This is a genomic window from Mesorhizobium waitakense (assembly GCF_056431085.1).
In genome coordinates this window covers 1-109,574 of record NZ_JBWKME010000093.1, presented here as the reverse complement: position 1 = coordinate 109,574, position 109,574 = coordinate 1, and the positions used below count along the sequence as shown (strand labels likewise).

96 protein-coding genes, 2 tRNA genes and 1 other RNA gene are annotated in these 109,574 nt (G+C 63.3%); 50 read left to right on the top strand and 49 right to left on the bottom strand.

Translation table 11 applies throughout. From position 1 onward, the window contains the following. Positions 1 to 50 precede the first annotated feature (50 nt). From olsA to AC07FD_RS20020, 9 genes are all read right to left on the bottom strand, one after another. A complete protein-coding gene (gene olsA / locus AC07FD_RS20060) occupies positions 51 to 851 on the bottom strand; it encodes a lyso-ornithine lipid O-acyltransferase (protein ID WP_478351263.1) in 801 nt (266 codons plus the stop codon). A gap of 85 nt (positions 852 to 936) precedes the next feature. Next, entirely contained in the window at positions 937 to 1,431 is a 495-nt protein-coding gene (rimI, locus tag AC07FD_RS20055; RefSeq protein ID WP_478351262.1) for a ribosomal protein S18-alanine N-acetyltransferase, read from the bottom strand. After that, positions 1,431 to 2,108, bottom strand: a complete 678-nt coding sequence (gene tsaB / locus AC07FD_RS20050) for a tRNA (adenosine(37)-N6)-threonylcarbamoyltransferase complex dimerization subunit type 1 TsaB (RefSeq protein WP_478351261.1) — start codon at positions 2,106 to 2,108, stop codon at positions 1,431 to 1,433. Before tsaB ends, rimI begins: the two co-directional genes overlap by 1 nt. 110 nt (positions 2,109 to 2,218) lie before the next feature. Continuing rightward, positions 2,219 to 3,325: a DUF1513 domain-containing protein gene (locus tag AC07FD_RS20045; protein ID WP_478351260.1), complete on the bottom strand. Its 1,107-nt coding sequence runs from the start codon at positions 3,323 to 3,325 to the stop codon at positions 2,219 to 2,221. A 61-nt stretch (positions 3,326 to 3,386) separates the two neighbouring features. Further along, complete coding sequence (locus AC07FD_RS20040) at positions 3,387 to 4,466, bottom strand: imelysin family protein (protein WP_478351259.1); 1,080 nt, start codon at positions 4,464 to 4,466, stop codon at positions 3,387 to 3,389. Beyond that, entirely contained in the window at positions 4,466 to 6,067 is a 1,602-nt protein-coding gene (locus AC07FD_RS20035; protein ID WP_478351258.1) for a di-heme oxidoreductase family protein, read from the bottom strand. Before AC07FD_RS20035 ends, AC07FD_RS20040 begins: the two co-directional genes overlap by 1 nt. A gap of 12 nt (positions 6,068 to 6,079) precedes the next feature. After that, entirely contained in the window at positions 6,080 to 6,565 is a 486-nt protein-coding gene (gene bfr, locus AC07FD_RS20030; RefSeq protein ID WP_478351257.1) for a bacterioferritin, read from the bottom strand. Continuing rightward, the gene (locus tag AC07FD_RS20025; protein WP_457152880.1) at positions 6,531 to 6,842 is read right to left on the bottom strand and encodes a (2Fe-2S)-binding protein; all 312 of its coding nucleotides are present in this window, start codon (positions 6,840 to 6,842) and stop codon (positions 6,531 to 6,533) included. The genes bfr and AC07FD_RS20025 overlap by 35 nt, the downstream gene beginning before the upstream one ends. Positions 6,843 to 6,913: 71 nt before the next feature. Then, positions 6,914 to 8,206 (bottom strand): imelysin family protein, encoded by a 1,293-nt coding sequence (locus tag AC07FD_RS20020; protein WP_478351266.1) that lies wholly within the window; start codon positions 8,204 to 8,206, stop codon positions 6,914 to 6,916. Between the two features lie 451 nt (positions 8,207 to 8,657). Here AC07FD_RS20020 and AC07FD_RS20015 point away from each other — a divergent pair, with 451 nt between their 5' ends. After that, positions 8,658 to 9,911, top strand: a complete 1,254-nt coding sequence (locus AC07FD_RS20015; RefSeq protein WP_478351256.1) for an NAD(P)/FAD-dependent oxidoreductase — start codon at positions 8,658 to 8,660, stop codon at positions 9,909 to 9,911. 30 nt (positions 9,912 to 9,941) lie between these two features. Here the strand turns inward: AC07FD_RS20015 and AC07FD_RS20010 are convergent, their stop codons facing one another. Next, positions 9,942 to 11,219, bottom strand: a complete 1,278-nt coding sequence (locus tag AC07FD_RS20010; protein ID WP_478351255.1) for a 4-aminobutyrate--2-oxoglutarate transaminase — start codon at positions 11,217 to 11,219, stop codon at positions 9,942 to 9,944. Positions 11,220 to 11,458: 239 nt separating this feature from the next. On the opposite strand from AC07FD_RS20010, the gene AC07FD_RS20005 reads away from it, so the two are divergent. Genes AC07FD_RS20005 through AC07FD_RS19995 form a run of 3 tightly spaced genes read left to right on the top strand, consistent with a single transcriptional unit; the run spans position 11,459 to position 16,766 of the window. Continuing rightward, the gene (locus AC07FD_RS20005) at positions 11,459 to 12,592 is read left to right on the top strand and encodes an efflux RND transporter periplasmic adaptor subunit (protein ID WP_478351254.1); all 1,134 of its coding nucleotides are present in this window, start codon (positions 11,459 to 11,461) and stop codon (positions 12,590 to 12,592) included. Continuing rightward, a complete protein-coding gene (locus AC07FD_RS20000; RefSeq protein WP_478351253.1) occupies positions 12,589 to 13,665 on the top strand; it encodes an efflux RND transporter periplasmic adaptor subunit in 1,077 nt (358 codons plus the stop codon). Before AC07FD_RS20005 ends, AC07FD_RS20000 begins: the two co-directional genes overlap by 4 nt. Then, entirely contained in the window at positions 13,665 to 16,766 is a 3,102-nt protein-coding gene (locus AC07FD_RS19995; protein WP_478351252.1) for an efflux RND transporter permease subunit, read from the top strand. The genes AC07FD_RS20000 and AC07FD_RS19995 overlap by 1 nt, the downstream gene beginning before the upstream one ends. Before the next feature lie 218 nt (positions 16,767 to 16,984). On the opposite strand, the gene AC07FD_RS19990 is transcribed toward AC07FD_RS19995, so the two are convergent. The 12 genes from AC07FD_RS19990 to ffs form a co-directional block, all read right to left on the bottom strand. Further along, a complete protein-coding gene (locus AC07FD_RS19990; RefSeq protein ID WP_478351251.1) occupies positions 16,985 to 17,731 on the bottom strand; it encodes an ABC transporter ATP-binding protein in 747 nt (248 codons plus the stop codon). Continuing rightward, positions 17,728 to 18,561: an ABC transporter ATP-binding protein gene (locus tag AC07FD_RS19985; RefSeq protein WP_478351250.1), complete on the bottom strand. Its 834-nt coding sequence runs from the start codon at positions 18,559 to 18,561 to the stop codon at positions 17,728 to 17,730. The genes AC07FD_RS19990 and AC07FD_RS19985 overlap by 4 nt, the downstream gene beginning before the upstream one ends. After that, positions 18,558 to 19,478 carry a nickel transporter permease gene (nikC, locus tag AC07FD_RS19980; RefSeq protein ID WP_478351249.1) on the bottom strand — a complete coding sequence of 307 codons (921 nt, stop codon included), beginning with the start codon at positions 19,476 to 19,478 and terminating at the stop codon, positions 18,558 to 18,560. The genes AC07FD_RS19985 and nikC overlap by 4 nt, the downstream gene beginning before the upstream one ends. Then, entirely contained in the window at positions 19,475 to 20,536 is a 1,062-nt protein-coding gene (locus tag AC07FD_RS19975; RefSeq protein ID WP_478351248.1) for an ABC transporter permease, read from the bottom strand. The genes nikC and AC07FD_RS19975 overlap by 4 nt, the downstream gene beginning before the upstream one ends. Positions 20,537 to 20,554: 18 nt before the next feature. Beyond that, the gene (locus tag AC07FD_RS19970) at positions 20,555 to 22,198 is read right to left on the bottom strand and encodes an ABC transporter substrate-binding protein (RefSeq protein ID WP_478351247.1); all 1,644 of its coding nucleotides are present in this window, start codon (positions 22,196 to 22,198) and stop codon (positions 20,555 to 20,557) included. 253 nt (positions 22,199 to 22,451) lie between these two features. Next, a complete protein-coding gene (locus tag AC07FD_RS19965; protein WP_478351246.1) occupies positions 22,452 to 23,729 on the bottom strand; it encodes a lytic murein transglycosylase in 1,278 nt (425 codons plus the stop codon). 179 nt (positions 23,730 to 23,908) lie between these two features. Continuing rightward, a complete protein-coding gene (gene recR, locus AC07FD_RS19960) occupies positions 23,909 to 24,514 on the bottom strand; it encodes a recombination mediator RecR (RefSeq protein WP_184877477.1) in 606 nt (201 codons plus the stop codon). An 88-nt stretch (positions 24,515 to 24,602) separates the two neighbouring features. After that, the gene (locus AC07FD_RS19955; protein ID WP_478351245.1) at positions 24,603 to 25,529 is read right to left on the bottom strand and encodes a cell wall hydrolase; all 927 of its coding nucleotides are present in this window, start codon (positions 25,527 to 25,529) and stop codon (positions 24,603 to 24,605) included. A gap of 131 nt (positions 25,530 to 25,660) precedes the next feature. Next, the gene (locus tag AC07FD_RS19950; protein ID WP_478351244.1) at positions 25,661 to 26,068 is read right to left on the bottom strand and encodes a hypothetical protein; all 408 of its coding nucleotides are present in this window, start codon (positions 26,066 to 26,068) and stop codon (positions 25,661 to 25,663) included. Positions 26,069 to 26,088: 20 nt separating this feature from the next. Next, the gene (locus AC07FD_RS19945) at positions 26,089 to 26,412 is read right to left on the bottom strand and encodes a YbaB/EbfC family nucleoid-associated protein (protein WP_477225316.1); all 324 of its coding nucleotides are present in this window, start codon (positions 26,410 to 26,412) and stop codon (positions 26,089 to 26,091) included. Positions 26,413 to 26,443: 31 nt separating this feature from the next. Next, on the bottom strand, positions 26,444 to 28,246 hold the full coding sequence (locus AC07FD_RS19940) for a DNA polymerase III subunit gamma/tau (RefSeq protein ID WP_478351243.1): 1,803 nt from the start codon (positions 28,244 to 28,246) through the stop codon (positions 26,444 to 26,446). 105 nt (positions 28,247 to 28,351) lie between these two features. Further along, an RNA gene (ffs, locus tag AC07FD_RS19935) (signal recognition particle sRNA small type) lies at positions 28,352 to 28,448 on the bottom strand. Between the two features lie 154 nt (positions 28,449 to 28,602). On the opposite strand from ffs, the gene AC07FD_RS19930 reads away from it, so the two are divergent. The 3 genes from AC07FD_RS19930 to AC07FD_RS19920 are packed head-to-tail and all read left to right on the top strand — an operon-like array spanning position 28,603 to position 30,350. After that, the gene (locus tag AC07FD_RS19930) at positions 28,603 to 29,022 is read left to right on the top strand and encodes an HIT domain-containing protein (RefSeq protein WP_478351242.1); all 420 of its coding nucleotides are present in this window, start codon (positions 28,603 to 28,605) and stop codon (positions 29,020 to 29,022) included. Positions 29,023 to 29,059: 37 nt separating this feature from the next. Next, positions 29,060 to 30,004, top strand: a complete 945-nt coding sequence (gene nudC, locus AC07FD_RS19925; RefSeq protein ID WP_478351241.1) for an NAD(+) diphosphatase — start codon at positions 29,060 to 29,062, stop codon at positions 30,002 to 30,004. Between the two features lie 40 nt (positions 30,005 to 30,044). Then, positions 30,045 to 30,350: a Dabb family protein gene (locus tag AC07FD_RS19920; RefSeq protein WP_477225313.1), complete on the top strand. Its 306-nt coding sequence runs from the start codon at positions 30,045 to 30,047 to the stop codon at positions 30,348 to 30,350. Here the strand turns inward: AC07FD_RS19920 and AC07FD_RS19915 are convergent. Further along, complete coding sequence (locus tag AC07FD_RS19915; RefSeq protein ID WP_095084280.1) at positions 30,347 to 31,210, bottom strand: prephenate dehydratase; 864 nt, start codon at positions 31,208 to 31,210, stop codon at positions 30,347 to 30,349. The genes AC07FD_RS19920 and AC07FD_RS19915 overlap by 4 nt on opposite strands. A gap of 42 nt (positions 31,211 to 31,252) precedes the next feature. After that, entirely contained in the window at positions 31,253 to 31,981 is a 729-nt protein-coding gene (locus AC07FD_RS19910; RefSeq protein ID WP_478351240.1) for a 3-deoxy-manno-octulosonate cytidylyltransferase, read from the bottom strand. A 193-nt stretch (positions 31,982 to 32,174) separates the two neighbouring features. Between AC07FD_RS19910 and AC07FD_RS19905 the strand changes: the two genes are divergently transcribed. The 7 genes from AC07FD_RS19905 to AC07FD_RS19875 all read left to right on the top strand — a co-directional run bounded on the left by AC07FD_RS19905 (position 32,175) and on the right by AC07FD_RS19875 (position 41,673). After that, positions 32,175 to 32,882, top strand: coding sequence for a c-type cytochrome (locus AC07FD_RS19905; protein ID WP_478351239.1), 708 nt, complete (start codon positions 32,175 to 32,177; stop codon positions 32,880 to 32,882). 164 nt (positions 32,883 to 33,046) lie between these two features. Next, positions 33,047 to 34,924: an extracellular solute-binding protein gene (locus AC07FD_RS19900; protein ID WP_478351238.1), complete on the top strand. Its 1,878-nt coding sequence runs from the start codon at positions 33,047 to 33,049 to the stop codon at positions 34,922 to 34,924. Beyond that, a complete protein-coding gene (locus AC07FD_RS19895) occupies positions 34,924 to 36,792 on the top strand; it encodes an extracellular solute-binding protein (protein ID WP_478351237.1) in 1,869 nt (622 codons plus the stop codon). Before AC07FD_RS19900 ends, AC07FD_RS19895 begins: the two co-directional genes overlap by 1 nt. A gap of 30 nt (positions 36,793 to 36,822) precedes the next feature. Next, positions 36,823 to 37,920, top strand: a complete 1,098-nt coding sequence (locus AC07FD_RS19890; protein ID WP_478351236.1) for a microcin C ABC transporter permease YejB — start codon at positions 36,823 to 36,825, stop codon at positions 37,918 to 37,920. Further along, positions 37,920 to 39,065, top strand: coding sequence for an ABC transporter permease (locus AC07FD_RS19885; protein ID WP_478351235.1), 1,146 nt, complete (start codon positions 37,920 to 37,922; stop codon positions 39,063 to 39,065). The genes AC07FD_RS19890 and AC07FD_RS19885 overlap by 1 nt, the downstream gene beginning before the upstream one ends. Then, positions 39,062 to 40,693 carry an ABC transporter ATP-binding protein gene (locus AC07FD_RS19880; RefSeq protein ID WP_478351234.1) on the top strand — a complete coding sequence of 544 codons (1,632 nt, stop codon included), beginning with the start codon at positions 39,062 to 39,064 and terminating at the stop codon, positions 40,691 to 40,693. Before AC07FD_RS19885 ends, AC07FD_RS19880 begins: the two co-directional genes overlap by 4 nt. A 38-nt stretch (positions 40,694 to 40,731) precedes the next feature. Beyond that, on the top strand, positions 40,732 to 41,673 hold the full coding sequence (locus AC07FD_RS19875; RefSeq protein ID WP_478351233.1) for a 2-hydroxyacid dehydrogenase: 942 nt from the start codon (positions 40,732 to 40,734) through the stop codon (positions 41,671 to 41,673). Between the two features lie 102 nt (positions 41,674 to 41,775). Here the strand turns inward: AC07FD_RS19875 and AC07FD_RS19870 are convergent, their stop codons facing one another. After that, a complete protein-coding gene (locus tag AC07FD_RS19870; RefSeq protein WP_478351232.1) occupies positions 41,776 to 42,132 on the bottom strand; it encodes a hypothetical protein in 357 nt (118 codons plus the stop codon). Between the two features lie 89 nt (positions 42,133 to 42,221). Further along, a complete protein-coding gene (locus tag AC07FD_RS19865; RefSeq protein WP_478351231.1) occupies positions 42,222 to 43,172 on the bottom strand; it encodes a class I SAM-dependent DNA methyltransferase in 951 nt (316 codons plus the stop codon). Positions 43,173 to 43,292: 120 nt separating this feature from the next. Here AC07FD_RS19865 and AC07FD_RS19860 point away from each other — a divergent pair, with 120 nt between their 5' ends. Together AC07FD_RS19860 and AC07FD_RS19855 are read left to right on the top strand one after the other, a co-directional pair. Further along, positions 43,293 to 44,300 (top strand): ligase-associated DNA damage response exonuclease, encoded by a 1,008-nt coding sequence (locus tag AC07FD_RS19860; RefSeq protein ID WP_478351230.1) that lies wholly within the window; start codon positions 43,293 to 43,295, stop codon positions 44,298 to 44,300. A 4-nt stretch (positions 44,301 to 44,304) separates the two neighbouring features. Further along, a complete protein-coding gene (locus tag AC07FD_RS19855; protein ID WP_478351229.1) occupies positions 44,305 to 45,906 on the top strand; it encodes a cisplatin damage response ATP-dependent DNA ligase in 1,602 nt (533 codons plus the stop codon). A gap of 24 nt (positions 45,907 to 45,930) precedes the next feature. Here the strand turns inward: AC07FD_RS19855 and AC07FD_RS19850 are convergent, their stop codons facing one another. Next, positions 45,931 to 47,103, bottom strand: a complete 1,173-nt coding sequence (locus AC07FD_RS19850; RefSeq protein ID WP_478351228.1) for a hypothetical protein — start codon at positions 47,101 to 47,103, stop codon at positions 45,931 to 45,933. A gap of 320 nt (positions 47,104 to 47,423) precedes the next feature. On the opposite strand from AC07FD_RS19850, the gene AC07FD_RS19845 reads away from it, so the two are divergent. Then, positions 47,424 to 47,499 (top strand) — tRNA-Thr (locus AC07FD_RS19845). An 87-nt stretch (positions 47,500 to 47,586) separates the two neighbouring features. On the opposite strand, the gene AC07FD_RS19840 is transcribed toward AC07FD_RS19845, so the two are convergent. Then, positions 47,587 to 47,662 (bottom strand) — tRNA-Cys (locus AC07FD_RS19840). A 150-nt stretch (positions 47,663 to 47,812) separates the two neighbouring features. On the opposite strand from AC07FD_RS19840, the gene AC07FD_RS19835 reads away from it, so the two are divergent. The 8 genes from AC07FD_RS19835 (at position 47,813) to AC07FD_RS19800 (ending at position 53,465) form a co-directional block, all read left to right on the top strand. Then, positions 47,813 to 48,001, top strand: coding sequence for a YodC family protein (locus AC07FD_RS19835; RefSeq protein ID WP_095082538.1), 189 nt, complete (start codon positions 47,813 to 47,815; stop codon positions 47,999 to 48,001). Positions 48,002 to 48,236: 235 nt separating this feature from the next. Further along, positions 48,237 to 48,665: an EF-hand domain-containing protein gene (locus tag AC07FD_RS19830; protein ID WP_478351227.1), complete on the top strand. Its 429-nt coding sequence runs from the start codon at positions 48,237 to 48,239 to the stop codon at positions 48,663 to 48,665. Positions 48,666 to 48,710: 45 nt separating this feature from the next. Beyond that, complete coding sequence (locus AC07FD_RS19825) at positions 48,711 to 49,253, top strand: RNA polymerase sigma factor (protein WP_478351226.1); 543 nt, start codon at positions 48,711 to 48,713, stop codon at positions 49,251 to 49,253. A 38-nt stretch (positions 49,254 to 49,291) separates the two neighbouring features. Then, a complete protein-coding gene (locus tag AC07FD_RS19820; protein ID WP_478351225.1) occupies positions 49,292 to 49,744 on the top strand; it encodes a hypothetical protein in 453 nt (150 codons plus the stop codon). Continuing rightward, entirely contained in the window at positions 49,741 to 50,196 is a 456-nt protein-coding gene (locus AC07FD_RS19815; protein ID WP_478351224.1) for a periplasmic heavy metal sensor, read from the top strand. Before AC07FD_RS19820 ends, AC07FD_RS19815 begins: the two co-directional genes overlap by 4 nt. A gap of 104 nt (positions 50,197 to 50,300) precedes the next feature. Continuing rightward, positions 50,301 to 50,579, top strand: a complete 279-nt coding sequence (locus AC07FD_RS19810; protein WP_478351223.1) for a GCG_CRPN prefix-to-repeats domain-containing protein — start codon at positions 50,301 to 50,303, stop codon at positions 50,577 to 50,579. 119 nt (positions 50,580 to 50,698) lie between these two features. Beyond that, complete coding sequence (locus AC07FD_RS19805) at positions 50,699 to 52,195, top strand: DUF1800 domain-containing protein (protein WP_478351222.1); 1,497 nt, start codon at positions 50,699 to 50,701, stop codon at positions 52,193 to 52,195. Between the two features lie 34 nt (positions 52,196 to 52,229). Continuing rightward, a complete protein-coding gene (locus tag AC07FD_RS19800; RefSeq protein WP_478351221.1) occupies positions 52,230 to 53,465 on the top strand; it encodes a DUF1501 domain-containing protein in 1,236 nt (411 codons plus the stop codon). Between the two features lie 11 nt (positions 53,466 to 53,476). Here the strand turns inward: AC07FD_RS19800 and AC07FD_RS19795 are convergent, their stop codons facing one another. The 5 genes from AC07FD_RS19795 to AC07FD_RS19775 are packed head-to-tail and all read right to left on the bottom strand — an operon-like array spanning position 53,477 to position 60,091. After that, positions 53,477 to 55,039, bottom strand: coding sequence for an indolepyruvate oxidoreductase subunit beta family protein (locus tag AC07FD_RS19795; RefSeq protein ID WP_478351220.1), 1,563 nt, complete (start codon positions 55,037 to 55,039; stop codon positions 53,477 to 53,479). Then, complete coding sequence (locus tag AC07FD_RS19790; RefSeq protein ID WP_478351219.1) at positions 55,032 to 57,185, bottom strand: thiamine pyrophosphate-dependent enzyme; 2,154 nt, start codon at positions 57,183 to 57,185, stop codon at positions 55,032 to 55,034. Before AC07FD_RS19790 ends, AC07FD_RS19795 begins: the two co-directional genes overlap by 8 nt. Positions 57,186 to 57,229: 44 nt before the next feature. Beyond that, positions 57,230 to 57,712: a MarR family winged helix-turn-helix transcriptional regulator gene (locus AC07FD_RS19785; RefSeq protein ID WP_095082552.1), complete on the bottom strand. Its 483-nt coding sequence runs from the start codon at positions 57,710 to 57,712 to the stop codon at positions 57,230 to 57,232. Then, a complete protein-coding gene (locus tag AC07FD_RS19780) occupies positions 57,712 to 59,283 on the bottom strand; it encodes a phytoene desaturase family protein (protein ID WP_478351218.1) in 1,572 nt (523 codons plus the stop codon). The genes AC07FD_RS19785 and AC07FD_RS19780 overlap by 1 nt, the downstream gene beginning before the upstream one ends. A gap of 16 nt (positions 59,284 to 59,299) precedes the next feature. Next, entirely contained in the window at positions 59,300 to 60,091 is a 792-nt protein-coding gene (locus tag AC07FD_RS19775; protein ID WP_478351217.1) for a cyclase family protein, read from the bottom strand. Positions 60,092 to 60,210: 119 nt separating this feature from the next. Between AC07FD_RS19775 and AC07FD_RS19770 the strand changes: the two genes are divergently transcribed. From AC07FD_RS19770 to AC07FD_RS19710, 13 genes are all read left to right on the top strand, one after another. Then, positions 60,211 to 61,785 (top strand): phytoene desaturase family protein, encoded by a 1,575-nt coding sequence (locus AC07FD_RS19770; protein WP_478351216.1) that lies wholly within the window; start codon positions 60,211 to 60,213, stop codon positions 61,783 to 61,785. 112 nt (positions 61,786 to 61,897) lie between these two features. Continuing rightward, positions 61,898 to 63,424: an ABC transporter substrate-binding protein gene (locus tag AC07FD_RS19765; protein ID WP_478351215.1), complete on the top strand. Its 1,527-nt coding sequence runs from the start codon at positions 61,898 to 61,900 to the stop codon at positions 63,422 to 63,424. A gap of 90 nt (positions 63,425 to 63,514) precedes the next feature. Beyond that, complete coding sequence (locus tag AC07FD_RS19760) at positions 63,515 to 64,522, top strand: ABC transporter permease (protein WP_478351214.1); 1,008 nt, start codon at positions 63,515 to 63,517, stop codon at positions 64,520 to 64,522. Then, positions 64,515 to 65,363, top strand: a complete 849-nt coding sequence (locus AC07FD_RS19755; protein ID WP_478351213.1) for an ABC transporter permease — start codon at positions 64,515 to 64,517, stop codon at positions 65,361 to 65,363. Before AC07FD_RS19760 ends, AC07FD_RS19755 begins: the two co-directional genes overlap by 8 nt. Beyond that, positions 65,360 to 66,238 carry an ABC transporter ATP-binding protein gene (locus AC07FD_RS19750; RefSeq protein WP_478351212.1) on the top strand — a complete coding sequence of 293 codons (879 nt, stop codon included), beginning with the start codon at positions 65,360 to 65,362 and terminating at the stop codon, positions 66,236 to 66,238. Before AC07FD_RS19755 ends, AC07FD_RS19750 begins: the two co-directional genes overlap by 4 nt. Beyond that, a complete protein-coding gene (locus AC07FD_RS19745; protein ID WP_478351211.1) occupies positions 66,231 to 67,067 on the top strand; it encodes an ATP-binding cassette domain-containing protein in 837 nt (278 codons plus the stop codon). The genes AC07FD_RS19750 and AC07FD_RS19745 overlap by 8 nt, the downstream gene beginning before the upstream one ends. A gap of 76 nt (positions 67,068 to 67,143) precedes the next feature. After that, positions 67,144 to 67,743, top strand: a complete 600-nt coding sequence (locus tag AC07FD_RS19740) for a VOC family protein (RefSeq protein ID WP_478351210.1) — start codon at positions 67,144 to 67,146, stop codon at positions 67,741 to 67,743. Positions 67,744 to 67,883: 140 nt separating this feature from the next. Continuing rightward, positions 67,884 to 70,178 carry a bifunctional salicylyl-CoA 5-hydroxylase/oxidoreductase gene (locus AC07FD_RS19735; RefSeq protein WP_478351209.1) on the top strand — a complete coding sequence of 765 codons (2,295 nt, stop codon included), beginning with the start codon at positions 67,884 to 67,886 and terminating at the stop codon, positions 70,176 to 70,178. Then, positions 70,175 to 70,948: an SDR family NAD(P)-dependent oxidoreductase gene (locus AC07FD_RS19730; protein ID WP_478351208.1), complete on the top strand. Its 774-nt coding sequence runs from the start codon at positions 70,175 to 70,177 to the stop codon at positions 70,946 to 70,948. The genes AC07FD_RS19735 and AC07FD_RS19730 overlap by 4 nt, the downstream gene beginning before the upstream one ends. Continuing rightward, positions 70,942 to 71,412, top strand: coding sequence for a MarR family winged helix-turn-helix transcriptional regulator (locus AC07FD_RS19725; RefSeq protein ID WP_477281972.1), 471 nt, complete (start codon positions 70,942 to 70,944; stop codon positions 71,410 to 71,412). The genes AC07FD_RS19730 and AC07FD_RS19725 overlap by 7 nt, the downstream gene beginning before the upstream one ends. Next, positions 71,409 to 72,221 carry an enoyl-CoA hydratase family protein gene (locus tag AC07FD_RS19720; RefSeq protein ID WP_477393326.1) on the top strand — a complete coding sequence of 271 codons (813 nt, stop codon included), beginning with the start codon at positions 71,409 to 71,411 and terminating at the stop codon, positions 72,219 to 72,221. Before AC07FD_RS19725 ends, AC07FD_RS19720 begins: the two co-directional genes overlap by 4 nt. A 213-nt stretch (positions 72,222 to 72,434) precedes the next feature. Beyond that, positions 72,435 to 73,583 carry an acyl-CoA dehydrogenase family protein gene (locus AC07FD_RS19715; RefSeq protein WP_478351207.1) on the top strand — a complete coding sequence of 383 codons (1,149 nt, stop codon included), beginning with the start codon at positions 72,435 to 72,437 and terminating at the stop codon, positions 73,581 to 73,583. A 63-nt stretch (positions 73,584 to 73,646) separates the two neighbouring features. Further along, positions 73,647 to 74,042, top strand: coding sequence for a RidA family protein (locus tag AC07FD_RS19710; protein ID WP_478351206.1), 396 nt, complete (start codon positions 73,647 to 73,649; stop codon positions 74,040 to 74,042). A gap of 7 nt (positions 74,043 to 74,049) precedes the next feature. Here AC07FD_RS19710 and AC07FD_RS19705 read toward each other — a convergent pair whose 3' ends face one another. Next, positions 74,050 to 75,141 carry an LLM class flavin-dependent oxidoreductase gene (locus tag AC07FD_RS19705; RefSeq protein WP_478351205.1) on the bottom strand — a complete coding sequence of 364 codons (1,092 nt, stop codon included), beginning with the start codon at positions 75,139 to 75,141 and terminating at the stop codon, positions 74,050 to 74,052. Positions 75,142 to 75,264: 123 nt separating this feature from the next. Here AC07FD_RS19705 and AC07FD_RS19700 point away from each other — a divergent pair, with 123 nt between their 5' ends. Next, complete coding sequence (locus AC07FD_RS19700; protein ID WP_478351204.1) at positions 75,265 to 76,041, top strand: HpcH/HpaI aldolase family protein; 777 nt, start codon at positions 75,265 to 75,267, stop codon at positions 76,039 to 76,041. On the opposite strand, the gene AC07FD_RS19695 is transcribed toward AC07FD_RS19700, so the two are convergent. After that, the gene (locus tag AC07FD_RS19695) at positions 76,038 to 76,184 is read right to left on the bottom strand and encodes a hypothetical protein (protein WP_478351203.1); all 147 of its coding nucleotides are present in this window, start codon (positions 76,182 to 76,184) and stop codon (positions 76,038 to 76,040) included. The two genes, AC07FD_RS19700 and AC07FD_RS19695, sit on opposite strands and share 4 nt — an antisense overlap. 41 nt (positions 76,185 to 76,225) lie before the next feature. Between AC07FD_RS19695 and AC07FD_RS19690 the strand changes: the two genes are divergently transcribed. The 4 genes from AC07FD_RS19690 to AC07FD_RS19675 all read left to right on the top strand — a co-directional run bounded on the left by AC07FD_RS19690 (position 76,226) and on the right by AC07FD_RS19675 (position 80,457). Then, positions 76,226 to 77,416 carry a pyridoxal phosphate-dependent aminotransferase gene (locus tag AC07FD_RS19690; protein WP_478351265.1) on the top strand — a complete coding sequence of 397 codons (1,191 nt, stop codon included), beginning with the start codon at positions 76,226 to 76,228 and terminating at the stop codon, positions 77,414 to 77,416. An 88-nt stretch (positions 77,417 to 77,504) separates the two neighbouring features. Further along, positions 77,505 to 78,302, top strand: coding sequence for an ABC transporter substrate-binding protein (locus AC07FD_RS19685; RefSeq protein ID WP_478351202.1), 798 nt, complete (start codon positions 77,505 to 77,507; stop codon positions 78,300 to 78,302). Between the two features lie 160 nt (positions 78,303 to 78,462). After that, entirely contained in the window at positions 78,463 to 79,137 is a 675-nt protein-coding gene (locus AC07FD_RS19680) for an amino acid ABC transporter permease (protein WP_478351201.1), read from the top strand. A 45-nt stretch (positions 79,138 to 79,182) separates the two neighbouring features. After that, on the top strand, positions 79,183 to 80,457 hold the full coding sequence (locus AC07FD_RS19675) for a cysteine desulfurase-like protein (protein ID WP_478351200.1): 1,275 nt from the start codon (positions 79,183 to 79,185) through the stop codon (positions 80,455 to 80,457). A 221-nt stretch (positions 80,458 to 80,678) separates the two neighbouring features. On the opposite strand, the gene AC07FD_RS19670 is transcribed toward AC07FD_RS19675, so the two are convergent. The 3 genes from AC07FD_RS19670 to AC07FD_RS19660 form a co-directional block, all read right to left on the bottom strand. Next, positions 80,679 to 82,232, bottom strand: a complete 1,554-nt coding sequence (locus AC07FD_RS19670; RefSeq protein ID WP_478351199.1) for a response regulator — start codon at positions 82,230 to 82,232, stop codon at positions 80,679 to 80,681. Further along, positions 82,225 to 82,581: an Hpt domain-containing protein gene (locus AC07FD_RS19665; protein ID WP_478351198.1), complete on the bottom strand. Its 357-nt coding sequence runs from the start codon at positions 82,579 to 82,581 to the stop codon at positions 82,225 to 82,227. Before AC07FD_RS19665 ends, AC07FD_RS19670 begins: the two co-directional genes overlap by 8 nt. Positions 82,582 to 82,801: 220 nt before the next feature. After that, entirely contained in the window at positions 82,802 to 87,241 is a 4,440-nt protein-coding gene (locus AC07FD_RS19660) for a GAF domain-containing protein (protein ID WP_478351197.1), read from the bottom strand. A 488-nt stretch (positions 87,242 to 87,729) separates the two neighbouring features. Here AC07FD_RS19660 and AC07FD_RS19655 point away from each other — a divergent pair, with 488 nt between their 5' ends. After that, positions 87,730 to 89,529 carry an adenylate/guanylate cyclase domain-containing protein gene (locus tag AC07FD_RS19655; protein ID WP_478351196.1) on the top strand — a complete coding sequence of 600 codons (1,800 nt, stop codon included), beginning with the start codon at positions 87,730 to 87,732 and terminating at the stop codon, positions 89,527 to 89,529. A gap of 172 nt (positions 89,530 to 89,701) precedes the next feature. Here the strand turns inward: AC07FD_RS19655 and AC07FD_RS19650 are convergent, their stop codons facing one another. Genes AC07FD_RS19650 through AC07FD_RS19630 form a run of 5 tightly spaced genes read right to left on the bottom strand, consistent with a single transcriptional unit; the run spans position 89,702 to position 94,940 of the window. Beyond that, on the bottom strand, positions 89,702 to 90,532 hold the full coding sequence (locus tag AC07FD_RS19650; protein ID WP_478351195.1) for a dipeptide ABC transporter ATP-binding protein: 831 nt from the start codon (positions 90,530 to 90,532) through the stop codon (positions 89,702 to 89,704). Then, the gene (locus tag AC07FD_RS19645) at positions 90,529 to 91,380 is read right to left on the bottom strand and encodes an ABC transporter ATP-binding protein (protein WP_477422549.1); all 852 of its coding nucleotides are present in this window, start codon (positions 91,378 to 91,380) and stop codon (positions 90,529 to 90,531) included. The genes AC07FD_RS19650 and AC07FD_RS19645 overlap by 4 nt, the downstream gene beginning before the upstream one ends. Beyond that, complete coding sequence (locus AC07FD_RS19640) at positions 91,380 to 92,264, bottom strand: ABC transporter permease subunit (RefSeq protein ID WP_457152483.1); 885 nt, start codon at positions 92,262 to 92,264, stop codon at positions 91,380 to 91,382. The genes AC07FD_RS19645 and AC07FD_RS19640 overlap by 1 nt, the downstream gene beginning before the upstream one ends. A gap of 26 nt (positions 92,265 to 92,290) precedes the next feature. Next, the gene (locus AC07FD_RS19635) at positions 92,291 to 93,298 is read right to left on the bottom strand and encodes an ABC transporter permease subunit (RefSeq protein WP_457152480.1); all 1,008 of its coding nucleotides are present in this window, start codon (positions 93,296 to 93,298) and stop codon (positions 92,291 to 92,293) included. Between the two features lie 43 nt (positions 93,299 to 93,341). Beyond that, the gene (locus AC07FD_RS19630; RefSeq protein WP_478351194.1) at positions 93,342 to 94,940 is read right to left on the bottom strand and encodes an ABC transporter substrate-binding protein; all 1,599 of its coding nucleotides are present in this window, start codon (positions 94,938 to 94,940) and stop codon (positions 93,342 to 93,344) included. Between the two features lie 455 nt (positions 94,941 to 95,395). On the opposite strand from AC07FD_RS19630, the gene AC07FD_RS19625 reads away from it, so the two are divergent. Both AC07FD_RS19625 and AC07FD_RS19620 read left to right on the top strand, forming a co-directional pair. Then, positions 95,396 to 97,375 (top strand): long-chain-fatty-acid--CoA ligase, encoded by a 1,980-nt coding sequence (locus AC07FD_RS19625; RefSeq protein ID WP_478351193.1) that lies wholly within the window; start codon positions 95,396 to 95,398, stop codon positions 97,373 to 97,375. After that, positions 97,372 to 98,109, top strand: coding sequence for a class I SAM-dependent methyltransferase (locus AC07FD_RS19620; protein WP_478351192.1), 738 nt, complete (start codon positions 97,372 to 97,374; stop codon positions 98,107 to 98,109). Before AC07FD_RS19625 ends, AC07FD_RS19620 begins: the two co-directional genes overlap by 4 nt. Here the strand turns inward: AC07FD_RS19620 and AC07FD_RS19615 are convergent. Together AC07FD_RS19615 and pgi are read right to left on the bottom strand one after the other, a co-directional pair. Continuing rightward, complete coding sequence (locus AC07FD_RS19615) at positions 98,106 to 98,828, bottom strand: HAD family hydrolase (protein ID WP_478351191.1); 723 nt, start codon at positions 98,826 to 98,828, stop codon at positions 98,106 to 98,108. The genes AC07FD_RS19620 and AC07FD_RS19615 overlap by 4 nt on opposite strands. Positions 98,829 to 98,833: 5 nt before the next feature. Continuing rightward, positions 98,834 to 100,477 (bottom strand): glucose-6-phosphate isomerase, encoded by a 1,644-nt coding sequence (pgi, locus tag AC07FD_RS19610; RefSeq protein ID WP_478351190.1) that lies wholly within the window; start codon positions 100,475 to 100,477, stop codon positions 98,834 to 98,836. Positions 100,478 to 100,775: 298 nt separating this feature from the next. On the opposite strand from pgi, the gene pdxR reads away from it, so the two are divergent. After that, a complete protein-coding gene (pdxR, locus tag AC07FD_RS19605; RefSeq protein ID WP_457152471.1) occupies positions 100,776 to 102,269 on the top strand; it encodes a MocR-like pyridoxine biosynthesis transcription factor PdxR in 1,494 nt (497 codons plus the stop codon). Positions 102,270 to 102,458: 189 nt separating this feature from the next. After that, positions 102,459 to 104,045, top strand: a complete 1,587-nt coding sequence (locus AC07FD_RS19600; protein ID WP_478351189.1) for a trimethylamine methyltransferase family protein — start codon at positions 102,459 to 102,461, stop codon at positions 104,043 to 104,045. Between the two features lie 12 nt (positions 104,046 to 104,057). Here the strand turns inward: AC07FD_RS19600 and AC07FD_RS19595 are convergent, their stop codons facing one another. The 3 genes from AC07FD_RS19595 to AC07FD_RS19585 all read right to left on the bottom strand — a co-directional run bounded on the left by AC07FD_RS19595 (position 104,058) and on the right by AC07FD_RS19585 (position 106,789). Beyond that, positions 104,058 to 104,456: a hypothetical protein gene (locus AC07FD_RS19595; RefSeq protein WP_478351264.1), complete on the bottom strand. Its 399-nt coding sequence runs from the start codon at positions 104,454 to 104,456 to the stop codon at positions 104,058 to 104,060. A gap of 126 nt (positions 104,457 to 104,582) precedes the next feature. Then, positions 104,583 to 105,968 carry a chromate efflux transporter gene (gene chrA, locus AC07FD_RS19590; protein ID WP_478351188.1) on the bottom strand — a complete coding sequence of 462 codons (1,386 nt, stop codon included), beginning with the start codon at positions 105,966 to 105,968 and terminating at the stop codon, positions 104,583 to 104,585. Beyond that, a complete protein-coding gene (locus tag AC07FD_RS19585; RefSeq protein WP_478351187.1) occupies positions 105,965 to 106,789 on the bottom strand; it encodes a chromate resistance protein ChrB domain-containing protein in 825 nt (274 codons plus the stop codon). The genes chrA and AC07FD_RS19585 overlap by 4 nt, the downstream gene beginning before the upstream one ends. Here AC07FD_RS19585 and AC07FD_RS19580 point away from each other — a divergent pair. Continuing rightward, positions 106,788 to 106,982: a hypothetical protein gene (locus AC07FD_RS19580; protein WP_478351186.1), complete on the top strand. Its 195-nt coding sequence runs from the start codon at positions 106,788 to 106,790 to the stop codon at positions 106,980 to 106,982. The genes AC07FD_RS19585 and AC07FD_RS19580 overlap by 2 nt on opposite strands. On the opposite strand, the gene AC07FD_RS19575 is transcribed toward AC07FD_RS19580, so the two are convergent. After that, the gene (locus AC07FD_RS19575) at positions 106,976 to 108,781 is read right to left on the bottom strand and encodes an IlvD/Edd family dehydratase (RefSeq protein WP_184877313.1); all 1,806 of its coding nucleotides are present in this window, start codon (positions 108,779 to 108,781) and stop codon (positions 106,976 to 106,978) included. The two genes, AC07FD_RS19580 and AC07FD_RS19575, sit on opposite strands and share 7 nt — an antisense overlap. 145 nt (positions 108,782 to 108,926) lie before the next feature. On the opposite strand from AC07FD_RS19575, the gene AC07FD_RS19570 reads away from it, so the two are divergent. After that, entirely contained in the window at positions 108,927 to 109,379 is a 453-nt protein-coding gene (locus AC07FD_RS19570) for an SRPBCC family protein (RefSeq protein ID WP_478351185.1), read from the top strand. Positions 109,380 to 109,574 lie beyond the last annotated feature (195 nt).

Here is a 109,574-nt window from a genome sequence, read left to right as displayed (position 1 = left end):
AGGGACGGTCGAATTTGGACCCAATCCCTTCCTTGACCAACACGGATACTCTATCGGCTCGGGCGCGGATCGGCGAGTGCCGCCTGCATCATCAAGCGCACCTGGCTTTCCATCAACTTCGACGTTTCCTTGCGGTTGGAGCCCTTGGAAAAGGCGATCGGTTCGCCGAAATGCACCTCGACGTCGACTGCCCCCTCCTTCAGCAACACCTTGAGATGCGGCATCAGATCCTCATCGCCGATCCAAGCGGCAAGTGGCCGGTGCCGGCGGCCGAGCGGCACGCCGTGCAGGCGCGTGTAGGCGATCGCCACCGGCTGGATGAAGACCTGTTCGGCCGCGCCTTCTGAAATCGCCATCGATGCGGCGCCGAACAACGTGCTCTTGAAGGGCAGGACGATGTTGCCGTCGCCGGTCGATCCCTCGGCGAACAGCACCATGGCGTCGCCCTTGGCCATGCGGCTGGCGATCTCGCTGGCCTGGTCGCCGGACGAACGCTTGCGCTCGCGCTCGATGAAAACGGTGCGCTGCAGCTTCGACAGCATGCCGATCAGCGGCCAGCCTTCCATATCGGCTCTGGCGATGAACTTCACATCGACCATGGAGCCGAGCACCATGATGTCGGTCCAGGAGATGTGGTTGGACGCGACCAGCAGTGGACGTTTGTCGGACAGCGCGCCCTTGACATGGATGCGCATGCCCAGCGCCCGGACGATCAGCCTGTGCCAGATCTTGAGGATGAAGGTCTCCGGCCACCAGCCGGTCCTCATCGACAGGATCTGCAACGGCACCAGGACCACCGAACCGGCGGCGACGAGGCCCAGCGCCAGGAAGATCCTGATTTTTCCGATCATACAGTCCCGGCCCTGCCGTTACAGCGCCGCGCGTCCTTTTTGGAAGCGCTGGGGACACTATAACCCTTGGATTTGGCGCTTCTGGCTAGCGAAGATCGCGGCGCATGACAAGCGCCCCGGAAGGTCCGTGCTCGGACGACCTGTAGTAATTGGGGCGTTTGCCGACCTCGCGGAAGCCCAGCCGCCGGTAGAGGGCGATCGCCGCGACATTGGTCTCATCGACCTCGAGGAACAGCGCTTCGGCGCGCTGAGCGTGCAGTTCGCGCAGCACCGCGTCCATCAACTGCCAGCCCAGCCCCTGCCGGCGGTGCGAGCGCGCCACCGCGACGGTCAGGATCTCGCCCTCGCCGGCAGCCAGCCTGGCCAGCACGAAGCCGATCGGCGGCTTAGCGCCCTGCCCGGTTTCGCGCGCGGCATAGCCGAAGACGGTGTCCTGTTCGAGCAAGGCGGCGAATTCGCCGTCGGTCCAGGGGCGGACAAAATCCTCGCGATGCAGCAGCGAGACCGCCGGGCTGTCGGTGATCCTCAGCGGCTCGAGCGCATAGTCCCGGCGGCGTGGTTGGAGAAAAGGTATGCGCATTAGTTTTGTTGCCTTGATAGTATGAACCCAGCCTGCGGCTTGGCGTCCGCACCACGCAAATAAAGCGGTTTCGGCCTTTCGCCCTCGCCCTTCCCGGCCGCCAGGCGAGCGTATGTGAGAATGTCGGCGGTGGCCGTCTCGGGGCCGATATCGAAGGCGCGCCCTGCTGAGGCTGCGATTTGCGAAGCCGCGGTGCCTGCGAGCACCGAAGCGCTTTCCGTCGCCATGGCCACGGCACTCGCCAGTGTGGTCACAGCCGGACCGTAAGTCAAAACTGACATTTCACTGAAAAGGGCGGCATGGAGTTCCTCACGACCGGCGTCGAGCGCCGCCAGCACGGCGCGGCCAGGAAATGTCCCGGCTGCCTCGGCGGCCAGCGCCTCCAGCGTCGTCACCCCGATCGCCGGAACCTTCAGCGCCAGCGCGAGGCCGCGCGCGGTCGAGACGCCGACGCGCAGGCCGGTAAAGGAGCCGGGACCGACAGAGACGGCGATGGCGTCGAGACCGGCATAGTTGGTCGCGGCCGCCTTGAGCGCTTCGGCGACGACCGCCATCAGGTGCTCGGCATGGCCCTTGCCAAGATCAAGCACCGAGCGGCCAAGCTCCTGCTTCGCCTTGGTGTCATAGACGCAAGCGGCGCAGAGGTTGGCGGCACAGTCGATGGCAAGCAATTTCATGAAACGACCGGTTCGAGAAACCATTCCCTGTGCCCGCCATGGCCCGCCACCGCAAGGGGATAGTGCATAATTTGTTAAGCGGCTTCGCTTCGGCTTGGCCGGAAAAGTATCTATGCGGCCTGGTCGATGCGCAGCATATGGTTGTCCCAGACATAGTCCGGTTCGGAGCGTGTCGCACCGCCGCCCTCGATGATTTCGCCGGCGCCTGTGGTCGCCATGAAGCTGGTCCCGTCGGGCGCCACGCCGCAGACCTCGACCAGCGCGCTGTTCGAGACGACCCGGCCGCTCGCCGCGTCGATCACCACAAGCGAATTGCCTTCCGGCGAAGAGACGGCGACGGTGCCGGCAACCGGATTGGCGGCGACCGAACCGATATAGTTGCGGAAACCGGACAGGACGTCTTGCGGCATGTCGAGCAGTTGCAACTCCTTGCCACGCGCGGCGCGGCCGACCAGCAGCGGCCGATCGGTGCCCGGCCCCCGGTACTGGCAGCCGAACCAGACGGTGCCGGATCGATCGGTGTCCATGTGGCGGATCGACAGCTGGTGCAGTGCCGCCGGCAATTCGTGCTTCTCGATCAGGTGGCCGGTGACGCGGTCGATCAGCACATAGGACGGCTTCATGGTCGCGATGTTGAGCTCGGCGCGGCCATAGTCCGGATGGGTCTCGATGCCGCCATTGGCAACCGCAATCGTCTTGCCGTCACCCAGGAGCAGAAGCTCGTGCGGGCCCATGCCGTAGGTCGGGAATTCACTGACGCGGCTGAATTTCGCCCGCGCATCGTAGATACCGACCACACCGGCGGCATTATCGAAATCGTTCTCGGTGGCATAGAGCAAAGCGCCGTCGGCCGAGAACACGCCATGGCCGAAGAAATGCCGGCCGGTGATGCTGGCGATGGTCAGCGGCGCGTCATGGCCCGAATGATCGAAGACCACGGCAAAGGTGCCGGGCTGGCGAGCGAAGACCACCGAACGCTTCGACACCGGGTCGAAGGTGACGTCGTGGCCGCGATCGGGCAGGTCGATCGCATGCAGGACCTTGCCGGCCTCGGACAGGACAGCGGCGCCATGGCTGCCGTCGCGCTTGACGAAGGCGGTGGCGAAGACGGCGTCCGCCGCCAGCGTCTGTGTCCAGGCTGGCGGCGCCATTGCCGCGGCGAAACCAGCACCTGCGGCCCTGAGAAAATCACGGCGGTCGATCAGCGGCGTTCTCAAAACATGATCTCCCCTGGAGCATGATCTCGTCCAGAAAGTCTGCGATTTTTCGGGATCATACTCAGTCTCCGTCGAGCGACGAGAAGCCAGCGGTCAGGCCGAATTCGGCGGTCAGCCTGGTGCCTATCAGGGTCGACAGGCTGGAGGTGATCAGCGCGAAGTGATCGAGCTTTTCGCGCAGCGCCGGATCGGCAAGCGCCTTGTCGATCGGACCGCCGACCGCCCTGGCGGTGGCCACACCGTTGACCAGCTGGATATGGATCGATTCCGCCATCCAGCGCGCATCGGGCGGCAGCGCGTCGCCAAGCTTCGAGGCCTGGAACAAATCGTCTATTCCCGACAGATTGGCGGCCAGCGAATTGGTGGTGTCTTGCGATCGCCAGTAGATTGCTTGCCTGGGCTTGTCGGCTTCCGGCTTGCCGCCGAAAAAGCCCTTCAGGCGCACGTCGCGCACCATTTCCAGTTCATTGATGAAGACGCCGACCAGTTCGGTCACCGCTTCGTTGCCGTCGCGATAAAGCGCGTTCTGCGACCCCGGATTGGCCCAAAGGGCGGCAAAGCCGTCCGGCTTGTTCCAGGCGGCGCTTACCTCGCCGGCCATGGTCTCGATGTTGCCGGCAACCGCGGCGCCATAGGCACAGCGATAGGGATCGGCCTTGCCCGTCAACGCCTCGGCGCCATCGCCGTAAAGGACGAATTCCAGCGCGCCCAGCCCCTGCATGGCGACGCTCTTGCCGGCCAGCTGTGCCGGATCGGTTGCTGTCGGGTCCTTGTCGGACAGCGCCGCCTGCACCTGCTTCAGGCCGATGCTCTTGCGGTCCGGCCAAAACAGCATGCGTTCCAGCCGATTGTTCTCCTTGATCGGCCCGAACCCGATGATCTCGGCTGACGACCAGGCATCGACCGTCGCCGAAAACTGAGCCCGCGCCGCATCGAGGTCTTCTTGCGAGGGCGCGGTGCAGAGCGTGTGCATCGCCTTGGTCAAATGGCTGGCATGGTCATGCAGGCTGGCATAGGCCGGGCGGACAAAGCCGTCGACCGCCCGCTGGATGATTTCGGAGGCTTTCACAGCCGCCGACGCCGGGACCACGCCCAGCAGAGCCAGCGGCAGAACGAGAACCAGTGCAGAGCGCTTGAGCATCACAGTGACTCCAGGAATTTGAGCAGTGCATCACGGTCGGCCGCGCTGACGGCGGCAAAGCGGTCGCGCGTCTTCTGCGCCTCGCCGCCATGCCACAGGATCGCCTCGGTCAGGCTGCGCGCGCGCCCGTCATGCAGGAAGAAGGAATTGCCGTTCACCGTTTCGGTGAGACCAATGCCCCATAGTGGCGGGGTGCGCCACTCATTGCCCGTCGCCTCGCCCACGGTCTGGCCGTCGGCCAGATCCGGCCCCATGTCGTGCAGCAGGAAGTCGGAATAAGCCCAGATCAACTGGAAGGCCTGCGCCTTGTTGGGCGTGCCGCGACGGGTGACGAATTTCGGCGTGTGACAGGCAATGCAGCCTGTCTCGTAGAAGATCTTCTTGCCGGCGAGCACTTGGGGTGTGTCGAGGTCGCGGCGTGCCGGCACCGCCAGGTTCTGCGAATAGAAGGTGACGAGATCCATCACCGGCGCCGGCGCCTCGACCGGGCCGAGGCGCCGCTGCACGCCATTCGGCGTGGCCAGGCATTTTTCCTGTGCGGCGGTGCAGTCGCCCCAATGTTTCGGCTCTTCCGGCGTCGAGATGCCGATGTCGCCGGCAAAGGCATCCGCCGCCTGCTGGCGGATCGATGCGGTCTGCGCCTTCCAGCCGAAACGGCCAAGCGTCAGCTCTCCGCTCTGGCCGTCGCGCACTATGTTGGGCCTGCCGGAAATGCCGTCACCATTCCGGTCGTCCGGGTCGGCATTGGCAAGGATATCCGCCGGTGCGATCTCCTCGATCAGGCCAAGGCCGATCATCGGCGGCGTCAGGCGCGGCGACAACGTGGTGCGCGGATCAAGCGACCCATAGCCGGGATCGATGACCGAATAGCTGGGTTTGCGCAGCGAAATCACGGTGCCGTCCGCCAGCGTCACCTGCCGTTCCTGATAGTCGACATGCATCCTGCCTTCGCCGCGCAGGCCAGGCACGGCCAGCTCCTGTAATTGCGTGCCGTAGACCGGGTCGGGAAAATTGAGCAGCCTGTGGTCGGCAAGCGCTGCCTTATCTTCTGCGCTGCTTGCCTCGCGGGCCAGCCGCAGGAACATCGACGTGGTGCCGACGTCGCCTTGCGGCGGGCGGCCGCGGCCATCCTTCAGATGGCAGTTCTGGCAGGCGCGTTCATTGAACAGCGGACCGAGCCCGTCCGAAGCCTGCGTCGAGGATGGCGACGACACCCAGTTCTTGCGGAACAGGGCGTTGCCGAGCTTGAAGTTACCCTCTTCCTCGAAGGTGATGTTGGCCGAGGGTTGCGAGAAGGAATCGCGGCTGACGTCCTTCCTGGACGTGCCGGCGCCACCTTGCATCCGTTCGAACTGCTCGGGCTTGGAAAAATCCGACGTCGGCCTGGTGATGGCTGTGACGCGCGCCTGATCCTTCGGATTGAGGTCGTTGCGCGTGGTGGCGAGGCCGGCGGTCTGAAGGTCGCCGGCAATCGCTGAAGAGGTGAGCGTTACCACGAGGACGACGCAGCGCCCGCGCGCCGATCCGCGTGGCGTTTTGTATCGAGGCGGCGAGCCATTGGCCCGCCGCAAGCGGCGCACGAATTCTAGCAGGCGCCGCATTCCCGCATGTCCTTAGTCCGCCTCGTCCGCCGATGCGGCGTTGAGCTGGCCGTATTTTTCCTCGCCGATCGAAGCAAGCAGGTCGAGCTGCGTCTCGAGGAAGTCGATGTGACCCTCCTCATCGGACAGCAATTCCTCAAACAGCTTCATCGACACGTAATCGCCCGCTTCCTCGCAGATCTCACGCGAGCGCTTGTAGGCGGTACGCGCGTCATATTCGCCGGCAAGGTCGGATTCGAGCACTTCCTTGACGTTCTGCCCGATGCGCAACGGCGCCACGGATTGCAGGTTCGGATGGCCTTCAAGGAAGATGATGCGGGCCACGAGCCGGTCGGCATGGTGCATCTCCTCGATCGATTCCGCCCGCTCCTTCTTCGCCAGTTTGGCGTATCCCCAGTCCTCCAGCAGGCGGAAATGCACCCAATACTGGTTGAGGGCGCCGAGCTCCAGAAACAGAGCCCCGTTAAGCCGCTCGATGATCTGCGGTTCGCCTTTCATGGATTCTGCTCCCATATTGGACGCGCAGGCCTCTGACGCGGTCCAGGTGTGAAACGATGTCCACCCCACTCGCCTCCGAGCGGGCGTGGTAATTTTCGGTGACCCGAATGATCGTTTCGACCACATTTGGGAAGCAGCCGCAACAGCGACCGCGCTTTTGCATGGTGTGATAAACCTTCGCCGGCACGATCAGTTGCCAGGGATCCTGATCCAGCAGCCCGATGATCGTCTGCTCGATTTCCCTCTCGGTGATGATGTTGCAATGGCAGATCAGCATTTGGCGGCTCGGATGGCTGACGGCGCCTCCCGCGCCGTGTGGCTTGATTTCTTACCGGGGCCTGTCGACGCTTACTTGAACACCTTGTCCGGCGCGTCGAGACTGTCGGAACCCTCGAAGGCGATGGCATTGAGCTTCAGGGTGCCGACGGCGCGTTCGATCGACTTGGTCTGGTCGATCAGCGCGTCGATCGCCGCCTGCACGGTGGCGTTGCCTTCCGTGTTGCCCTCGGCGATCTGCTGGTCATAGGCCTCGCCGGCCAGTGCCCGCGCCTTGATCGCCTCCATCTTGGCAACGGTGAAATCGAGCTTGCCCGACAGTTCCTTGTCGATCGCCGGATCGGCCGCCTTCACCATATCGGCCACCGAAGGTCCCGAGACGACGGTGCCGTCGAGCCTGGTATAGCTGGCATGGTAGGCGGCGCGAATGCCGATGGCGTCGTAGAGATGGGAGTTGTAGGTGTTGTCGGAAAAGCAGTCCTGCTCTTCTTCCGGATCGTGCAGCAAAAGGCCGAGCTTCATGCGTTCGCCGGCCAGTTCACCATAGGACAGCGAGCCCATGCCGGTGAAGATGATCGAGATGGCGGTGTTCGGCTCGCCGTCGACGAGGCTCTTGCGTGCGGCGCCGCCTTCCTTCCAGTCGTTGACCATCTTCTGCAGGTCGGAGACCAGAAGGTCGCTCGCCGACTTCAGATACTGGGCGCGGCGGTCGCAATTACCGCCGGTGCAGTTCTTGAGATCGTAGTCGGTATAGGGGCGTTCGCCGGCGCCCGGACCGGTGCCGTGCAGGTCCTGGCCCCAGAGCATGAACTCGATGGCGTGATAGCCGGTGGCGACATTGGCCTCGATGCCGCCGGCTTGCTGCAGCGTGCCGGAGAGGAATTCCGGCGTCAGGTTCGAGGCATCGACCTTCTTGCCGTTGATATCGATCTCCTTGTTGGCGATCACATTGGCCGTATAGAGCGAATTCGCATCCGATTCGGTGCCATAGCTCTTGGCGACATAGTCGATCAGCCCTTCGTCCAGCGGCCAGGAATTCACCTCGCCTTCCCAGTCGTCGACGATCTTGTTGCCGAAACGGTAGACTTCGGTCTGCTGGTAGGGGACGCGCGCCGCTTTCCAGGCGTCGCGGGCGGCGTAGAGGGTTTCCGCCGATGGATTGGCAAGCAGGGCGTCGACTGCCTTGTCGAGCGCCTGCGCGGTGGTCAGCGAATCCTGGTATTTGGCGAGCCCGATGTCGGCATAGGTCTTGATGACCGCCTTCGCATCGGTTTCGGCCTTGGCCGGCAGCACGAACACCGCCGCCGTCAGCAGGGCCGTGGCGCCGATCGCGGCGAACCTGCCGCCATACCGTGCCGTTATCATCGCTCTCATGACTGTCATCTCCTCAGGAATTCACTGAAATATGGGCGCGGCAAGGGGCGGCCTGCACAAGTCAGGCAGGGCAACGCCATCCGGCAAAAAAAAGGCCACGACAAGACGTGGTCTGTGGAAGAAAGACACCGAAATGCCTCCAATCGAAAGGGTTCAAGGCCCAGACATCAAAGGGATGCGCCAATGCGCGAGCCTCCATAAAGCTTCGACGTTGGTGGAAGTCAATTAAAATCGACGGGAAAAACCAATTGAAACAATAGTTTAGAATTATTCTAAACTACGAAAGTCAACTTTATGCCCTTGCCTACACCAAGGTCTTGCCGTTGAACGGTGCGATTGACAGCCGCCATTCCGGGTGCGACCCGCAAAAGCTCCCTTGCGGCGGTGCCAGACAATTGCCACTTGGCGGGACATCCTAGAATTGAACCGGGATTGGAATGCGATGAAGAACGGTGTGGTCATTGTCGGCGCGGGTCATGCGGGCGTGCAAGCGGCCGCGAGTCTGCGCGAGGAGGGCTATGACGGACCGGTGATCCTCGTCGGTGACGAGAACGAATTGCCGTACCACAAGCCGCCGCTGTCGAAGACCTTCATCAAGGATGCCGGGGCCAAACCGCAACCCTTACGCGGCGAGGCTTTTTACACCGGTAGCGCCATCGACTACCGGCCGGGCATCAGGATCGACCACATCGATGCCGGCCGTCGCAGCCTGGACATCGCCGGCGGCGGCGCGCTTGCCTTCGATCGCCTGATCCTGGCGACCGGCTCACGCCCGCGCATTCTGCCGCTGGCCGGTTCGGATCTTTCCGGCGTGGTGTCGCTGCGCTCGCTGGCCGATGCGCGGCTGATCCGCGAGCTCAGCGCGCAGAGCGACGATGTCGTTATCCTCGGCGGCGGCTTCATCGGATTGGAGATCGCCGCCACGTTGCGGGCCGCCGGCCGCACGGTGACGGTGGTCGAAGCGGTCGACCGGCTGCTCGCCCGTGCCGTGGCGCCGGTCGTGGCGAGCCATGTCCGTCAAAGGCTGGAAGCGATCGGTGTGAACATCCTCACCGGCACCTCGATTGCAAGGCTCGAAGGCGAAAACGGCCATGTCTCGGCCGCGATCACCTCAACCGGTGAAAGGCTGCCAGCACGCATGGTCATCGTCGGCATCGGCGCCGTGCCGAATGTCGAGCTGGCGCAGGAAGCCGGCCTCGCTGTCGCCAACGGCATCCACGTCGATCACCAGATGCGCAGCTCGGCGCCAGAAATCCTCGCCATTGGCGATGCCGCCTCTTACCGGCACTGGTTCACAGGCGGCGACGTGCGGCTGGAATCGGTGCAGAACGCCACCGACCAGGCGCGGCTCGCCGCACGCACCATTACCGGCCATGCGGACGCCTATTCGGCGGTGCCGTGGTTCTGGTCCGACATCGGCGACATGAAGCTGCAGATGGTCGGCCTGACCGCCGGCGGCGACAGCCATGTCGTGCTGGGCGACCTGCCCGACAACAAGTTCTCGATCTACCACTACGCCGGAGACCGGCTGCTCGGCATCGAATCGGTCAACCGGCCCGGCGACCACATGCTCGGCCGCAAAATGCTCGGCGCCGGCTTCTCGCCGACGCCGCAGACGATTGCGGCTGGCCCCGAAGGCCTGAAGGCGGCGCTGGCCGCTTTCCTTGAGGGTGAACCAGCCAGAGCGGCTGGTTAATTCCGGGCCTCCGGGCCGGCGCCTCGTCGATCAGGCAGCGCAGACTTCGCGGATCGAGCTTTCCAGAATGTCGAGCGCCTCGTTCATGACGCCGTCCTGGATGGTGATCGGCGCCAGGAAGCGGATGACATTGCCATAGACGCCGCACGTCAGCAGGATCAGCCCCTTGTCGAGCGCCTTCAGCCTGATCGCATTGGCGATCTCGGCCGACGGCAGGCCTTTCTTGACGTCGTTGAACTCGACGGCGTTCATGAAACCGAGGCCTCTGATATCGACGATCTCGGGCACGTCGTCGCGGATCGACTGCAGCCGCTGCTTCAACCGTGCACCCAGCGTGTTGGCGCGGTCGCAAAGCTTCTCCTCGTCGATCACGTCGAGCACGGCGTGCGCTGCGGCGACACCGATCGGGCTGCCGCCATAGGTGCCGCCGAGCCCGCCGGGGCCGGGCGCATCCATGATCTCGGCACGGCCGGTGACCGCGGCCAGCGGGAAGCCGCCGGCCAGGCTTTTCGCCATGGTGGTGATGTCGGGCGCCACCTCATGGTGATCCATGGCAAACATCTTGCCGGTGCGGGCAAAGCCGGTCTGCACTTCGTCGGCAATCAAAAGCATGCCGTGCTGGTCGCAGAGCTTGCGCAGCGCGGTCAGGAACTCACGCGGCGCGTCGTAGAAGCCACCCTCGCCCTGCACCGGCTCGATGATGATGGCGGCGACGCGGGCCGGATCGACATCGGCCTTGAACAACCGGTCGAGTGCGGCCAGCGAATCGGCGATCGACACACCATGCAGCGGCACCGGGAATGGCGCATGGTAGACGTCGCCCGGCATGGCGCCGAAGCCGACCTTGTAGGGCACGACCTTGCCGGTCAGCGCCATGCCCATGAAGGTGCGGCCGTGGAAGCCGCCGGCGAAGGCGATGACCGCCTGGCGGCCGGTGGCGTTGCGGGCGATCTTGATGGCGTTCTCGACCGCCTCGGCGCCGGTGGTGACGAAGATCGTCTTCTTCTCGAACTTGCCGGGCAGCATGCCGTTCAGCCGTTCGGCCAAGCGCACATAGCTCTCATAGGGCACCACCTGGTGACAGGTGTGGGTGAAGCGGTCGAGCTGCGCCTTGACCGCTTCGATCACCTTGGGATGGCGATGACCGGTGTTGACGACGGCGATGCCCGACGAGAAGTCGATGTAGCGGCGGCCCTCGACATCCCAGATCTCCGAGTTTTCAGCCCGGTCCGCGTAGATTTGCGTGGTCATGCCGACGCCGCGCGAGATCGACTGGTTCTTGCGTTCGGAAATTGCTGAATTCTTCATGGGATCCTCATCGGGCCGGCGCCCGTTCTTGTTTGATGTCGCTGACACGTCTTCTGACCTTATTTCACGTTTTCCTCAAGTCGGCACCGTCAACAGGCGATTGGGCCTGCCGCCGGGCGCCGCCTTGACCAGTCGACCGATGCGCGTACGAGAGAGGTTCCCTTTTCATCGGGATCGATTATCTTTGGACGGCCCTCGAGGCTCCGCGGTGGGAGCGTCCTACGCAGGCAGGGGAAGCCATGAGCAGGAACGCGAAATCGTCCGCCTTGCAACCATTGCTCCCCAGCCCTTTGCCGTACCGAAACACCTCAATCCTTGCCTGTGCGATGGCGAGCCTGCTGCTGGCCGGCTGCCAGAAGCAGGAGGCAGCCGAACACAGGCTGCCGGTGATGGTGCGCACCGAGACAGTGGCGATCGCAGACTTTTCGCCAAGGACCTCGTTGACCGGCGTGATCGCGGCGCGCACGCTGAACAATCTGTCGTTCCGGGTGGGTGGCCGCGTCGCCGAGCGGCTGGTCGATGTCGGCCAGCATGTCGCTCAAGGTGCCGTGCTCGCCCGCATCGACCCGCATGAGCAGGAATCCGATTTGCGATCGGCACAGGCCGACCTTGACGCCGCGCAGGCACAGCTAGCCCAGTCCGCCGCCACCTTCGAGCGGCAGAAGACGCTGCTTGCCCAGGGTTTTACCACGAGGCGCGACTATGACGCCGCCGATCAGGCGCTGAAGGTGGCGCAAGGTAGTGTCGATGCCGCGCAGAGCGTACTCACCAACGCCCGGCAGGACCTGTCCTTCACCGAGCTCAAGGCGGGTGCCGCCGGCGTCATCACCGCCCGCCAGGTCGAAACCGGACAGGTGGTGCAGGCGGCGCAGACCGTCTTCACCGTCGCCGAGGACGGCGATCGCGACGCGGTGTTCAATGTCCAGGAAACATTGGTCGCCAAAACGGCGCCATCGCCGGCGGTGACGATCACGCTGTTGTCCGACCCGCAGGTGAAGGCCGTGGGCAACGTGCGCGAAGTCTCGCCAGCGGTGGATCCGGCTTCGGGCTCGATCCGGGTCAAGGTCGCCATTCCCGACACGCCAGCCGGCATGCCACTGGGAGCGGCTGTCATCGGCTCGGTCAGCGCCAGTCCGACGAAGGCTATCCTGTTGCCCTGGCAGGCGCTGACCTCCACTGCCGGCAAACCGGCTGTCTGGATCGTCGACCCCTCGACCAAGGCGGTTGCGACGGCGCCGGTCGAGGTGCTGGCGTTCGAATCGGGCACGGTCGTCATCGCCAGCGGCCTGAACGAAGGCCAAAGCGTCGTTACGGCAGGCGGGCAGTTGCTCAGTCCCGGGCAAACGGTCGAGATATCGGGAGCGGGCCAATGAGAAGGCTGCCGCAGCTTATGCTTGGCCTGTTTGCACTTGGCACGCTCGTGTCCTGCTCGAAGTCCGAGGAAAGGCCGCCCGAGATCATCCGGCCGGTGCTGTCGGTGGTCATCGAGCCACGCACCACCCAGACCTTCGGCTTTGCCGGCTCGGTCGAGCCGCAGGTCAGTGCTGACCTCGCCTTCCGCCTGCTTGGCCGGGTTGTGTCGCGCGACGTCAATGTCGGCGACATCGTCAGCAAGGGCACGACGATCGCCGCGCTCGACCCGACCGCACTGCAGCTGGCCGTCCAGGCCGCCAAGGCGGAACTCTCCAATGCCGAGGCGCAATTCTCCAACGCCGCAGCCAGCGAGGAACGCCAGCGCCAGCTGCTTGCCGCCGCCAACACCACGCAGGCGGTCTTCGATGCCGCGCAGCAGGCGAGGAAAGCGGCGGAGGCCGGCGTCGAACGGGCCAAGGCCTCACTTGCCAAATCGCAGGAGCAGCTTGGCTACGCCCGGCTGTTCTCGGATTTCGACGGCGTCGTCACCGCCACCGGCGCCGAGGTCGGGCAGACGGTCTCGCCTGGCCAGACGGTCGTCACGGTGGCGCGCTCGGACCTGCGCGAGGCGGTGGTCGACATTCCCGACCAGTTGATCGGTGACCTCACGGCCGGCACACCATTCCAGGTCATCCTGCAATCGCTGCCGACGTTCCAGACCGAGGCCAAGCTGCGCGAGATCGCGCCGCAGGCCGAAGGCTCGACCCGCACGCGGCGCGTGCGTCTGACGCTCACCGATCCGCCGCAAGCCTTCCGACTCGGCTCGACAGTGACGGCGACCCGCGTGACCAAGGTTGCGCCGACGATAGAATTGCCCATGTCGGCACTGCTTGAGAAGGACGGCGTCGACAAGGTGTGGATCGTCGATCCGCAGACATTGAGCGTTAACGCCAAAGATATCAAGGTCGCCGCCAAGGGCGCCGCTACCTTCACCGTCGCCGGAGGGCTGGAAGCCGGTATGCGCGTCGTCACCGCCGGCGTCCACAGCCTGAGCGAAGGCCAAAAGGTCAAAGTGCCGGAGGGCGGCGTCTGATGAAGGGTTTCAATCTCTCCGACTGGGCGCTCAGCCACCGCTCCATGGTCTGGTACTTCATGATGGTCTTCGTGGTGGCCGGCATCTTCTCCTACCTCAATCTCGGTCGTGAGGAAGACCCCAACTTCACCATCAAGACGATGATCATCCAGGCAAACTGGCCGGGCGCGTCGGTCAAGGAGACCGGGCAGCAGGTGACCGACCGCATAGAGAAGAAGCTCGAGGAGCTCGACAGCCTCGACTTCACCAGATCCGTCACCACCGCCGGCCAGACCGTCATCTTCGTCAACCTGAAGGACACCACCAAGGCGCGCGATGTCGTGCCGAACTGGATTCAGGTGCGCAACATGGTCAACGACATCCGTTCGCAGTTTCCGCAAGGCGTGCAGGGGCCGTTCTTCAACGACCGCTTCGGCGATGTCTTCGGCAACATCTACGCCTTCACGTCGGACGGGCTGACGCCGCGCCAGCTGCGCGACTATGTCGAGGACGCCCGCACCAAAATCCTGACCGTGCCGAATGCCGGCAAGGTCGATCTCGTTGGCGCGCAGGACGAGGCGATCTATCTCGAATTCTCGACCCGCCAGATCGCCGCCCTTGGCCTGAACCAGCAAGCGATCATTGCCAGCCTGCAAGCGCAGAACGCGATCACTCCGTCCGGTGTCATCGAGTCCGGACCGGAGCGCATCAGCGTGCGTGTCGGTGGCCAGTTCACTTCCGAAGAGAGTCTGCGTGCCATCAATCTGCGCGTCAACGACCGCTTCTTCCGGCTGAGCGACGTGGCGACGATCACGCGCGGCTATGTCGATCCGCCGACTGCGCTGTTCCGCTTCAATGGCCAGGACGCCATCGCACTCGCCATCGGCATGAAGCCCAACGCCAATCTGCTGCAGTTCGGCGACGCGCTGCACACGGAGATGAACAAGGTGCTGGCCGACCTGCCGGTCGGTGTCGGGGTGCATCTGGTCGCGGACCAGCCGGTCATCGTCGAGGAGGCCGTCTCGGGCTTCACGCGCGCGCTGTTCGAGGCGGTCGCCATCGTGCTCGCGGTGTCCTTCATCAGCCTCGGCATGCGCGCCGGCTTCGTTGTGGCGCTGTCGATCCCGCTGGTGCTGGCCATCACCTTCACGGTCATGGCCTATCTCGGCATCTCGCTGCAGCGCATTTCGCTGGGGGCGCTGATCATTGCGCTCGGCCTCCTGGTCGACGACGCGATGATCGCGGTCGAAATGATGGTGGCGCGGCTTGAGGTCGGCGACAATCTGCGCAAAGCGGCGACTTACGTCTACACATCGACTGCCTTCCCAATGCTGACCGGTACGCTGGTGACGGTCGCCGGCTTTATCCCGATCGGCCTCAACAACAGCGCCGCCGGCGAATACACCTTCACCCTGTTCGTCGTCATCGCGGTATCGCTTCTGGTATCATGGATCGTGGCCGTGCTGTTTGCACCTCTACTCGGCGTCACAATTCTTCCGGCGACGATGAAGACGAAGCACCACGACCAGCCGGGCCGCTTCACGTCACTGTTCCGGCGCGTGCTTATCGGCTCTGTGCGGTATCACTGGCTGACCATCATCGCCACGGTGCTGTTGTTTGCCGGCTCGATAGCCGGCTTTGGCCTCGTCCAGCAGCAGTTCTTTCCGCCTTCCGACCGGCCGGAGCTGATCGTCGACTGGAACCTGCCGCAGAACTCGTCGATCACCGAGACCCGGGACCAGATCGAGCGTTTCGAATGGCGCGCGCTGGCCGGCAACCCCGACATCGACCATTTCAGCTCCTATATCGGCCAGGGCGCGGTGCGCTTCCTGCTCGCCTTCGACGTGCAACCGGCCAATCCGTACTTCGGCCAGACCGTCATCGTCACCAAGAGCATCGAGGCGCGCAACCGGCTGAAGCCGCAACTGGAGAAGCTGCTGCGCGAGGAGTTCGTCGGCACCGATGCCTTCGTCAAGCCGCTCGAATTGGGGCCGCCGGTCGGCCGCCCGGTGCAGTACCGCGTCGGCGGTCCCGACATCCAGACGGTGCGCGGCCTGGCGCAGCAATTCGCCGGCCTCATCTCGACCAATCCGAAGCTTGCCGCGCCAACCTTCGACTGGAACGAGCCGCAGCGTGTGCTGAGGGTCGACGTGCTGCAGGACAAGGCGCGCCAGCTCGGCATCACCTCCTCCGATATCGCCAGCGTACTGAACAGCACGGTCGGCGGCGACACCATCACGCAGGTGCGCGACGCCACCTATCTGATCAACGTCGTGGCGCGCTCACGCGATGCCGAACGCGGCTCGATCAGCACGTTGCAGAACATGCAGCTGCCAACCAGCACCGGCGAGGCGATCCCGCTCGCGGCGGTGGCCAACTTCCGCTACGAGCTGGAGCAGCCGACGGTGTGGCGGCGTAACCGCATTCCAACGATCACCGTGCGCGCCGGATTGGTCGGCGACACGCTGCCGGCCACCGTGGTCAACGAACTGAAGCCAACCGTCGATGCCTTCATCGCCAAACTGCCGCCTGGCTATTCGGTCGAGACCGCAGGCTCGGTCGAGGAAAGCGCTAAAAGCCAGGGACCGATCGCCGCCGTCGTGCCGCTGATGCTGTTCGTCATGGCGACCATCCTGATGGTGCAGTTGCAGAGCTTCCAGCGCCTGTTCCTGGTCGTTGCCGTCGCGCCGCTCGGCCTGATCGGCGTGGTGGCCGCACTGGTGCCGAGCGGCGCGCCGCTCGGCTTCGTCGCCATCCTCGGCGTGCTGGCGCTGATCGGCATCCTGATCCGCAACTCGGTCATCCTGATCGTGCAGATCGAGGACCTCGTCACCGAAGGCAAGGGCCGCTGGGCGGCGGTGATCGAGGCGACCGAGCACCGCATGCGGCCGATCGCGCTGACGGCAGCCGCCGCCAGCCTGGCGCTGATACCGATCGCGCGCGAAGTGTTCTGGGGGCCGATGGCCTACGCCATGATGGGCGGCATCATCGCCGGCACGGCGATCACGCTATTGTTCCTGCCGGCGCTCTATGTGGCGTGGTTCCGGATCAAGGAGCCGAAACAGGGATTGGGGAGCGAGGGCGCGCACGGGGACACGGTGCCGGAAGGCGGGGCAGCCTGAGGGCAAATTGCGAGTAGTGTCGCGTTCCTTCACGCCCCCCTCTGCCCTGCCGGACATCTCCCCCTCAAGGGGGGAGATTACTCGCGCAACCGCTTTCGCCAATTACAAACGGGCGGAAGGTTGGCGAGGCAACTGAAACCGCCAATCTCCCCCCTTGAGGGGGAGATGGCTGGCAGGCCAGAGGGGGGGCGCGACGGAACTCGACGTGGAAAGATCAGCTACGCCCGCACAAATCCGTCGCTCGCCCTGAGCAGATTGCGCGTATAATCCTTCGTCACACGCCGCTCCACAAGGTCGTCCGCGCTCAGATTCTCCACCGCCTCGCCGCTTTGCATCACCATCAGCCGCCCGCACATATGGGTGATGATGGCGAGGTCGTGGCTGACCATCAGGAAGGTCAGCTTGCGGCGCCGGCGGACCTCTTCCAGAAGGTTGAGCACTTCCGCCTGCACCGAGGCGTCGAGCGCCGAGGTCGGCTCGTCGAGCAGCAGGATCGAGGGTTCGAGGATCAGGGCGCGCGCGATCGCCACGCGCTGGCGCTGGCCGCCCGACAATTGATGCGAGTAGCGGAAGCGAAAACCGTTACCGAGGCCAACCTCGTCGAGCGCCCGCTGGATGCGCTTTTCGCCGTCGGCAAAACCATGGATGGCGAGCGGTTCCTGCAGCAGGCGATCGACGGTCTGGCGCGGGTGCAGCGAGCCGTACGGATCCTGGAAGACCATCTGCACTTCGCGGTAAAAGGCCTTGTCGCGGCGAGTACCAAGTTTTTTGCCGTTGACGGTGATGCTCCCCGACGCAACCGGCGCTAGGCCGGCGATGGCTCGCAGCAGCGTCGATTTCCCGGAGCCGGATTCGCCGACCAGGCCGAAGGATTCGCCCGGCTGCACGTCGAGGCTGACGCCTTTCAGCGCGTGAAAGCGGTCGAAGATCACTCCCAGCCGGTCGACGGCAATCGCTGCTGTCATGCCGCCCACTCCGGCTTGCGGTCGAGCACCGGCAGCGGATGACGGTCAGCGCCGATCTTGGGCATGCAGTTGAGCAGGCCGCGCGTGTAGGGATGCTGGGCGCGGCCGAGTTCGGACGCCTTGAGCTGTTCGACCACCTTGCCGGCATACATGACGATGACACGGTCGCAGAAGGACGAAACCAGACGCAAATCGTGCGAGATAAAGATCAGCCCCATGCCGCGCTCGCCGACCAGCCTGTCGAGGATGCCGAGCACGTCGAGCTGCACGGTGACGTCGAGCGCCGAGGTCGGTTCGTCGGCGATCATCATTTCCGGCCCGGCGATCAGCATCATGGCGATCATGGCCCGCTGACCCATGCCGCCGGAGACCTCGTGCGGATGCAGGTCGAAGACACGGGCCGGATCGCGGATCTGCACCGCTTCCAGCATCGCCAGCGCGCGGTCGCGCGCCTCGGCCTTGCCGACTTTTTCGTGGGTGCGCAGCGTCTCGACAATCTGGCGGCCGATGCTCATCACCGGATCGAGCGAATATTTCGGATCCTGCAGGATCATGGCGATGCGTTTTCCGCGCAACGCACGGCGTTCGCGTGGCGAGACGCTGAGCAGGTCGATGCCGTCGAAGGCAAGCTTGTTCGCCGATATACGGGCCTGCGGCGGCGTGAGCCCCATGATGGCGCGGCCGGTCTGCGATTTACCGGAGCCGGACTCGCCGACAATGCCGAGCCGTTCGCGGCCGAGTGAGAAGGTGACGCCGCGCACCGCCTCGACCAGCCCGGTGCGTGTCTGGAAGGTGACGCGCAGGTCCTCGACATCGAGAAGCGTGCTCATTGGTCACCACTCCGGGGATCGAGCGCGTCGCGCAGGCCGTCGCCGAGCAGGTTGAAGCCGAGGCTGACGATCAGGATGGCGAAGCCAGGCGCACCGGCCACCCACCATTGGTCGAGCACGAAGCGGCGGCCCGACGCGATCATGGTGCCCCATTCGGGCAGCGGCGGCTGCGCGCCGAGGCCGAGGAAGCCGAGACCGGCGGCGGTCAGGATGATGCCGGCCATGTCGAGCGTCACCCGGACGATCAGCGACGAGATGCAAAGCGGCATGATGTGGCGCAGCACGATGCGGAAGGACGAGGCGCCCATCAGCTGCACCGCCTTGATGTAGTCGGAATTGCGCACGGTCAGCGTTTCGGCGCGTGCGATGCGCGCATAGGGCGGCCAGGAGGTGATGGCGATCGCGAGCACCGCATTCTCGATGCCAGGGCCAAGGGCGGCGACAAAGGCCAGCGCCAGGATCAGCTTGGGGAAGGCGAGGAAGATGTCGGTGATGCGCATCAGGATGGCATCTGTCCAGCCGCCGGCATAGCCGGCGACCGTGCCGACCAAAAGGCCAATGGGTGCGGCGATGATGGCGACCAGGATGACCACGTAGAGCGTCCATCGCGAGCCGTAGAGAATGCGCGAAAGGATATCGCGTCCAAGGTCATCGGTGCCGAACCAGTGCTCGGCGCTCGGCGCCAGCAGGCGCGAGCCCTTGAGATCGCCGAATGTCGGCGAATAGGGCGCCAGCACGCCGGCAAGGGCGGCAACGACCAGCAGGGCAATGATGATGAGCAGGCCGAGAAAAGCCAGCCGATTGGCGGAAAAGCGCCGCCACGCCACATAGGCGCGGCCGAGCCTTGCCTGCATGCGCGACGCCGGCCGCTCGCTGAGCAGCCAGTCGCGACGGCTCTGGATGGCGTCGGTGCTCATGCGGACTTCGTCCTCGGATCGAGCACGCGGTAGAGAAGGTCGGAGAGAAGGTTGATGGCGATGAACACCGAGCCGATGACAATGGTGCCGCCGAGCACGGCGTTCATGTCGGCGTTCTGCAGCGAGTTGGTGATGTAGAGGCCGATGCCCGGCCACGAGAACACGGTCTCGGTCAGCACCGAACCTTCGAGCAGCCCGGCATAGGAGAGCGCGATCACCGTCACCATCGGCACCGCGGCGTTGCGCAGCGCGTGGCCCCAGATGATGCGGGTTTCCGACAGGCCCTTGGCACGCGCCGCGACGATGTATTCCTGGGAGAGCTCGTTGAGCATGAACGAGCGCGTCATGCGGCTGATGTAGGCGAGCGAGAAATAGCCGAGCAGCGAGGCCGGCAGGATGATGTGGCGGAAGGCATCATAGAAAACATCCCACTGTCCCTGCCACAGGGAATCCAGGAGATAGAAGCCGGTGATCGGCGTGAAGGTGTATTCGTAGACGACGTCGAGCCGGGCCGGGAAGGCGACCCATTGCAGCTTGGCGTAGAACAGCACCAGCGCCAGCAGCCCGAGCCAGAAGATCGGCACGGAATAACCGATGAGGCCGATGATACGCACGATCTGGTCGATGAGGCTGCCTCGTTTAACCGCGGCCAGCACGCCAAGCGGCACGCCGAATAGCGCACCGATCAGCGTTCCCAGCGTCGCCAGTTCCGTCGTTGCCGGAAGGGCGCGGCGAATGTCGGTCATGACCGGATTGGTGGTCAGCACCGAGGTGCCGAAATCACCATGCACCGCACTTTTCACATAGATGTAGAACTGCTCGACCAGCGGCAGGTCGAGGCCCATCTCGCGGCGCGTGCGCTCGACGACATTGGCCGGCGCCCGGTCGCCGAGCACCGCCAGCACCGGGTCGATCGGGATGACACGGCCGATGAAGAAGGTGACCGCGAGAAGACCAAGATAAGTCGTGATCGCGATGACCAGGAAGCGGCCGAGCGATGATGCAAGGGTGACAGCGCGGGCGCTGCCGCGCCCGCCCTCGTTTTCAATCGCGCTCATGCCGCGCGTCCGCGGACGTTACTCTTTCGAGACCGGTCCGACGAAGTTGGTGTCGAAGCTCGGGCCGAGTGCGAAGCCCTTGAGGTTCTTGCGCAGGCCGGCGACTTCTAGCTGCTGGTGAATGATGACGAAGGGACTGGTGTCGAGAACCTTCTTTTCGAGATCCTTGTACATATCGGCGCGCTTGGTCGAATCCTTCTCCAGCAGAGCCGCTTCGGTCTCCTTGGTCAGATCCGGAATGTCCCAGGAGTTGCGCCAGGCAAGCGTATGGGACTTGCCGGCATCCGAATTGTCCGGGTTCGAGGCAAAGGTCTGGGCGTTGGAGTTCGGATCGAAATAGTCTTGGCCCCACTGGCCGATATAGATGTCGTGATTGCGGGCGCGGTATTTGGTCAGCGTCTGCTTGCCGTCGCCGGGAATGATCTCCAGCTTGATGCCGGCCTGGCCGAGCGTCTGCTGGATCGATTCCGCCATGCCGGTATACGGCTGGCCGGTGCGCACATCCATGGTCACGCCGAAGCCGTCGGGCAGACCGGCCTTGGCCAACAGTTCCTTGGCCTTGGCGACGTCGAGCTTGAACGGATTCTCGTCGAGTTCACCGAGCACGCCCTTCGGCAGGAAGGTCTGGTGGATCTCGCCGATGCCCTTGAGGATGGTCGAACCCAAGGCATCGTAGTCGACCAGATATTTGAAGGCCTGGCGGACCTCGGGCTTGGCCAGGTTCGGGTTCTTCTGGTTGAGACTGATGTAAAAGACGGTGCCCTTCGGCGCGCTGGTGGTCGTCAGATCGGCGTTCTTGGCGATGGCGTCGAGGTCGGTCGGCTCGAGATTGCGGGCAACGTCGATGTCGCCGGCTTCAAGCGCCAGGCGCTGGGCCGAGCTTTCCTTCATGTTGCGATAGATGATGCGGGCCAGCTTGGCCTTTTCACCGTAGTAATTGTCGTTGCGCTCCATGACGACGGCTTCGTTGGCGCGCCATTCGCGCAACTTGTAGACGCCGGAGCCGGCATAGCCGGTTTTCAGCCAGGCATTGCCGAAATCATTGTCCCATTTGTAGTCGGCGCTGGGTGTGGCCGCCGCGACATGTTCCTTGACCAGCTTGGCGTCGACCACCGAAGCGACGGTTGCCGACAGACAGTTCAGCACGAAGCTAGGCGCATAGGCCTTGTCGACAGTGAACTGGAAGGTGGTGTCGTCGACAGCCTTGGCCTTTTCGATGACGTTGTCGCCGCTGATGCCGAACTGGCCGATAATGAAGGCAGGGCTCTTGTCCAGCTTGACGGCGCGTTCGAAGGAATAGGCGACGTCGGCCGCGGTGATCGGATTGCCCGAGGCGAATTTCAGTCCGGGCTTGAGCTTGAAGGTATAGGTCAGGCCATCATCGGAGACGGCCCAGCTTTCGGCGAGGTCGCCCTTGACCTTTGAGGTGTCGCTGAGGTCGAGACGGACAAGCAGATCATAGGTGTTGCCGGTGACCTCGGCGGTCGACAACTCGAACGCCTCGCCCGGATCCATGGAAATGATGTCGTCGATCGCGAAACCTTCGACCAGGGTGTCGGCGGGGGTGACCGCGCCCGCCGGCGCGCCGGCCAGAAGCAGCGCGGACATGGCGGCACCCGCGAGCAGGATGCGGGAGCGTAGAGCAAGCTTTTCCATCATCATTGTGATTGTTCCCTGTTTTGTTGACCTGAGTTCCCGGCTCAGGATTGCAGTATTCTTTTCGGGGCCGACAATGGCCCTCTGCCCACTTACCGTCGTGGTTTTTGTCCAATTGGTCAACACCATATCCGGCGGCATTCTGGCCCGCAACGAGCATTTGCAAGACAGCGTATTGGACCAGAATGGGCTGGGGCGAGTCGATGCACGCGCCGGCTAATAGATGCCGCCAATCGGGAAAAATCTGCTAATATCGGAGCTACTTCAGCGCCGCGACCAGATCGGCATTGGGAAAACAGGTGGCGGCGCGGCCATTCTTGGCCTGCCACTTGCCGATCGACCGGCGGGTCTTGAAGCCGGGCAGCCCGTCGGCGCTGCCGACATCATAGCCCTTGGCCTCCAGCGCCCGCTGCAAGGCGGCGATGTCCGACCGATAGAGCCCGCCGACCGCGCCCCAGCTGCCGGCAAAATTGCTGTCGCCATGGGCGATGCGATCGGCGCCGTGGCCGATGAACAGCGCGTAGAGGTCGCTGGTGTTGTATTCCTTCAGCACGTAGAAATTGGGGGTGGCGATGAAGGCCGGCCCGCTGCGCCCGGCCGGCATCAGCAGGAAGCCTTCGGCTTTCAGCTCGCTCGCCGGAAACGGCTTTCCGCCGATGCGCTTGATGCCCATGTCAGCCCATTGCGAAACTGTCTTGCCCTGGTCCGGACCCTCCAGCGAACAGGAGACCGTCTCCGGGACGGTCACCTCAAAACCCCAGCCTCGCCCCCTCGCCCAGCCATAGTGGACGAGGTAGTTGGCGATCGAGGCCAGCACGTCCGGCGTCGAGTTCCAGATGTCGACACGGCCATCGCCGTCGAAATCGACGGCGTGCTTCAGGAACGAAGTCGGCATGAATTGCGGCTGGCCGAGCGCGCCGGCCCAGGATGACTTCATTGCGCCGACCGGGGCCAGGCCGCGCTCGACGATTTCCAGCGCGGCCAAAAGCTCCGTGCGAAAGAATTCCTTCTTGGTCGACATGAACGCCTTGGTGCCTAGCACCTCGAAGGCATCGTAGGGCATTTTCGCTGCGCCGAAGCCGGTTTCACGGCCCCAGATCGCCAGCAGCACTTCGCCCGGCACGCCATAGCGCTTTTCGATGGCGGCCAGCGTGCGGGCATTGGTCGCTTCGCGCGCCCGACCGCCGGCCGTCACCGCACCGATGGTCTTCTCGGCGAAATAGGCGCCGGGTGAGCCGAATTCGGCCTGATGCTGTTTCTGGGGCGTGGTCGCCTTTTCGCCCGGCTTGACCAGGTCGGGCAGCTTCAGATTGGGCTTGATGCCATCGAAAGCGGCGTCGAAGGTTTTTTTGGAAATGCCTTTCGCCTTCGCTTCCGGCCACAGGTCGTTCTGCAGCCAGGCGCGGAATTGGTCGTCGATTTTTGCAGCGGAGGCGGAGGATGAAGCGCCCAACGCCATAAGGATTGCGAGGAGAATCGTAATGGCCAGTTCGTAGAGGCCGCGTTCTGTCGCGCCCCCCTCTGTCCTGCCGGACATCTCCCCCTCAAGGGGGGAGATCGGACGCCATCTCGGGTTTCGCCTATCGCCCACGTTGAAAAAAGAGTGCCGCCAGCGAAGCTGCCAATCTCCCCCCTTGAGGGGGAGATGTCCGGCAGGATAGAGGGGGGCGCGAAGGAATGCAGTCATCTCAGAAGCATCCTTCCCCGCCAATTGCGTCAAAACGCCGTCCGCGAGCGAAGTGCGGCAGCCAGCGTGCCCTCGTCGAGATAATCGAGCTCGCCGCCGACCGGCACGCCATGCGCAAGGCGTGTCACCTTGATGTCGAAGCCGGACAGCTGATCGGTGAGGTAGTGCGCGGTGGTCTGGCCCTCGACCGTCGCGTTGACGGCGAGGATGATCTCCTTGACCTCGCCGCCGGCGACGCGGTCGATCAGCGAGCGGATGTTGAGCTGGTCGGGGCCGATACCGTCGAGCGGCGACAGCGTGCCGCCGAGCACGTGGTAGCGCACATTCATCGCCGCCGCCCGCTCCAGTGCCCATAGGTCGGAAACGTCCTCGACGACGATGATGGTGCCGGCGTCACGGCGCGGATCGGTGCAGATCATGCATGGGTCCGACGTATCGACATTGCCGCAGGTCGAGCAGATGCGCACCTTGTCGGCAGCCTCGGCCATGGCGGCGGCGAGCGGCGACAACAGCTGCTCCTTCTTCTTGATCAGATGCAGTGCCGCACGCCTGGCCGAACGGGGCCCCAGCCCGGGCACCTTGGCCAGGAGCTGGATCAGACGTTCGATCTCCGGACCGGCGATTCGCTTGGACATCGCTCTGATCTAGGATTTTTCAGTGCGTTTTGGAACATCCCGCGTCCGCATGACCCGCCATATGTCCTGGCGGACCATGGAGTACGGATCAGTTGACCTCGAGCGGACGGCTCTGGCTGGCGATCATCGCGCCGATGGCGTCAGTGTTCTCCGGTGTCGACTGGAATCCCATCGACGCCTCTTGCGGCGCGTTCGCAACCGAGGAAATGACCGGCTTGGCCAGAGTTCCGCCAAAACGGGCGGCATCCGGTTCCTCCATCGGTTCTTGCATCGCCACCACCGTCGGCTCGGCCGAGGTGCGCAGGGGTTTCGCGGTCGGCACCACGGCGGCGGTCACAAAGGTCTGTTGGGCAGGCGCGGATCGGATGGTTGCCGGCTTGGCCGGACGCACCGGCTCGGCGGAAGCAACAAGGATCACCGGTGCTGCCGGCTTCACGGGCGCCGCCGAGGCAATGGCGACCTGCGGCTCATCCGGCAGCGGCTGCCAGTTGCGGCCACGCTTCTCGTAGAAGGCATTGCCGCCGGCAACCATGGTGTAATGCATGTTCTTGTAAGGGAAACGCAGCCCGGCGGTGTGGAAATACATCGTGTTCTTCAGTTTGCCCTTGCGCTCGCCCTTGAGCACGGCGTCGGCGGCTTCCTCGACATCGGGCATGGCCCGCGAATTCATCGGCCGGGTCATGACGCCAGGCGCGAACTGCCCGGGCTCGCCCACCACCTCGCAGATAGTGCTGCCGTGGTTGCCGGAGCGCAGCCGGTTCATCACCACCGTGCCGACGGCGATCATGCCGTCACGGCTCGACCGGTTGGACTCGAAGAACATCGCCCGTTCCAGGCATTCCCTGTCCTTTGGCGTGTGACTGTAAGATCGGGAACTCAGGAAACTCGGCGTGATGGCGTCGGTCAGGCTGGCGACGGACATGCCGTGCGAGGTGGTCTGGCTGCAGGCAGCCAGAAACAAGGGTGAAATGACGGCGCCGAGCAACAGCGGCGTCTTCCATCGCATGGAAATCAACAGGTAACCCTCACTTCGATGCCCGCCCCCAGGCTGCGGCAAGAATGAGACACTTTCAGGCAAAATGATGGCTAAAACGTTATTAGCGAGGCACCGTTGCCAAACTGGCACAGTTGCATGGCTTTATTCTGTCAACGCGCCGCAGCCATCAAGACTGGCTGACCAGGTTCGACCTCTTCGACTTTCTCCGAAAACAGGCCGCGCCTGAGGAACAGCGCCAGTGCGTCCCTGGCCGTCGGCGCGATCTTTCCCGGCCAGTCGCTTTCGATGAATTCGGCCTTGGTGAAGTCTGGATTTGTCTCGCAGGCCGCCTCCAGGAATTCGGCGATCTCGAGCACGACCACACGCTCGTCCTTCGACAGCGCCGACGTGCCGGCCTCGATAGACGGGCGATGCACGTAATCCTCGAACAGGTCGAAGTAGCCCCTGATGCCGACAAGATCGACGCCGGCGTCGCAATCGGCCAGTATTTCCAGGATCTCGTAGATCCTGCTGCGAACGCGCTGCTCGATCAGTCTTTCGGAGGGCTCTTCGACCATGGGCTTACCGCCACCGAACGTTAGAAGGGCAGTTTCATTCCTGGCGGGATCGGCAGGCCGGCGGTCAGCGCCTTGGTCTTCTCCTGCATGATCTGCTCGACCTTGGTCTTGGCGTCGTTGTGGGCGGCGAGCACCAGGTCCTCCAGGATCTCGACATCATCCTCCTTGAACAGGGAGCGATCGATCTTCAGAGACTTCATCTCGAATTTTCCGGTCAGCGTCACGTTGACCAGGCCGCCGCCGGCCTGGCCGGATGCTTCCAGCGTGGCGATCTCGTCCTGCATGGCCTGGAACTTGGCCTGCATTTCCTTCGCCTTACCCATCAGGCCGAGAAGATCTTTCATGGTCGCGTCCTTTGCGGATTCATGGCTGTGGTCAGGTTTCGTCGTCGTTCGCTGGCGGCTCGACCGGCACTTCGGCCTCGGTCGTATCGGCTTCCGGCGAGTCGGGAATGCGCACGTCGATGATCTTGGCGCCGGGGAACCGCGCCAGAATGGCGGCGACGGTAGGATCGCTCTTGGCATCGAGGAAGGCGGTCTCGCGCTTGGTCGATTCCATTTCGGCGAGCGTCTGGCCGCCCTCTTCCTTCGACAGCGAGACCAGCCAGCTGCGGCCGGTCCAGGCGCGCAGTTTCGTCGTCAGGTCGTTAAGCAACATCTTTGGCGCATCAGCGGTCAGTCCGACGTCGATGCGGCCGGGCTCGATGCGCACAAGACGGATACAGCTCTTGACCAGCACCTTGAAGGCGATGTCACGCTGCGCGTCGGCAAGGGCAATGATGTCGGCCAGCGATTTCAGCGGAACCTGCGGCGTCTCCTGCACCGGTTGCGGGGGCGCGACGAAAGCGGCAGGCGCGGGCGTGGCCTCGACCAGCCGCATGGTCTGCGCGCCGCCTGGCCCGGATGGCATGCGGGTCTGTGCAACCGCGCTGGCGCCGCCACCATTGCCGGAACCCGCGGGTGCGCCGTTGGGGCGCGACGCGCCATTTTGAACTGGCGCTGCGCCCTCAAGCGATCTCAACGCCTCGTCCAGCGTCGGCAGGTCGGCGGCGTGGGCCAGCCGGATCAGCACCATCTCGGCGGCGCTCACCGGCCGGTTGGAGGACTGCACCTCCGGGATGCCCTTGAGCAGCATCTGCCAGGTCCGCGACAGCACCCTGACCGACAGCGTCCTGGCGAAATCCGCGCCGCGTTGCCGCTCGTCCTGCGACAGCGCAGCGTCGTCGACGGCCGACGGCACGAAACGCAGCCGGGTGACGAGGTGGTTGAACTCGGCAAGATCGGTCAGCACGGCAGCCGGATCGGCGCCGGTGTCGTACTGTGCGCGGAATTCCCCGAGAGCGGCGGCCACATCGCCCTTCATCACATGTTCGAACAGGTCGACGATGCGGGCACGGTCGGCCAGCCCCAGCATCGCCCGCACCGCGTCCGCGCTGACCGAGCCCGCGCCATGGGCGATCGCCTGGTCGAGGATGGAGAGCGAATCACGGGCCGACCCTTCGGCTGCGCGTGCGATCATTGCCAGCGCGTCGTCGTCGACCGAAATGCCTTCCTTGGCCGAGATCGAGGAGAGGTGCGCGACCAGCGCGCCGGCGTCGATGCGCCTGAGGTCAAATCGCTGGCAGCGCGACAGGACGGTGATCGGAACCTTGCGGATTTCGGTGGTGGCGAAGATGAATTTGACGTGCGGCGGCGGCTCTTCCAGCGTCTTCAGCAGGCCGTTGAAGGCCTGTGTGGAAAGCATGTGCACTTCGTCGATGATATAGACCTTGTAGCGGGCCGAGACCGGCGCATAGCGCACGCGCTCGATGATGTCCCTGATGTCGTCGATGCCGGTGTGCGAGGCGGCATCCATCTCGATGACGTCGACATGGCGGCCTTCCATGATTGCCTGGCAATGCTCGCCGAGCACGGCAAGGTCGACCGAAGGTTGGTCCGTTGTCGGGGTTTTATAGTTCAGGGCCCGCGCCAGTATGCGCGCCGTCGTGGTCTTGCCAACGCCGCGCACGCCGGTCAGCATCCAAGCTTGGGCAATGCGGCCGGTGGCAAAGGCGTTGGTGAGGGTACGCACCATCGGCTCCTGGCCGACCAGCTCGGAGAAGTTCGAAGGACGGTACTTGCGCGCCAGCACCCGATAGGCAGCGGCCTTGTCCGTTCCCGAATTTCCGGCTTCGCTCATTCGCCCGTAAAGCTCCAAAGGGCCGCGCCCGAAGGCGGCCTATTTCTGCGCATAGTCTCGCCCGCGCAGCAATGCGTCGTCAATGTCGCGAGAGGAGCCGATGAGGTGGGAGGCTGGAACAATGACCCGTTCCGGGCTCGTTAGGGCTGCTTCCTTCCGGACCTGACCCGGTTGGCGAGTGGATCGTCCACCACCAACCTCCCGCTGTCCATATCGGCAATTCGGCGATGAAATGCAAGTGCGCAGGCGAATCGGCATCACGAACCGCTGGGGATCAATGATTCGCTTGCAGCCCTGTTGCAGCCGCTCTAGCGTTTATGAGTTTGAGGAAACCAAGAAAAGCAAGGGAAACGCCGATGCTGCCGGGCCTTAAGGCCGGATTCACGCTGGATGCCCGGCTGGAGGCGGACAGCGAACAGTTGATGTGGCTTGGGCTGTGCGAATTGCGGGTGATGAACGACCGGCGCTGGCCATGGCTGCTCCTGGTGCCGCAGCGGCCGGGCGCGGAAGAAATCCACGACATGACGCCGCTCGACCAGGCAATGCTGACCTTCGAGACCAATATGGTGGCGCAGGCGCTGAAGAAGGCCACCGGCTGCACCAAGATCAACACCGGCGCGCTCGGCAACATCGTGCGCCAATTGCACATCCATGTCGTCGCGCGTTCAGAGGGCGATTCCGGCTGGCCAGGCCCGGTTTGGGGACACGGCCTGCGCGAGCCCTATCAGCGTTCCGACCTGCGCCGGTTTGCCCAAACGATAAGGGCGGCGCTATAAGCCTTCCCCGTGTCCATCCCAAAGCATCAGAGTCCGCATGAGCTTCCGCCTGTTTGACGCGCCGCTGCGCGAGCCGAGCCAGTTCGTCGGCTTTGCCGGCAACATCATCGACCGGCAATCCGAAAACCGCGCCGACGATTCCGTCGACAAGGCCATGGCCGATCCGACGACGCGGCTGCTTCTGATGAATGGCGGCCGGCTCTACCTGAAGCTCGGTGATGGTGGCGGCCTCGACCCCTGGTTCGGCGCCGCCGAGAGCGAGCCGTTCAAGGTTTCCTTCGCCCACGGCGTCCTGCTCGGCTTTTCCGACCTGGGACCCATCTTGGCGATACCGGCCGGCGTCGAGGCCGAACATTTGCCCGAGACGGTCAAGGCGATCGACTACCGCTCGGTCTACATGCAAGGACTGATCGATGAGGCGGCCGCCGGCGCGATGGCGCAAGGCGCTGCCCTGCTCGCCTGGCATGCAAGCCATCGCTTCTGCAGCAAATGCGGCACCGAATCACAGATGCGGGCCGGCGGCTACAAACGGCATTGCCCAAATTGCGGCACGGAGCATTTTCCGCGCACCGACCCGGTGGCGATCATGCTGACGGTGACACGGGACAAATGCCTGCTCGGGCGGGGTCGGCATTTCGGACCGGGTATGTATTCGGCCCTTGCCGGCTTCATCGAGCCGGGCGAGACGATCGAGGCGGCGGTGCGCCGCGAGACGCTGGAGGAGGCCGGCATAAGGCTTGGTCGTGTCGTCTATCACGCCAGCCAGCCCTGGCCGTTTCCCTATTCGCTGATGATCGGCTGCTTCGGCGAGCCGCTCAACGAGGACATCCAGGCCGACCTCAACGAGCTTGAGGACTGCCGCTGGTTTGCCCGTGACGAGGTGCGCTTGATGCTCACCAGGGAACATCCCGGCGATCTGGTCACGCCACCGAAGGGCGCCATTGCGCATCACCTCATCCGCGCCTGGGTCGACAGCGAATGATGATGGCAGCCAGTACCGAAAGACATTGCAGGAGCAGAAAATGATCCGTCACACCGTCGTGTTCACGCTGAAGCATCCGCCGCATTCGCTGGAGGAAAAGAGGTTCCTGGTTGACGCCAAGAAAGCCCTGTCGGCGATCAGGGGCGTTGCGCATTTCGAGCAATTGCGGCAGGTCAGCCCTAAGAACGACTACCGCTTCGGCTTCTCGATGGAGTTCGCCGACCAGGCCGCCTACAACAGATACAACGACCATCCCGACCACGTCGCCTTCGTGCGCGACCGCTGGATCCCGGAAGTCGAGACCTTCATGGAGATCGACTATGTGCCGCTTGGCGCGGTGATCTAATCCGCCACCTTCCACTGCTCGCGTGACTCGCTGGCCGGATAGACGCCCAGGATGCGCACCTCGCGGGAGAAGAAACGAAGCTCGTCCAGCGCCAGCTTGACCAGCGGATCGTCGGGATGGCCCTCGATGTCGGCGTAAAACAGCGTCGCGGTGAACGCCCCCAACTGGTAGCTCTCCAGCTTGGTCATGTTGATGCCGTTGGTGGCGAAACCGCCCATTGCCTTGTAGAGCGCGGCCGGCACGTTGCGGACGCGGAAGATGAACGTCGTCATCATCTTGGTGTCGGCCGACGGGCGTTCGGCCCATTGCTTGTTCTTGGTCAGAACGACAAAGCGGGTGACGTTGGAATCGGTGTCCTCGACATTCTCCTCGATGATGTCGAGCCCGTAAAGTTCTGCCGCGAGCGCCGGGGCGAGCGACGCCATGGTGCGGTCCTTGACCTCCGAAACCAGCTTCGCCGAACCCGCCGTGTCGCCGGCGACCACCGGCTTCCAGCCATTCTTGCGGATGTATTTGCGGCACTGGCCAAGCGCGTGGATGTGGCTGTGCACGGTCTTGATCTCGTTGCGTTTGACGCCGGGCAGCACCATCAGCTGGAAATGGATTGGCAGGAAATATTCGCCGACGATGTGCAGCCTTGATTCCGGCAACAGATGGTGGATGTCGGCGACACGCCCGGCGATGGTGTTCTCGATCGGGATCATGGCGAGATCGGCCTTGCCCGTCTCGACCGCGTTGAACGCATCCTCGAAGGTCGGGCACGGCAACGGCTCCATTGAGGGATAGACGTTGCGGCTGGCGGTGTCGGAATTGGCGCCCGGCTCGCCCTGGAAGGATATTCTGTTGGTCTTTTCAGGCATGCCAAAGTCTCGGTTCAAAGTGTCTCTGTTGGAAGGGATTGTTCAGTGTGAAAGGATGGTTCTGGCGCGTTCGAGGTCTTGCGGCGTGTCGACGCCAAGTGGCAACGAACGCACGATCTCGGCATCGATGCGCATGCCGGCTTCCAGTGCCCGCAGCTGTTCCAGCCGTTCGCGCCGTTCGAGTGGCGACGGCTTCAGCGCCACGAAGCGCTCGAGTGCTGCGCGCCGATAGGCGTAGAGGCCGACATGGTGGTACAGCGCGCCCTTGCCCCATGGCGCGGTGGCGCGGGTGAAATAGAGCGCCCTCAGCCTGCTGCCGGAGAGCGGCGAGCCGACGATCTTGACGACGTTGGGATTGGTCTTTTCCTCGTCGCGGACGATCTCGACGCCGAGCGTGGCGATATCCACCGCCCTGTCCTCGAACGGCCTGAGCGATGCGGCGATGATTTCCGGGTCGATTGTCGGCAAATCGCCTTGCACATTGACGATCGTTTCGACCTTGCGTTCAGGATCCAGCGCGACCAGAGCCTCGTGGATGCGATCGGAGCCGGATTCGTGATCCATGCGCGTCATCACGGCCTCAAAACCATGCGCGCGCACCGCTTCCGCCACGCTTTGCGTGTCGGTCGCCACCACCACCCGGCCGAGGCCGGCCTCGGCCGCACGACGGGCGACATGGACGATCATCGGCGCGCCGGCGATGTCGGCCAGCGGCTTGCCTGGCAGGCGGGTCGAGGCCATGCGGGCCGGGATCAGGATCAGCGTGGACATGCGCGTTGCAAGGCGTCTCAAAAGGGGAAGGGAAAAGTGGCAAAAGGTCTCACTGGAAGCGCCCTTATAGGTGTTGCAACGCCGGAGCAAAAGACCTAGTTTCCGCCCGATTTGACCGCCTTAGCAGGGTGGGTCACGATACCGACGGACGGAGTGGACGGATCGGTCCGCCGGAAAAGGGAGCAAGGGGCGTATGGATTCCAACGAAGTCAACAAGCTGCTCGCCGGATTGCTCGGAACTGTTTTCGTGGTCTTCTCGGTTGGCCTTGTGTCGGATGCGCTGTTTGCCTCGCCGGCGCCGGAAAAGCCCGGCTTCGCCATCGAAGCCACCGAGCCCGCCGAAGGCGGCCCGGCCGCTCCGGCTGCCGAAGCCAAGCCGATCGCCGACCTTCTGGCGACCGCCAATGTCGAAGCGGGCGCTGCCGTGTTCAAGAAGTGCCAGGCCTGCCATTCCGGTGAAAAGGGCGGCCCCAACAAGGTCGGCCCCGATCTGTGGGATCTCATCGACCGTCCGGTTGGCGAGCATGAAGGCTTTGCCTACTCGGCCGGCATGAAGGAATTCTCCAAGGGCGGCACCGAGAAGTGGACCTATGACAACATCAACCACTTCATCACCTCGCCGAAGAAATTCGTGAAAGGCACCGCCATGGGCTTTGCCGGCCTGCCCAAGGACGAGGACCGCGCCAACGTCATCGCCTATCTGCGCACGCTGTCCGACAATCCCAAGCCGCTGCCGGCGCCAGGGGCTGCAGCCGATGCGACCGCGCCTGCCAAGCCTGCCGAAGCAACCGCCCCGGCCAAGCCGGCCGAGGGTGCTGCTCCCGCCAAGCCGGCGGCTCCGGCCGCGCCAGCCCCCGCCGCCCCGGCTCCGGCCGCTCCGGCACCGGCGCCTGCTCAATAAACAAATTGTCACCTCGACGATCTTGAAAAAGCCGGGTTCAGCCCGGCTTTTTTGTTAGCAAGATCGCATATGCAGCGACAAAGCCGCGCATTGCGGTTTTCACCAGCGGCAAATCATCTAGATTGCCTTTGTGGAATGGACACGCAGCACGAAGAGGACAGTGCATGACGGTTGGCCGAACGCTTCTCAAATCGTTGCTGGCGGCAGCCCTGCTGGCGGCGGGATTGCCAGCGACGCAAGCCGACGAATGGCGCACCACCTCCTCGCTGATCGGCGAGTCCAAATACGGCGACAATTTCCAGCACTACGACTACGTCAACCCGAACGCGCCCAAGGGAGGCACGCTGAATTCGGTGGTGCCCGGCACCTATGACAGCTTCAACCCCTATATCGTCCAGGGATCGCCGGCCGCCGGACTGGTCGGATTCGGCGGCGGCCTGCTCTATGACACTCTGATGGAGCAGGCGACCGACGAAGGCAGCACCAGCCATCCGCTGATCGCCGAAGCCTACAAATATCCGGCCGATTATTCCTCCGCGACCTACCGGCTCGACCCGCGCGCCAAATGGCATGACGGCCAGCCGATCACCGTCGATGATGTGATCTGGTCGTTCCAGGTGCTGAAGGCGAACAGCCCGCAATACAGCCGCTATTTCGAAAACGTCACCGATGCGGTCGCCGTCTCCGACCGCGAGGTCGAGTTCCATTTCAATCAGAAGGGCAACCGGGAACTGCCGAAGATCATCGGCGATCTTGCCGTGCTGCCGAAACACTGGTGGGAAGGCACCGATGCCAACGGCAAGAAGCGCGACGTGACCAAGCCGACGCTGGAAATTCCGCTCGGTTCGGCCGCCTACAAGATCGCCAGTTTCAAGCCCGGCTCGGAAATCATCTGGCAGCGCGTGCCCGACTACTGGGCAACGAAACTGCCGGTGAAGATCGGCCGCGAGAATTTCGACACGCGACGCTACACCTATATACTCGACGACAACGCCGCCTGGCTGGCCTTCACCAAGGGTGGGCTGGAGGACATCAACCGCGAATACAGCTCGCGCAAATGGGCAACGGCTTACAATTTTCCTGCATTCCAAGCCGGTGATGTCGTCAAGAAGGACTTCCAGACCCAGGCGCCACAGGCGATGCAGGGTTTCGTCCTCAACCAGCGGCGGTCGCTGTTCCAGGACCGGCTGGTGCGTGAAGCGCTGACAATCCCGTTCGATTTCGAGAGCATGAACCGCACGCTGTTCTTCGGCTTCAACACCCGCACATCGAGCTATTTCCAGGGTACCGAACTGGCATCGAGCGGATTGCCGCAAGGCAAGGAGCTGGAAATCCTGGAAAAATATCGCGACAAGCTGCCGCCCGAACTCTTCACCCAGGAATTCAAGTTGCCGGTCTACGATTCCCCGCAAGCGGAACGGAAGTACCTGAAACAGGCGGTTGATCTGTTCGCCAAGGCTGGCTGGGTGATCAAGGGCGGCAAGATGGTCAATGCCAAGACCGGCGCGCCGTTCAGGTTCGAAATTCTCGGCTGGAACGACACCGACCAGGTGATCGCCAGCCCCTACATCGCCAATTTGCGCAAGATCGGGGTCGACGCCACGCTGCGCATCATCGACCAGACGCAGTACATCAACCGCGTCAACAATTTCGATTTCGATGTCGTCACGGGTCTTCTCCAGCAGTCGGATTCGCCGGGCAACGAGCAACGCGACTTCTGGACTTCGAAAGCTGCCGACGCGCCGGGTTCGCGCAATCTGATGGGCATCAAGGATCCGATCATCGACGCGCTGGTCGACCGCATCATCTTCGCCAACGATCGCGACGACCTTGTCGCCGCCACCCACGCGCTCGACCGTATCCTGTTGTGGAACTTCTACGTCGTGCCGCAATATCACCGGTCCGCCGTCTGGCTGGCCTATTGGGACAAGTTCGGCTTTCCAGACAAGCAGCCCGCCTATGTCGGCGCCGATATCGATTCCTGGTGGATCGACCTCGATAAGGAAAAGGCGTTGGCGGCCAAGTACAAGGGCGGCAATTGATGGCGGTCCTTGCCCGCCGCGATTTTCTGGCATTGGGCGGTGCTGCCGCAGCCGCCGCCCTGCTGCCCGGCCGAGCCTTTGCCACCGTCCCGACTGGCGTAAAACTGCACGGCCTGTCGGCTTTCGGCGATCTCAAATACAAGCCGGACTTCGCGCATTTCGACTATGTCAATGCGGACGCGCCCAAGGGCGGCCAGATGAATTTCGCGCCGCCCAACGCCACCTTGAATCAGAGCTTCCTGACTTTCAACACATTGAATTCCCTGGTGTTGAAAGGAGATTCACCGCCGCGAACGGAGCTTTGTTTCGATTCTCTGATGGCAAGCGCGCTCGATGAGCCGGATGCGGTCTATGGCCTGCTTGCCGAGTCCGTCACCTTGTCGCAAGACCGCAATGGCTTCCGTTTCAGCCTACGACCGCAAGCCCGCTTCAACGACGGTTCGCCGCTGACCGCTGAAGACGTTGCCTTCGCGTTGAAGCTTTACAAAGACCAGGGCCATCCAAGCCTTTCCAAGGCGCTGCGGTATATGACGGAAGCGGTCGCGGTCGATCCCACCACTCTCGACCTGACCTTCAACGGCGAGCAGTCGCCGCAGAACATCCTTGCGATCGTGGCAATGCCGATCGTGTCCAAGGCCTTTTATACGGCCAATGATTTCGATGCCTCGACGATGACACCGCCGCTCGGCTCGGGGCCTTACAAGATCGGGCGCGTGGCGGCCGGACAGACTGTCGAATATGACCGCGTCGCCGACTATTGGGGCCGCGATCTACCCGTGAACCGCGGCCTCTACAATTTCGACCGCATCCGCATCGACTTCTATCTTGACCGGCAGGCGGCATTCGAAGCCTTCAAGAAAGGCGATACGCATTTTCGCGAGGAGTTCACCGCGCGGGTATGGGCGACCGGATACGACTTTCCGGCGCTGAAGGATGGCAAGGTCGTCAAACGGGAATTTCCCGGCGAGAAGACGCCAGACATGCAGGCGGTCGCGCTGAATCAGCGTCGTCCGCAATTCCGTGATGAGCGCGTGCGGCGGGCGATCGCCAGATGCTTCGATTTCGAATGGATGAAGCGGGCCCTGTTTTACGGCTCTTACGAGCGCTCTCAATCGAACTTCGAACGGTCGGATTATAAGGCCGAAGGTCTGCCCTCGCCTGCGGAATTGGCCCAGCTGGAGCCGTTGCGGGCCGAGTTGCCACCAGAGGTCTTTGGCGAAGCCGTGGCACAGCCCCTCTCCGACGGTTCAGGCCATGACCGCAAGCTGCTGGGCGAGGCTTCGAGATTGCTTGCGCAAGCCGGCTGGAAGCGCACCGGCAGTTTCGTCGTCAACGACAAGGGTGAGCGGCTGCGGGTTGAAATGCTGGCGGAGGATGACGGCATCGTTCGCATCTTCACCCCATGGTCCGAGAATATGAAGGCGATCGGGATAGACGCCTCGATCCGGCAAGTCGATTCGGCACAATATGAACAGCGGCTCAGCGATTTCGACTTCGATCTTACCGTGCTGCATTGGTCGATCGGGGCGACGCCGACTAACGACGGCCTGGAGATGCTCTATGATTCGCGAATGGCGAAAACGCCGGGGCAGCGCAACTATCCGGGCACGGAAAGCAGGGCCATCGACGCACTGATCGTGGCAGCCGGCAAGGCGCAAAGCCGAGCCGAACTCGTCACAGCGCTCAGAGCGCTCGACCGGGTCTTGCGCGCGCGGCTAGACTGGATTCCAACATACTATCTGGCGAATCACCGCGTCGCCTATTGGGACATGTTCGACTTCGTCGAGCAAAAGCCCGATTTCGGCTTTCCGGTCGAGACGCTGTGGTGGTTGGATAAGGGCAAGGCGGCAAAAATTGGCAAAGGCTGAGATGTTCGCTCAAGCAGGGCAAAAGACCTGATGGGCGCTTATATCCTGCGCCGCATCCTGTTGATGATCCCGACCCTGTTCGGCATCATGGCGATATCCTTCGCCGTCATCCAGTTCGCACCGGGCGGCCCGGTCGAGCAGGTCATCGCCCGGCTGACCAACCAGGGCGGCAGCGATCGCCTCGGCGGCGGCGGTGGTGACGCGGTGGGTGGCGCCAATGTCGATGCCGCCAGTGATGTCAGCTCGAAATATCGCGGCGCCCAAGGCCTCGATCCGGAATTCATCAAGAAGCTGGAGAAGCAGTTCGGCTTCGACAAGCCGCCGCTGGAGCGCTTCGGCATGATGTTGTGGAATTATGCGCGCTTCGATTTCGGCGACAGCTATTTCCGCGATATTTCGGTGCTCAACCTGATCCTGGAAAAAATGCCGGTGTCGATCTCGATCGGGCTGTGGATCACGCTTCTGTCCTATTTGATCTCGATCCCGCTCGGCATCCGCAAGGCGGTCAAGGACGGCACGCCTTTCGACGTCTGGACCAGCGGCGTCGTCATTGTCGGCTATGCCATTCCGGGCTTCCTGTTCGGCATCATGCTGATGGTGCTGTTTGCCGGCGGGTCGTTCTGGGACTGGTTTCCGCTGCGCGGCCTCACCTCCGACAATTGGGACCAGCTGTCCTGGTCCGGCAAGATCATCGACTATTTCTGGCACATGACCTTGCCGCTGACGGCGCTGGTGCTGTCGGCCTTCGCCACGACGACGCTGCTGACCAAGAACTCGTTCCTGGAAGAGATCCGCAAGCAGTATGTGGTGACGGCGCGCGCCAAGGGCCTGTCGGAACGGCAGGTGCTCTACGGCCACGTCTTCCGCAACGCCATGCTGATCGTGATTGCCGGTTTTCCGGGCGCCTTCATCTCGGCCTTCTTCACCGGCTCGCTGCTGATCGAGAACATCTTTTCCCTCGATGGACTCGGCCTGCTCGGCTTCAGATCGGTGGTCGAGCGCGACTATCCGGTGGTGTTCGCCAATCTCTACATCTTCTCGCTGCTCGGGCTGTTCGTCGGATTGCTGTCCGACCTGCTCTACACCTGGGTCGATCCGCGCATCGATTTCGAGCGGAGAGACGTTTGATGTCGGACACCACCGCGACCACGGAGGCGGCACCGGAGCGGGTCGTGCGGCCGTGGCTGTCGCCGCTCAACAAGCGCCGCCTGCAGAATTTCAGAGCGAACCGGCGCGGCTACTGGTCGCTGTGGATCTTCCTCGTCCTGTTCGTGCTATCGCTGTTTGCCGAGTTCATCGCCAACGACAAGCCGATCATCGCCTCCTACAAGGGCGAAATCCTGTTCCCGGTGCTGGTCGCCTACCCCGAGGAAAAGTTCGGCGGCTTCTACGCCGTCACGGACTATCGCGACCCGGTGATCCAGGACGAGATCAACGCCAATGGCTGGATGATCTGGCCGCCGGTGCGCTACTCCTACCAGACCGTCAACAACGCCATTCCGGAGGCGGCACCCGCCAAGCCGTCCTGGCAGTATGACGCCAAGACCCGCTGCAACCAGTACCCGCAAGGGGCGGCCGACGAGGCCTGCATCGTCGGCAACTGGAACTGGCTGGGCACCGACGACCAGGCGCGCGACGTGCTGGCGCGTGTCATCTACGGCTTCCGCATTTCGGTGCTGTTCGGCCTGATCCTGACTGCGGGCTCGGCCCTGATCGGCGTCGCGGCCGGCGCCGTGCAAGGCTATTTCGGCGGCTGGACCGATCTCCTGTTCCAACGCTTCATCGAAATCTGGTCGGCGATCCCGGTGCTCTATCTCCTGCTCATCGTCGCCGCCATCCTGCCGCCGGGCTTCTTCATCCTGCTTGGGTTGATGCTGTTGTTCTCCTGGGTGGCGCTGGTCGGAGTGGTGCGGGCCGAGTTTCTGCGCGCCCGCAACTTCGAATATGTCAACGCGGCCCGCGCACTCGGCGTGCCCAACCGCACCATCATGTTCCGGCATCTGTTGCCCAACGCCATGGTGGCGACATTGACCTTCATGCCGTTCCTGCTTTCAGGCTCGATCTCGACGCTGACCTCGCTCGACTATCTCGGCTTCGGCCTGCCGCCCGGCTCCGCCTCGCTCGGCGAACTGCTGAAGCAGGCGCAGCGCAATCTCAACGCGCCATGGCTCGGCATTTCCGGCTTCGTCGTCATCTCGCTGATGCTGTCGCTCCTGGTCTTCGTCGGCGAGGCGACGCGCGACGCCTTCGATCCGCGCAAGACGTTCCGATGAGCGAGGCTCCCCTGCTCAGCGTGCAAGACCTCAGCGTCGCCTTTGCGCAGGGCGGCGGCCAGTCGGTCGCCGTCGACCACATCTCGTTCGATATCGCCAAGGGCGAGACGGTGGCGCTGGTCGGCGAATCCGGCTCCGGCAAATCGGTGTCGGCGCTGTCGGTGCTGAAGCTGTTGCCCTATCCCAGTGCCAACCATCCGTCGGGAAAGATCCTGTTCCAGGGCGCCGACCTGCTTGCCATGAGCGAGAAGCAGTTGCGGCAGGTGCGCGGCAACAAGATCACCATGATCTTCCAGGAGCCGATGACTTCACTCAATCCGCTGCACACGATCGAGCAGCAGATCGTCGAAATCCTGAAGCTGCATCAGGGCATGGCCGACCGCCCGGCCAAAGCCCGCACGCTGGCCCTGCTCAACGAGGTCGGCATCCGCGATCCGCAAAAGCGCCTCGATGCCTATCCGCACCAGCTGTCCGGCGGCCAGCGTCAGCGCGTGATGATCGCCATGGCGCTGGCCAACGAACCGGAACTGCTGATCGCCGACGAGCCGACGACGGCACTCGACGTCACCGTGCAGGCGCAGATCCTCGAGTTGCTGGCCGGGCTGAAAAGCCGCAAAGGCATGTCGATGCTTTTCATTACCCACGATCTCGGCATCGTGCGCAAGATCGCCGACCGGGTCTGCGTGATGACCAAGGGCAAGATCGTCGAGACCGGCCCGACCAAGGACATTTTCGCCAACCCGCAGCACCCCTATACACGGCATCTGCTGGCCGCCGAGCCGAAAGGCAAGCCGCCGGCGGCCAACGCGGCAGCCAAGCCTGTCATGACCGGCAAGGACATCAAGGTGTGGTTTCCGATCAAGCAGGGCTTCTTCCGGCGCACCGTCGACAATGTGAAGGCTGTCGACGGCATCGATATCACCGTGCGTGCCGGGCAGACGCTCGGCGTGGTCGGCGAATCCGGGTCGGGCAAGACGACGCTTGGACTGGCGCTGGCGCGCATGATCTCGTCGACCGGGAGCATCCAGTTCAACGGGCGCGACATCAACCAGCTCTCCTTCAACGCCATGAGGCCGCTGCGGCGCGAATTGCAGATCGTCTTCCAGGACCCGTTCGGCTCGCTCAGCCCGCGCATGTCGATCGCCGAGATCATCGAGGAAGGCCTGAAGATTCACGAGCCGAAACTGTCGCCCGACCAGCGCGACGCACGCGTCGCCGACGTGCTGAAGGAAGTGGGGCTCGATCCCGCTACCCGCAACCGCTACCCGCACGAGTTTTCCGGCGGCCAGCGCCAGCGTGTCGCCATCGCGCGCGCCATGGTGCTCAACCCGCGCTTCGTCATGCTAGACGAGCCGACATCGGCGCTCGACATGAGCGTGCAGGCGCAGGTCGTCGACCTGTTGCGCAGCCTGCAGGCCAAGCATGACCTCGCCTATCTTTTCATCAGTCACGACCTCAAAGTCATCCGGGCGCTGGCCAACGACGTCATCGTCATGCGCAATGGCAGGATCGTCGAAGCCGGTCCTTCCGAACAGATTTTTGGAAATCCACAAACCGACTATACTCGGGCGCTGATCTCGGCCGCCTTCAAGATAGAGACGGCGCCGGTCGGCATCGTCAGCGAATAGCCTGGACAACGGGCACGCATAACAGGGAAACTCCATTGATGGAAAAAGGCCGCATCCTGCTTGCCGTCACCGGTTTTCATCCGCAGCGCTGGCGCGAGCTCTTGTCGGCCGAGCGCGAGGTGGTGCTGGAGCCGGACGGCGCCAGCGACCCGTCGATCACCTATGCGGTGGTGTGGAAGCAGAAGCCGAACATTCTTGCATCGCTGCCCAATCTGCGCGCCATCTTCTCGATCGGTGCCGGCGTCGACCATATCTTCGCCGACCCGGGCCTGCCGGATGTGCCTGTTGTCAAGATCGTCGCCGACAACCTCACCCAGTACATGACCGAATATGTCGTCTGGCGGGTGCTCGATCATCATCGCCACGGCCTGCTCTACCGGTCGCAGCAGCCGAAAAAAATCTGGCACGAGCCGCAGCAGCGGCCAGCCAGCGACATTTCGGTCGGCATCATGGGCCTCGGCAATCTCGGCCGCGCCGCCGCCTCGGTGCTTTTGTCACTCGGCTTTGCCGTCAATGGCTGGTCACGCAGCGAGCGGCCGATGAAAGGCGTAGCGACCTACTCCGGCGAGGCGGGACTGATCCCCTTCCTCAAGGCGACCGATATCCTGGTGGTGCTTTTGCCGCTGACCCCGGACACGCATGGCATCATCAATTACGGCGTGCTGAAGGAACTGAGGAAGCGCAACGGCCTCGGCGGCTCGGTGCTGATCAATGCCGGACGTGGCCGCCTGCAGAAGGACGCCGACATCGTGCGGGCACTGGATGACGGCACGCTGAAGGAGGCGAGCCTCGATGTGTTCGAAGTCGAACCGCTGCCGAAGACCAGCCCGCTGTGGGGACATCCAAAAGTGTTCGTGACGCCGCATTCGGCGGCGACCTCCGACCCTGTCCACCTGGCACCGATCATGCTGCGCCAGATGGACGCTTTCGAGCGCGGCGAAAAGCTCGACAATCTGGTCGACCGCAAAGCGGGGTACTAGAGCAATTCCGGGAAAAGCGTGAAACGGTTTTCCCGGGAATAGCGCGTAGCGTTTCCCCTCAGGGAATTGCGTCAAAGCAAAGAGAGCGGCGCCTACCCGATCCTAGCCAGGCAGCAGTTTCTTCTGCTGGTCTGGCTTGCCGCAGTCGCGGCGATCAATCGACCGGTTCATGGCATCCATCTCGCCGGTCGCCCTGTCGGCGTCTTGCTTGGCCTTGGAACGCACATCCGGCATGAACGGGCCGAAGCCCATCGCCGGATTGGAGAAGGTGGGCTTCGCCTTCGTCGACAAATTGTGTTGCTGTGCCAGCGCGTTGCGCTGCGCCAGCAGCTGGCCGCAGGGCACGCTGTCATACTGCAGGGAGGACTGGATGTCGGCGTCCTGCCTCTCAGCCATCGAACTGCCCGCGCAGCCGGCGGTCACCAGGCAAGAGGCCAAGACAATCATGTTCCAGCGCATCGACTCTGCTCCTCCTGATATCCCGCCTTGATGCGACCAGATCGCAAATATCAGTCGCGCATGCAAATCAGACTTTTTCGCAGCACTGATTATCTGCGGGCGCGGCCAGAGGGGATCGCAGCCTCGTCCCCCGGTAGCTTGCCTGCCACAACGACCAACCCGTTGACGGGTTCCCGCCGGTCCTGCCGGATCACGGTTGTTTCCAGCGACAGGATCGAAAGCCCGTTGGCAGCCAGGATTTCACGCACATAATGTTCCGAATGCGCGTAGCGGCGCGATGGCAGCAACACAAAATCGCGATTGCCGACCAAGCTCTCGACGGAAAACGCGAACAGGCCATTCCCGGCCAGCAAACCGGCAACCGTCTTAACCACGCCGTCGAGCGCGCCGACATAGATGAAGACGTCGGCCACCGCCACCAGATCGACTTTCGGGCCCGCAAAGGAAAAATCCCGCAGATCGGCCTTGCCGAGGAAATCGTAGACGCCCTTGGCCCGCGCCTGCTTCAGCATCCTGGCCGAAATGTCATATCCCTCCAGCCGATCGGCGATCGGCCGCAGCCTCGGCCCCATCAGGCCCGTGCCGCAGCCGAGATCCAGCGCCAGCGGGAAGCGGCCCGGTCTTGCCGACCGAATGGCCCGATCGAGCAATTCGGGCAGCCGATACCCCAGCCTGTCGACCAGTGATTCCTCGAAGCTGTCGGCATAGTGGTCGAACAGCGTCTCGACGAAGGCGCAGGGCAGCGCGCCGGTCTCCGGCGCCTTGCCGATCAACTGCAGGTTCAGTGCGGCGCCTTGACGATCCGTCGGATCGAGTTGCAGCGACATCGTCCATGCCTGGGCGGCGAGGTCCGGCGCACCCGCAGCCTGCTGCATTTCGCCGAGGCGAAACCAGCCCATCGCCCATTGCGGCTTCAGTTCCAGGGCACCAAGAAGCAATTCCGCCGCCGCGGCATGATCGCCGTCCGCATGCAGCATCTCGGCATAATCGGCACGGCGATCGGCGTTCAAGTCGCCGGACGAGGCCTGAAGCGGTTTCATGGCGATTGGTCCTGGGCGATGGGTCCTGTCGGCGGATGGAGCCGGCGGTGCTGTATGCGGGAGTCAGCAGTCACTGACAACAGGCTTCCCGCAGCGGAATTATATCCTATCTTGGGGATCATGCGCGCCTCAGACCTGCTCCATCCCCGGCCCGAGGGCCTCTATTGCCCGCCAGGCGATTTCTTCATCGACCCGGTGCGGCCGGTGAACCGGGCGCTGATCACGCATGGTCATTCCGATCATGCGCGTTCCGGCCACCGGTCGGTGCTAGCCACGCAGCAGACGCTCGACATCATGGGCCTGCGCTATGGCGAGGATTTTGCCGACACAACGCAAGCAGCACAGCTCGGCGAGACGATTGTCCTCGACGGTGTCAGCATCAGCTTCCATCCAGCCGGCCATGTGCTTGGCTCGGCGCAGATCGCCGTCGAGCACCAGGGCACGCGCATCGTCGCCTCCGGCGACTACAAGCGGCAGAAAGACGCGACCTGCGCCCCGTTCGAGCCGATCCCATGCGATGTGTTCATCACCGAGGCGACTTTCGGCCTGCCGGTATTTCGCCATCCACCGGACACGGAAGAAATCGCCCGCCTGCTGAAATCGGCGGCGCAGTTTCCCGAACGCTCGCATCTGGTCGGCGCCTATGCGCTCGGAAAGGCGCAGCGGGTGATGCGGCTGCTGCGCGACGCCGGCTACGACAGGCCGATCTACATTCATGGCGCGCTGGCCAGGCTCAGCGAATATTACCTGAGCCAGGGCATCGAGCTTGGGACCCTCGAACCGGCAACGGTGGAGGGCGGCAAGCAGGATTTCGCGGGCGCCATCGTGGTCGGTCCGCCTTCGGCTTTCGCCGACCGCTGGGCGCGGCGTTTTCCCGATCCGATCTCGTGCTTTGCCTCGGGCTGGATGCGTATCCGCCAGCGTGCCAAGCAAGGCGGCGTCGAACTGCCGCTGATCATCTCGGACCACGCCGACTGGGACGAACTGACCGCGACCATCAAGGAGACCGGAGCGGCGGAAATCTGGGTTACGCATGGCCGCGAGGAAGCGCTGGTGCGCTGGTGTGAGCTCGAAGGCATCGCCGCACGACCGCTGCATCTGGTTGGCTACGAGGACGAGGGCGATTGAGCGCATGAACCGCTTCGCCGAACTTCTCGATCGGCTGGTGCTGACGCCGTCGCGCAACGGCAAGCTGACGCTGCTGACCGACTATTTCCGCAGTGTGGGGGATCCCGACCGTGGCCTGGCCCTGGCTGCCATCACTGGCGACCTCAACATCGCCGCGGTCAAGCCGGCGATGTTGCGCACCCTGGTCACCGAGCGCATGGACCCGGTGCTGTTCGGCTATTCCTACGACTATGTCGGCGACCTTGCCGAAACGGTGTCGCTGGTCTGGCCGCAAACGCCCGGAAACATCCCGAACCGCGAGCCGACGCTCGGCGAGGTCGTCGCCAGGCTGCAGGCGGCAAGCCGCTCCGACGGACCGAAGGTGCTGGCCGGACTGCTCGACAGCGCCGGCATCTCGGCGCGCTTTGCCATCATCAAGCTGGTCACCGGTGGCCTGCGCATCGGCGTGTCGGCGCGGCTGGCCAAACAGGCTCTGGCGGATTTCGGCAAGGTCGACGTCACCGAGATCGAGGAGCTTTGGCATGGGCTGTCGGCGCCTTACACGGCGCTGTTCGCCTGGCTGGAAGGCAAGGCCGAAAAGCCCAGGAATACGGCGATGGCCCTGTTTCGCCCGGTCATGCTGTCGAACCCGGTCGGCGACGGCGATCTCGAAAAGCTCGACCCCGCGGATTATGCGGCCGAATGGAAATGGGACGGCATCCGCGTCCAGGCGGTCGCCGAAGGCGGTATCCGCCGGCTCTATTCGCGCACCGGCGACGATGTCTCCGGCGCCTTTCCGGACCTCGCCGATGCCATGCATTTCTCCGCAACGCTGGACGGCGAACTGCTGGTCGGCGATCCCCGGCTGGCGACCGGCACCTTCTCGGACCTGCAGCAAAGGCTGAACCGCAAGACGGTGACGCCGAAGATGCAGCAGCAATATCCAGCCTTCATGCGCTGCTACGACGTGCTGCAGATCGGCGACGAGGATTTGCGCGCGCTGCCGTTTCGTGAGCGGCGCGGCCGACTGGAAACCTTTGTCGGCACGCTCGACCCGAGCCGTTTCGATCTTTCGCCATTTGTCGACTTCGCCGACTGGCAGGCGCTGGAGGAGCTGCGCCGCGCGCCGCCGCATCCGATCATCGAGGGCGTCATGCTGAAGCGCTGGGACTCGCCCTATGTCGCCGGGCGGCCGAAAGGCCCGTGGTTCAAATGGAAGCGCGATCCGCACACGGTGGATGCCGTGCTGATGTATGCCCAACGCGGCCATGGCAAGCGCTCGAGCTTCTACTCGGACTACACGTTCGGCGTCTGGTCCGGCGGCGAAGGTGAGGAGGAACTGGTGCCGGTCGGCAAGGCCTATTTCGGCTTCACCGACGAAGAGTTGAAGCAGATCGACAAATATGTCCGCGACAACACGGTCGAGCGTTTCGGGCCCGTGCGCTCGGTGCGGGCCGACCGCGACAACGGCCTGGTGCTGGAAGTCGCCTTCGAGGGCCTCAACCGCTCGACCCGGCACAAATCCGGCGTCGCCATGCGCTTTCCCCGCATCTCGCGGCTGCGCTGGGACAAGCCGGCCAACGAGGCCGACCGCATCGAGACGCTGCAGGCGCTGCTCGATCGCTAAGTCGCTTGTCCTGCATGGATGCGCTTACGGCTCGACCGAGACCCGGATTTCGTAGATGTCCGCCGCCTTGCCCTGTTTGTCGAAGTCGGAATTGACGGCGATCGTGCCGGCCGAGCCCGGGTGCTTCTTGGGAAACTGCACGTCGAACAGGTATTCGTTCTGCTGCTGGCCGACCGCGTAGCGCTTGCGGCCGCAGTCGCCCAGTTCGCCGAAGTTGCAGTCGACGGAAATCTGCGTCTCCTTGCCTTCTTCGGAGCGTGCAATGATGTCGAACACGGCATGCTTGCCGGCGAGCTGTTCCAGCACGCCTTGCCCGACATCGAAGCTGATCGCCGAACCGGAGGCTCCGGAACGGATGCGCAGGAACGACCCGGTGTCGTCCTTCATCACTTCGGCCTTGGCATCCGACGGGGCGCTGACATGCGACGCGTCGGTTGGCGAAAACACGTTGATCCAGTCGCGCGACTGGTCCGCGGCACCGGGCTTTGCTGGGCCGGTGTCGCCATCGGCCGGTGTGAAGTCGTCGTCGTTGACGGTCGGCGGCGCTTCGGGCGGAGCGGTGTCGAGCTGCGCCTGTGTCTTGAACACACCGGTCTGCACGGCGAAGAACAGGCCGATACCGACAGCGGCAAGCAGAGTCACGGTCAGGAAGATGGCGGTCAGCGGCAGGCGACGCCCCCTTATGCGCCGTTCATCGCGATCGGGCGCCACTTCCGTCGCGGCCTCGGCCGAGTCGGGAGCAGACATGTCGATGGCCGGCGCGCCGGGAAGGCCGGCGTCCGGCATGATGTCGGGAACGACTGGCAGCACACGCGAGCGAGGCGCATCGGAGGCGGATTGCACGGGTTCGTCGACGACAACGACGGGTGATGCCGGCTGCCCGGTCTCAACCGCAAGAGCGGGGTCCGCACCCACCTCGACCGCAGGAGCCGGGTCCCCGCCAAGCTCGACCGCCGGCGCATCGCCCTGCGGGCCGATATCCGGCACCGCCGGCAGATACTCGGATTCGATTTCGGTGATTTTGGCCTGTATCGCCTTGCGGCGCTTGATGGCGACTTCCACCGTCACGTCAGGATTGGCCTGAAGCGCACGGTCGAGCGCGGCAAAAGCCGATCGATAGACCCTTTCGCGGAACGCGCGGTCCTCGGCATTGCCTTTCTCGAAGGCGTTCCGGATCGCCTTTTCGATTGCGTCCAAGCGGATCCCCCTGCACGTTTGCCCAACCTTGCCATGATCGTTAGCCGCAGGCGACCAATCAATCAACGGGCGAGCGGCGCATTCTGCCTTGTCAGGGTGTGCAAAGTCCATTCCGACGCTGTTCCGGCAACGAAATCAGCGTGTTTCATCAATTTTCACCAGCAGGAGGGTGCGAACCGCGCGAGCCTGACTCGGCGACCGATTGGCGAGCAACGCGGCGGACGGCTTTCGACGGCCTCGCGTGAATTGCCAAGTCGCATCTTGAATTCGCCGCCGGTTGAGTCTATCACCCCCGCATCTTGGAGGCTCTGGCCTCCCGGGCCGCTTTAGCTCAGTTGGTAGAGCACATCATTCGTAATGATGGGGTCAGGTGTTCGAGTCACCTAAGCGGCACCATTCCTTCAAGCAACAATCAATGGCGTCGTCACTGGACCAAAGGCCGTGCTCCGGTCTCTCGCTGCTTTGTCGGACAGGAAGTGAGGATGGAGGCCTCGCCTCGGGATCGAACCGAGGCTTCAGAGATTTGCAGTCTCCAGCGTAGCCGCTCCGCCACGAGGCCATCGGTGTCCAAGTAGCAGCCAAATATTTACGGAAAGGTTAAGGCCGAACCGCTGCTGGAGCAAAGGCTTGCGGTGCCGGCGAGGCATATCGGCCATTGTCGAGGCCCTGGTTTGGTGTGACACTCTGAGCCTCTGAATGGAGGTCGAAAATGCCCAACAATTTCAAGACCGGAGACGTCGTCAGGCTGAAGTCCGGAGGCCCGAAAATGACAATCAGCGACGGCGCGGCCTCAGGCATATTCATGTGCCATTGGTTCAACCGCGAGGGTGACGTGTGGACCCCGCAACATGCCGGCTTCAAGCCGGACCAGCTGGTCGCGGCCGACCAGTCAGACTAGGTCCCTGCCGACGCGGTTTCGCTTGAACCGGCGCCAAACCTGGCACGGGTTCACGTCCAGCGCTGAGGCCGCCGGGTTTGGTACATCACTGCGGCCGCCGACGGAGCCCTTGCATCCAAGAAATGCGTCCGAAACAGAGCCGCGCGACCGACGGATTTCCGTCGTCGCGGCGTTTAACGGTCGAAGCGTGACCTCGGCTCAAGCCGTGGCCACGCGCCACCGGAGACGCCAACACATGATATGCCGTTCTATACTTGCCGCTGCCTTGAGCCTGCTGACCGTGGCGGCTCTCGCCCAGACAGCGACGCAGCCGCCTGCCGCGACGCCGCCGATTGCCGCACCAGCCACGCCAAAGGCCAGGTCCGACATCACGCTGGCCAAATTCCAGAAGCGGCGCGAAAAGGCGATCATGGCTGCCGACACGGATGGCGACGGCAAGATCAGCTTGCTGGAATGGGAAGCCTTTCAGGCCAAGCGCAACATCAAGGGCGACCCCGTCAAATCCTTCGCGCGTATCGATTCCAACCATGACGGCTTCATCGACCGCGCCGAACTCGATGCCTTCTTCGCCAAGCGCTTTGCAAGGCTGGACAAGAATGCCGACGGCGTCCTGACGGCCGACGAACTGCCGGGCCACAAAACCGCTCCCAAGCAGGAGCAATGACCAAGAGGCAATGACGTGCGATGAACATCGGGAGTGCGCCGGCTGATGAGCGCCGATCCGGACGAGGAGCTGGTTCGCCGCGTCGGCGCCGGGGATCCGGCAGCCGTGCAGACGCTCGTCGCGCGCAAACTGCCGCGCATCCTGGCGCTTGCCGTGCGCATGCTCGGCGATGCTGCGGAGGCCGAGGATGTCGCGCAGGAGACCTTCGTGCGGATCTGGCGCCATGCCTCGGGCTGGCGGCGCGGCAATGCGCGCTTCGACAGCTGGATCCACCGGGTGACGCTGAACCTCTGCTACGACAGGCTGCGCCGCAAGCGCGAATGGGTGACCGACGACCTGCCGGAAATGGTCGATCCCGCGGCACTTCCCGATGCCCATCCGCAGGAGGAAGCGCAGCGGGTCGAACGGGCGCTGCAAGGTATAGCGCCGCGCCAGCGCGAAGCGATCGTTCTGGTCTATTACCAGGAGATGCCCAACGTCGAGGCGGCAGCGACCCTGGAGATCAGCCTCGATGCCCTGGAGAGCCTGCTTTCGCGCGGCCGGCGGTCGCTGCAGACGATCCTGGCCAGGGATGGCGCCGATGAGTGAGAACCGGGCAAGCGGCACCGATGGGCAAGGGGAAGACAATGGCTGAAGGGTCCAGGAACGAACCGGCAATGCATGCCAAGCGCTTTGCGGCCCTGGCAGAGGCCTATGGCGGTGACTTGCGGCGATGGCCGGAGGCTGAACGGGTGGCCGCCGCGATCTTTGCGCCGAGCGAGACTGGCCAGGCCATTTTGCAGCATGCCGGGAGACTTGACGCCCTGCTGGACGGCTACCGCGTCGGCGCACCCGACAAGGCCCTGCACGGCAGCATCCTGCAGGCCGCTGGCCCATACCTCGCCCAACGCCGGCGCCGGCGGTTCTGGTGGCTTGGACTGGGGCTTGCCGGCATTGGTCTGGCAGGCGCTGTCGCCGGATTGGCCATGGTGAGCATCGTCACGCCCGAGGTCCAGCCGGACCACAATGTGCTGGACGCCAATGCGACGGCGTTCGGCGACGCCAGCCCGGACCGCGACACGATCGAGGAAGACCTATGAGCATGAGCCGAAACCTCGTCACCCTGTCGGTGGTGCTCAACGTCTTCCTGGCCGGGGCGCTTGCCGGCGGGGCCGTCTGGATAAGAAGCGGCAAGTCAGGCCAGGGCTACTCGCTGGAGACTGCCGGCGGCCGGCTTCCCGAGCAGGATCGCACGGTGTTCCGCGAGGCGCTGCGCGACGTTCGCAGCCAATCCCGTCAGGTCATCCTCGACGGCCAGCAAGCCAGGCGCGAGGCGGCAGACCTGCTGCGACAGCCGGTTCTGGACGCGACGGCCCTGTCGGCGGCGCTGGAGCGGGCGCGCAATGCCGACGTTGCCGTGCGCATGCGGCTTGAGCAGCGCATCGTCGAGTTCGCGGCGGCAAGTTCCGCCGAGGGCCGCCGCGTGCTGGCGGAAGGGCTCACCAGACGCGCTGGGTCGCAGCTGTCGGCGGTGCCAAAAAAATCGCCGTGACGACCGACGGAAAACGCCGACGACGCCGTTTAACAGGAGAAGGGCAGGACCTGCCGGACCAGGTGCGTGCAGGTTTTCAACCTCGGACACTTCGGAGTATGGCCATGAATTATTTGACAAAATACGTGCTCACCGCGGCTCTCGCCGTGACCGGAACGGTTGCGACGGCTGCGGCATCCTCGGCGATGCCAATGGCGCCGCTTGCCGCGCCGGCGCTGGTCGAGCATGCCGCCTGGGGCTGCGGTCCGGGCTGGCATCCCAATCCCTGGGGACGCTGCGTGCCCAATCGTATGGTGGTCTACCCTCGTTACATCTATCGGCATGGCCCGGCCTTCTACGCCTGGCATCGGCACCATGTCTGGCACCGCCGGCATCAGTGGTAGGATGCGCGTCGGGGGTCGGCCACTCCGCGCCGGCCTCCTCCCCCTGTTGACTATGCACGAAACGGCTCGAACGAGCCTCATGCGCCAGGCGCTTGAGGCTCAGGCGATGGAGAGCTGACTTGACTGTCCCGGCCTCCAATTCCCTGCCGCCAGATCCGGTACTCGTCGCATTCAACCGCTTCGGGCTTGGTGCAAGGCCCGGCGACCGCGAGATGCTGGCCGGCGACCCGCGCGGCTATCTCAGGGCGGAACTGCGGCAAGCCGACATCGCCATGATCTCGCTCGACGATCCGGCCTATACCGGCTTGCTGGGCAGCACGCCGGCCATCCAGGCCAGCATGGCGGCAAATTTCCAGCTCCAGCGCGAGCGCATGGCCGCCGCGGCAGCTCAGCCAGCGACGGCGAGCGCCCAAGCTGTGCCCGCACAGGCCCTGCCCGCCCAGATCACGCTAGCCCACCCCGCGCTTGCGCCTGCGCCGACCGACAAACCCGTCGTGCCGCAGGTCGAGGAGACGTTGTTCCGAGCGGAAGCACAGGCGCGCTTCGACAAGGCCATTCGGGCGAAGGCCGGCTTCGTCGAACGGCTCGTCTGTTTCTGGTCGAACCATTTCTGTGTTTCGGTGGCGAAGGACATCCTCATTGAAGCCAGCGCCGGTGCCTTCGAGCGGGAGGCCATCCGCCCTTTCGTGCTCGGCCGCTTTGCCGATATGCTGCTGGCGGTGGAGCATCATCCGGCGATGCTGCTCAATCTCGACAACCAGCAGTCGATCGGGCCGGACTCTCGTGCGGGCAGCAACCGCAAGCGCGGGCTCAATGAAAACCTCGCCCGTGAAATCCTGGAACTGCACACGCTCGGCGTCGGCAGCGGCTACAGCCAGGCCGACGTCACCAGTTTCGCACGCATCCTCACAGGCTGGACGATGGCCGGGCGCGACGGGCGGCTGGGCGAGCCCGGCAATTTTGTCTTCAACGCAAACGCACATGAGCCGGGGGATGCAATGCTGCTCGGCAAGACCTATCCTGCCGGCGGCATGGGACAGGCGGAAGCCGCGCTCAACGATATCGCCCGCCACCCGGCAACGGCCCTGCATATCGCCACCAAGCTGGCCCGCCATTTCATAGCCGACACGCCGCCGCCGTCTGCAATCGCTCGCCTCGCCAAGGTCTTCGCCAAGACCGACGGCAATCTGCGGGCGCTGGCCGCCGCCCTCATCGCCATGCCGGAGGCGTGGTCGACGCCGTTGGCGAAGATGCGTTCGCCCTTCGACTATGTCGTCGCCATCCGAAGGGCGACCGGTCCCGGTCCGGCCAACGATCCCGGCCAGTCGCTCGGTTGGCTCAACGCGCTGGGCGAGCCGCTGTGGCAACCGCCGGGACCGAACGGCTTTCCCGACGGGGCCGACGGCTGGGCATCGGCGGAGGGCATGAAGATCCGCCTCGACATCGCCTGGCAGGCAGCGCGGCAGGCTAGGGATATCGGCAATCCCAACGACATGCTCGATGCGCTGATCGGCCCTGCCGCCTCACCGGAGACGAGGCAAGCGATCGCAAGGGCCGAATCCAAGCAGCAAGGGCTGGCGCTGTTGCTGATGGCTCCCGAATTCCAGCGCAGATAGTTCCAGCGAAGATCGCTGCCGTGGAGACGAAATCATGAGCCTGCTGTGCGAAACACCGGATCCCTCCCGCCGCGCGATATTGATGACCGGCGGCGCATTGTTTGCCTGGGCCTACATGCCCAGCTTTGCCCGCGCCGCCGACAATCGCGATCCGCGCCTGATCGTCATCGTGCTGCGCGGCGCGCTGGACGGGCTCTCGGCGGTCGGTCCGGTCGGCGATCCCGACTATGCCGGCCTGCATGGCGACATCGCCTTGTCGCTAAGCGGTCCGCATGCGGCGCTGCCGCTCGACGGCTTCTTCGCGCTCAATCCGGCAATGCCGGTGTTTGCGCGGCTGTATAGGAATAACCAGGCGGCGGTCGTGCATGCGGCCGCGACCGGCTATCGCGAGCGCTCGCATTTCGATGGCCAGGATGTGCTGGAAAGCGGCTTTGCCGGTCCCGGACATGTCACGACCGGCTGGCTCAATCGGGCGCTGGAAGGCCTGCCAGCGGGCGACCGCGTGGCAACGCTTGGCGGTCTGGCCGTCGGGCCGTCGACACCACTGTTGATCCGTGGGGCGGCGCCGGTGCTTGGCTGGGCGCCGCTATCGCTGCCGACGCCCGGCGACGGGCTCGCGTCGCGCGTTCTCGATCTCTACCAGCACCGCGACCCGGTTCTCGCAGTGGCGCTGCAAAAGGGGCTCGACGCCGACCGGATGGCCGTGGACGACAAGATGGGCAAGACAATGAAGCCGAAGGGCGGCCTCGACAGCGCGGCGGGGATGCGGCAGGCGGCACAAGGCGCCGCCAGGCTGATCGCGGCCGATGACGGGCCGCGCGTTGCAGCCCTGGCTTTCGATGGCTGGGACACGCATGTCAATGAAGGCGGTGCGACCGGCCGGCTCGCCACCTTGCTCGGTGGCCTCGACGGCGTCTTCGGGGAATTCGAGAAGGGCTTGGGTGAGCGCTGGAAGGACACGGCGATCGTCACCATCACCGAATTTGGGCGCACGGCGCAGGTCAACGGCACCGTCGGCACCGATCACGGCACCGGCACCGTGGTGCTGCTGGCCGGCGGCGCGATCAAGGGCGGCCGCGTCATCGCCGACTGGCCGGGGTTGAAGCCGGCTCAGCTTTACGAACAACGCGACCTGGCGCCGACCTCTGATGTCAGAGCAGTGCTGAAAGGGCTGCTCGCCGACCAGTTCGGCCTTTCGGCCGCCGTGCTTGGCGACAAGGTGTTTCCGGAGTCCGCTGCGGTGAAGCCGATGCGGGACCTCATCGCCTGAAGTAGCTTGCTTCAGAGCGTCGCCACGGTCTTCAGCGCGCCGTCGAGCATGTCGCCCTTCTCGTCCTTCAACGCTGCCTCGCGCAGGCGACGGATCCAGTCGGCGGCATCCGGGCGGCCCTTGACCAGATCGAGCGCCGACAGCACCCGGTCGAATTTCGACTGGGCGCGGACGTGGGTGTCGCTGTAGCCCTTGATCAGCCGGCGGCAGTTGAGGATTTCGACGGCCAACGCGTAGTCGGCCGACACGTAGCCAAGTGCCAATGCGTACCAGCGTTCGAGATGGTTGGTCTCCACCTGGTGACGCAGCAGGCGACGGCGCCATCGGCGCAAGCCGCCGATGAACCAGAGCGCTGCAAAGCCGGCGAAACTGTCGGTGCGGATGCGACGGCCACGGTTGATGCGGCGGTCGAGAAAGGCGGCGAGCTTCGGCCGGCTCTCGATGTAGCTGCCTAAGTTTGCCGGCAAAGTACCGCAGAACTCCTCGATGCGCGGATGGAAATATTCGGTCACCTGGAGGATCGAACCGTCCTTGACGCCGACCTCGCGGCGCACCCGCCGGTCGCGCGTCGAGCGCGTCTTGAGATCAGCGACACGGATCATGTCGTCGTAGCACATGGCGTTGGCGAGATGCTTCGCGGCAGCGACCGACAAGTCATATCCGCGATCCGGCCCGTCCAGCGCGATGGCCTTGTCCAGCCGGTCGAGATATTCGCCCCCATAGGCGACGTCCTGATAGTCGACGACCTTTCTCAGACCCCTGAGCGCCATGTCGCGCACCGCCTCGGGCATCACATCGATGCGGGCGGTCAGCGCCTGCCAGCCTTGCAGCAGGCTTTGCGGCCCAATCACATGCCCTGCGTCCAGCGCAGATCCGACAATCGCCGGCTCTACCTTCTTTGGCGTCGGGGCCGCCGTGCCGCGCGCGCGATCAAACGCAGCACCGAAGGCGGCAAGGCTGGCCTTGACGCCGCGGCCGCCGGCACCGATCGCGTGCTCGTAGCTTTCGCGGGTGAACGGCAGCGCGTCGGACCCGGCCAACGCGCCAAGCAGGCTGGCGGAGATCATCGAGCCTTTGTCGGCGGCGATCTTCTCCATGTCGAAAGCGATGAAGCGCTTCGAGGCGGCTTCCGCCGTCGCATGCACTTTCGAGGAGGACGCGCGGCCGTCGCCAGGCTCGATCTTTTCCGAGACGGCGGCGATGCGGTGCGAGGACGCGATCAGCGTCGTGCGCTCGGGTGTGACGAAACCGCGGATGATGGCGCGGCCGGCTTCCATCAGTTCCGCCGCGATCAATATGTCGACGTCGCCTTGCGAGGGCGACAGCGCGAAGACCGGCAGCCGGCCGGTGTCGCGGGCCATCTCGACATAGTAGATGGTGGCGCCGGTGCGCTGGGCGACGCCGGCGACCGAGGTCGATTGCGCGATGTAGCCGTTGCGCTCGGCGACGTCGGTGATCCAGTCGGCCAGCACACCACCACCCTGGCCGCCGACCGCCAGCACGGCGAGCTTGATGACGCGCTCGTCGTCGTGAGCGCCGGCTCGTGGGCGAAATGGCGGGACAGCGTCAAGCATCGGCGAAAGTCAGGCGCCGGCTTTCGCGGCGGCGCTGCAACAGGCTGATGGTGGCGCGCCGCGCCGCTTCGAGGAAGCGGTCCCAGCGGCCCGGATTGTGCACGACATCGGCGCGGTAGAAGGAGGGGCACAGCACCGCCGCATCGGCGACCTCGCCACAATTGCCGCAGCCGACGCAGCTCTGGTCGATATGGGCCACCGGATCGTCGCGCAGCGGATCGTCGAGCGACTTCACCGACAGCGACGGGCAACCGGACAGCCGCATGCAGGCATGGTCACCGGTGCAGATGTCTTCGTCGATGCCGAACTTCGGCTTCACCACGCGCTCGCCACCCTTGATCGCCATGTCGACAAGGGGCTTTTCGCGGCGCTGCCGGTTGAGCATGCATTCGGACGAGGCGACGATAACCTTCGGCCCCTTCTCCTCCGTCGTCAGCGCCTCGCGCAGCGTGTCCTGCATTTTGGTCACGTCGTAGGTGCGGTCGATGTGGCGCAGCCATTTGACACCCATACCTTTCACCGCCTCGGTGATCGGATGCTTCGTCGACTTGGTCTTGTTGCCCGCGCGCGACGACAGAATATCCTGCCCTCCAGTGGCGGCCGAGTAGAAATTGTCGACGATGACGATGACGCCATCGTTCTTGTTGAACACCGCATTGCCGATCGAGGAGGTCAGGCCGTTGTGCCAGAAGCCGCCGTCGCCGACGAAGGAGATCGAGCGGCGCTTCGCATCGGGCGAATTGAATGCCGAGGCCGAGGCCGGCCCCAACCCATAGCCCATGGTGGTGGCGCCGAGCTCGAATGGCGGCATGATCGAGAACAAATGGCAGCCGATGTCGGAAGCGATGTGGTGCTTGCCGAGTTCCTGCTCGACCAGCTTGGTGGCGGCAAAGATCGGCCGTTCCGGGCAGCCGATGCAGAAGCCCGGCGGACGGCCCGGCACGACGTTGATCAGATCAGCGGTATCGACGCCGTCGCCGACCTTGTTGGGCGCGCGCACCTCGCCCGGCAACAGATGCGGCGCCTCGGCACGCAGGAAGGCGCCGATGCCGTCGAGCATGACCTGGCCGGTGTATTCTCCGGCCATCGGCAGATGCTCCTTGCCGACCAGCCTGGTACCGCGCCCGGCCTTGTGCAGCATCGCCGCAAACGCCTGCTCGATGTAGTTGGGCTGGCCTTCCTCGACGACCAGCACGGACTGCTTGCCCTCGCAGAAGGACAGGAACTCGTCGTCGATCAACGGATAGACGACATTGAGCACGTAGAGCGGCACGTCGGTATCGCCATAGGTGTCGGCGAGGCCGACCCGCTGCAGCGCGCGGATGACCGAATTGTACATGCCGCCCTGCATGACGATGCCGACCGAGCCATGATCCGAGCCGAACATCTCGTTGATCTTGTTCTTGCGGATGAAATCCACCGCTGCCGGCCAGCGCTTCTGCACCTTCTCCTTCTCGTGCAGGAAGGAGGCGGGAGGCAGCACGATGCGGCCGGTGTCGCGGCGTGGCGCGTCGAGCGCATCGGCCACCGTCATCGGCGGCCGCTTGTTGTCCTTGGCGATGAAATGGCCATGGACATGACAGCAGCGGATGCGGACCTGCAGCATGACCGGCGTGTTGGAAATCTCGGACAGCTCGAAGCCGTCCTCCACCGCCTTGACGATCGACGGCAAATTGGGGCGCGGGTCGAGCAACCAGACCTGGCTCTTCATGGCAAAGGCATGGCTGCGCTCCTGCATGATCGAGGAGCCCTCGCCGTAGTCCTCGCCGACAATGATCAGCGCACCGCCGGTGACGCCGCCGGACGCCAGATTGGCGAGCGCATCGGAGGCGACATTGGTGCCGACGGTCGACTTGAAGGTCGCCGCCCCGCGGATCGGGTAATGCACCGATGCGGCCAGCATGGCGGTGGCGGTGGCTTCCGAAGCGCTGGCTTCGAAATGCACGCCGAGCTCGCCCAGAATGTCCTGCGCATCGGCCAGCACGTCCATCAAATGGCTGATCGGCGCGCCCTGATAGCCGCCGACATAGCCGACGCCGCATTGCAGCAGCGCCTTGGTGATGGCGAGAATGCCTTCGCCGGCAAATTCCTCGCCGGCGCCGAGCCGCAGCTTTTCGACTTCCTTGGCAAAAGACCGTTCGGCCATTTTTTTCTCCCTTCCGTTACCGCCAGCGCTGGCGGCGCGTAGGTCTAGATGTCGTGCTTGCGAATGTTTTTGAGCATCTTCAAAAGTGTGGCGATGAGCGCGGAATATTCGGCGTCGTCGATATCGTTGAACATCGCCTCGAACGCGTCATGCATGGCCGGCCAGGCGCGGGTGAACTCGGCGCGGCCATCGTCGGTCAGGAAGACATGGCGGATGCGGCTGTCGGTGACACCCTGCTCGCGCCGCACCAGGCCCTGGCCCTCCAGCGTGTCGAGCGTCCGGCTCAAGGTCGACTGCTCGATCACCGTATAGACCGAGAGGTCGTTGACGGTGATGCCGTCGGTGACCGACAGCACGGCCAGCGTGCGGACCTGCGGAATGGTCAGCCCCTGCTTGCGGAAATCGTCGCGCAAAGTGGCGTTGTAGCGGCCCATGATGCGGTTCATCAGATAGGGCGCGAATTGCTGCAGGCCGATCTGCCCCAAGGTCGAAATGCGCTGGCGCTTTTCCGCGACCTTCTGTTCCATCACAGCCTCCCCGCCAGGAGAAAGCCGGAGCCGCCGCCGAGGCCGGCACCCGGATGGGTCGAGGCGCCGATATGATGGAGGCCCTTGATTCCGGTCTGATGGTTGCGGCTGGTCTTGAACGGGCGCCACAGGAACGACTGGTCGATGGTCGAGGAGCCGCCATAAGGGTCGCCGCCAACCAGATTGATGTTCATCGCTTCGAGATCGGCCGGCGAATAGGCGCGGCGCGCGATGACGCTGTCCTTGAAGCCGTCGATATGGCTGGCGAGGATGGCCTCGACGCGGTCGGCATAGGCTTCGCGCAGCGTCTCGGTCCATTGGCCATCGGCCGGTGTCCCCAGCTTGCCGGCGGCGTCGCCCTTGATATGCCGCGGCGCCTCGGGCAGTTGCAGCCACAGGATCGCCTTGCCCGGTGGGCAGCGTGACGGATCGAGCGCATGCGGCTGGCCAACGCAGATGGTCGGAACCTCCGGGAGCATGCCGCGCGCCGCCTCGTTGCATGCCTTTGACACGCCATCCAGTCCCGGTGTCAGGTGCAGCAACGCGACCTTGTCCAGGCCTTCGCCGCGCCATGCCGGCGGTCTGTCCAAGGCGTAGTGGATCTGGAAATTGCCTTTGCCGTAGCGGTATTTCTGCGCAGCCTCGACATCGGTTTTGGGAGCATCAGCCCCAAGCAGCCGGCCATAGAGTTGCGTCGGCGTGACCGAGCAGATGACGCTCTTCTTCGCATTGACCGTTTCGCCCGAGGCCAGCCGCACGCCGGTGGCGCGACCTCCAGTCAGGATGATGGAAGCAACGTCCGCTTCGGTGGAGATGACACCGCCGCGCTCGGTGATGAGCGCCTCGAAGGCTGACAGCAGGTTCTTCGCCCCGCCCTTGACGATCGGCGCGCCGGCTGCCTCCAGCGCAAAGGCGATGACCTTGGCAATCTGGCCGGAGAAAGCATCTTCCGGTCCGAGCCCGGCATGCAGCACCCAGGGTGCCCACAGCGCGCGGATGGTTTCCGACCGGTAGGTGCTTTCGAGCCAGCTGCGCGCCGGCACCAGCGCTTCGCCGAGAAAGGCGGCAAGGCCACGCGGGCCACGCCGCCAGCCGTCACCGGCCAAAAGCTTCGCCGTCGGATAGGACCACAGGCTGCCGCCGAGCAGGCCGAACAGCAGGCCGGCATTGCGTTCGATGCCACCGACATCGTCTGCATGCCGGTCGCCGTCGCCTGCGGCGATGGCATTGAGCGCCGCGATGTTGGCGGCGCGGTCGGTGCCGAGCACGGCATGGCTGCCGTCCGGCCGCAGCACGCCGGTCGGCGTGCCGGTGTGGCAGAACTCCAGCCCGTGCCGGGCGAGGTCGGCGCCCAGCGCCGCAAAGGCCGGTGAGGTGATGAACAGCACGAAGGTCGTCGCCATCACGTCATGGATGAAGCCGGGCGCGGTGATCTCCTCGGTGCGCATGCAGCCGCCAATGCGGTCGTTGCGCTCGAGGACGAGCACCTTCGCGCCCTTGCCGCCAAGCATCGCCGCGCAGACCAGCGCGTTGATGCCGCTGCCTACGATGATGTGATCCGGCTGGCTCACGTCAAAACGCTTTCGCTTAGTCCTTCGGAACAAGCGCCAGCGCGCGGATCGGGCTGCCGGTGCCATGTTCGATCTTGAGCGGCGCCGCGATCAGGATCGCACCCTTCGGCGGCAACTGGTCGAGGTTGCAGAGGCTGGCAAGCCCATAACGGTTGGCCTTGTGTATGAGCGTATGCGCCGGGAATGGCGGCTCCATGCCGCCGGCCTTGCCGGCATCTGTGCCGATCGTCTCGCTGCCCCAGCCCTTGATGTCCTTGCTGATCAGGAACTGGATGGTTTCCGCCGTCGGACCCGGCGTGTGCGGGCCGGTCTCGTTGGCGTTGAGGAACTCGGCTTCGGAGCCATTGCGCTTGTACCAATCGGTGCGCATCACCACCCATTCGCCGGCATTGATCGCGCCATGCTTGGCTTCCCACGCCTTGACGTGGTCGACGGTGAGCAGGAAATCGTGGTCGGCGGCGGCTTCCTTCGAGCAGTCGATGACATTGACCGGGCCGACGAAGTTCTGAGCCGGAATGGTGTCGGTGGCGCCGTCTGGATAATCCTTGCCGGTGATCCAATGCTGCGGCGCATCGAAATGCGTGCCCGAATGTTCGCCGAGCTTCAGCCAGTTCCACGCCCACCACGGGCCGTTCTTGTCATAGCGGGAGATGTTATGGATTTCGATCTTCGGCGTGTCGACGGCGAGTTCCGGCGGCAGCTTGATCAACGGCGTATCGGGCCCGAGCGGCGCCGACAGGTCGACCACCTTGATGGCGCCTGAAAGAAGCTGGCCGGCGACTTCGCCGAGGAGTTTTTGGGTGTCCATGGTCTCTGTTCCCTCTTTCGTGATGATGATCAAGGCTCGTCTCGGCCCTTAATATCCTACTAGACGAAAACATATGCATCTGCAATTATCTTTAAGCATAAAGGAAATGGGACCGGGGCGTGAGCGAGTTCGACGCCATCTTTGTCGGGGCGGGCCACAACAGTCTGGCATGCGCCGCGCATTTGGCGCTCAAAGGCTGTAAAACCGGGATTTTCGAGCGCAATGCAACAATCGGCGGCGCCGTCCAGACCCGCGAATTCACCCTTCCAGGCTTCCGCCACGATTTCGGCGCGATGAATTTGAGCTTGTTTGCCGGCTCGGCCTTCCATCGGAAATATGCAAATGAATTGAACCGCCAAGGGCTGGAGTTCGCACCGGTCGGCGACTGTTTCGCCAGCGCCTTCCCGGACGGACGCTGGTTCGGCGTCAGCAACGACCTGGAAAAGACCGCCTCGCGCATGGCCGCCTTTTCAGCCGCGGATGCCGCAACATGGCGCAGGCTGGTCGCCGCCTTCCCGACGGAGGCCGAGCATCTGTTCCGGCTGCTGGGATCGCCGATGAGCGCCCGCGCGCTAGCCGGCACGGCATGGAACCTGTGGCGCAAGAAGGGTATGTCCGGCGCGCTCGATACCGGCCGGCTGCTGCTGTCATCTCCCCGCGCCTGGCTAGAGGAGACTTTCGAATCTCCCCATGTGCGGGCGACGCTCGCCACCTGGGGCATGCATCTCGACTTCGCGCCCGACATCGCTGGCGGCGCTGTGTTCCCCTATCTGGAATCGATGGCCAACCAGAGTTTCGGCATGATGCTGGGCAAGGGCGGGGCAGGTACCATCATCCGGGCACTGTCCGGCATGGTCACGTCTGCTGGCGGCACAATCGTCACCAGTGCCGAGGTGGCGGAGATCACGGTTTCCGCCGGCAAGGCGAACGGCGTGCGGCTCGCGTCCGGCGAGACGCATACCGCGACCAAGGCAGTCATCGCCGGCGTGGCGCCGAACGCGCTGACCGGCAAGCTGCTGCCCAATGGTTCGGGTGACGCCGGGTTCGACACGGCGATGAATAAGTTTCGCCACGCACCGGGCACGATGATGATCCATCTGGCGCTCGGCGACCTGCCGGACTGGCGCGCCGGCGCCGAATTGCGGCAGTTTGCCTATGTGCATCTGTCTCCCTCGCTCGACGCCATGTCGCGCACCTATCAGCAAGCGATGGCAGGCATGCTGCCGGACGAACCTGTGCTGGTCGTCGGCCAGCCGACAGCGATCGATCCAACACGAGCGCCCGAAGGCAAACACGTGCTGTGGGTGCAGGTGCGCATGCTGCCCGCCGAGATCCTGGGAGATGCGGCCGGCAAGATCGCACCCGCGCATTGGGACAAGGTCAAGGACAACTACGCCGAGCGCGTTCTCGACATCATCGAGAGCTACGCGCCCGGCCTGCGCAACAAGATCCTGGGCCGGGCGGTGTTTTCGCCCATCGACCTCGAGCGCGAGAACCCGAACCTTGTCGGCGGCGACCAGGTCTGCGGCAGCCACCATCTGGCGCAGAATTTCCTGTTCCGTCCGGCGCGCGGTTTTGCGGGCTGGAACACGCCAGTCGGCAATCTGCATCTCACGGGGGCCGCGACATGGCCGGGCGCCGGCACCGGTGCCGCCTCGGGCTACATGCTCGCGCAACAACTTGGCGGGAGGTAGGAGCGCTAGGATTTTTCTGGGTGAAGAAGGGCAAGGCGCTGCTGCCCAAGGAGCCTGAACCGATGAACTGAGATTGCCGCGCAAAGACAATAAACCAACAAGGGGAACGACCATGACAATCAACAGACGCGAATTGCTCGGATACAGTGCTGCGGCACTCGGGGCGGCCGCCATCGGCCTGCCGCAGATTGCCAAGGCGGCTGGCGAACTGACCATCGCCTACAACGTCAATCTGCCGTCCTGGGATCCGACGACCGGACCTTCGGCCGTCAATCCGACGATCCAGGGCCTCTACCAGTCGGTGTTCGACCAGTTCATCCCGCAAAAGCCGGACCTTTCCTTTGCGCCGGGCCTGCTCACCGAATGGGGCTGGAACGACGACCGCACGAAGATCATGATGACGGTGCGCGAAGGCGTGACCTGGCATGACGGCTCGCCGTTCACGGCCGAGGACGTGGTCTGGTCGCTGCAGCGGGCGGGTGACGAAAAGACCGGCAACCCGATCCAGTTCGTCTGGAAGAACGTCAACAACTTCAAGATCGACGGCAACAAGATCACCGGCGACGTCGTGCAGTTCGACCCGGTGTATTTCAAATGGATGTCGTTCCTGACCGGCTACATCATGCCCAAGGCCTACTACGAGAAAGTCGGTGCGGAAGGTTTCGAGAAGGCGCCGATCGGCACCGGCCCCTACATGGTGGAAAAATTCGAGCGCAACGCCTTCCTGCGGCTGAAAGCCAATCCGAACTACTGGGGCGGCAAGCCGGCCTTCGAGAATGTGACGATCAAGTTCGTTGCCGATGCAGCGAGCCGGGTCGCCGAAGTCGAGTCCGGCTCCTCGCAGGTGACGCTCGAAATCCCTTATGAGGAATACGACCGGCTGATCGCCAAGGACGGGCTTGCCGGCTCGTGCAAGAACGTCTCCGACATCGGCATGATCTTCTTCAACGACATCGAAGCAATGCTGGACAAGAACGTCCGCCAGGCCGCCGTCATGTCGATCGACAAGAAGCTGCTGGTCGACCGCCTGCTGCGCGGCTACGGCCAGCCGATCGACACGCTGGAGACGCCGGAATACACGGCTTACGATGCGTCGATCAAGGTCGAGCACAATCCGCAAAAGGCCAAGGAACTGCTCGCTGCTTCCGGCTATTCGCCGGAAAAGCCGGTCAAGTTCACCATACAGACGACCAAGGGCTTCAAGCCCAAGGACTACGAGATGATCCAGGCGATCGTCGGCATGTGGCGCAAGGTAGGCATCGAGGCGACGATCGAGGTCTACGAGATCGCCAAGCACTACGAGCTGCGCGCTGCCGACAAGCTGGCGCCGGCCGCCTTCTACAATTGGGGCAATGCCATCGGCGATCCGACCACCTCTACCGGTTTTGCCATGTATGGCCCGAGCCCGCATTCGGTGTGGGACAGCCAGGACCTGATCGACATGATCAACCCGCTATGGGGCGAGAAGGACGAGGCCAAGCGCATTGCCGGCTGGAAGGCGGTCGACAAATACATCGCCGAGCAGGCCTATGTGCTGCCGCTGATGCAGTATGCGCAGCCGATCGTGCATGCCAAGGGCGTCAATGTCGTGCAGCACGTGTCCGGCGCGTTGCTGCCTGCCCTGATGACTCCGGCCTGATATCGGCCTGGGATTGCCGCGCGCCGCCCATCGAGACGGCGCGCATTTCCTATCCGGCATACGAGCCAGCGGGCTCCTGCAAAGATTTACATGCTTCTGCAAAGATTCCTGATCCGTCTTCTGACGATGCTGGTGACGCTGTTCGGCGTTGCCGTGGTCGTCTTTGTCGTGATCCGCGTTGCGCCGGGCGATCCGATCGCGATGATGCTGCCGCCCGGCGCCACGGACGCCGACATCGCCCGGCTGCGCGCACTCTATGGACTCGACAAGACCATCGTGCAGCAGTTCTTCATCTGGTTGTCCGGCGTTGTCAGGGGCGATTTCGGCACCTCGATCTCGCTGCGGCAGGATGTTCTCAGTCTTGTCTTCAATCGGCTGCCGGCGACGCTGGAACTCGCCATCGTTGCCCTTCTGATGGCGGTGACGCTCGGCGGCACGACCGCGATCCTCGGTGCGCGCGAACGCGGCACCGCGGTCGAGGCCGGCATCGATATCGCCAGCGGTGCAGCGCTTTCCATTCCCGACTTCCTGTGGGGCCTGGTGCTGATCCTGCTGTTTGGCGTTCTGGTGCCGATCTTCGACATTTCCGGCCGGGTGTCGCCGCAGCTCGACCTGCCCTTCGTCACACAGTTTTATCTGGCCGAGAGCATCCTAAGACTCCGTTTCGATCTCACCTGGAATCTCCTCAAACACATGCTGATGCCGGCGGTTGCGCTGGCACTGCCGCTGGCGGCGATCATTTCGCAGCTGTTGAAACAGTCGCTGAAGGAAGTACTCGACCTCGACTATGTCGTGCTGGCGCGGGTGAAAGGGTTTTCGGAAACGCAGGTCATCCTGCGCGAAGCGCTGAAGAACGCCGCGCTGCCGACACTGACGCTTGTCGGCGTGCAATTCACCTTCCTGATCGGCGGCACGGTCATCGTCGAACGGCTGTTTTCCTATGAAGGCCTCGGCAATATGGCAATCGATGCCGTCATCAACCGCGATTTGCCGCTGATCCAGGGCATCGTGCTGGTGTTCGCGCTGCTGTTCGTATTGATCAACCTCACCGTCGACATGATGTATGCGCTGCTCAATCCGAGGCTGCGCCATGGATGAGGGGCGCGCTCCGAGGCGTGGCGTATCCCCGCGCTTGTGGCTGGCCGGCGGCTGGTTGCTGCTGGCGCTGCTGGCCGCGATCTTCGCGCCGCTGGTCGCGCCGCAGGATCCGCTGGCGCAGGATTTGATGCTGGAGCGGCTGCCGCCGTTCTGGATGAGCGGCGCCGAGCCCGGCTATTGGCTCGGCACCGACAGCCTCGGCCGCGATCTGTTGTCCCGGCTGATCTTCGGCGGCCGTATTGCCTTCATCGTCGCCTTCGCCGCCGCCATCGTCACGTGCCTGGTCGGCTCGACGCTCGGGCTGATATCGGGCTATTTCGGCGGCTGGGCCGACCGCATCATCTCGCGCATCGTCGATGTCTGGATGGCCTTCCCGCCGGTGCTGTTCGCCATCCTGCTGGTCGCCGTGCTCGGCACCGGTCTGAGTTCGGTCATCATCGCCATCGCCGTCATCGACTGGACGCGTTTCTGCCGGGTGATCCGCGCCGAGACGATGGGCCAGTCGCGCATGGACTATGTCGAGAATGCCCGCATCGCCGGCTATGGCCGCATCGGCATCATGCTGCGGGAAGTGCTGCCCAATGTAGTGCCGTCGATCGTGGCGCTGCTGTCGCTGGAAATGGGCATCGCCGTCATCGTCGAGGCGATCCTCTCCTTCGTCAATCTGTCGATCTCGACCGACGATCCGACCTGGGGCGGTATCATCGCCGAGGGCCGGCTGTCGATCCATCAGGCCTGGTGGGTGCTGGTGTTTCCGCTGATCACGCTGATCCTGACGGTGCTGTCGTTCAGCCAATTCGGCGAGGCGCTGAAGACGCGTTTCGACCCGGTGCTGCGATGAGCGCGTGTCTCGACATCAGGGATTTAAGCGCCGTGCTGCCGAACGGCCAGCGCGTGCTGCGCTCGGTGTCGCTCTCCGTGCAACCGGGCGAGGTCCGCGCGCTGGTTGGCGAGAGCGGCGCCGGCAAGACGATGATCGGCAAGGCGGTGCTTGGCGTCTTGCCGTCGAGCGTGCGCATTGTCGAGGGCGACATGCTGCTTGAAGGCGAAGACCTCGGCAGGTTGGAGCCAAAGGCAAGGCGCACGCTGATCGGTGCACGCACGGCGCTGATCCCGCAGGACCCGCTGACCGCGCTCAACCCGTCACGTCGCATCGGTTCGCAGATGACCGACCGGCTGGTGCGGATCCTGGGCTGGAGCGGTGAGAGGGCCGATACCCGAATTCGCCAGTTGCTCGACGAGGTGCAGATCCGCGACCCCGATCGCGTGCTGAAGAGCTACCCGCACGAGCTTTCCGGCGGGATGCGCCAGCGCGTGCTGATCGCCGCCGCCTTCGCCGCCGAACCACGGCTGATCGTCGCAGACGAACCGACGACTGCACTCGACGTCACCGTGCAGAAGCAGATCCTGCGGCTGATCGCGCAGTTGCAGCGCGACCACGGCACGGCGATCCTGTTCGTCACCCATGATCTCGGCGTCGTCGCCAAGATCAGCCAGAAAGTGTCGGTGCTCTATGCCGGCAAGGTGGTCGAAGAGGCCGAGACTGCTGCTCTCTTCGCCAGCCCGCAACACCCCTACACACGGGCGCTGATGGCCGCGACACCGCGCTACACCGATCCGTTCGCCTCGCTGAAGCCGGTGGACGAGGCGGTCGTGGCCGGGCTTTCCGCCGAGATCACCGCCGCCGACCAGGCCTGGAGGCGGCCCCATGGCTGAGCCGCTGTTCACGGTGCGCGGGCTGAAGGTCGCGCTGCTCGACATGACACGCAAGCCGCTGATCGGCCGCGCGCCGCTGGCCGAGATCTTGAAAGGCCTGGACTTCGACCTGCCCAGGGGCTCGGTGACCGGCATTGTCGGCGAATCCGGATCGGGCAAGTCGACCCTCGGCCGCGCCCTGGTGCGCCTGCTGGAACCCAGCGCCGGCAGCATCAACTTCGACGGCCGCGACATCACCCATCTACCGGAAGCGGAGCTCAGGCCATTGCGCCGCAACCTGCAGATGATCTTCCAGGATCCGATGTCGTCGCTCAACCCGCGCCGCACCATCGCCAGCATCATCGCCGCACCACTGAAGCAGAATGGCCTTGGCGACAATCTGAAGGCGCGCGTCGCCGAAGCCTTGCTGCGCGTCGGCCTGCCGCAAAGCTTCGCCAGCCGCTACCGCCACGAACTGTCGGGCGGCCAGCGCCAGCGCGTCGGCATTGCGCGCGCGCTGGCGCTGTCGCCGAAATTCGTGCTCGCCGACGAGATCGTCTCCGGCCTCGACGTGTCGACCCAGGCGCAGATCCTCACCCTTCTGGAAAAGCTTGCGGCCGAGATGGGCCTGACCGTCGCCTTCATCAGCCACGATCTGTCTGTCATTCGGCGGCTGTGCCGGCAAGTGATCGTCATGCGCGAAGGTGTCATCGTGGAAGCCAGCGCCACCGATGCCCTGTTCGACAACCCACGGCAAAGCTACACGCGCGACCTGATCTCAGCCATCCCGCTGCCCGAAATCGATGCCGGCTGGCTGGACATTCCTGCCACGGCCAGGGCGCCGACATGAATGCATACGCACGCCGAAAAGCGGGCCTCGGACGTGCGATCCGCAAATGACCAGGTCCCGCCAATGGAGGACTGACATGAAAACAAAACTTGGAAACGCAACGCTCACGCTGGCACTCCTGGGTAGCGCCGGCCTGGCCACCGCCAGCTCGATCCCAGGCATGCGCGGGCACGATCACACCGGCATCACGGTTCCCGACATGAAGCAGGCGGTCGACTTCTTCACCGAGGTGGTCGGCTGCAAGAAGGCGATGTCGTTCGGTCCGTTCGCCGACGACAAGGGCACTTTCATGCAGGATGTGCTGGGCGTCGACCCGAAGGCGGTGATCGAGCAGATCACCCTGGTGCGCTGCGGCTATGGTTCGAACATCGAGCTGTTCAAATACACCGCGCCCGACCAGAAGGACCTGACGCCGAAGAACAGCGACATAGGCGGCTTCCACATCGCCTTCTATGTCGATGACGTCGCCACCGCCAAAGCCTATCTCGACGCCAAGGGCGTCAAGACGAGGATGGGGCCACTGCCGGTCAAGGAAGGGCCCGCCGCCGGCCAGACCATTCTCTACTTCCAGGCGCCGTGGGGGCTGCAGCTGGAAGCGATCAGCTACCCCGCGGGAATGGCTTACGAGAAAGGTGCCGAGACCGTGCTGTGGAGCCCGAAGAACCCGGAAAAATGATTGGAAGACGCGCTTGCGCCACAACACGCAAGCGCGCCTTCGTGATATCCAGACAATCATTTCGATATGAAACTTTAAGCTTGAAATAATTTGCCGCCGGCGCGATACTGGGACCAGCAAGCGAAGAGGAGATCGCACAGATGAAGGTTGCGGTTCTCGGCGGCGGACCAGCCGGCCTCTACTTTGCCATCTCGATGAAGCTCAGGGACGCCGCGCACGAGGTGACGGTGTTCGAGCGCAACCGCGCCGACGACACGTTCGGCTGGGGCGTCGTGCTGTCAGCCGAGACACTCGAAAACCTGTCGAAGAACGATCCAGTCAGCGCCGTCTGGATCAAGAAGCACTTTGCTTACTGGGATGACATCGCCGTCATCCATGACGGCGTGCGCACGGTTTCGACCGGACACGGTTTCTGCGGCATCGGCCGCAAGCGGCTGCTGGTCCTGCTGCAGCGGCGCGCGCGCGAACTCGGCGTCAAGCTGATGTTCGAGACCGACATCGCCGACCCGAAACCCTATATGGAGACGCATGATCTGGTCGTCGCCGCCGACGGCCTGAATTCCAAAGCGCGCAACACCTTCGTCGACGTCTTCAAACCCGACATCGACACCCGCAAATGCAAGTTCGTCTGGCTGGGCACCAACCAGAAATTCGACGACGCCTTCACCTTCATCTTCGAAAAGACCGAACATGGCTGGGTGTGGGCGCACGCCTACCAGTTCGACAGCGACACCGCGACTTTCATCGTCGAGTGCAGCGAACAGACTTGGGCTGCTTTCGGCTTCGGCACGATGTCGCAGCAGGAATCGATCGCCGTCTGCGAGCGTATTTTTGCCAAGCATCTTGGCGGCCATGCACTGATGACCAATGCCAACCATATTCGTGGTTCGGCCTGGATCAATTTCCCGCGCGTGCTGTGCGAACGCTGGTCCTACAAGAACCTGGCGCTGATGGGCGATGCTGCCGCATCGGCGCATTTCTCGATCGGCTCCGGCACCAAGCTGGCGCTGGAAAGTGCCGTGGCGCTGGCCGAGTATGTCGAGTCCGAGCCGGACCTCGACGCCGCGTTCCGCAATTATGAAGATGCCCGCCGCACCGAAGTGCTGAAGCTGCAATCGGCGGCACGCAATTCGCTCGAATGGTTCGAGGAGGTCGAGCGCTATCTCGGCCTCGACCCAGTGCAGTTCAACTATTCGCTTTTGACCCGCTCGCAACGCATCAGCCACGAGAATTTGCGGCTGCGCGATGCCGCATGGCTGGGCGGCGCGGAGGAATGGTTCCAGCGCCAGGCGGGCGCCGGCGGCAACAGCCTGCGCCGCGCGCCGATGTTCGCACCGTTCAAGCTGCGCGACATGACACTGCAGAACCGCATCGTCGTCTCGCCAATGGCACAGTACAAGGCTGTCGACGGCTGTCCGACCGACTGGCATTTCACCCACTATGCCGAGCGCGCCAAGGGTGGCGCCGGCCTCATCTATATCGAGATGACCTGCGTCAGTCCCGAGGGCCGCATCACACCAGGCTGTCCCGGCTTCTATGCGCCCGAACATGAGGTGGCATGGAGGCGGCTGGTCGATTTCGTCCATACCGAGACAGAGGCGAAGATCTGCGCTCAGATCGGTCACTCAGGCGCCAAGGGTTCGACCCGGCTCGGCTGGGAAGGCACCGATGTCCCGCTGCCCTCCGGCAACTGGCCTGTGATGGCGGCATCGGCCGTTGCGTGGTCGCCGCAGAACCAGGTGCCGAAGGCCATGGACCGCTCCGACATGGACAAAGTGCGCGACGAGTTCGTGGCCTCGGCCGAAATGGCCGATCGTTGCGGATTCGACATGCTCGAGATCCATGCCGCGCACGGCTATCTGCTGTCGTCCTTCATCACGCCGGTCACCAACCGGCGCACGGATGCCTATGGCGGCTCACTCGAAAACCGCATGCGCTATCCCCTGGAGATCTTCCGCGCGGTGCGCGCCGCCTGGCCGGCACAGAAGCCGATCTCGATGCGCATTTCGGCCAATGACTGGGTCGGCATCGAGGGCGTCACCCCGGCCGACGCGGTCGAAATCGCACGGCTGCTGCATGAGGCCGGTGTCGACATCTGCGACGTCTCGGCCGGCCAGACCTCGGCATTGGCAAAGCCGGTCTACGGCCGCATGTTCCAGACACCGTTTTCCGACCGCATCCGCAATGAGGTCGGCATGGCGACGATGGCGGTCGGCAACATTTACGAGCCGGACCATGTCAATTCGATCCTGATGGCCGGCCGCGCCGATCTCGTGGCGCTGGCTCGGCCGCATCTCGCCGATCCCTACTGGACACTGCATGCGGCGGTGACGCTCGGCGACCGTGGCGTCAAATGGCCGGATCCGTATCTGCCCGGGCGCGACCAGCTCTACCGGCTGGCGGAGCGCGACGCCGCGGCGGGGCTGAAAGTATGAGCGCCGCTGCAACGATTGCCGGCAAGCATGCGCTGGTCACCGGCGGCGGCTCCGGCGTCGGCCGGGCCATCGCGCTGGCGCTGGCCAGCGCAGGCATCGACGTGACCATTTGCGGCCGCCGCGACGCGGAGCTCGCCAAGGTCGCCAAGGAGAGCGACCGCATCTTCGGCATTGCCGCCGACGTCACCAATGAGGCGACAATGGCGTCGCTTTACGAGACTGCCGAAGCCGCGCGCGGCCCGTTCGACATCGTCGTCGCCAATGCCGGCATGGCCGGTAGTACACCGGCGCACAAGACCACCCTTGCCGACTGGCAGCGGACGCTGGATGTGAACCTGACCGGAGCCTTCCTGACAGTGAAGCCGGCGCTGGCCGGTATGGCGGTGCGAAAGACCGGCCGGATCGTGTTCGTTGCTTCGACGGCAGGCCTGAAAGGCTACGCCTACGTCGCGCCCTATGTCGCCGCCAAGCATGGCGTCGTCGGCCTGATGCGGGCGCTGGCGGCCGAGACCGCCAAATCCGGCGTCACCGTCAACGCGGTGTGTCCGGGTTTCGTCGAGACCGAGATGCTGGAGGAGTCCATCCAGCGTATCATCGACAAGACCGGCCGTTCAGCCGAGCAGGCACGGTCGAGCCTTGCCTCGACCAACCCGCAAGGCCGCTTCATCCAGCCGCAAGAAGTTGCCGCCGCCGTACTTTGGCTGTGTGGCGATGCCGCCCGATCGATCACCGGACAGGCGATTTCCATTTCAGGAGGCGAAACATGGTAGCCGGCCCCCTGCCCGCGCCGACCGGACCCGGCAAGGACCGGCTGCGTCTGTGGATACGCCTGCTGCGTGCCTCGCGCACGATCGAGGCCGAACTGCGCGAGCGCCTGAAGAAGGACTTCAACACGACGCTGCCGCGCTTCGACGTGATGGCCGCACTCTATCGCGCGCCGGAAGGCATGCTGATGAGCGACCTGTCGCGCTTTCTTTTGGTATCGAACGGCAATGTCACTGGCATCGTCGATCGGCTGGTGTCGGAAGGGCTGGTTGCCCGCGCCCGCCGCAATGGCGACCGCCGCACCTCGATGGTGCGGCTGACCGAGGACGGTGTGAAGTCCTTCGGTATCATCGCCGCCGCCCATGAAGGCTGGATCGGTGAATTGCTGGGCAAGGTCAGCGAGGACGACGCGCGCCGGCTGACCGGCATGCTGACCTCGTTCCGCAGCAACTGGGAGGGACGCGAATGACCGGGATGGCCGGCCTCGAGCCGAAGCATTTCCTCTGGCAGGTCGAGGGCAGGATCGCCAAGGTTCGGCTCGACCGGCCTGAGCGCAAGAACCCGCTGACCTTCGACAGCTATGCCGAGTTGCGCGACACATTCCGCGACCTCGTCTATGCCGACGACATCGACGCCGTGGTGTTCCTGTCCAATGGCGGCAATTTCTGTTCCGGCGGCGATGTCCACGACATCATCGGGCCGTTGGTCAAGATGGACATGAAGCAGCTCTTGGCCTTCACCCGCATGACCGGCGATTTCGTCAAGGCGATGCTGAATTGCGGCAAGCCGATCATTGCGGCAGTCGACGGTGTCGCGGTCGGCGCCGGCGCCATCATTGCCATGAGTTCCGATATCCGCATTGCTACGCCGGAAGCGAAGACGGCGTTCCTGTTCACCCGCGTCGGCCTCGCCGGCTGCGACATGGGCGCCTGCGCGATCCTGCCGCGCATCATCGGCCAGGGCCGCGCCGCCGAATTGCTCTACACCGGCCGCACCATGACGGCGGCGGAGGGCGAGCGCTGGGGTTTCTACAACCGGCTGGTCGATGCCGCATCGCTTGAAGCCGATGCGCTCGACATGGCGGCGCGCATCGTCTCCGGCCCGACCTTCGCCCACGGGATCACCAAGACGCAGCTCAACCAGGAATGGTCAATGGGTCTCGACCAGGCGATCGAGGCCGAAGCGCAGGCACAAGCAATCTGCATGCAGACGCGCGATTTCGAGCGCGCCTACAAAGCGTTTGTGGCCAAGGAAAAGCCGGTGTTCGAGGGCAATTGATGCATACGTATTTTGCCTGGCCCACCCCCCTCTGGCCTGCCGGCCATCTCCCCCTCAAGGGGGGAGATCAGCTGTCATCGCCGTCTTGGCAAACGACCAGCGCTGCAAGATGGACGCCTGCGCCTGAGCTGCCAATCTCCCTCCTTGAGGGGGAGATGGCCGGCAGGCCAGAGGGGGGTGCGACGGATCGCAACGAAACCCGAGGGCGCATCTATGCCTGACCGCTCCTTCCTCAACTGGCCCTTCTTCGAAGACCGCCATCGCCAGCTGGCCGAGCGCCTCGACGCCTGGTGCGAGAAAACCCTGCCTGTCGATCATCATGACGTCGACGCCGCCTGCCGCGAGCTGGTGGGCAAGCTCGGCAGGGACGGCTGGCTGAAGCCGACGGCTGTGGACACGGACAATCCCGGGCCACTCGACGTACGCACGCTGTGCATCACGCGCGAGACGCTCGCCCGCCATGACGGGCTGGCCGATTTCGCCTTCGCCATGCAAGGGCTGGGCACCGGCGCGCTCAGCCTGTTCGGCACGCCCGAGCAGCAGCAATGGCTTTCGAAGACACGTGCCGGCAAGGCGATTTCCGCCTTCGCCCTGTCGGAACCGCGCTCCGGCTCAGACGTCGCCAACACGGAAATGACGGCGACCCGCGATGGCGACAGTTATGTTCTGTCCGGCGAAAAGACCTGGATCTCCAATGGCGGCATCGCCGATCTCTATGTCGTCTTTGCCCGCACCGGCGAAGCGCCGGGCGCCAAGGGGCTTTCCGCCTTTCTGGTGCCGGGTGACGCCAACGGCCTTGGCATCGCCGAGCGCCTCGAAGTGATCGCGCCGCATCCGCTGGCCCGACTGTCGTTTGACCAGGTCCGCCTGCCCGCCTCGGCGCTGATCGGCAGACCGGGCGACGGCTTCCGCATCGCCATGTCAGTGCTCGACGTGTTCCGTTCGACAGTGGGTGCGGCAGCGCTCGGCTTTGCCCGCCGCGCGCTGGATGAAAGCATCAAAAGGGTGGCCGAGCGCAAACTGTTCGGCGCGCCGATGGCCGAGTTGCAGATGGTGCAGGGCCATGTCGCCGACATGGCGCTCGACGTCGATGCGGCGGCGCTGCTGGTCTACCGCGCCGCCTGGACCAAGGACATGGGTGCCGCGCGGGTGACGCGCGAGGCGGCGATGGCCAAGCTGTTCGCCACCGACAAGGCGCAAGAGGTCATCGACAAGGCCGTACAGCTGCATGGCGGCGACGGCGTTCGCAAAGGCCATATCGTCGAAAGCCTGTATCGCGAGATCCGCGCGCTACGCATCTACGAGGGTGCCTCGGACGTGCAGAAGGTGGTGATTGCGCGGCAGGTGATGGGCGCGGCCTGATAGCAGGAAATTGACGGGCATTCGATTTTGAGACTTGTTTTTTGGACTACCGGGAGGTTTTGAATGCACGAGATTCTGCAGCCGGAAGGCTGGGCAAAACCGGTCGGTTACGCCAATGGCGTCGCGGCGCGCGGCAAGCTCGTCTTCGTCGGCGGACAGGTCGGATGGAACGGCCAGTGCCAGTTCGAGACCGACGATTTCGTCGGCCAGGTGCGGCAGACGCTTGAGAACATCGTGGCGGTGCTGGCGGTAGCCGGGGCCGGGCCGCAGCACATCACCTCGATGACCTGGTATTTCACCGACAAGGCCGAATACCGCGCCAACCTCAGGGGCATCGGCGAGGCCTATCGCGAGGTGATCGGCCGGCATTTTCCGGCGATGGCCGCCATGCAGGTGATGGCGCTGGTCGAGGACCGCGCCAAGGTCGAGATCCAGGCGACTGCCGTCATTCCGGAATGACTTTTGCTTATCCGCGAAGGCCAGCCTGCCTCAATATCGGCAGCACGTGGTCGCAGAAATAGGGCAGTTCCTGCGTGTAGTTGACGAAGGACAGCGCGATCCCCTGGTAACCCTGCTCAGCAATGGCGACCATGTTGGCGGCGATCGTTTCCGGCGTTCCAATCAGGGGATAGGTGCCGGCACCGCCGGCGAAACGCTGCCGGTAGCGGTCATAGGCATGTGGGTCGTGCGATTGCGAGAATTCCTTCTTGCCGGCCATGTGGGCATCGACCGCATCGTGGTCGGCCATATCGACGGCATAGCGCGCGTAGTAGGCCTGCGCCTCTTCCATCGTCGGGCGGCAAACGACATGCGCCACAGTGTAGACGCCGACATCACGGCCAACTTTGTCGGCGCGCTCGCTGATGTCGGCGACGTGCCTGCCGGCATCGCTCATCTCGGAAAAGGTCGTGAACAGATAGTCGCATCTGGCGGCGGCGAAATCCCGGCCCGGTCCGCCGAATGCGGCGTTCATCGTCACCGGACGCGGAACTTGCAGGCTAGCCGGACGGCTCACCGCTTCCTTTAGGCGATAATAGGTGCCTTCATAATCGAGAGGCTCGCTCGAGGCATAAAGCCGTTCGAGGATCTCGATCCATTCGGCCGCCTGGTCGTAGCCCTTTTCGACCAGCGGCGTGCCGAACATGCCGAATTCCTTCGGGTTCCAGCCGCAGACGATGTTGAGGCCGGCGCGGCCCTGGCTGATATGGTCGACGGTCGCCAGCGCCTTGGCGGCGTAGAGTGGATGCACGAGCGGCACATGCACGGTCATGAACAGGCCGATCCGTTCGGTGGCCATGGCGAGTGCCGCCGCCCAGGTGAAGGTCTCGAACGACCATTCGCGCACCTTGTTGCGGCCGCCGAAGCCGCGCCAGCGGGCGATCGGCAGCATGAACTCCAGCCCGGCACGGTCGGCGATCTGGGCCGCCGTCAGATTGTCCTGCCAGCTTGCCGCCCAGCGTTCCGGAACGTCGGTGATGGCAAGGCCGCCATCGGCGTTGGTCGAAAAGACGCCGAGCTTCAGTTTGTTCGGGCCGTGCAGGGGATGCGCTTTGATCATGTCTGGAACTCGTGGCGGGAGAGCCCACGCTAGGCCCGCGCGAAAATATTTCAAGCCTGAAATAGCTTCGCCTGACAGTCGTTTGCGGATATGGATTCTGGCAGAACGAGGAAGGTGACGGGCATGAGCGAGTTCCGCCAGAAGTGTATCGGCAAGACGAACCTCGTTGGTTCCTTTGCCGCCATTCCCCATCCCGTGGCAGTCGAAGTGATGGCGCAGTCCGGCCTCGATTTTCTCTGCGTCGACTGGGAGCATGCCCAGATCTCGCGCGACATGATCGAGACCATGGTGCGAGCGGCCGACGTGCATCGCGTGCCGGCGATGGTGCGCGTTCCCGGCCATGCGCCGGAAGCCATCCAGGCGGCGCTGGACAGCGGCGCGCAAGGCGTGCTGATCCCACGCGTCTCGACCGCCGCCCAGGCGACGATGGCCGTCAAAGCCTCGCGCTATCCGCCGCTGGGCGAGCGTGGCGTCGGGCCCGGCCGGGCGGCCGGCTACGGCTACCGCATTCCCGAATATCTCGCCGGCGCCAATGGCAGGGTCGTCGTCGCGGTCCAGGTCGAGACGTCAGAAGGGCTGGCCAACATCGAAGCCATCGCCGCCGTCGATGGCGTCGACGTGATCTTCGTCGGCCCCGGCGATCTTTCGGTGTCGATCGATGCGATCGGACCGAAAGGCGCCGACACGCTCACCGAGGCGATCCGCAGGATCATCGGTGTCACGGTTGCGCATGGCAGGACATCAGGCATCTTCTGCGCAAAGCCGCAGGACGTGGCCCAATGGGCCGCCATCGGCGCCAGCTTCTTCGTGCTGGCCAGCGACACTATGTTTCTCGGTGCGGGCGCTGCCGCCGGCACCGCCGCCGCGCGTGCCGAGCTGACGCGAGACGGGCGCAGCTAGCGCAAAAGGGCGTATTGGTCGGGCAACAGGCCGGCCAAGCTTTTTAAGCTTAAAACTTTCGCCTTGAAAAGCGCCGCGCTTTGGATAAGCATTCCAAGATCGATGGCGACTGCGGTGCCGGACGGGCTTGCCGGGCAGTCCATTGTGGTGTTCCGGGTGGGAGGGGTTTCAGTCCTTGTCGTTCATGCTGCCCCAGTCGTCGTCCAGCGCGCGCTATGCCTTTGATGGCATTCGCGCCCAAATCCGTGACCTGCACACCGAGAACATCGCCAACCTCGCCGTTCGGGCGCGCGAACTCGGCGACGTCATCGCGCTCTGGTACGGCGAAGGCGACATGGTGACGCCCGCCTTCATCCGCGATGCGGCCAAGGCTGCCTTCGATGAAGGCCTGACCTTCTACGTTCCCAACATGCGCGGCCATGGCCCCCTGAATGAGGCGCTGTCGGAGTACCAGACGCGCATCCATGGCCGGTCGATCCCGATCGCCCGCACCACCGTCACGCCGGGCGGCATGCAGGCGCTGTACCTTGCGCTGGAACTTCTGGTCGATACCGGCACCAACGTCGTCTATGTCGCGCCGCAATGGCCCAACATCCACAATGCCATCCACTTGATCGGCGGCGAGCCACGGCCGTTTTCGCTCGACTATAGGGGGGACTGGCATCTCGACCTCGACCGGCTGTTTGCCTCCTGCGATGCCCGCACGCGCGCGATCTTCCTGTCGACGCCGTCCAACCCGACCGGCTGGACCGCCTCAGCCGAGGAAATGCGCGCGCTGCTCGATTTCAGCCGGCGCACCGGCATCTGGATCATCTCCGACGAGGTCTACGGCCGGCTCTATTTCGATGGCGATGTTGCGCCCTCCATCCTGCAGATCGCCGAGGATGGCGACCGGGTGCTGTCGGTCAACAGCTTCTCGAAGGCCTGGGCGATGACCGGCTGGCGCATCGGCTGGCTGACGCATCCGTCCGGGGTGGCCGACCAGCTCGGCGCGATGACGCAATATGTCAACAGCGGCACCGCCGCGCCGATCCAGGCCGGTGCGGTTGCAGCGATCCGCCAGGGCGAGCCGCTGGTCGAGGAGATCAGGCAGCGGATCAGGACTGGCCTTGACCTCGCCTATGACCGGCTGGCGCAAATTCCAGGCGTCATTCTGCCAACGAAACCGCGCGGCGGCATGTATGCCTTCTTTGCCATGGAAGGCGAGAGCGATGCACGGCTTGCCTGCACCACGATTCTCGAGACGGCGCGCGTCGGGCTGGCACCCGGTCATCTGTTCGGAAGTTCGGCAACGGCCTTCCTGCGGATGTGCGTGTGCCGTGAACGCAAAGAGATAGCGACCGCGCTCGACCGCATGGTCGCGGCCATGAATTGACGCCCTGCCGACGGTGGGACGGCAAGAAACCGTGCGGGGCCAACCCCGCCCGATCAACAACCAGAGGGAACACCCCAGAGGGAACACCATGAATCTGAACCGTCGCAATATCATGCTTCTCGCCGCCGCCATCGGCATCGCCGCCGGCCCCGCCACCGCCTATGCCGCCGACGTGCTCAATGTCGGCGCCTACCCGACCAACCCGCCCTTCGAGTACAAGAACGAGAGCGGGACGTTCGAGGGCTTTGAAGTCGACATCGTCAACGAAGCAGCCAAGCGCATCGGCATGACCACGGATATCGCCGACCTCGGCTTCCAGGCATTGTTCGCAGCCACCACCTCGAAGCGCATCGATGCCGCCATCTCGTCGATCACCATCACGCCGGAGCGGCTGAAGTCGCAGTCGTTCACGCAGCCCTATTATGATTCCGACATGGGCATCGCCACCAAGACCGACAGCCCGATCAAGGCCGAAGCCGACCTCAAGGGCAAGATCGTTGGCGTGCTGTCCGGCTCGACGGGCGAAACCTGGGTCAAGGGGCATCAGGAAGCCGACGGCTTCGCCGACGTGAAGGGCTATGACACGCAGCAGAACCTGCTGCTCGATCTCAGCGCCGGACGTGTCGATGCGGCCGTCAGCGACATCCCTGGCATGCAGTACTCCTTCACCAAAATGAAGGACCTGACAGTCAAGGAGCGCATCAAGACCGGCGAGCAGTACGGGCTGATGATGACCAAGGACCACCCGCTGCTAGGCAAGCTGAACGACGCGCTGACCGCGATGAAGAAGGACGGCACGCTGGCCGCGATCCACAAGAAGTGGTTCGGCAGCGACGCGCCCGCCGATTCCTCGACCGTCAAGGAAATGCCGCTGCCGAAGGCCTGAGCGGCGACTGACAGACCAGAGGCGTGCCGGCTGGAAAGGCCGGCACGTCCTGTTTCTATTCTTGCCCTTCCCGGAACCGCAGTTGGTACGGCGCAGCCAATTTCGATGTTCGGGTCTTGCTCTGGCGTCACGGGACGCAAAACGCTTCGGGAACGCTCCCATGTCGCTGATCGACACTTTCTTCAATCCCGATGTCATCATGTCCAGCCTGCCGGCGCTGCTGCGCGGGTTCCTGAACACACTGCTGCTCGGGTTGCTCAGCATCGGCATCGGCATCCCCGTCGGCCTGGTGATCAGCCTGGTGCGGCTTTATGCGCCGAAGCCGTTGCGGTGGCTTGCGGTCGGCTACACCGACATTTTCCGCGCCCTGCCGGTGCTGGTCGTGCTGATCCTGATCTACTATGCGCTGCCCTTCCTCGGCATCCGCTTGTCGTCCTGGGCGTCCGCCGTGACGGCCTTCGCCATCATCATGTCGGCCTACTCGGCCGAGGTGTTCCGCTCCGGCATCGAAAGCATTCCGCGCGGCCAGTTCGAGGCGTCGCAGGCGCTCGGCCTGCCGTTCCTTTTGACCTTGCGCAAGGTGGTGCTGCCGCAGGCGGTCCGCGTGGTCATCCCGCCGATGACCAGCAACTGCGTCTCGATGTTCAAGGACACTTCGCTCGCCTCCACCGTGGCGCTGCCGGAATTGTTGAAGGAAGCGACCAATGCGCAGTCGCTCTACGCCAACCCCTCGCCGCTGATCGGCGCAGCACTCGTCTATCTCATCTTCCTCTGGCCGATGGTCCGCCTCGTCAGCTTGCTTGAAGAACGCTTCAAGACCGAAAAGACGCGCTGACCTCGCAAATCAATCCACCGGCCAAGAAATTCGCAGGAGCCGACCTTGAACAAGCATCAGACCGACAATGCGAGCGCCGCCGCGTTCCCCGTCGATACCATCCGCGCCATGTTTCCAGCCTTGCAGCGGGCCGGCGATTTCATCTTCATGGACAATGCCGCCGGCGCGCAGATCCCGCAGAGCGTGCTTGACGCGGTGACCAACCATCTGGTTTCGCACAATGTGCAGCGCGGTGGCCGCTATGGCCGCAGCGTCACCGTCGACCAGTCGGTCGCCGACGCCCGCGAGAGTGTCGCACTTCTGATCAACGCCGCCAGCCCGGCCGAAATCTGCTTCGGCATGAACGCCACCTCGTTCATCCGCCTGGTCAGCCTCGGCATCGGCCAGATGCTTCAAGAGCGCGACGAGATCGTCATCACCGACATGGACCACGACGCCAACATCGCCACATGGCTGGCGCTGGAGTCCGCCGGCGCCAAGTTCAAATGGTGGCGCATGCGCGAGGACGGCAATTTGCATGTCGACGATCTGCGCCCGCTGGTTTCCGACCGCACCCGGCTGGTCGCCTGCACGGTCACGGCGCATTCGATCGGCTCGATCGTCGACGTCGCTTCCGTTGCCAAGATCGCCCACGCCGCCGGCGCCGAAGTGTTCCTCGACTGCGTGCACTATGGGCCGCATGGGCTGATCGACGTGCAGGCCTGGGATTGCGATTATCTCGTTTGTTCCGGCTACAAGAACTTCTCGCCGCATATGGGCTTCCTGTGGGGCCGCTTCGAAACGCTGAAGCGGCTGCCGACCTTCCGCGAGGATTTCATCCCCGACGAGCCACCCTACAAGGTCGAGGCCGGCACCTTCATCTACGAGAACGTCTCGGGCATGGATGCGGCCGTGCAGTATCTCGAACTGATCGGCCGCAATCTCGCGCCATCCAACAACCGCTCGCGGCGCGAAAACATCGTCGCGGGCATGGGCGCCATCCGCGACTATGAACTGGTGCTGGCGCGCGAGATGCTTGGCGTGCTCAAGGAATGCGGCGCGACGATCTACGGCGTCGCCGACGAAGCCCGCATCGCCGAACGCGTGCCGACCTTCTGCTTCAACATCGGCAGACTGTCGCCGCAGCGGATCGTCGAGGAGATGGCCGACATGCAGATTGGCATCCGCGACGGCCACATGTACGCGCCGCGGCTGATGAAGCGCCTCAACCTGTCGATGGACAGCGGCGCCATCCGCGCCTCGCTGGTCCACTACAATAAGGTCGGGGAAATCCATAAGTTCGGCGAGGCGCTGCGCACCATCATCGCCAAGCTGTCGTGATCGGCGTCTAGTCTAGGAACGCGCCAGAAGCGCCCATTCGGATATGCGTTTCGGAACGGCGGGAACGGGGCCGTAAGCGGACGGTCCGAATTCGGGATGACTTGCCTGAAAATAGACTTCGCATCCAACCTGCTTATTGCCACCGGACGTCGCCTCGGTCGCCACTTGCTGTGAGCCACCTATCGGCTTGATTCCTGGCGCATCGATCGTAGTCCGATCTTTCATTCTGTCGGTGCCGGCAGCAGATCGAGCCGCGGGACAAAATCCTCCAGCGAGTCGTCAAGTAGCGGGGGTTCCTCCTCAGCCTCCTGCTTGGGCTCGACCATCAGGAGACCGACGACGACCAGTGCCAGAGAGGCCCATGTCACAGCTGGTATCGCCTCTCCAAGCAACAGCATACTCCAGCCTATGCCGGCTGCTGTCCCCGCATAGGCGTTCTGGCTGGCAAAGACAGCACCGGTGCTGGAGATCAACAGGATGAAGAGCAGCATCGCCAAATTGCCGGCGGCAGCCATCAGCACGACGATGACGCCAAGCCGACCGGTCAAGAGATCGAACGGTATGAAGTCCTGATAAAAGACGGCAAGTGGAATCAGCATCAAAACCGAGACAACGAGCGTGATGCCGAAAAGCGCGACGTTATCGATATTGGCGGGTTTAGACTCCGAGAGGTAGATATCCTCGGTCGCGTAAGTGACGGGGATTACAAGGGCAATGACAAGCCACAGCCAACTGGTGGCCATTGCCCCGGGCTCTCCGTAGAGAAGTATGATGCAGATGCCGACCAGACCCAAACCAAGCCCTAAAAAACGCTTCAAATTCGGCGCTTCGGTCCGCATCAGGGCGGCGAACAAAAAGACTGCAAATCCCTCAAGTACTATGACAATGGAGACGATAGAAGCTGGAAGCTTGCTTGCCACCCAATACACCAGGACCTGGTTGATCACGGAGCTGATAAACGCAAAACCAAGGATGAACTTCCACTCCGCCCGCGTGAGACCCTTGAGGTTCGGCATTGTCTTACGCCTCACGCTTATCCCGATGCAGAACACAGCTCCAATGATGTCAATAAGGATTGCCAATCCGACCGGATGAGCCTCGACGAGCGAAGCCATCTTGGAAAGTGGCACAACTACGCCCCATAACCCGCCACATGCAAGCAGCAGTAAAGCGCCACGAAAGGTGCGGATGTTCTGCCGCATCTTTCGTTCGCGCTCGTAGACCTTCTGGGCCATTGTCGCGAACACCGTAGCGAGTTTGCCGAGACCATCTGTACGGCCTGCCACATCGCGGATGCCGAGCTTCGAAGGGTTGAACCGCCCTGTCTCCAGGGTGGCGGCCGCCCTGGTCAGCTTGGCCACCTGCCGCAGATATTCCGTCTCAACGTCGCGGAGTCTTTTCTTCTCAATGCAGGTGGCAACGCGTGCCTTGAGGAGAGCGAGTTCAAAGTTCTTGGGCAGAAAGTCCTCGGCACCAAGCTCAATCGCCTTGACGACGCTGCTCATCTCATCATCGAGCGCAGAGATCACGATGACCGGCACATCCCGCGTCTTGGACGACGCCTTGAGGCTCTTGAGCACCTCGAAGCCGTCCATCACGGGCATGATGATGTCGAGAAGAATGAGATCGAAGCTTTCGCCCGCAAGCCGGTCGAGAGCCTCACGGCCACTCTCAACCGCCTCGGCTTGATGTCCGAGTGCTTCGACCGACTTCTTGAGCTTGATCCTTATGGTCCGGGAGTCGTCTACTATGAGGATCTTGCCAGGGTTACTCACGACGTCCTCCCAAACTGAAGATCTGTCGAAGCTCAGTGACAGCCAAGTCGAAGGCGTCCTGCGCGCTGTCGATCTGCAGCAAATCCGGCGGCTCCCCACTTTCGCAGCGCCGCTCCAGTCGAGCGCAGATTTCGGCGAGGTCGATAGCCCCCATGTCCCTGGCGTTGGATTTGAGAGAATGCGCGGCCCTGCGGGTGGCAGCCAGATCCGAGGCCGCAACAGAAGCCTGTAGGTCTTGCATGATGGAAGGCCCTTCTTCGAGGAAGGACTCCACCAGTTCTACCAGATCTGCTTCCTCGCCACCTACAAGCTCGCGAAGCTTTGCAAGCGCCCCTCTTTCGATAGCCAAAACGACCCCCAAATGCGCCGGTATCTCCTGGCTCCTCAGCCCGTGACCGCGAATTTTTCCCGTTTGTTATTGAAGTGATATCGAAAATCGAACCGCTTCCCGAGATTATCAATGTCCCCTTGTGCTCAACAAGGCTAAATGTCGCAGCAATTCTAATTTAGTGATAGCTCATAATCGAAAAGAATGCCGCCACGGCGCCTGGGGTTATTGCGCCAGGCGCCTAATACGTCTCTTCACCGCTTGGTATGCCGGGCACCGCGAAATCCTTCGCTGCGCCAGCGGGTCTGCGCCCACCAGACACGACCGCCTTGTTCAACGAGGCGATGAGGTCCTCGACGCGTAGCGGCTTGCTGAGATAGTCGTCCATGCCGGCGTCCAGATACCTTTCTCTATCGCCGGCCATGGCGTTGGCGGTGAGGGCCACGATAAACGGCTGACGCGCATCCTGGATACCAGACGCTCGGATCAATCTTGTCGCCTCAAGACCGTCCATGTCCGGCATTTCGATATCCATCAAAATGACGTCGTGGCTGCCTTGCGTGTATGTGGATACTGCCGACCGGCCATCGATTGCCAGGTCCGGTTGGTAACCAAGGCGCTCCAGCACTTTGAAGCCGAGCTTTCTATTGGTGTTGTTGTCATCGACAAGCAGTATGCGAAGCGGAAACTTTTCCGCCATCGAACTATCAAGGGCCGGTCCCTTCGGCTGATCGGCCCGGGCGGGTCGCGCAGGAGCCTCCGCAAAGACTGACATGAAAGCATTGAGGAGTGACGAGGGCTTGATCGGCTTGGGAAGCATGGCCGCGAATTTGATGCTTTCGATGTCCGCCTTGTTTCTCTCATCAAGGGGTACGAGGGAACTCAACAATATCAATGGCAGGTCAACGCTTTGACCAAGCCCACGTAACCGTTTGGCCAGTTCAATACCGTCCATCTCTGGCATTTTCATGTCGAGCACGACGGCGTCATAATGCTGGCCGCTAGCAATCCTGTCGAATGCGTTAAGCGGCGATTCGGTTGTATGTGGCACCATGGCCCAGGATTGGGCCTGCAGAGACAGGATGCGCCGGTTGGTTGCGTTGTCGTCCACGATCAGCAACCGTTTGCCCGCGAGTTCAACTTTGGGCACGGACATTTGCGCCTGCCTGGGAGCGGGCGCAGCGGCGGCGCGGATCGTGAAGAAGAATGTCGTACCCGCCCCTTCAACACTTTCCACCCATACTTGCCCACCCATCAGTTCTGCCAGGCGTTTGCTAATCGCCAACCCTAGCCCCGTCCCGCCGTAGCGCCGCGTCGTCGAGGCATCGACCTGGCTGAATGACTTGAACAAGCGATCCAATCGGTCCTCGGGAATACCGATGCCGGTATCGCGTACTGAAAACTGCAGGGTGGACAAGCCCTCCCCGCTTCCGCTGTGGGCTGCGCCCGCGCCCTCAGCTGCGTGCGGAACTTTCATCACCGATAGTACGATTTCACCCCGTTCGGTGAATTTCACGGCATTGTTGAGGATATTGAGCAAGATCTGTCGCAGCCTCGTGCTGTCTGCGACAATCCCGTCAGGAGTACCGGGCTCCACCAGGTAGGCAAGGTCGAGCCCCTTCTCCGCGGTCTTGGACGCTACGAGGTCAATCGCGCTCTCAAGGCATTCCCGCAGCTCGAAGGGCCTTGGATCGAGCTCCAGCTTGCCAGCCTCAACTTTGGAAAAATCAAGTATATCATTGATGATCGTTAGCAGCGCCTCCCCGCTGTGGCTGATCGTCTCGCTGATCTCGCGTTGTTCGGGATCAAGGTTTGTACCTAGCAGCAAGTTGCTCATTCCGATCACGCCGTTCATTGGTGTGCGGATTTCGTGGCTCATGGTTGCCAGAAAAGAACTCTTCGCCTCATTTGCCGCCTCAGCCGCCTCCTTTGCTTGCTGCAGCGCCAGGGATAGCTGTTTGAGCTCAGTAAATAGCTGCGCGTTATGCAGGGCAGCACCGGCATTGGCGGCAATGGTAGAGAGCAAGCGGAGCGAGTCGTCAGTAAATATGCCCTCCCGCGTAGTGCTCTGCACACTGATCACTCCCAGCGTGCCTTGCGCCGTCTTGATCGGAACTCCGAGATACGACAAGGCATCCTTGCCGACGGGGGTGGCCCCGATCTGAGCGCCGCGTTCTGCAACATCCTGATTGATAAGCAGCGGCTGGCCAGTTTCTATGATCTTGCTTGTCAGCCCTTCACCGAGAGTTAGCGTATTGAAGGCCTCGCCAAACTGATAGGGGAAATGGATTAGCTTGGTTTCCGGGTCGAGCAGAGCGACATAGACGATATCTGCATCGAAGATTTCCTGCATCTGGTTGCCGATCAGCTGGATCGTGCTTTCGAGTTCGGATTCCGCAATCAGCGCCTGGCTGACCGTGCTGATAGCACCAAGCTCGGCGGCGCGGGCCTCGGTCACTCGTAGCAGGCGCTGTGTTTCGTTAAATAGGCGGGCATTGGCAATGGCGACACCCATGTTGGAGGCGACCGTCTGCAGAAGGCGTACGTCATTTTCGTCAAACGCATTCTCCAGGTAGCTCTGTACACTGATAACCCCCAGCGTTTTTTCGCCAGACTTGATGGGTACACCTATGTAAGATGCAGTCCTGTCTCCTTCGTTTGGAAAGTACGCGCCAATCTCTTTTCCTTTCGCAAGGGTCTGAAAGACCAACGGCCGCCCTGTTTCTATAATTTTGGACGCTACACCGATGCCGAATGGAAATGGATCAATTACTCTATATTGCCTGAAGTACGCATAAGGGACATGGATCAGGCCGGATTCGCTGTCGTGCAGCAGGATTTCACTGACCTCGGTGCCGAAGGCCTCCCGCACCTTGTCGCCCACGAGGCGAATGACCGTGTCCAGATCCAGCGACTGCGTCATGGCCTCGCCGACGTTATTGAGAATGGCTAGTTCTGCTGCGCGGTCCTCTGTTACTTTCAGCAAGCGCCGCGTCTCGGTGAAGAGCCTCGCCTTTTCAATTGCAATTGACGTCGCATTGCCGATCGTCGTGAGCAGGTTCACGTCCGATTCATTGAAGGCGTGCTCATGATCAAGGTTTTGCAGCGAGATGACGCCCTTGGCCTGTCCTTCGATGATCATCGGTACGAACAGGATCGACTTCGGCGCCTTTCCCTGCGGCACGCTCGGGTTGCCGTATTGCTCGGTCGCGGTGATGATCCCCTCATTGAGCAGCAATGGCTGCCCCGTCTCTAAGACATGCTTGCGAAAGCCAACGAGCGGGATCGGCTCATCGGGGAAGCGAACGTTCCGCTCGATCGTGTAGGGGAAATGCAGGAGGTTGTCGTCCGCGTTGAAAAGTCCGATATCCACCACCTGGGCATCGAAGATCTCATGGATCTTGTCGCCGATCTGGTCATATATCGCCTGCATTTGCACATTGGAGACGAGCACCTCCTGAACGCCATTCACGAAGGCCAGTTCAGCGTTGCGGGCCTCCATCATTTTCAACAGGCGCTGGGTCTCATCGAACAGGTGGGCGTTGGCGATGGCGATGCCCATGCTGGATGACAGCCCCTGCAACAGACGCACATGATCTTCATTGAAGACATTCTTCTCGTAGCTCTGCACGCTGACTACACCCAGAATTCTGTCACCGGCGATGATCGGCACGCCCAGGTAGGATTCGGTCCTGTCCTCCTCGGTAGGTATGAGCGCGCCCAGAGCAACGTGTTGCTCAGCCGTAGCTAATACCAATGGTTTGCCTGACGATATGACCTTTGAGGTAAGCCCTTCGCCCATCGCAAATGGCTCGGGATCCTGATAGTCCTTGTAAAATGCATAGGGTACGGTGATCAGGTCAGACCTATCATTGCGCAACAGGATTTCAGTAACGTCCGTTCCGAATATCTCGCGGACCTTATCGCCTACGATGCGAGTGACGGTCTTTACGTTCAGCGTCTTGGCCATCGCTTCGCCGACGCTGTTGAGGATCGCGAGTTCCTTTGCGCGCCCCTCCGAAACTTTCAGCAGGCGCTGCGTCTCATCGAAAAGACGAGCATTGGCAATGGCCACGCCCATGCTCGATGAGAGACCCTGCAACAAACGGACATGATCTTCGTTGAACGCGTTTTTTTTGTAGCTCTGCACGCTCACAACGCCCAGAGTTTTGTCTCCGGCGATGATCGGCACGCCGATGTAGGACTCGGACCGCTCATCTTCGGTGAGGGCAATGACACCTAGTTCAACCGCTTGCTCGAACGTGTTGATAATCTTTGGTTTACCCGAGAGGATAATTTGAGAAGTCAATCCTGCACCCAAGGGGAACGGCTCTACCTCCACATAGTCTCGATAGAACGAATACGGGACACTGATCAAACCAGATGCTTCATCGTGCAATAGGATTTCAGTGACGTCTGTGCCAAATATTTCTCGCACCTTATCACCGACAATACGAGTCACCGTCTTTACCGTCAACGTCTTCGACATTGCTTCGCCGACGCTGCCGAGGATTGCGAGTTCCTTCGTGCGCTCCTCAACCATTCTGAGGAGGCGCTGGTTTTCGGCGGAAAGTTCATCAAGTTCAGTCGCTGCAGCAGCCTTTGCGATTTCCAGCTCGACTATTTTGCGGTTGGCGTCTCCTAGACGGCTCACGAGCTCCATTTCGACTAAGCTTGGCATTCGGCCTCTTCCCCAACAGACATCCCGCCGTTTGAGGGGAGCCTTGCTTACCGCCTGAAGCATATTAGCAGATACTGTTACACGCCAATCGCCCGATTGACAGTGCCTTGCGTTCTGCCCCCTATGATCTGCCTAAAGAGCACAGCGGCCAAAACAGTTGAGCCGCGCCGACAATGCCTGTTCCGCTACAAGATAGCTTCCGGCCGGATGAGGATTACCTGCGCATCGACCTACGCATCGAAGCTCCCAATATCTCGTCCTGGGGCACTTCAACTCGGTCGTCGACGATGACTGCTTTCGGGAATCGACAAAAGTCGTCGCTGCGTCCGATATGCGGCGCGAAGCAGTCATTCGTGATCGCCGGGTTTTCGACCCGATGCGGACGTTCGACCAAGGCTCGGGTTATCTTCCTTGGCTTGACGGCTCTATGTTGAGACGGGACGGCTCTGATCCGGCTATGGTGCTAGGCTGGACAGGGGAAGGACGCCATGAGCGAGTCCCGAAAGCTTGCTGCAATCCTGGCGGCCGACGTGGTCGGCTACAGCCGCCTCGCCGGCGCCGACGAGGATCGCATCTTGGCGCGGCTACGGGCACTGCGAAGCGACCTGATCGATCCCACGATCGCCGTGCATCATGGTCGCATCGTCAAGCGCACCGGTGACGGAGCCCTCGTCGAGTTCCGCAGCGTGGTCGACGCGGTGCGCTGCGCCATCGAGGTGCAGACCGCCATGCTCGAACGCAATGCCGGCGTGCCTTCTGATCGTCGCATTGAGTTCCGCATCGGAATCCACATCGGCGACGTCGTTGAAGAAAGCGACGGCGACCTAATGGGCGACGGCGTCAACATCGCATCGCGCCTGGAGGGCGTTGCTGCCCCCGGCGCCATCTGCCTTTCGGAGGATGCCTATCGGCAGGTCAGGTCGAGGCTCGACCTATTGGTCAGCGATCTCGGCCAAACACAACTCAAGAACATCGCCGAGCCGATAGGGATCTATTCGCTTGAGGTCGGCGTCCCGGAGAAGGCGGGCACTATCACGCCCCTGGCCGCGCCAGGCCAACCTACCGCCGCCAGTCCGGCTGCCCCGATAGCGCTTCCGGAAAAGCCTTCGATCGCCGTTCTGCCATTCACGAACATGAGTGGCGATCCCGAGCAGGAGTACTTTGCCGATGGCGTCACTGAGGACCTGATCACCGCTCTGGCGCGAATTCGGTGGTTCTTCGTGATCGCCCGCAACTCGAGCTTCGCCTACAAGGGGAAGTCGCCGGACATCCGCGCCGTGGCCCGCGAGCTCGGGGTGGCCTATGTGCTCGAAGGTAGCGTGCGCAAGGCAGGCAATCGCGTTCGTGTCACTGCGCAGTTGATCGAGGGCGCCTCGGGCAATCATGTCTGGGCGCAACGCTACGACCGGGACCTGGAAGACATCTTCAGCGTGCAAGATGAAATCACGGCAACTCTGGTCGGCGCGATCGAGCCCGAGCTCGGCAAAGCAGAGCGCGAGCGGGCACGGGCAAAGCGCCCCGACGATCTGCGCGCATGGGAACTCTATCAGCGCGGCCTGTGGCATACATATCGGCGGACCCGTGAGGACCTTGCCGAGGCGCAGCTTCTGTTTCACCGAGCAATCGCAATCGATCCCGGCCTGGCACGCGCCTATGCAGCCGCCGAGGAGGCCTTCTTCTTCCAGCATGTCGGCGGCTACGTTGACAGCGAGGATGCCGCCAACGCCGCAGCCCTGCGGTTCGCCCAGACGGCTGTCCAGATCGATGGACAGGACGCATTCAACCGCTATGCGCTGGGGCGAGCACTCACCCTCGTGCGGCGGCACGACGAGGCCGTTTTCGAGCTCAGCAAGGCCATCGAGCTCGAGCCCAGCTTTGCCCAGGCTCACTACGCGCTCTGCATGGCGCTCGCCACTGGCGGACGCCCGAAGGAAGCGCTGCCGCACATCGAGCTGGCGATGCGTCTAAGCCCGCAGGACCCATATTTCGGGCAGTTCCTGGTGCGACGCGCTGAAGCATTTCTCTTCCTGGGACGGCTGGAGGAGGCAGTCGAGTCGGCCGAGCGATCGCTGCGCGAACCAAACATCCAATGGTCTCGCTGGGCAATATTGGCCGCCACGCAGGCGCATCTCGGGCGACTGGAAGACGCACGCCGCAGCATAGAGGCTCTCCACGCGCTTCGTCCTGACATCGATCTCGCGTTCGCCCGCGAATATTGGCCGATCGCAAATGCCAACGCACTGGAATACCTGGTGGATGGGCTGCGACGGGCGGGTCTGCCAGCGTAAGGTCCGGTATTGGCGCAAAGCTACCTGTCGCCTGTGCATTGGCGATGCTTTTGGTGAATGGACGGCGCCGTAGTGACGACTGCCATGAGGCGCAACGCGGCCGTCCAGGTCTTGGCAGACGTAAGTCGTCTTTGAGTAAGACTCGGTCGTTCAGAGTAGTTGGGTTTTGACTCTAGGCGGCCTTCTTCTTCGCCAGCCGCGCCTTGATCGAGGCGACGTCGGAGCGCGGCGTCGCCTCGAACAGCGTCCTGGTGTAGCTGTGTTGAGGGTTGGAGAAAACTTCCTCGCGCGAGCCGTATTCGACCGCTTCACCGAAATACATCACCATCACGTCGTCGGCGATGTAGCGCACCACCGACAGGTCGTGGCTGATGAAGACGTAGGTCAGCTGGAACTCGTCCTGCAGGTCGGCGAGCAGGTTGAGCACCTGCGCCTGCACAGACAGATCGAGAGCCGAGACCGGCTCGTCCAGCACCAAGAGGCTGGGGTTGAGCATCAGCGCTCGGGCAATGGCGATACGCTGGCGCTGGCCGCCGGAAAACATATGCGGATAGCGATTGTAGTGCTCGGGTCCGAGACCGACCTTCTTCAGCATCTTCATGGCGAGGTCGCGCCGTTCCTCGGCCGGCTTACCGGTGTTGATGAGCAGCGGTTCGCCCAGCACGTCGCCGATCTTCTGGCGCGGGTTGAGCGACCCGTAAGGGTTCTGGAACACGATCTGCACCTTGCGGCGCATCTCCTTGCTCAGCCCGTCCTTGGCAATGTCGACCTTGTTGCCGTCGATGAACAGCTCACCCGAAGTCGCAGGATCGATCAGCGTGATGATGCGGGCAAGCGTCGACTTGCCGCAGCCGCTTTCACCGACGATTGCGAGCGTCTTGCCCTTGTCGACGCTGAACGAGACGCCCTTGACCGCATGCACCGTGCGCTGTGCGCGAAACAGCCCGCCCCCGACATGATAGTCGCGGACGATATTCTTGCCTTCGACGACCTTGATGCTCATGCGGCGGCTCCCGAAGGCGCCGGCTCGAACAGCATGTCGGACACGGTCGGCAGCCGGTCGCCGACGGCATTCTCCGGCAGCGCCGACAACAGAGCGCGCGTGTAATTGCTCTTCGGCGATTCAAACAGCGACAGCACGTCGGCCTCTTCCATCTTGCGGCCCTTGTACTGAACGATGACGCGGTCGGCGGTCTCGGCAACGACGCCCATATTGTGGGTGATCATAATCAGGCCCATGCCGTATTTGGCCTGCAACGAGACCAGGAGATCGAGGATCTGCTTCTGGATGGTGACGTCGAGGGCGGTGGTCGGCTCGTCGGCGATCAACAGCTTCGGATTGCAGGCGATGGCGATGGCGATCATGACGCGCTGGCACTGGCCGCCCGACATCTGGTGAGGGAACGAGTTCAGCCGTTCCGCCGGCTCGGCAATACCGACTTGCGTCAGGAGTTCGATGGCGCGCTCCCGGCGCTGCGCAGCGTCCATACCCATATGGAAACGCAGCACCTCTTCGATCTGGAAGCCGACGGTGAAGCAGGGATTGAGGCTGGCCATCGGCTCCTGGAAGATCATCGACATGTCCTTGCCAACGATCTTGCGCCGCTCGGCAGGGCTCAACTTCAGAAGATCGCGGCCATTGAAGCTCATGCGGTCGGCGGTCACCGTGGCCGTCCATGGCAAAAGGCCCATGACCGCCAGCATCGACACCGATTTGCCGGAACCGGATTCGCCGACGATCGCCAGCACTTCGCGCTCGTCGACATGGAGCGACACGCCGTCAACGGCGCGGAAAGAACCGGATGCGGTCTGGAACTCGACGACGAGGTTCTGGATATCGAGCAGCGCCATCACGACCTCCTCAGTTTCGGATCGAGCGCGTCACGCAGACCGTCGCCGATCAGATTGATGGCAAGCACAGTGATGAGGATGGCAAGACCGGGGAAGGTCACCACCCACCAGGCGCGCAGGATGAATTCGCGCGCCGAAGCGAGCATCGTTCCCCATTCGGGCGTCGGCGGCTGAGCGCCGAGGCCGAGGAAGCCGAGAGCGGCCGCCTCGAGGATGGCGTTGGAAAACGACAGCGTGCCCTGGACGATCAGCGGTCCCAGGCAATTCGGCAGGATGGTGCGAAGCATCAGCCTGATATGGCCGGCGCCGGCGACCTTCGCCGCCACGACATATTCGCGGCTCTTCTCCGCCATAACGGCAGCGCGCACCAGCCGCGCGAAATGCGGCTGCAGGACAAGCGCGATGGCCAGCATCGCGTTGAACAGGCCGGGGCCAAGGATGGTGACCAGAACGAGGGCCAGGAGCAGCGACGGGAACGCCAGGATAAGGTCCATCACGCGCATGATCGCCACGTCGACCCAGCCGCGGAAATAGCCGGCCAAGAGACCGAGCGTAATGCCGCCGGTGAGAGCCAGCGTAACCACGACCGCGCCGATGAGCAGCGAAAAGCGCGCGCCATAGAGCAGGCGCGAAAGGATGTCGCGACCGACCGGATCGGTTCCAAGCAGAAATTGGGTGCTGCCGCCGGCCTGCCAGGCCGGCGGCCTCAGAAACGCGGTCTTGTCCTGAATGTCGGGCGCATAGGGCGCGAGCAGCGGCGCAAACAGCGCCGCCAGCACCAGCAGGATGAAGACGAACAGGCCGATCACGGCGCCACGGTTGACCGAGAAGTAGTGCCAGAAGGTCCTGAAACCGGTCAGCCGGTCAGGGTTGCCGGCGGCCATGGGGGCGATTTCGGTCGACTGGCTCATTACGACGCCCGTATGCGCGGGTTGATGACGGCATAGAGCACGTCGACGATGAGGTTCACGGCCATGACGATGAGGGCGATCAAAAGCAGACCTGACTGCACGACGACATAGTCGCGCTTGAAGATGGAATCGACCATCCACTTGCCGATGCCCGGCCAGGCGAAGATGGTTTCGGTGAGGATGGCGCCGGCAAGCAGCGTGCCGACCTGCAGGCCGATGGTGGTGACCACGGGGATGAGCGCATTGCGCAACGCATGCAGGCCGATCACCCGCGACGGCGACAGGCCCTTGGCGCGCGCCGTGCGGACATAATCCTCACCCAGAACTTCCAACATGGCTGAACGCGTCTGGCGGGCAATCACCGCCAGCGGAATGGTCCCGAGTACGATCGCCGGCAGGACCAGGTGGCTGAGCGCCGAGCGGAAGGCATCCCATTTGCCATAGAGCAGGGTGTCGATGGTCATGAAGCCGGTGATCGGCTTGAAGAAGAACTGCAGGCCGATGCGGCCCGAGACCGGCGTCCAGCCGAGGTAACCGGAGAAGAAGATGATCAGCAGCAGGCCCCACCAGAAGATCGGCATCGAATAGCCGACGAGCGCCGTGCCCATCAGCGACTGATCGAACCAGGAGCCGCGCTTGACGGCCGCGAAGATGCCGGCCGGAATGCCGAGCGCCATGGCGAAAATCATGGCGAAGAACGACAGTTCCATCGTTGCCGGAAAGAGGATCTTGAACTCTTCCATCACCGGGCGCTTGGACGAGATGGAGACTCCGAAATCGCCGGTCACGACCTCGCCGACATAGCGCGCGTATTGCTGCCAGATCGGCAGATTATAGCCGAACTGTTCCTTGAGCTCCTCGTAACGCGCCGGCGCCACGCCGTGTTCGCCGGCCATGGCAAGGATGGGATCGCCAGGCAGCAGCCTGACGAAGGCGAAGGCACAGATAGTGATGCCGACAAGCGTCGGGATCAAAAGTGCAATTCTGTGAAGAATATACTTGAGCATGGCGAAGGGGGCAGCGCTCTACAGCGCCGCCCCACTCAATATCTTATTCGGCTTTGTCGACGCCGTCGAAGCGGTGAATGCCGAGCGGGTCCATCATGAAGCCGCTGACATTCTTGCGCACGACCGCATAGACCTGGCTGTGGGCGAGCAGGAAGGCAGGCGCCTGCTTGGCGAAGACCACCTGGGCCTGTTCGTAGAGCTTGGTGCGTTCACCCTGGTCGCTGGTCTTCTTGGCTTTCTGGATCAGATCCTCGAAGTCCTTGTCGCACCAGCTCGAGTAGTTCGACACTCCGATGGCCGAGCACGCGAACAGCGTGGCGAAGAAGTTGTCCGGATCGCCATTGTCGCCGGTCCAGCCGATCTGGAAGGCGCCTGGACGATCCTTCTTCTTGCCTTCCGAGCGATACTTGGTCCACTCGTAGTTGACGATCTCAGCCTTGACGCCGACCTTGGCCCAGTCGGCCTGGATCAGCTCGGCGGCACGCTGGAAGTTCGGGTTGTAGGGACGAACGCGGTCGGAAGCCCAAAGCTGGATTTCCTTCAGCCCGGCAGCCTCAAGCACCTTCTTGGCGGCATCCGGATCGTAACTGTCGGACTTCACGGCCTTGTCCCACGACCACATCGTCGGCGGGATCAGGTTTTCAGCCGGCGTGGCGCCGGCGTCCTGGAACAGCGACTTGATAAGAGCTTCCCGGTCGATCGCCTGGTTGAGCGCGTGACGCACTTCAGGCTTGTCGAGCGGGGGGATGGTGGTGTTGTAGCTCATGTAGCCGATGTTGAGGCCGGCCTGGTCCATCAGGGTAACGTCCTGATTGGCCTTGATCGTGCCGATGTCGGCAGGATTCGGATAGGGAGCGATGTCGCACTCGCCGGCGAGCACCTTCTGGATGCGGGCGGTGGCGTCAGGCGTGATGGCGAAGACGAGATCGTCGATCTTCTCCTTGCCCTTGAAGTAATCCGGATGGGCGGCATAACGGATGACCGAATCCAACTGGTAGTCGACGAACTGGAACGGACCGGTGCCGATCGGCTTGGTCGAGAAGTCGGCCATCTTGCCATCCTTCGCCAGCTGCTCGGCATATTCCTTCGACACGATCGAGGCGAAGTCCATGCCGAGGTTGGCAAGCATGGGCGCGTTCGGCTCGGTCAGGGTCAGCTTGACGGTCAGGTCGTCGACCTTTTCCCACTTGGCGACATATTTCGGCATGTCCATGCCGGTGTAGTAGTCCCAGGTCAGGTTCGGCAGGTATTTATCGCCGTTCCACGGGTTCGCCTTGTTGAACTGACGGTCGAAGGAGAAGACGACGTCGTCGGCGTTGAGGTCGCGGGTCGGCTTGAAATAGTCGGTGGTCTGGAACTTCACACCCGGATGCAGATGGAAAGTATAGACCAGGCCATCGTCCGAGATTTCCCATTTGTCGGCGAGACCGGGCTCGACCTCGGTGCCGCCATGCTTGAATTCAACCAAGCGCGAATAGACGGTACGCGACGAGGCATCGAAGTCGTTGCCGCCCGTCGTCGTACCCGGATCAAAATTGGCCGGCGATGCTTCCGAGCAATAGACAAGCGTCTTCGCATTGGCCATGCCGCTCAGGACGCTTGCGGCCAGCAACGCGGCCGCAAAAGCGAGTTTCTTTTTCATTGAGCACTCCCTGATGTTCTTCCAAGCCCCTCTATCAGGCTCGCGAAGCCCGCATATAAGCACCGTTTTTCCGGCTTTGGAACACCCCGTTTGCTTACCCCTCGGGAAGCAGGAAAAAAATCCGCGATTTTGCTAAATGACAGAAAAAATTAGCAGTTTTTTCCATTCACGGGATTGTTAACGACCGCATTTTTTTATTGATCGCCGATCTGGCGATACAGGTGCCGCGCCGGCCCTCCCCCGGCCGAGGATGCGGCAGGATAGCGGTTCGCAGGATCGGCGGCAGGAAAGATTTTCGGCGGCAAATCTTTCGCCGCCTTGCCGCAGGGGCAAGACTTGCACGGCCGCCGATTGAGGCAATACATAGAACACATCCAGGCAGCAGTGGGGGACGTCTCCGTCAATTCAGGGGCGAGCGCGGCACGGACGAACAAGAATTATCCAGGGAGGAACGGGTGGCAAAAGCATCAAAGACAACGGCGTCGGTGAAACCCAAGACGGCTCCCAAGGCAACCGCCGGCGCGGTCAAGCCGAAAGCGCCCGTTGCCAAAGCCGCCGCGGCCAAGCCGAAGGCGGCACCTGTGCCGGTGCAGGCAAGTGCAAAGCCGGCGGCCAAGGCCAAGCCTGCCGTCGGAAAGCCGGCGTCCGTGGCTAAGCCCGCCGCCGCCAAGCCGGCCGCTGCCAAGCCGATAACGACGGCTGCAGCGGCGAAGCCGGCCGCGGCCTCGCGATTGCCGAAGGTACTGACGGCACTGGCTGCCGGGCTGCCGGAAAAGCTATGGCTCAAAAGCTATCCGAAAAGCGTACCAACTAAAATCGGCGCCTTGCCCTACAGCTCTATCGGCGATTTCCTGGTCGCCGCCTGCAAGCAATTTTCCGCCCAGCCCGCCTTTACCTGCATGGACAAGTCCATCAGCTATGCCGATGTCGAACGGCTGTCGGCGGCCTTCGGCGCATACCTGCAATCGAAGGGACTGCAAAAGGGCGCACGCGTCGCCCTGATGATGCCCAACGTGCTGCAATATCCGGTGGCGATGATGGCCGTCTTGCGCGCCGGCTATGTCGTGGTGAACATCAATCCGCTCTACACACCGCGCGAACTGGAGCACCAGCTCAAGGATTCCGGTGCACAAGCCATCGTCATCCTGGAGAACTTCGCCAGCACCTTGCAGGCGGTCATCTCCAGAACGGCGGTCAAGCATGTCGTGGTCGCCGCGATGGGAGACATGCTCGGCGGACTGAAGGGCACGATCGTCAATTTCGTCGTGCGCCGGGTGAAGAAGATGGTGCCGGCATGGTCGCTGCCCGGCCATGTCAAGTTCAACGCGGCCGTCAAGGCCGGCGGCGGCGTGGGCTTCAAGCCAGCCAAGGTGGCGGCCGACGATGTCGCCTTCCTGCAATATACGGGCGGCACCACCGGCGTCTCGAAGGGCGCAACGCTGCTGCACAGCAACGTGCTGGCCAATGTCGTGCAGAACGCGCAGTGGATGGAAGACGCCTATACGATCAAGCCGAAACCGGCGCATCCGAACTTTATCTGCGCCCTGCCGCTCTATCATATCTTCGCGCTGACGGTGAACGCGCTGATGGGCATGCAGCAAGGTGCGCGCAATGTGCTCATTCCCAACCCGCGCGACATTCCCGGCTTCGTCAAGGAACTGCAGAAATATCCGATCCACATCTTTCCGGGCTTGAACACGCTGTTCAATGCCCTGCTCAACAATGAGGACTTCCGCAAGCTCGACTTCAAGCCGCTGGTGCTGACGCTGGGCGGCGGCATGGCGGTGCAGAAGGGCGTCGCCGAACGCTGGAAGGCGCTGACCGGCTGTCCGGTGACCGAAGGCTACGGGCTGTCGGAAACCTCGCCGGTGGCCACCGCCAACAAGTTCAGCGCCAGCGACTTCACCGGCACCATCGGCCTGCCGCTGCCGTCGACGGAGATCGCCATCCGCGACGACGACGGCAACAATCTGCCGCTCGGCGAGGTCGGCGAAATCTGCATCCGGGGGCCGCAAGTGATGGCGGGCTACTGGAACCGGCCGGATGAGACCGCCAAGGTGATGACCAAGGACGGCTATTTCAAATCCGGCGACATGGGCTTCATGGACGAGCGCGGCTACACCAAGATCGTCGACCGCAAGAAGGACATGATCCTGGTCTCGGGCTTCAACGTCTATCCGAACGAACTCGAGGAAGTGGTGGCGATGCATCCGGGCGTGCTCGAAGTGGCGGCGATCGGCGTGCCGGACGAGCATTCAGGCGAAGTGCCGAAGCTGTTCGTGGTCAGGAAGGACCCGGCGCTGACCGCAGAGACGCTCACCGCCTATTGCCGCGAGAACCTGACCGGCTACAAGCGGCCCAAATACATCGAATTCCGGACCGAGCTGCCGAAGACGCCGGTTGGCAAGATCCTGCGGCGGGCGCTGCGCGAATGACGGCAGCCGACGGCCTGGGCGCCGTGGATGCACCTTGCCGTCCTGACCCGACCGAGTTCATCAAGGCGAACATGCGCATCGCCCCGGTGCCGTCGCTTCCCGAAATCCGGCTTTATACGCCTCATCCGGGGAGTGGCCTGAGGCGGCTTATCGATCCGCGGCAAAGCTTCGACGATGATGACGACACGGCCGAGGCGGATGAGGATGGACCCGATCCGCAGCCGCCCTACTGGGCCTATGCCTGGGCCGGCGGCGCCGTCCTTGCACGCTATATACTCGACCATCCACAAACCGTGGCCGGTCGCCGCGTGCTCGACCTCGGCGCCGGTTCGGGCCTTGTCGGCATTGCTGCGGCCAAGGCCGGGGCGAGCGCGGTGATCGCCGCGGAGATCGATCGTAACGGCATTGCCGCGATCGGCCTCAACGCCGCGGCGAACGGCGTTGCGATGACGGTCATGGGGCAGGATATTACCTGCGGATCGCCGCCTGCGGTCGATGTCGTCACCGCCGGCGACGTCTTTTATGGACAGGACGTCGCCGACCGCGTCATGCCTTTCCTTGACCGCTGCCTTGATGCCGGTATCGAGGTTCTTGTTGGCGATCCGGGCCGCGCCTACCTGCCGCGATCGCGGCTGCGCCTGCTTGCCGAATACCAGGTGCCGGACTTCGGCCAGACGAAAGACAGCGCGCCGAAGAGCGGTGTCTTCCGTTTGGAGGGTATATCCGGCCGCTAGATCGTTTCCTTGACCCGCGCCGACAGAAAATCCGGCAGGTCGGCAACCGAATCCAGCACGATATCGGCGATCGACGACAGCGATTCAGGTGTGCCGGTGCCCGAGAGCACGCCGATCGCCAGCCCGCAGCCGCCGGCTCGCGCCATCTCCAGGTCGTGGCGATTGTCGCCGACCATGGCGATTTGCGCCGGCTTCAGTCCGGTCAGGTCGCAGAAGGCGAAGATCGTGTCCGGCGCCGGTTTCGGATTGGCCACCGCGTCATAGCCATAGGCAGCGTCGAAGAGCTGGGCGACGCCAAGCGTGACCATCGTCTTCTCCGCGCCGCTGGTTGAATCGTTGGTAGCGACGCCGAGCCGGTAGGATCGCTTGTGCAGCACTGTCAGCGTTTCGACGATGCCGGGTAGCGCCACCGCCATCGACGAGCCTTGCACGGACGTGATTTCGTTGAAGCGGGCGACGGCCAGCATCTGGTCCTCGTCGGACAGGCGCGGGAACCACAGTTCGACGACATCCATGTTGGTGCCCGAGGCAAAGATCGAATCGGGCCTGAACCGCTTGTTGACGAAATCGAAACCCGCCGCCGAAAGGAGCCTGTCGGCCTTCCAGCGATCGCCCTCGGCGGCATCCATGGCCATGAAGTCGGCAATGCCGAGCCAGGTCGCGTTGAAGTCGACAAGCGTCCCGTCCTTGTCGAACAATATGCCCTTGATGTCTGCCAAACTGCTCACTCCGAACCACGCAAATGCTGGATGTATCCCACCAGGCCAGCGGTCGATGCATCCCGCTTCGCGGCACTTTCCTTGCCCTCCACGACAGGCAAGAGGCCGGTGGCCAGTTCCTTGCCGAGCTCGACGCCCCACTGGTCGAAGGAGTTGATGTTGAACAGAGTTCCCTCGACGAAGACGCGATGCTCGTAGAGCGCGATCAGCCGGCCGAAGGTGCGCGGGTCGAGCTTGCGATAGAGGATGGTCATCGAGGGCCGGTTGCCGGAGAAGACGCGGTGCGGGGCGATCTTGTCGACCTCGGCCGGCTTCATGCCCTTGGCCAGCATCTGGGCGCGCGCCTCCTCCAGCGTGCGGCCCTTCATCAACGCTTCCGACTGCGCCAGACAGTTGGCGAGCAGCAGATCATGCTGATGCTTGAGGTCCGGCTCGTGGCCGACGGCCGCGGCGAGGAATTCGACCGGGATGAAATCGGTGCCCTGGTGCAGCAGCTGGAAGAAGGCATGCTGGCCGTTGGTGCCAGGCTCGCCCCAGACCAGCGGTCCGGTCGGCGTCGTCACCGCCACCCCTTCGAGGGTGACGCTCTTGCCGTTCGATTCCATATCGAGCTGTTGAAGATAGGCCGGCAGCCGGGACAGGCGCTGGTCATAGGGAATGACGGCACGCGCGGGATATTCGCAGATCACGCGATGCCACCAGCCGACCAGCCCCAGCAGCGCCGGCAGGTTCTCCTGCAACGGCGCGGTGCGGAAATGCTCGTCCATCTCGTGCGCCCCATCGAGGAAGGCCCGAAAATTTCGCGGCCCGACCGCGATCATCACCGGCAGGCCGATCGCCCCCCAGACCGAATAGCGGCCGCCGACCCAGTCCCAGAAGCCGAAGACGCGATCCGATTCGATGCCGAACTTGGCCACCAGCTCGAGCGCGGTCGAGACGGCGGCAAAATGTTTGCCGACGGCTTCCTTGCCGAGTGCCTTCTGCACCCATTTGCGCGCCGTCTCGGCATTGGTCATCGTCTCGACGGTGGTGAAGGTCTTGGAGGCGATGATGAAAAGCGTGGTTTCGGCCGACAGGCCCTTCAGCGTGTCGTGGATATGGGCGCCGTCGATGTTGGAGACGTAGTGCGCGCGCGGCCCGTCATGATAGGGGGCCAGCGCCAGCGTCGCCATGGCCGGGCCGAGATCGGAACCGCCGATGCCGATGTTGACGATGTCGGTGATTTTCTTGCCGGTGGCGCCGGCTGCCTTGCCAGAGCGCACGGCATCGGCAAAGGCGCCCATCGCGTCGAGCACGGCAGTGACGTCCGCCTTGACGTCCTGGCCATCCACGGTGACGCCCTTGCCGGTCAGGTTGCGCAGCGCCGTGTGCAGCACGGCACGGTTTTCGGTGACGTTGATCTTCTTGCCGGCGAACATCGCCGCACGGCGGCCTTCGAGATCGGCTGCCCTGGCAAGTTTCTCCAGCAGGTCCATGGTGAGCGCGTCGACCGCGCATTTCGACCAGTCGAGCAACAGGTCGCCGTCGGTGGCGGAGAATGTCTTGAACCGCTGCGGATCGGCGGCGAAGGCCTGGCGCATGCTGGCTGGCGCCGCGGCGCGATGATCGCGCAAGGCTGCGAGCTGTTTCTGGAAGGCTGACTGATCCACTGGCGGGACTCCTGGCGTTTTCGACGCACCATATCAGACCGGATGTTTCCGGCGCGTGTCGTCGCGCCAAAACTAGTGAGCCGAATTCTGTACGGTCAATACGCGGCGATGACGCGAATCGTCACGCGGCGACGATGCAGGCGCGTCCCGAGGTGGGCGGAGTGCCGGATTTTCCGCCGAAGGATCACTGGCATAAATCCCAACGATCAGAAAAATTGATTGGCGCAACCCCTTGTGCCACCGTTACATTCGACTGGTCCAGCCAAGCGAAAAAGCTGGCCATCGAGGAACATCTTCCATGCCACAGCGAAACGACACGGCGATATGGTCCGGCCTGTTCCGGATTTCGGCCGAATCCGGCCAGACCCTGCAGGCACAGATCCGCCAAGCCATCGTGGCCGCCATTCTCGACCGCCAGATCGCCGCTTCGATGCCGCTCCCCTCTTGCCGGATCCTGGCCGAAAAACTCGGCGTGGCGCGCGGAACCGTGGTGCTGGCCTTCCAGCAGCTCGTCGACCAGGGTTTCCTGGTGGCACGCGAGCGGCGCGGCCATTTCGTCAATCCCGATGTGTTGGCGACACCAGCCAAGCCGCATCAGAAGGCGCCCGACCAGGCCAACGAGATCGACTGGAAGGCACGCCGCAAGATCGCCGCAAGCGACATGCCGCCGCCGGCCAAGCACGAGAACTGGATCAAGTCGTCGTACCCCTTCGTCTACGGCCAGTTCGACCCGGCGCTGTTCCCGACCGCCGAGTGGCGCGAGTGCAACCGCATGGCGCTTGCCGTGCTCGAAATCCGCAACTGGGCGTCCGACATGGTCGATCGCGACGATCCGTTGCTGATCGAACAGATCCAGGCGCGGCTGCTGCCGCGGCGCGGCATCTTCGCCAATCCCGACGAAATCATCGTCACGCTGGGCGCCCAGAACGCGCTCTACATGCTGGCGACGCTGTTGATGGGCAAGGGCTCCAAGGTGGCGATGGAGGACCCCGGCTATCCCGACGCACGCTCGATCTTCCGCCTTGCGGGCGCCGACATCCAGCCGGTGCCGGTCGACCAGTCCGGCATTGTAACCGCTTCTATTCCCAATGATTCCGGGTTCGTGTTCGTCACGCCCAGCCATCATTGCCCGACCATGGTGCCGCTGTCGGCGGAACGGCGACAGGATCTCCTGGCGCGGGCCAACCGCTACAACCAGATCATCATCGAGGATGGCTACGACAGCCAGCTTCTCGACGAGGCGCCGCAGCAGGCATTGAAGAGCCTCGACCGCTCCGGCCGCGTCGTCTATGTCGGCTCGATGTCGAAGACGCTGGCTCCAGGCCTGCGGCTCGGCTACATCGTCGCCTCGGCCGGACTGATCTCGGAACTCCGGGCGCTGCGCCGCTTCATGCTACGCCATCCGCCTGCCAACAACCAGCGCGCCGTCGCGCTGTTCCTGTCGCTCGGCCATCACGAGGCACTTGTGCGGCGGCTGTCGAGCGCCTTCGACGAGCGGCGCAAGCGCCTGGTCCATGCGATTTCCGCTTTCCTGCCGGAATGGCGTTCGACCGATTCGGCCGGCGGCACATCGCTGTGGCTTGAAGGGCCGCGCGGTACCGATTCGCGCGGACTGGCCGAGGCAGCCGCCTCGCGCAGCGTCATCATCGAGCCAGGCGATCGTTTCTTCGATCGCACTGAAAAGCCTTCGCGTTTCATGCGGCTGGGCATTTCCTCGATCGCGCTGCAGCACATCGAGCCAGGCATCCGCGAACTGGCCACCGCCGCCGGACGCAGGCCGGCCGCCGCCTGATCCACCGCCCGACCCCCTTGCCGGAGCCGCACAGCGTGGCTCCGGCTCCATTAGCCCTGGCATATGCAGCCGGACCGTCTGGCTCATAGGCTGTGCCAATGCCGGCGGCATAGTCGGAGCACAAAGGGGTAAAAGCAGCCGATGGTGGACCAACCGCCGCGCTGCTTCTCGGAAAGGTGGAGTGTCTCCATGTCAGTTCTTGAACAGCAGGAAGCGGCGGCGGATCAACGTTCGCGCCGCTCCGGCGGGCGCGAAGCGCGCCGCGCCATGCGGGCAGCACCGTTGGCCGACGACATCAAGCCGGTGCGCGCTGGCCTCGAAGGCGGCAGCTACGGACCGCTGACCCAGAACGACCAGGAACGCATCCACGAAGCCGTGCTGACGCTCCTGGAAACGGTTGGCTTCGCCAATGCCATACCCTCCTGCATCGAAGCCCTGACCGAGGCCGGCGCCAGCTATGGCGACGACGGCCGCATCCGCTTCCCGCGCGCGCTCGTGCTCGACACGATCAAGAAAGCGGCCCGGCATTTCACGCTGCACGGCCAGGACCCCAAGCACGACATGCTGATCAAGGGCAAGCGCGTGCATTACGGCACGGCGGGCGCCGCCGTGCATCTGGTCGATGTCGAAAAGCGCGAATACCGCGAGTCGCTGCTGCAGGACATCTATGACGCCGCCCGCCTCGTCGAGGGGCTCGACAACATCCATTTCTTCCAGCGGCCGATGGTGCCGCGCGACATTCCCGACCCGCTCGATATGGATTTCAACACCCTCTATGCCTGCGTGATGGGCACGTCGAAGCATGTCGGCACCTCGTTCACGGTGCGCGAGAACGTGCAGCCGGCACTCGAAATGCTCTATGCCATTGCCGGCGGCGAGGACAACTTCCGCGCCCGGCCGTTCGTCTCGAACTCCAACTGCTTCGTCGTGCCGCCGATGAAGTTCGCCGAGGACGCCTGCGGCGTGCTCGAGGCCTGCGTCGAAGGCGGCATTCCGATCCTCTTGCTGTCGGCCGGACAGGCCGGTGCCACGGCCCCGGCGGCGATTGCCGGTGCGGTGGTGCAGGCGGTGGCCGAAGTGCTGGTCGGCCTCATGTATGTCAACGCCATCAAGCCGGGGCATCCGGCGATCTTCGGCACCTGGCCGTTCGTGTCGGATCTCAGGACCGGCGCCATGTCTGGCGGTTCGGCCGAGCAGGCGGTGCTGACCGCGGCCTGCGCGCAGATGGCGCAATATTACGACCTGCCGGGCGGCTCGGCCGCGGGCATGACGGATTCGAAACTGCCCGACATCCAGTCCGGCTATGAAAAGGGCATCACCGATGTGATGGCCGGCCTTGCCGGGCTCAACCTGGTCTACGAATCGGCAGGCATGCATGCCTCGCTGCTCGGTTTCTGCCTGGAAAGCCTGATCATCGACAATGACATGCTCGGCCACTGCCTGCGCTGCGTGCGTGGCATCGAGGTGACCGACGAGGCGCTGTCGATCGACACCATCGCCGATGTCTGCCTGAAGGGTCCGGGCCATTATCTCGGCAACGAGCAGACGCTGCGGCTGATGCAGACCGAGTATTTCTATCCGGCCGTTGGCGACCGCTTTTCGCCCAAGGAATGGAACGAGAAAGGCCGGCCCGACATCCTGCAGCGGGCGATCATCGAGAAGAAACGCGTGCTTGCCGAGCGCTTTCCGCGCCATGTGCCGAAGCAGATCGACGATCGGCTGCGCGCCCGCTTTGGCGAGATGATCAAGCTGCCGCGCGGCAGCATGGGCGGCTGAGGGCGCTTCCCGTCAGTCGGTGCTCAGCCCATAACGCGCGACGACTTCGGCATTGATCAGCTTGGCGTGCAGCGTCATCAGCACGATTTGCGCATCGAAACTGTCGCCGGTTTCAAGGGCGGCTTCCATCCGGCGCTCTGCCTCCAGCCTGTTCTGAGGACCATTGGATCGCTCGAAGGCTTCCGGGCCGGCGATGCAATAGCTGAACAGCCGCGCCACGTCTGCATAGGCTTGGCCGGGCGGCTCGTCAGGCCAATGATCCTTCATCAGATTGACGATTGTCAGTTTTACGCCCTCCGGCACGAGGGCGGGATGAAGGTCGGCGCCACGCAATGCCGCATCGAGCTGCCTCAAGTCGCCCGAGCGGCCGAACATTCCGAGGAAGCCAAGGGAAGAGCGTCGTGGCGCCATCATGTTCCAATCCGTTTCCAGCCACTTAGGTGGTTCGCAAGCGGAATACAAAGGCAGTGATTTCTAAAGCGCGTCGCATTGAAACGGGTTCACGCGACGCGCTTTATGCCTTTGCCGTTGTGCATGTCAGCCACTCACCGCCAACAGCAAGACACCGGCCAGGGCTGATCCGGCAAGCGTCGGCAGCATGCCGATTCTAAGCTTCAGGATAGCGATCATGGCGGCACAGGAAAGCAGCGCCGCGCGCCAGTCGATCGACGAAAATACCGGCACATTCATGCCGAGGCCCAGCGCGTGTACCTCATGGAAAATGACGTGCAGGGCGAACCACAGAGCCAGATTCATGATTACCCCGACAACAGCGGCGGTGATCGCGCCAAGTGCCGCCGACAAGGCCTTGTTGCCGCGCAGGGCCTCGATATAGGGCGCGCCGAGGAATATCCAGAAGAAGCAGGGCGTGAACGTAACCCACAGGGTCAGCAACGCCCCCAGCGATCCGGCAAGCAACGGGTCCAGCGAGCCGGGATGGCGGAACGCGGCGATGAAGCCAACGAACTGCAACACCAGGATGAGCGGACCTGGCGTCGTTTCGGCAAGCCCCAAACCGTCGACCATTTCACCGGGAGCGAGCCAGCCAAAGGACTGGACGGCTGCCTGGGCGACATAGGCGAGTACCGCGTAGGCGCCGCCGAAGGTGACGACGGCCATGAGACTGAAGAACCGGCCGATCTCGGTCCAGACGCTTGCAGAGCCGGTAAGCCACCAGATCAGCAGAACAGGCCCGAACCAGATCGGCAGCCAGATCGCAATCGTGCGCGGCGCATGCCATTTCGTCGGCCTGAGATGAGCCAACTCGCCGCGCTCGAACATCAGGTCGACCGCTCCCTTGCTATCGGCAATATCGTCCTTGCCATGTGCCGAGCCGGAAAACAGCGCTGGAGCAATGCGGTTTCCCAGCCATCCCGTCAGGCCCGCGAGCAGGACGATGAGCGGGAACGGTACATTCAACGCAAAGATGGCGATGAAAGCCGAGACGGCGATCGACACCATGACCCGGTTCTTCAGGGCACGCCTTCCGATCCGGATCACCGCCTCGATGACAATGGCAAGTACCGCCGCCTTCACCCCGAAGAACAGCGACTCGACCAGCGGCACATCGCCATAGAGCGCATAGAGGATACTCAAGGTGAGCATGACGAGCGCGCCCGGCACCACGAAGAGGATGCCGGCGACAAGGCCGCCGATTGTCCGGTGCAGCAGCCAGCCGCTATAGATGGCGAGCTGCTGGGCTTCGGGGCCAGGCAGCAGCATGCAGTAGTTCAGCGCATGCAGAAAACGCTGCTCGCCGATCCAGCGCCGCTCCTCGACCAGTTCCTTGTGCATGAGCGCGATCTGCCCGGCCGGCCCGCCGAAGCTGAGCAGTCCGATCTTTGCCCAGAGCTTCATGGCTTCGGTGTAGGTCGGCGCAGCCGGACCCTGGACCATCGTGTCATGCGACTCAAGCGCGCTCATGACGGTTTGCCCGCGCCTGCACCGGGCCAGTCGTGAGTTTCTTCAGTGGCGTCACGACACCAACGAAAGAACGCATCGTAGAGCAGCATGCCTGCGTCCAGCTGTTCCAGGTCGTCGCGAAACATACGCGACAGGCCAAGCGAAGCCGCCAGGAAGCCGGCAGCCTGGGGAACAAGGTCGAGGCTTGCGGTGTCGGCCGCGCGCACGATCAGGGCAAGGCGATCGAGCGCCCCGGATTCCAGCCCGAACTCCTCGATCATCGTGTCGAAGGTGCAGCGTTCGCCGCGATGGCTCCAGAACACATCGTCGATGTCGAAAGGCACGGCCTGGAAGCGATCGGCTACGGCAAGAACTTCGGCCGGCTCGACAAACAGAAAGATCGCGTGGGGATCGACGAAACGCCGGATCAGCCAGGGGCAAGCGATGCGATCCACCTTCGGGCGGGCTCGCGTCACCCACACGGTGCGGCCCTTTTCGTCGCGCGAGGGCAAGGTGTCAGTGCGGAGCAGAAGTCCCTTTGCATCACGCCAGGCTTCGAACCCACCGTCGAGGCTTTCGGCGGAAATGCCCTCATGGCGCAGCCATGCGGCGACACCTTGCGAGAGTTTCAGCCCTTTCTGACAAACGACCGTCACTGGCTTGCCGGCGAATTCGGCGGCCCAGGTCGAAACAGTCTTGAAATCGCGCCGGCTCGAGGCCGGCAGAAGGCGTGGATCGGCGTCGAAGTCTTCATCGATACGGACATCGATGATGACAGGCGCGCCTGGCAGACCGATCAGACGGGATAACTGCGATACGGTGATAGCGGTTGTTGACGGCATGGCGTCCACCTCCTGGAAAAAGAAGCTTGGACGCGAACGTTGGGCTGACGCCTCACGGGGTCGTCGCGATACACCCCTTGTCACGATGGTGGATGCATCGCGCGGGCTTGTCAAGGATGGCGGCGGCCTGATCCGGTTCAAGCCGCCGTTTGCCATTTATGTAAGCCTCTACGAACAGATGCTCGCTCAGTGATTATCCCTGGGGACACCTCTGGTGTGCGCGACATCCTGGTATTTCACCGCCGGCTTCAGCACCATTCCCTCTGAAAACTGCGCGACCATGCCGCGCTGGATCTCCTGCCAGGGCGTCTGGTGCTTGGGATAGTCATAGCCGCCATTGTTCTGCAGTTCGGCACGCCGCCGGGTGATCTCGTCGTCGGTGACGAGGATGTCGGCCGTGCCCTTGCGCAGGTCGATGCGGACACGGTCGCCCGTCTTGAGCAGCGCCAACCCGCCGCCGATCGCGGCTTCCGGCGAGGCGTTGAGGATCGAAGGCGAACCCGACGTGCCGGACTGGCGGCCGTCGCCGATGCAGGCGAGCGCATGGATGCCCTTCTTGATCAGATAGGCCGGCGGCTGCATGTTGACGACCTCGGCGCCGCCGGGATAGCCGATCGGGCCGGCGCCACGCATGAACAGGATCGTGTGTTCATCGATGCCTTGCGCCGGATCGTCGATGCGGGCGTGATAGTCCTCGGGCCCGTCGAAGACCATGGCGTTGCCTTCGAAAGCCTCGGGATCCTTCGGATTGGAGAGATAGCGCTCGCGGAATTCCGGCGAGATGCCGCTGGTCTTCATGATCGCGGAATCGAACAGATTGCCCTTGAGGTTGATGAAGCCGGCATTGGCCTTCAGCGGCTCGGCAACGGTGCGGATGACGTCGGTGTTCTCGTTGGCGACACCCTCGCTATTCTCACCGATCGACTTGCCGTTGACCGTGCGCGCGCCGGGATGCGGCAACAGCCCGCCCTTCATCAGTTCAGCGATCACCGCCGGCACGCCGCCGGCATGATGGTAGTCCTCGCCCAGATATTCGCCCGTCGGCTGCAGATTGACCAACAGTGGCACATTGAGGCCGACCGTCTGCCAGTCGTCATTGTCGAGCTTGACGCCGAGATGGCGGGCGATGGCGTTGAGATGGATTGGCGCGTTGGTCGAGCCGCCAATTGCCGAATTGACGACAATGGCGTTCTCGAAAGCCTCTCTCGTCATGATGTCGGACGGCTTTAGGTCTTCATGCACCATGTCGACGATCCGTTTGCCGGTCTCGTAGGCGATCTGGCCGCGCTCACGGTAAGGTGCGGGGATGGCGGCCGAGCCCGGCAATTGCATGCCAAGCGCCTCGGCCAGCGAGTTCATCGTTGTGGCGGTGCCCATGGTGTTGCAGTAGCCGGTGGACGGCGCCGAAGAGGCGACGATGTCCATGAACTCGTCATAGTCGATCTCGCCAGCCGACAGGCGCTGACGTGATTCCCAGACGATGGTGCCGGAGCCGGTGCGCTTGCCCTTGTGCCAGCCATTGAGCATCGGGCCGACCGACAGCGCGATCGCCGGGATGTTGACGGTGGCTGCCGCCATCAGCAGGGCCGGCGTTGTCTTGTCGCAGCCGATGGTGAGCACGACGCCATCGAGCGGATAGCCGTAGAGCACCTCGACCAGGCCGAGATAGGCAAGGTTGCGGTCAAGAGCGGCGGTGGGCCGCTTACCGGTCTCCTGGATCGGATGGCAGGGGAATTCGAACGGAATGCCGCCCATCGAGACGATGCCTTCGCGTACGCGCTTGGCCAGCTCGATGTGATGCCGGTTGCAGGGCGAGAGATCCGAACCGGTCTGGGCGATGCCGATCAGCGGCTTGCCGGACATCAGTTCGGCCCGCGTCAGGCCGTAATTCAGGTAGCGTTCCAGGTAGAGCGCCGTCATGCCCGGATTGTCGGGATTGTCGAACCACTCCTGCGAGCGAAATTTTTTCTTCCTGGTGGGGGCGCCTGCCATCGTGGTCTCCGTATTTGTAAGACAAATCGATATGGCAACGCGCGGGAGCAGGCAAGAGGGCGCAGGGTCGCATCCGGACTTTGGTGCGATAGACATGCATGCAGCCGTGCGTTACGGCTTCGATCATTCGTGTCAGGAGGTTTTCATGGCTTTGATGATCGAAGGCGAGGAGCGCATTGCCGCGCCCCTGCAAAAAGTGTGGGAAGCGCTGAACGATCCCGAGGTCTTGAAGGCGACGATTCCTGGCTGCCAGAGCCTGGAGATGAAGTCGCCGACCGAGATGGCGGCGACCGTGGTGGTGAAGATCGGGCCGATCAAGGCGACGTTCAACGGCGAGGTGACGCTCAAGAATCTCAAGCCGCCGCATTCCTACACCATCCAGGGCGAAGGCAAGGGCGGCATCGCCGGCTTTGCCAAGGGCGGTGCCGACGTGACGCTGACAGAAGATGGGCCGGATACCACGGTGCTGAAATACGCGGCCAAGGCCGATGTCGGCGGCAAGATCGCACAGCTCGGCAGCCGGCTGATCGAATCGACATCGAAGAAACTGGCCGGGCAGTTTTTTTCAAGCTTCGGCGAAAAGGTTGGCGCGGCTTAGGTTACGTCCTCGCTCGAACGACGCCTGGCTTCTCTGGGGCCAGCGCTGCCCCTCATCCGCCTGCCGGTGTCCAGCCGATAGATGGGTAACACTTTGAATCGGATACATGGGTTACAGTTTTCCCCCTGAGTTGCCGTCCGCCGCAGCGCCATCTGGTCGGGGTTGCATGGCGCTGCGGCGGACCAGTCTCTTGTG

Coding starts and splice junctions, on each gene's coding strand:
- olsA (WP_478351263.1), bottom strand. CDS start 851: ATGATCGGAAAAATCAGGATCTTCCTGGCGCTGGGCCTCGTCGCCGCC.
- rimI (WP_478351262.1), bottom strand. CDS start 1,431: ATGCGCATACCTTTTCTCCAACCACGCCGCCGGGACTATGCGCTCGAG.
- tsaB (WP_478351261.1), bottom strand. CDS start 2,108: ATGAAATTGCTTGCCATCGACTGTGCCGCCAACCTCTGCGCCGCTTGC.
- AC07FD_RS20040 (WP_478351259.1), bottom strand. CDS start 4,466: ATGCTCAAGCGCTCTGCACTGGTTCTCGTTCTGCCGCTGGCTCTGCTG.
- AC07FD_RS20035 (WP_478351258.1), bottom strand. CDS start 6,067: ATGCGGCGCCTGCTAGAATTCGTGCGCCGCTTGCGGCGGGCCAATGGC.
- bfr (WP_478351257.1), bottom strand. CDS start 6,565: ATGAAAGGCGAACCGCAGATCATCGAGCGGCTTAACGGGGCTCTGTTT.
- AC07FD_RS20025 (WP_457152880.1), bottom strand. CDS start 6,842: ATGCTGATCTGCCATTGCAACATCATCACCGAGAGGGAAATCGAGCAG.
- AC07FD_RS20020 (WP_478351266.1), bottom strand. CDS start 8,206: ATGATAACGGCACGGTATGGCGGCAGGTTCGCCGCGATCGGCGCCACG.
- AC07FD_RS20015 (WP_478351256.1), top strand. CDS start 8,658: ATGAAGAACGGTGTGGTCATTGTCGGCGCGGGTCATGCGGGCGTGCAA.
- AC07FD_RS20010 (WP_478351255.1), bottom strand. CDS start 11,219: ATGAAGAATTCAGCAATTTCCGAACGCAAGAACCAGTCGATCTCGCGC.
- AC07FD_RS20005 (WP_478351254.1), top strand. CDS start 11,459: ATGAGCAGGAACGCGAAATCGTCCGCCTTGCAACCATTGCTCCCCAGC.
- AC07FD_RS20000 (WP_478351253.1), top strand. CDS start 12,589: ATGAGAAGGCTGCCGCAGCTTATGCTTGGCCTGTTTGCACTTGGCACG.
- AC07FD_RS19995 (WP_478351252.1), top strand. CDS start 13,665: ATGAAGGGTTTCAATCTCTCCGACTGGGCGCTCAGCCACCGCTCCATG.
- AC07FD_RS19990 (WP_478351251.1), bottom strand. CDS start 17,731: ATGACAGCAGCGATTGCCGTCGACCGGCTGGGAGTGATCTTCGACCGC.
- AC07FD_RS19985 (WP_478351250.1), bottom strand. CDS start 18,561: ATGAGCACGCTTCTCGATGTCGAGGACCTGCGCGTCACCTTCCAGACA.
- nikC (WP_478351249.1), bottom strand. CDS start 19,478: ATGAGCACCGACGCCATCCAGAGCCGTCGCGACTGGCTGCTCAGCGAG.
- AC07FD_RS19975 (WP_478351248.1), bottom strand. CDS start 20,536: ATGAGCGCGATTGAAAACGAGGGCGGGCGCGGCAGCGCCCGCGCTGTC.
- AC07FD_RS19970 (WP_478351247.1), bottom strand. CDS start 22,198: ATGATGATGGAAAAGCTTGCTCTACGCTCCCGCATCCTGCTCGCGGGT.
- AC07FD_RS19965 (WP_478351246.1), bottom strand. CDS start 23,729: ATGTCCGGCAGGACAGAGGGGGGCGCGACAGAACGCGGCCTCTACGAA.
- recR (WP_184877477.1), bottom strand. CDS start 24,514: ATGTCCAAGCGAATCGCCGGTCCGGAGATCGAACGTCTGATCCAGCTC.
- AC07FD_RS19950 (WP_478351244.1), bottom strand. CDS start 26,068: ATGGTCGAAGAGCCCTCCGAAAGACTGATCGAGCAGCGCGTTCGCAGC.
- AC07FD_RS19945 (WP_477225316.1), bottom strand. CDS start 26,412: ATGAAAGATCTTCTCGGCCTGATGGGTAAGGCGAAGGAAATGCAGGCC.
- AC07FD_RS19940 (WP_478351243.1), bottom strand. CDS start 28,246: ATGAGCGAAGCCGGAAATTCGGGAACGGACAAGGCCGCTGCCTATCGG.
- AC07FD_RS19930 (WP_478351242.1), top strand. CDS start 28,603: ATGCTGCCGGGCCTTAAGGCCGGATTCACGCTGGATGCCCGGCTGGAG.
- nudC (WP_478351241.1), top strand. CDS start 29,060: ATGAGCTTCCGCCTGTTTGACGCGCCGCTGCGCGAGCCGAGCCAGTTC.
- AC07FD_RS19920 (WP_477225313.1), top strand. CDS start 30,045: ATGATCCGTCACACCGTCGTGTTCACGCTGAAGCATCCGCCGCATTCG.
- AC07FD_RS19915 (WP_095084280.1), bottom strand. CDS start 31,210: ATGCCTGAAAAGACCAACAGAATATCCTTCCAGGGCGAGCCGGGCGCC.
- AC07FD_RS19910 (WP_478351240.1), bottom strand. CDS start 31,981: ATGTCCACGCTGATCCTGATCCCGGCCCGCATGGCCTCGACCCGCCTG.
- AC07FD_RS19905 (WP_478351239.1), top strand. CDS start 32,175: ATGGATTCCAACGAAGTCAACAAGCTGCTCGCCGGATTGCTCGGAACT.
- AC07FD_RS19900 (WP_478351238.1), top strand. CDS start 33,047: ATGACGGTTGGCCGAACGCTTCTCAAATCGTTGCTGGCGGCAGCCCTG.
- AC07FD_RS19895 (WP_478351237.1), top strand. CDS start 34,924: ATGGCGGTCCTTGCCCGCCGCGATTTTCTGGCATTGGGCGGTGCTGCC.
- AC07FD_RS19890 (WP_478351236.1), top strand. CDS start 36,823: ATGGGCGCTTATATCCTGCGCCGCATCCTGTTGATGATCCCGACCCTG.
- AC07FD_RS19885 (WP_478351235.1), top strand. CDS start 37,920: ATGTCGGACACCACCGCGACCACGGAGGCGGCACCGGAGCGGGTCGTG.
- AC07FD_RS19880 (WP_478351234.1), top strand. CDS start 39,062: ATGAGCGAGGCTCCCCTGCTCAGCGTGCAAGACCTCAGCGTCGCCTTT.
- AC07FD_RS19875 (WP_478351233.1), top strand. CDS start 40,732: ATGGAAAAAGGCCGCATCCTGCTTGCCGTCACCGGTTTTCATCCGCAG.
- AC07FD_RS19870 (WP_478351232.1), bottom strand. CDS start 42,132: ATGCGCTGGAACATGATTGTCTTGGCCTCTTGCCTGGTGACCGCCGGC.
- AC07FD_RS19865 (WP_478351231.1), bottom strand. CDS start 43,172: ATGAAACCGCTTCAGGCCTCGTCCGGCGACTTGAACGCCGATCGCCGT.
- AC07FD_RS19860 (WP_478351230.1), top strand. CDS start 43,293: ATGCGCGCCTCAGACCTGCTCCATCCCCGGCCCGAGGGCCTCTATTGC.
- AC07FD_RS19855 (WP_478351229.1), top strand. CDS start 44,305: ATGAACCGCTTCGCCGAACTTCTCGATCGGCTGGTGCTGACGCCGTCG.
- AC07FD_RS19835 (WP_095082538.1), top strand. CDS start 47,813: ATGCCCAACAATTTCAAGACCGGAGACGTCGTCAGGCTGAAGTCCGGA.
- AC07FD_RS19830 (WP_478351227.1), top strand. CDS start 48,237: ATGATATGCCGTTCTATACTTGCCGCTGCCTTGAGCCTGCTGACCGTG.
- AC07FD_RS19825 (WP_478351226.1), top strand. CDS start 48,711: ATGAGCGCCGATCCGGACGAGGAGCTGGTTCGCCGCGTCGGCGCCGGG.
- AC07FD_RS19820 (WP_478351225.1), top strand. CDS start 49,292: ATGGCTGAAGGGTCCAGGAACGAACCGGCAATGCATGCCAAGCGCTTT.
- AC07FD_RS19815 (WP_478351224.1), top strand. CDS start 49,741: ATGAGCATGAGCCGAAACCTCGTCACCCTGTCGGTGGTGCTCAACGTC.
- AC07FD_RS19810 (WP_478351223.1), top strand. CDS start 50,301: ATGAATTATTTGACAAAATACGTGCTCACCGCGGCTCTCGCCGTGACC.
- AC07FD_RS19800 (WP_478351221.1), top strand. CDS start 52,230: ATGAGCCTGCTGTGCGAAACACCGGATCCCTCCCGCCGCGCGATATTG.
- AC07FD_RS19795 (WP_478351220.1), bottom strand. CDS start 55,039: ATGCTTGACGCTGTCCCGCCATTTCGCCCACGAGCCGGCGCTCACGAC.
- AC07FD_RS19790 (WP_478351219.1), bottom strand. CDS start 57,185: ATGGCCGAACGGTCTTTTGCCAAGGAAGTCGAAAAGCTGCGGCTCGGC.
- AC07FD_RS19785 (WP_095082552.1), bottom strand. CDS start 57,712: ATGGAACAGAAGGTCGCGGAAAAGCGCCAGCGCATTTCGACCTTGGGG.
- AC07FD_RS19775 (WP_478351217.1), bottom strand. CDS start 60,091: ATGGACACCCAAAAACTCCTCGGCGAAGTCGCCGGCCAGCTTCTTTCA.
- AC07FD_RS19765 (WP_478351215.1), top strand. CDS start 61,898: ATGACAATCAACAGACGCGAATTGCTCGGATACAGTGCTGCGGCACTC.
- AC07FD_RS19760 (WP_478351214.1), top strand. CDS start 63,515: ATGCTTCTGCAAAGATTCCTGATCCGTCTTCTGACGATGCTGGTGACG.
- AC07FD_RS19755 (WP_478351213.1), top strand. CDS start 64,515: ATGGATGAGGGGCGCGCTCCGAGGCGTGGCGTATCCCCGCGCTTGTGG.
- AC07FD_RS19750 (WP_478351212.1), top strand. CDS start 65,360: ATGAGCGCGTGTCTCGACATCAGGGATTTAAGCGCCGTGCTGCCGAAC.
- AC07FD_RS19745 (WP_478351211.1), top strand. CDS start 66,231: ATGGCTGAGCCGCTGTTCACGGTGCGCGGGCTGAAGGTCGCGCTGCTC.
- AC07FD_RS19740 (WP_478351210.1), top strand. CDS start 67,144: ATGAAAACAAAACTTGGAAACGCAACGCTCACGCTGGCACTCCTGGGT.
- AC07FD_RS19735 (WP_478351209.1), top strand. CDS start 67,884: ATGAAGGTTGCGGTTCTCGGCGGCGGACCAGCCGGCCTCTACTTTGCC.
- AC07FD_RS19730 (WP_478351208.1), top strand. CDS start 70,175: ATGAGCGCCGCTGCAACGATTGCCGGCAAGCATGCGCTGGTCACCGGC.
- AC07FD_RS19725 (WP_477281972.1), top strand. CDS start 70,942: ATGGTAGCCGGCCCCCTGCCCGCGCCGACCGGACCCGGCAAGGACCGG.
- AC07FD_RS19720 (WP_477393326.1), top strand. CDS start 71,409: ATGACCGGGATGGCCGGCCTCGAGCCGAAGCATTTCCTCTGGCAGGTC.
- AC07FD_RS19715 (WP_478351207.1), top strand. CDS start 72,435: ATGCCTGACCGCTCCTTCCTCAACTGGCCCTTCTTCGAAGACCGCCAT.
- AC07FD_RS19710 (WP_478351206.1), top strand. CDS start 73,647: ATGCACGAGATTCTGCAGCCGGAAGGCTGGGCAAAACCGGTCGGTTAC.
- AC07FD_RS19705 (WP_478351205.1), bottom strand. CDS start 75,141: ATGATCAAAGCGCATCCCCTGCACGGCCCGAACAAACTGAAGCTCGGC.
- AC07FD_RS19700 (WP_478351204.1), top strand. CDS start 75,265: ATGAGCGAGTTCCGCCAGAAGTGTATCGGCAAGACGAACCTCGTTGGT.
- AC07FD_RS19695 (WP_478351203.1), bottom strand. CDS start 76,184: ATGGACTGCCCGGCAAGCCCGTCCGGCACCGCAGTCGCCATCGATCTT.
- AC07FD_RS19690 (WP_478351265.1), top strand. CDS start 76,226: ATGCTGCCCCAGTCGTCGTCCAGCGCGCGCTATGCCTTTGATGGCATT.
- AC07FD_RS19685 (WP_478351202.1), top strand. CDS start 77,505: ATGAATCTGAACCGTCGCAATATCATGCTTCTCGCCGCCGCCATCGGC.
- AC07FD_RS19680 (WP_478351201.1), top strand. CDS start 78,463: ATGTCGCTGATCGACACTTTCTTCAATCCCGATGTCATCATGTCCAGC.
- AC07FD_RS19660 (WP_478351197.1), bottom strand. CDS start 87,241: ATGCCAAGCTTAGTCGAAATGGAGCTCGTGAGCCGTCTAGGAGACGCC.
- AC07FD_RS19655 (WP_478351196.1), top strand. CDS start 87,730: ATGAGCGAGTCCCGAAAGCTTGCTGCAATCCTGGCGGCCGACGTGGTC.
- AC07FD_RS19650 (WP_478351195.1), bottom strand. CDS start 90,532: ATGAGCATCAAGGTCGTCGAAGGCAAGAATATCGTCCGCGACTATCAT.
- AC07FD_RS19645 (WP_477422549.1), bottom strand. CDS start 91,380: ATGGCGCTGCTCGATATCCAGAACCTCGTCGTCGAGTTCCAGACCGCA.
- AC07FD_RS19640 (WP_457152483.1), bottom strand. CDS start 92,264: ATGGCCGCCGGCAACCCTGACCGGCTGACCGGTTTCAGGACCTTCTGG.
- AC07FD_RS19635 (WP_457152480.1), bottom strand. CDS start 93,298: ATGCTCAAGTATATTCTTCACAGAATTGCACTTTTGATCCCGACGCTT.
- AC07FD_RS19630 (WP_478351194.1), bottom strand. CDS start 94,940: ATGAAAAAGAAACTCGCTTTTGCGGCCGCGTTGCTGGCCGCAAGCGTC.
- AC07FD_RS19620 (WP_478351192.1), top strand. CDS start 97,372: ATGACGGCAGCCGACGGCCTGGGCGCCGTGGATGCACCTTGCCGTCCT.
- pdxR (WP_457152471.1), top strand. CDS start 100,776: ATGCCACAGCGAAACGACACGGCGATATGGTCCGGCCTGTTCCGGATT.
- AC07FD_RS19600 (WP_478351189.1), top strand. CDS start 102,459: ATGTCAGTTCTTGAACAGCAGGAAGCGGCGGCGGATCAACGTTCGCGC.
- AC07FD_RS19595 (WP_478351264.1), bottom strand. CDS start 104,456: ATGGCGCCACGACGCTCTTCCCTTGGCTTCCTCGGAATGTTCGGCCGC.
- chrA (WP_478351188.1), bottom strand. CDS start 105,968: ATGAGCGCGCTTGAGTCGCATGACACGATGGTCCAGGGTCCGGCTGCG.
- AC07FD_RS19580 (WP_478351186.1), top strand. CDS start 106,788: ATGGCGTCCACCTCCTGGAAAAAGAAGCTTGGACGCGAACGTTGGGCT.
- AC07FD_RS19585 (WP_478351187.1), bottom strand. CDS start 106,789: ATGCCGTCAACAACCGCTATCACCGTATCGCAGTTATCCCGTCTGATC.
- AC07FD_RS19575 (WP_184877313.1), bottom strand. CDS start 108,781: ATGGCAGGCGCCCCCACCAGGAAGAAAAAATTTCGCTCGCAGGAGTGG.
- AC07FD_RS19570 (WP_478351185.1), top strand. CDS start 108,927: ATGGCTTTGATGATCGAAGGCGAGGAGCGCATTGCCGCGCCCCTGCAA.